Origin of the sequence: Brevibacillus parabrevis (assembly GCF_003710905.1) — a bacterium.
In the GTDB taxonomy this organism is placed as follows: Bacteria; Bacillota; Bacilli; order Brevibacillales; family Brevibacillaceae; genus Brevibacillus; species Brevibacillus parabrevis.
In genome coordinates, this window is the sequence record NZ_RHHV01000002.1 from 115,344 (window position 1) to 230,686 (window position 115,343).

The 115,343-nt window shown below is 53.4% G+C and carries 96 protein-coding genes and 1 riboswitch (2 of these 97 cut by a window edge); of the genes, 75 read left to right on the forward strand and 21 right to left on the reverse strand.

Going from position 1 to position 115,343, the window contains the following annotated elements; translation table 11 throughout:
• The 5 genes in view from EDM60_RS01150 to EDM60_RS01170 are tightly spaced (at most 57 nt apart) and all read left to right on the forward strand, a layout consistent with a single transcriptional unit that may run on beyond the window.
• A protein-coding gene (locus EDM60_RS01150) for an ABC transporter substrate-binding protein (RefSeq protein WP_122962305.1) crosses the window boundary here: on the forward strand, window positions 1-1,042 show its 3' portion. The gene continues 260 nt to the left of window position 1, outside the view; 1,042 of the gene's 1,302 nt are visible here — the last part of the coding sequence; its start codon lies beyond the left edge, outside the window; the stop codon is at window positions 1,040-1,042.
• Window positions 1,043-1,099: 57 nt separating this feature from the next.
• Window positions 1,100-2,020 (forward strand): carbohydrate ABC transporter permease, encoded by a 921-nt coding sequence (locus EDM60_RS01155; RefSeq protein WP_174769215.1) that lies wholly within the window; start codon window positions 1,100-1,102, stop codon window positions 2,018-2,020.
• Entirely contained in the window at window positions 2,017-2,829 is an 813-nt protein-coding gene (locus EDM60_RS01160; protein WP_083955838.1) for a carbohydrate ABC transporter permease, read from the forward strand. The genes EDM60_RS01155 and EDM60_RS01160 overlap by 4 nt, the downstream gene beginning before the upstream one ends.
• Window positions 2,830-2,842: 13 nt before the next feature.
• Window positions 2,843-3,514: a YesL family protein gene (locus EDM60_RS01165; RefSeq protein WP_122962307.1), complete on the forward strand. Its 672-nt coding sequence runs from the start codon at window positions 2,843-2,845 to the stop codon at window positions 3,512-3,514.
• Entirely contained in the window at window positions 3,504-5,201 is a 1,698-nt protein-coding gene (locus EDM60_RS01170) for an amylo-alpha-1,6-glucosidase (protein ID WP_122962308.1), read from the forward strand. Before EDM60_RS01165 ends, EDM60_RS01170 begins: the two co-directional genes overlap by 11 nt.
• Before the next feature lie 63 nt (window positions 5,202-5,264).
• Here EDM60_RS01170 and EDM60_RS01175 read toward each other — a convergent pair whose 3' ends face one another.
• Complete coding sequence (locus tag EDM60_RS01175) at window positions 5,265-5,777, reverse strand: hypothetical protein (RefSeq protein WP_122962309.1); 513 nt, start codon at window positions 5,775-5,777, stop codon at window positions 5,265-5,267.
• A gap of 79 nt (window positions 5,778-5,856) precedes the next feature.
• Window positions 5,857-7,179, reverse strand: a complete 1,323-nt coding sequence (locus EDM60_RS01180; protein ID WP_141254210.1) for a hypothetical protein — start codon at window positions 7,177-7,179, stop codon at window positions 5,857-5,859.
• A gap of 291 nt (window positions 7,180-7,470) precedes the next feature.
• Here EDM60_RS01180 and EDM60_RS01185 point away from each other — a divergent pair, with 291 nt between their 5' ends.
• The 17 genes from EDM60_RS01185 (at window position 7,471) to EDM60_RS01265 (ending at window position 26,098) form a co-directional block, all read left to right on the forward strand.
• The gene (locus EDM60_RS01185; RefSeq protein ID WP_122962311.1) at window positions 7,471-8,514 is read left to right on the forward strand and encodes an extracellular solute-binding protein; all 1,044 of its coding nucleotides are present in this window, start codon (window positions 7,471-7,473) and stop codon (window positions 8,512-8,514) included.
• A 12-nt stretch (window positions 8,515-8,526) separates the two neighbouring features.
• Window positions 8,527-9,342 (forward strand): ABC transporter permease, encoded by an 816-nt coding sequence (locus EDM60_RS01190; RefSeq protein ID WP_122962312.1) that lies wholly within the window; start codon window positions 8,527-8,529, stop codon window positions 9,340-9,342.
• A complete protein-coding gene (locus tag EDM60_RS01195; protein WP_122962313.1) occupies window positions 9,342-10,133 on the forward strand; it encodes an ABC transporter permease in 792 nt (263 codons plus the stop codon). The genes EDM60_RS01190 and EDM60_RS01195 overlap by 1 nt, the downstream gene beginning before the upstream one ends.
• Window positions 10,134-11,186, forward strand: a complete 1,053-nt coding sequence (locus EDM60_RS01200) for an ABC transporter ATP-binding protein (RefSeq protein ID WP_229049777.1) — start codon at window positions 10,134-10,136, stop codon at window positions 11,184-11,186.
• A gap of 10 nt (window positions 11,187-11,196) precedes the next feature.
• A complete protein-coding gene (locus EDM60_RS01205) occupies window positions 11,197-11,997 on the forward strand; it encodes a sugar phosphate isomerase/epimerase family protein (protein WP_122962314.1) in 801 nt (266 codons plus the stop codon).
• Between the two features lie 48 nt (window positions 11,998-12,045).
• Window positions 12,046-13,446, forward strand: a complete 1,401-nt coding sequence (locus tag EDM60_RS29030; protein ID WP_122962315.1) for a lamin tail domain-containing protein — start codon at window positions 12,046-12,048, stop codon at window positions 13,444-13,446.
• On the forward strand, window positions 13,413-15,278 hold the full coding sequence (locus tag EDM60_RS01215) for a glycerophosphodiester phosphodiesterase (protein ID WP_122962316.1): 1,866 nt from the start codon (window positions 13,413-13,415) through the stop codon (window positions 15,276-15,278). The genes EDM60_RS29030 and EDM60_RS01215 overlap by 34 nt, the downstream gene beginning before the upstream one ends.
• A 151-nt stretch (window positions 15,279-15,429) precedes the next feature.
• Window positions 15,430-17,298 carry a sigma-54-dependent Fis family transcriptional regulator gene (locus tag EDM60_RS01220; protein WP_122962317.1) on the forward strand — a complete coding sequence of 623 codons (1,869 nt, stop codon included), beginning with the start codon at window positions 15,430-15,432 and terminating at the stop codon, window positions 17,296-17,298.
• A gap of 27 nt (window positions 17,299-17,325) precedes the next feature.
• Window positions 17,326-18,162, forward strand: coding sequence for a lipoyl protein ligase domain-containing protein (locus EDM60_RS01225; RefSeq protein ID WP_122962318.1), 837 nt, complete (start codon window positions 17,326-17,328; stop codon window positions 18,160-18,162).
• A 358-nt stretch (window positions 18,163-18,520) separates the two neighbouring features.
• Window positions 18,521-19,513 carry a thiamine pyrophosphate-dependent dehydrogenase E1 component subunit alpha gene (locus EDM60_RS01230; protein WP_122962319.1) on the forward strand — a complete coding sequence of 331 codons (993 nt, stop codon included), beginning with the start codon at window positions 18,521-18,523 and terminating at the stop codon, window positions 19,511-19,513.
• A gap of 18 nt (window positions 19,514-19,531) precedes the next feature.
• Entirely contained in the window at window positions 19,532-20,569 is a 1,038-nt protein-coding gene (locus tag EDM60_RS01235; protein WP_122962320.1) for an alpha-ketoacid dehydrogenase subunit beta, read from the forward strand.
• 91 nt (window positions 20,570-20,660) lie between these two features.
• Window positions 20,661-21,968 carry a dihydrolipoamide acetyltransferase family protein gene (locus tag EDM60_RS01240; RefSeq protein ID WP_122962321.1) on the forward strand — a complete coding sequence of 436 codons (1,308 nt, stop codon included), beginning with the start codon at window positions 20,661-20,663 and terminating at the stop codon, window positions 21,966-21,968.
• A gap of 11 nt (window positions 21,969-21,979) precedes the next feature.
• The gene (gene lpdA, locus EDM60_RS01245) at window positions 21,980-23,359 is read left to right on the forward strand and encodes a dihydrolipoyl dehydrogenase (RefSeq protein WP_122962322.1); all 1,380 of its coding nucleotides are present in this window, start codon (window positions 21,980-21,982) and stop codon (window positions 23,357-23,359) included.
• Window positions 23,360-23,446: 87 nt separating this feature from the next.
• On the forward strand, window positions 23,447-23,785 hold the full coding sequence (locus EDM60_RS01250) for a zinc ribbon domain-containing protein YjdM (RefSeq protein ID WP_122962323.1): 339 nt from the start codon (window positions 23,447-23,449) through the stop codon (window positions 23,783-23,785).
• A gap of 144 nt (window positions 23,786-23,929) precedes the next feature.
• A complete protein-coding gene (locus EDM60_RS01255) occupies window positions 23,930-24,673 on the forward strand; it encodes a YwqG family protein (protein WP_122962324.1) in 744 nt (247 codons plus the stop codon).
• A 29-nt stretch (window positions 24,674-24,702) separates the two neighbouring features.
• Window positions 24,703-25,254, forward strand: coding sequence for an NADAR family protein (locus EDM60_RS01260; protein ID WP_122962325.1), 552 nt, complete (start codon window positions 24,703-24,705; stop codon window positions 25,252-25,254).
• Between the two features lie 25 nt (window positions 25,255-25,279).
• The gene (locus EDM60_RS01265) at window positions 25,280-26,098 is read left to right on the forward strand and encodes a metallophosphoesterase family protein (RefSeq protein WP_122962326.1); all 819 of its coding nucleotides are present in this window, start codon (window positions 25,280-25,282) and stop codon (window positions 26,096-26,098) included.
• Window positions 26,099-26,193: 95 nt separating this feature from the next.
• On the opposite strand, the gene EDM60_RS29365 is transcribed toward EDM60_RS01265, so the two are convergent.
• From EDM60_RS29365 to EDM60_RS01280, 4 genes are read right to left on the reverse strand one after another with little or no spacing between them, the layout of a single operon-like run.
• Window positions 26,194-26,322, reverse strand: coding sequence for a hypothetical protein (locus EDM60_RS29365; RefSeq protein WP_267901855.1), 129 nt, complete (start codon window positions 26,320-26,322; stop codon window positions 26,194-26,196).
• Between the two features lie 48 nt (window positions 26,323-26,370).
• Window positions 26,371-26,907 (reverse strand): GNAT family N-acetyltransferase, encoded by a 537-nt coding sequence (locus tag EDM60_RS01270; protein WP_122962327.1) that lies wholly within the window; start codon window positions 26,905-26,907, stop codon window positions 26,371-26,373.
• A gap of 15 nt (window positions 26,908-26,922) precedes the next feature.
• Window positions 26,923-29,082 carry an ABC transporter transmembrane domain-containing protein gene (locus EDM60_RS01275; protein ID WP_122962328.1) on the reverse strand — a complete coding sequence of 720 codons (2,160 nt, stop codon included), beginning with the start codon at window positions 29,080-29,082 and terminating at the stop codon, window positions 26,923-26,925.
• 14 nt (window positions 29,083-29,096) lie between these two features.
• A complete protein-coding gene (locus EDM60_RS01280) occupies window positions 29,097-29,627 on the reverse strand; it encodes a hypothetical protein (RefSeq protein ID WP_122962403.1) in 531 nt (176 codons plus the stop codon).
• A 241-nt stretch (window positions 29,628-29,868) separates the two neighbouring features.
• Between EDM60_RS01280 and EDM60_RS01285 the strand changes: the two genes are divergently transcribed.
• From EDM60_RS01285 to EDM60_RS01380, 20 genes are all read left to right on the forward strand, one after another.
• On the forward strand, window positions 29,869-33,363 hold the full coding sequence (locus EDM60_RS01285) for a cyclic nucleotide-binding domain-containing protein (RefSeq protein ID WP_122962329.1): 3,495 nt from the start codon (window positions 29,869-29,871) through the stop codon (window positions 33,361-33,363).
• Window positions 33,364-33,426: 63 nt separating this feature from the next.
• The gene (locus EDM60_RS01290) at window positions 33,427-33,789 is read left to right on the forward strand and encodes a DUF3307 domain-containing protein (RefSeq protein WP_122962330.1); all 363 of its coding nucleotides are present in this window, start codon (window positions 33,427-33,429) and stop codon (window positions 33,787-33,789) included.
• A gap of 41 nt (window positions 33,790-33,830) precedes the next feature.
• Window positions 33,831-35,609, forward strand: coding sequence for a CHASE2 domain-containing protein (locus EDM60_RS01295; RefSeq protein ID WP_122962331.1), 1,779 nt, complete (start codon window positions 33,831-33,833; stop codon window positions 35,607-35,609).
• 27 nt (window positions 35,610-35,636) lie between these two features.
• Complete coding sequence (locus EDM60_RS01300) at window positions 35,637-38,699, forward strand: Ig-like domain-containing protein (RefSeq protein ID WP_122962332.1); 3,063 nt, start codon at window positions 35,637-35,639, stop codon at window positions 38,697-38,699.
• Between the two features lie 39 nt (window positions 38,700-38,738).
• Window positions 38,739-39,893, forward strand: a complete 1,155-nt coding sequence (locus tag EDM60_RS01305; protein ID WP_122962333.1) for an NHL domain-containing protein — start codon at window positions 38,739-38,741, stop codon at window positions 39,891-39,893.
• Between the two features lie 198 nt (window positions 39,894-40,091).
• Window positions 40,092-40,517: a hypothetical protein gene (locus EDM60_RS01310; RefSeq protein ID WP_122962334.1), complete on the forward strand. Its 426-nt coding sequence runs from the start codon at window positions 40,092-40,094 to the stop codon at window positions 40,515-40,517.
• 235 nt (window positions 40,518-40,752) lie between these two features.
• Entirely contained in the window at window positions 40,753-41,721 is a 969-nt protein-coding gene (locus tag EDM60_RS01315) for an ABC transporter substrate-binding protein (RefSeq protein WP_122962335.1), read from the forward strand.
• Between the two features lie 157 nt (window positions 41,722-41,878).
• Complete coding sequence (locus EDM60_RS01320; protein ID WP_122962336.1) at window positions 41,879-42,883, forward strand: FecCD family ABC transporter permease; 1,005 nt, start codon at window positions 41,879-41,881, stop codon at window positions 42,881-42,883.
• A gap of 47 nt (window positions 42,884-42,930) precedes the next feature.
• Window positions 42,931-43,896 (forward strand): FecCD family ABC transporter permease, encoded by a 966-nt coding sequence (locus EDM60_RS01325; protein ID WP_279635052.1) that lies wholly within the window; start codon window positions 42,931-42,933, stop codon window positions 43,894-43,896.
• Between the two features lie 241 nt (window positions 43,897-44,137).
• The gene (locus tag EDM60_RS01330) at window positions 44,138-46,813 is read left to right on the forward strand and encodes a YhgE/Pip domain-containing protein (protein WP_122962337.1); all 2,676 of its coding nucleotides are present in this window, start codon (window positions 44,138-44,140) and stop codon (window positions 46,811-46,813) included.
• Window positions 46,814-46,936: 123 nt separating this feature from the next.
• Window positions 46,937-47,135: riboswitch (cobalamin riboswitch) on the forward strand.
• A 153-nt stretch (window positions 47,136-47,288) separates the two neighbouring features.
• Entirely contained in the window at window positions 47,289-47,534 is a 246-nt protein-coding gene (locus EDM60_RS01335) for a hypothetical protein (RefSeq protein ID WP_122962338.1), read from the forward strand.
• Complete coding sequence (gene mmgD / locus EDM60_RS01340) at window positions 47,524-48,633, forward strand: citrate synthase (RefSeq protein WP_122962339.1); 1,110 nt, start codon at window positions 47,524-47,526, stop codon at window positions 48,631-48,633. Before EDM60_RS01335 ends, mmgD begins: the two co-directional genes overlap by 11 nt.
• Window positions 48,634-48,672: 39 nt before the next feature.
• Window positions 48,673-50,103 carry a bifunctional 2-methylcitrate dehydratase/aconitate hydratase gene (locus EDM60_RS01345; RefSeq protein ID WP_409362255.1) on the forward strand — a complete coding sequence of 477 codons (1,431 nt, stop codon included), beginning with the start codon at window positions 48,673-48,675 and terminating at the stop codon, window positions 50,101-50,103.
• A 37-nt stretch (window positions 50,104-50,140) separates the two neighbouring features.
• A complete protein-coding gene (gene prpB, locus EDM60_RS01350) occupies window positions 50,141-51,025 on the forward strand; it encodes a methylisocitrate lyase (RefSeq protein ID WP_409362254.1) in 885 nt (294 codons plus the stop codon).
• A 129-nt stretch (window positions 51,026-51,154) separates the two neighbouring features.
• The gene (locus EDM60_RS01355) at window positions 51,155-52,846 is read left to right on the forward strand and encodes an acyl-CoA dehydrogenase family protein (RefSeq protein WP_122962342.1); all 1,692 of its coding nucleotides are present in this window, start codon (window positions 51,155-51,157) and stop codon (window positions 52,844-52,846) included.
• A gap of 30 nt (window positions 52,847-52,876) precedes the next feature.
• The gene (locus EDM60_RS01360) at window positions 52,877-53,665 is read left to right on the forward strand and encodes an enoyl-CoA hydratase-related protein (protein ID WP_122962343.1); all 789 of its coding nucleotides are present in this window, start codon (window positions 52,877-52,879) and stop codon (window positions 53,663-53,665) included.
• 14 nt (window positions 53,666-53,679) lie between these two features.
• Complete coding sequence (locus EDM60_RS01365; RefSeq protein WP_122962344.1) at window positions 53,680-54,750, forward strand: enoyl-CoA hydratase/isomerase family protein; 1,071 nt, start codon at window positions 53,680-53,682, stop codon at window positions 54,748-54,750.
• A 158-nt stretch (window positions 54,751-54,908) separates the two neighbouring features.
• Window positions 54,909-56,168 (forward strand): glycoside hydrolase family 18 protein, encoded by a 1,260-nt coding sequence (locus tag EDM60_RS01370; RefSeq protein ID WP_122962345.1) that lies wholly within the window; start codon window positions 54,909-54,911, stop codon window positions 56,166-56,168.
• Between the two features lie 332 nt (window positions 56,169-56,500).
• Window positions 56,501-58,105 carry a bifunctional metallophosphatase/5'-nucleotidase gene (locus EDM60_RS01375; protein WP_122962346.1) on the forward strand — a complete coding sequence of 535 codons (1,605 nt, stop codon included), beginning with the start codon at window positions 56,501-56,503 and terminating at the stop codon, window positions 58,103-58,105.
• A gap of 48 nt (window positions 58,106-58,153) precedes the next feature.
• Window positions 58,154-58,699, forward strand: coding sequence for a hypothetical protein (locus EDM60_RS01380; RefSeq protein WP_122962347.1), 546 nt, complete (start codon window positions 58,154-58,156; stop codon window positions 58,697-58,699).
• A 114-nt stretch (window positions 58,700-58,813) separates the two neighbouring features.
• Here EDM60_RS01380 and gcvPB read toward each other — a convergent pair whose 3' ends face one another.
• The 3 genes from gcvPB to EDM60_RS01395 all read right to left on the reverse strand — a co-directional run bounded on the left by gcvPB (window position 58,814) and on the right by EDM60_RS01395 (window position 62,660).
• Entirely contained in the window at window positions 58,814-60,403 is a 1,590-nt protein-coding gene (gene gcvPB / locus EDM60_RS01385) for an aminomethyl-transferring glycine dehydrogenase subunit GcvPB (protein ID WP_122962348.1), read from the reverse strand.
• 23 nt (window positions 60,404-60,426) lie between these two features.
• A complete protein-coding gene (gcvPA, locus tag EDM60_RS01390; RefSeq protein ID WP_122962349.1) occupies window positions 60,427-61,812 on the reverse strand; it encodes an aminomethyl-transferring glycine dehydrogenase subunit GcvPA in 1,386 nt (461 codons plus the stop codon).
• A gap of 65 nt (window positions 61,813-61,877) precedes the next feature.
• Window positions 61,878-62,660 carry an SDR family NAD(P)-dependent oxidoreductase gene (locus EDM60_RS01395; protein WP_122962350.1) on the reverse strand — a complete coding sequence of 261 codons (783 nt, stop codon included), beginning with the start codon at window positions 62,658-62,660 and terminating at the stop codon, window positions 61,878-61,880.
• A gap of 282 nt (window positions 62,661-62,942) precedes the next feature.
• Here EDM60_RS01395 and EDM60_RS01400 point away from each other — a divergent pair, with 282 nt between their 5' ends.
• Both EDM60_RS01400 and EDM60_RS01405 read left to right on the forward strand, forming a co-directional pair.
• Window positions 62,943-64,697 (forward strand): sigma-54 interaction domain-containing protein, encoded by a 1,755-nt coding sequence (locus EDM60_RS01400; protein ID WP_122962351.1) that lies wholly within the window; start codon window positions 62,943-62,945, stop codon window positions 64,695-64,697.
• Between the two features lie 23 nt (window positions 64,698-64,720).
• Entirely contained in the window at window positions 64,721-65,509 is a 789-nt protein-coding gene (locus EDM60_RS01405) for an arylamine N-acetyltransferase family protein (protein WP_122962352.1), read from the forward strand.
• Window positions 65,510-66,979: 1,470 nt separating this feature from the next.
• Here EDM60_RS01405 and EDM60_RS01410 read toward each other — a convergent pair.
• Together EDM60_RS01410 and EDM60_RS01415 are read right to left on the reverse strand one after the other, a co-directional pair.
• A complete protein-coding gene (locus EDM60_RS01410) occupies window positions 66,980-68,404 on the reverse strand; it encodes a M56 family metallopeptidase (RefSeq protein WP_122962353.1) in 1,425 nt (474 codons plus the stop codon).
• A gap of 4 nt (window positions 68,405-68,408) precedes the next feature.
• Window positions 68,409-68,783, reverse strand: a complete 375-nt coding sequence (locus EDM60_RS01415) for a BlaI/MecI/CopY family transcriptional regulator (protein ID WP_122962354.1) — start codon at window positions 68,781-68,783, stop codon at window positions 68,409-68,411.
• 212 nt (window positions 68,784-68,995) lie between these two features.
• Here EDM60_RS01415 and EDM60_RS01420 point away from each other — a divergent pair, with 212 nt between their 5' ends.
• The gene (locus EDM60_RS01420) at window positions 68,996-69,610 is read left to right on the forward strand and encodes a class I SAM-dependent methyltransferase (protein WP_122962355.1); all 615 of its coding nucleotides are present in this window, start codon (window positions 68,996-68,998) and stop codon (window positions 69,608-69,610) included.
• Here EDM60_RS01420 and EDM60_RS01425 read toward each other — a convergent pair.
• On the reverse strand, window positions 69,607-71,145 hold the full coding sequence (locus tag EDM60_RS01425) for a hypothetical protein (RefSeq protein ID WP_122962356.1): 1,539 nt from the start codon (window positions 71,143-71,145) through the stop codon (window positions 69,607-69,609). The two genes, EDM60_RS01420 and EDM60_RS01425, sit on opposite strands and share 4 nt — an antisense overlap.
• Window positions 71,146-71,340: 195 nt before the next feature.
• On the opposite strand from EDM60_RS01425, the gene EDM60_RS01430 reads away from it, so the two are divergent.
• The 5 genes from EDM60_RS01430 to EDM60_RS01450 all read left to right on the forward strand — a co-directional run bounded on the left by EDM60_RS01430 (window position 71,341) and on the right by EDM60_RS01450 (window position 77,622).
• Entirely contained in the window at window positions 71,341-72,744 is a 1,404-nt protein-coding gene (locus EDM60_RS01430; RefSeq protein ID WP_122962357.1) for a sigma-54 interaction domain-containing protein, read from the forward strand.
• A 198-nt stretch (window positions 72,745-72,942) separates the two neighbouring features.
• Complete coding sequence (gabT, locus tag EDM60_RS01435; RefSeq protein WP_122962358.1) at window positions 72,943-74,292, forward strand: 4-aminobutyrate--2-oxoglutarate transaminase; 1,350 nt, start codon at window positions 72,943-72,945, stop codon at window positions 74,290-74,292.
• An 18-nt stretch (window positions 74,293-74,310) separates the two neighbouring features.
• Window positions 74,311-75,735 (forward strand): aldehyde dehydrogenase family protein, encoded by a 1,425-nt coding sequence (locus tag EDM60_RS01440; protein ID WP_122962359.1) that lies wholly within the window; start codon window positions 74,311-74,313, stop codon window positions 75,733-75,735.
• 254 nt (window positions 75,736-75,989) lie between these two features.
• On the forward strand, window positions 75,990-77,051 hold the full coding sequence (locus EDM60_RS01445; RefSeq protein WP_122962360.1) for a solute carrier family 23 protein: 1,062 nt from the start codon (window positions 75,990-75,992) through the stop codon (window positions 77,049-77,051).
• Window positions 77,052-77,076: 25 nt separating this feature from the next.
• Window positions 77,077-77,622, forward strand: coding sequence for a phosphoribosyltransferase family protein (locus tag EDM60_RS01450; protein WP_122962361.1), 546 nt, complete (start codon window positions 77,077-77,079; stop codon window positions 77,620-77,622).
• 110 nt (window positions 77,623-77,732) lie between these two features.
• On the opposite strand, the gene EDM60_RS01455 is transcribed toward EDM60_RS01450, so the two are convergent.
• The 8 genes from EDM60_RS01455 to EDM60_RS01490 all read right to left on the reverse strand — a co-directional run bounded on the left by EDM60_RS01455 (window position 77,733) and on the right by EDM60_RS01490 (window position 86,379).
• Window positions 77,733-79,418, reverse strand: coding sequence for a hypothetical protein (locus EDM60_RS01455; RefSeq protein ID WP_122962362.1), 1,686 nt, complete (start codon window positions 79,416-79,418; stop codon window positions 77,733-77,735).
• A 24-nt stretch (window positions 79,419-79,442) separates the two neighbouring features.
• Window positions 79,443-79,880 (reverse strand): divergent PAP2 family protein, encoded by a 438-nt coding sequence (locus EDM60_RS01460; protein WP_122962363.1) that lies wholly within the window; start codon window positions 79,878-79,880, stop codon window positions 79,443-79,445.
• 24 nt (window positions 79,881-79,904) lie between these two features.
• The gene (locus EDM60_RS01465) at window positions 79,905-80,261 is read right to left on the reverse strand and encodes an SMR family transporter (RefSeq protein ID WP_122962364.1); all 357 of its coding nucleotides are present in this window, start codon (window positions 80,259-80,261) and stop codon (window positions 79,905-79,907) included.
• 27 nt (window positions 80,262-80,288) lie between these two features.
• Window positions 80,289-81,215, reverse strand: a complete 927-nt coding sequence (locus EDM60_RS01470; RefSeq protein WP_122962365.1) for a decaprenyl-phosphate phosphoribosyltransferase — start codon at window positions 81,213-81,215, stop codon at window positions 80,289-80,291.
• A gap of 255 nt (window positions 81,216-81,470) precedes the next feature.
• The gene (locus EDM60_RS01475; protein WP_371736951.1) at window positions 81,471-83,267 is read right to left on the reverse strand and encodes an FTR1 family iron permease; all 1,797 of its coding nucleotides are present in this window, start codon (window positions 83,265-83,267) and stop codon (window positions 81,471-81,473) included.
• A gap of 18 nt (window positions 83,268-83,285) precedes the next feature.
• On the reverse strand, window positions 83,286-84,560 hold the full coding sequence (gene efeB / locus EDM60_RS01480; RefSeq protein ID WP_122962367.1) for an iron uptake transporter deferrochelatase/peroxidase subunit: 1,275 nt from the start codon (window positions 84,558-84,560) through the stop codon (window positions 83,286-83,288).
• Window positions 84,561-84,563: 3 nt separating this feature from the next.
• A complete protein-coding gene (gene efeO, locus EDM60_RS01485; protein WP_122962368.1) occupies window positions 84,564-85,451 on the reverse strand; it encodes an iron uptake system protein EfeO in 888 nt (295 codons plus the stop codon).
• Between the two features lie 211 nt (window positions 85,452-85,662).
• A complete protein-coding gene (locus EDM60_RS01490) occupies window positions 85,663-86,379 on the reverse strand; it encodes a FadR/GntR family transcriptional regulator (RefSeq protein ID WP_122962369.1) in 717 nt (238 codons plus the stop codon).
• A gap of 164 nt (window positions 86,380-86,543) precedes the next feature.
• Here EDM60_RS01490 and EDM60_RS01495 point away from each other — a divergent pair, with 164 nt between their 5' ends.
• The 25 genes from EDM60_RS01495 (at window position 86,544) to EDM60_RS01615 (ending at window position 114,569) form a co-directional block, all read left to right on the forward strand.
• Window positions 86,544-87,116 carry a TetR/AcrR family transcriptional regulator gene (locus tag EDM60_RS01495; RefSeq protein ID WP_122962370.1) on the forward strand — a complete coding sequence of 191 codons (573 nt, stop codon included), beginning with the start codon at window positions 86,544-86,546 and terminating at the stop codon, window positions 87,114-87,116.
• 209 nt (window positions 87,117-87,325) lie between these two features.
• Window positions 87,326-88,555: an efflux RND transporter periplasmic adaptor subunit gene (locus EDM60_RS01500; RefSeq protein WP_233454128.1), complete on the forward strand. Its 1,230-nt coding sequence runs from the start codon at window positions 87,326-87,328 to the stop codon at window positions 88,553-88,555.
• Entirely contained in the window at window positions 88,552-91,644 is a 3,093-nt protein-coding gene (locus EDM60_RS01505; RefSeq protein WP_122962372.1) for an efflux RND transporter permease subunit, read from the forward strand. Before EDM60_RS01500 ends, EDM60_RS01505 begins: the two co-directional genes overlap by 4 nt.
• A gap of 235 nt (window positions 91,645-91,879) precedes the next feature.
• Complete coding sequence (locus EDM60_RS01510; RefSeq protein ID WP_173597268.1) at window positions 91,880-92,668, forward strand: HAD-IIA family hydrolase; 789 nt, start codon at window positions 91,880-91,882, stop codon at window positions 92,666-92,668.
• Between the two features lie 95 nt (window positions 92,669-92,763).
• A complete protein-coding gene (locus EDM60_RS01515; protein WP_122962373.1) occupies window positions 92,764-93,921 on the forward strand; it encodes an ABC transporter ATP-binding protein in 1,158 nt (385 codons plus the stop codon).
• Entirely contained in the window at window positions 93,909-95,249 is a 1,341-nt protein-coding gene (locus tag EDM60_RS01520) for an ABC transporter substrate-binding protein (RefSeq protein ID WP_122962374.1), read from the forward strand. The genes EDM60_RS01515 and EDM60_RS01520 overlap by 13 nt, the downstream gene beginning before the upstream one ends.
• A gap of 27 nt (window positions 95,250-95,276) precedes the next feature.
• Entirely contained in the window at window positions 95,277-96,164 is an 888-nt protein-coding gene (locus EDM60_RS01525; RefSeq protein ID WP_122962375.1) for a carbohydrate ABC transporter permease, read from the forward strand.
• A 12-nt stretch (window positions 96,165-96,176) separates the two neighbouring features.
• Entirely contained in the window at window positions 96,177-96,980 is an 804-nt protein-coding gene (locus tag EDM60_RS01530; RefSeq protein ID WP_122962376.1) for a carbohydrate ABC transporter permease, read from the forward strand.
• An 18-nt stretch (window positions 96,981-96,998) separates the two neighbouring features.
• On the forward strand, window positions 96,999-97,811 hold the full coding sequence (locus EDM60_RS01535) for a sugar phosphate isomerase/epimerase family protein (RefSeq protein ID WP_122962377.1): 813 nt from the start codon (window positions 96,999-97,001) through the stop codon (window positions 97,809-97,811).
• An 18-nt stretch (window positions 97,812-97,829) separates the two neighbouring features.
• Window positions 97,830-98,396 carry a glycerol-3-phosphate responsive antiterminator gene (locus EDM60_RS01540; protein ID WP_122962378.1) on the forward strand — a complete coding sequence of 189 codons (567 nt, stop codon included), beginning with the start codon at window positions 97,830-97,832 and terminating at the stop codon, window positions 98,394-98,396.
• 193 nt (window positions 98,397-98,589) lie between these two features.
• A complete protein-coding gene (locus EDM60_RS01545; RefSeq protein ID WP_229049773.1) occupies window positions 98,590-99,486 on the forward strand; it encodes a LysR family transcriptional regulator in 897 nt (298 codons plus the stop codon).
• 304 nt (window positions 99,487-99,790) lie between these two features.
• Window positions 99,791-100,315: a hypothetical protein gene (locus EDM60_RS01550; RefSeq protein ID WP_122962380.1), complete on the forward strand. Its 525-nt coding sequence runs from the start codon at window positions 99,791-99,793 to the stop codon at window positions 100,313-100,315.
• A gap of 39 nt (window positions 100,316-100,354) precedes the next feature.
• The gene (locus EDM60_RS01555) at window positions 100,355-102,010 is read left to right on the forward strand and encodes an ABC transporter substrate-binding protein (protein WP_122962381.1); all 1,656 of its coding nucleotides are present in this window, start codon (window positions 100,355-100,357) and stop codon (window positions 102,008-102,010) included.
• Between the two features lie 16 nt (window positions 102,011-102,026).
• Window positions 102,027-103,037 (forward strand): ABC transporter permease, encoded by a 1,011-nt coding sequence (locus EDM60_RS01560; protein WP_122962382.1) that lies wholly within the window; start codon window positions 102,027-102,029, stop codon window positions 103,035-103,037.
• Entirely contained in the window at window positions 103,034-104,752 is a 1,719-nt protein-coding gene (locus tag EDM60_RS01565) for a dipeptide/oligopeptide/nickel ABC transporter permease/ATP-binding protein (RefSeq protein ID WP_122962383.1), read from the forward strand. The genes EDM60_RS01560 and EDM60_RS01565 overlap by 4 nt, the downstream gene beginning before the upstream one ends.
• 19 nt (window positions 104,753-104,771) lie before the next feature.
• Window positions 104,772-105,599 (forward strand): ABC transporter ATP-binding protein, encoded by an 828-nt coding sequence (locus EDM60_RS01570; RefSeq protein ID WP_122962384.1) that lies wholly within the window; start codon window positions 104,772-104,774, stop codon window positions 105,597-105,599.
• Window positions 105,600-105,648: 49 nt separating this feature from the next.
• Entirely contained in the window at window positions 105,649-106,296 is a 648-nt protein-coding gene (locus EDM60_RS01575; protein ID WP_122962385.1) for a phosphate starvation-inducible protein PhoH, read from the forward strand.
• Complete coding sequence (locus EDM60_RS01580; protein ID WP_122962386.1) at window positions 106,293-106,898, forward strand: hypothetical protein; 606 nt, start codon at window positions 106,293-106,295, stop codon at window positions 106,896-106,898. The genes EDM60_RS01575 and EDM60_RS01580 overlap by 4 nt, the downstream gene beginning before the upstream one ends.
• Window positions 106,898-107,545 carry a cell division ATP-binding protein FtsE gene (locus EDM60_RS01585; protein WP_122962387.1) on the forward strand — a complete coding sequence of 216 codons (648 nt, stop codon included), beginning with the start codon at window positions 106,898-106,900 and terminating at the stop codon, window positions 107,543-107,545. Before EDM60_RS01580 ends, EDM60_RS01585 begins: the two co-directional genes overlap by 1 nt.
• Window positions 107,542-108,417 (forward strand): cell division protein FtsX, encoded by an 876-nt coding sequence (locus EDM60_RS01590; protein WP_122962388.1) that lies wholly within the window; start codon window positions 107,542-107,544, stop codon window positions 108,415-108,417. Before EDM60_RS01585 ends, EDM60_RS01590 begins: the two co-directional genes overlap by 4 nt.
• Window positions 108,410-109,384 (forward strand): hypothetical protein, encoded by a 975-nt coding sequence (locus EDM60_RS01595; protein ID WP_122962389.1) that lies wholly within the window; start codon window positions 108,410-108,412, stop codon window positions 109,382-109,384. The genes EDM60_RS01590 and EDM60_RS01595 overlap by 8 nt, the downstream gene beginning before the upstream one ends.
• Before the next feature lie 27 nt (window positions 109,385-109,411).
• Window positions 109,412-110,317 (forward strand): hypothetical protein, encoded by a 906-nt coding sequence (locus EDM60_RS01600; protein ID WP_233454124.1) that lies wholly within the window; start codon window positions 109,412-109,414, stop codon window positions 110,315-110,317.
• 472 nt (window positions 110,318-110,789) lie between these two features.
• On the forward strand, window positions 110,790-112,028 hold the full coding sequence (locus tag EDM60_RS01605) for an MFS transporter (protein ID WP_122962391.1): 1,239 nt from the start codon (window positions 110,790-110,792) through the stop codon (window positions 112,026-112,028).
• Window positions 112,029-112,215: 187 nt separating this feature from the next.
• Entirely contained in the window at window positions 112,216-113,316 is a 1,101-nt protein-coding gene (locus EDM60_RS01610) for a nitric oxide synthase oxygenase (protein ID WP_122962406.1), read from the forward strand.
• Window positions 113,317-113,585: 269 nt separating this feature from the next.
• Complete coding sequence (locus tag EDM60_RS01615; RefSeq protein WP_122962392.1) at window positions 113,586-114,569, forward strand: iron-hydroxamate ABC transporter substrate-binding protein; 984 nt, start codon at window positions 113,586-113,588, stop codon at window positions 114,567-114,569.
• 72 nt (window positions 114,570-114,641) lie between these two features.
• On the opposite strand, the gene EDM60_RS01620 is transcribed toward EDM60_RS01615, so the two are convergent.
• Window positions 114,642-115,343: the final stretch of a family 10 glycosylhydrolase gene (locus EDM60_RS01620; RefSeq protein WP_122962393.1), read on the reverse strand. 933 nt of this gene lie beyond the right edge of the window; 702 of the gene's 1,635 nt are visible here — the last part of the coding sequence; its start codon lies off the right edge, out of view — the gene reads right to left on this strand; the stop codon is at window positions 114,642-114,644.

The following is a 115,343-nucleotide window of genomic DNA, read 5'->3' on the forward strand; positions in this document are numbered from 1 at the left end:
AGCGTATGCCGATGGTTTTGACCAGAAGCTGGTCGCGGCATTCGGTGCGAAAAACCCGCCGGATGTCATGTACATGTGGGATTTCCCGACTTACCATGCGTCGCTTGAGTCGCTGGATGAATTTGCAAAAAAAGATTCGACAGTCGCCATCGACGACTTTTATCAAGGACTCCTGAATTACAACCGCTACAACGGGAACTTGTACGGATTGCCTGCCGGGTTCTCGACGCGCGTCATGTTTTACAACAAAAAGCTGTTCAACGAGGCGAATGTGCCACTGCCGACAGACGGCTGGACGTACGACGACTTTAAAGCAGCAGCCAAACAGCTGACGGTCCGTGAGAAGAAGCAGTACGGATTTGCCGTTCGCTCTGAGCCGGATACGTACGACCTGCAGGAAGTGGTCTGGAGCAATGGCAGCAGCTTTATCAGCCCGGATGGAAAATCGATCGATGGATTCATGAATAGCAAAGAAACCGCGCAAGCTTTGCAAGTTTTCAGCGATCTGACGAAGGAAAAGAGCGCGGTGCTCGTCGGAGGCAAAAATCAGCAAAGCGGAAACGACTTGTTCAAAGCTGGCAAGCTGGCGATGTATGACAACGGCGTATGGTCGCTGGAGTCTTACAAAAAGGCAAACGTCGATTTCGGCACGGTTGTAATGCCGCAGTTCCCTGGCAAGCAGGGCAAAGGTGTCATCGCCACTTCCTCGGTGTCGATCGCCAAAGACTCCAAGCATAAAGAGCTGGCTTGGGAGTTCGTGAAATACTTCGTTTCCAGCGAAGCGATCAAAATGCGCACGTCCGATCTGCCTGTACGGATCAGCGTGGTTCAGGAGAAAAAGCTCGATCAGGACGCCCTGTACGCTCCGTTTTACAAGATGCTGGAGAAGTCGAACGATACGCCAGCGTTCCTTTTGCACCCGCATTGGAACGAGATCAATCGCAATCTCTCGGCGGCGGTCAATGCGATCATGCTGGGCCAAAATGCCGAAGAGCTGCTGAACAAGGCGGTCAAGGACTCCCAGAAGTACATGCAAAAATAAGGGAAGGATGTCAGGGACGTGAAAACAGAGACAATCGTGACGCGTGAGCAGCCTGCCATGACCGTACAACCCAAAAAAATGAACTGGGGGGCGCTTCTCACCCCCTATCTTTTTATCCTCCCATGGATCATCGGCTTTCTCGCTTTTACGCTGGGACCGATGCTGTTTTCGCTCGTAATGAGCTTTTTTGACTGGCCTGTAGAGGGGGAGGTTACCTTTGTCGGGCTGGACAACTACGTCAACATGTTTACCGATGACCCGCTGTTTTGGCAATCGCTTTGGGTAACGATCAAGTTCGCCCTGCTGTTTGTGCCGCTCAATCTGATCATCGCCCTGTTTTTGGCGATCATGCTTAACCAAAAAGTGCGGGCAAGCGGCTTTTTCCGGACGGTGTTCTACTTGCCGAGCGTGATTTCCGGCGTGGCGCTGGCGATGATCTGGGCATGGGTGTATGACGGCGAGTACGGCATTTTCAACTACTTGCTCAGCCTGATCGGAATTACCGGGCCGGATTGGTTGAATGACACCTCATGGGCGCTCGTCGCCATGGTCATCGCCAGTCTGTGGGGGCAAGGCTCGATGGTGCTGATTTTTCTCGCGGGGCTGAAAGGGATTCCCGAAAGCTTGTATGAAGCTGCATCCATTGACGGCGCGGGTACAGTGCACAAGTTTTTTCGCATCACACTGCCGATGATCAGCCCGACGCTTTTGTTCAACCTGATCATGACGATCATCAGCGCGTTTCAGCAGCTCAGCCTGGCGCTTTTGCTCACCGGGGGCGGGCCGTTGCAATCGACTTACTTTTACGCCATGTACGCGTACGACAACGCCTTCAAATACTTCAAGATGGGGTATGCGTCGGCGAACTCGTGGTTTATGTTTTTGATCATTTTGGTGCTGACTTTCATCGTCTTCAAAACATCCGGAGGCTGGGTGTACTACGAAGGTGACAATCGCAAGGGAGGGGAGGAAGCTTGATTCGCAAAGCGATATCGTATACGAGCTTGATCTTTTTCTCCTTTCTGTTTCTGGCTCCGTTTTACTGGATGGTCTCTACTGCGTTGAAGTCGGATCAGGAGATTTACACGTATCCGCCCAAATGGATTCCTGACGTCTTGCACTGGGAGAACTTCGCCAATGCGTGGATGTCGCAGCCGTTCAATCTGTTTTTGCAAAATTCGTTGAGCGTGACGCTCTTGACGACGATCGGCCAGCTGATTTCCTCATCGCTGGTGGCATACGGGTTTGCCAGATTTACGTTTAAAGGCAGGGACTTCCTGTTCATGGTCGTGCTGGCGACGATGATGATTCCGTGGGAAGTGACGATGATTCCGCTGTACATGGAATTTAATTACTTGAACTGGATTAATACCTTGAAGCCATTGATTGTGCCCTCCTTTTTCGGGGCGCCGTTCTATATTTTTTTGATGCGTCAGTTTATTTTGACAATTCCTCGCGAGCTGGATGAAGCGGCACGCATCGATGGGGCAGGCCCGTTCCAGATTTACGCGCGCATCGTGGTTCCGCTGATGATGCCTGCGCTGATTTTGATTAGCGTCTTCAATATTATGAACACCTGGAATGATTATTTGGGGCCGTTGATCTTTTTGAATGACCAGAGCCAGTACACTTTGACGCTCGGGCTTGCGCAATTCAAAGGCATGTACGACGTGGAAGCGACCGGGCTGATGGCGGTCACGATCCTGATCTCGCTGCCGCCGCTCGTGCTCTTTTTCCTCGCCCAGCGGTATATCGTCGACAACGCGGCAGGGGTCGGCATCAAGTGAGGAGGCGTGGCAGGTGAAACATCGGGAGAAATGGGAAGGGGCATTCTGGTCGGTTCATCAATGCGGAGAGTGGCTGTTGCGGCTGGCAGTAGCCCACCTGCTCTGGATCGGCGGCACGCTTTTGGGAGGCGTCGTGCTTGGCATTTTTCCGGCGACCGCAGCCATGCATGAGGTGCTTGGCGGGCAAGGCTCAGGCGGAAACAGGGATGACAGAGGAATCGCAGCGGCTTTCTGGTATGCGTACCGCCGTTACTTTTGGCGAAGCCAGCTATTGGGATATGCCCTGTTGCTGTCGGGAGTCGTGTTGTGGGGCGACCTGATTTTTTTCCTTGGTTTGGGCACAAAATGGAGCCTTGTCTGCGCAGCTTTGTTGGCAGGAATCAGTCTTCTGCATACCGCGATTTGCTGTCACGCTTTTGCCTTGCTTGTGCGCCTGGATCGCGGCTTTTGGGCAGGAATCAGGCAGTCGTTCTGGGCGGTGGCGGCTTTTCCCCTGCACGCTATGGTGACGGTCGGCGGCGTGTTTTTGTGCGTGGGCATCATGCTTGTCTTGCCTGCGCTGCCGATCTTGTTGGGGGCAAGTGCGCTTGTCTGGTGGATGGCAGTGCGGACGGTTCGCTTGCTGGAAAAGTGCGAGCGCAAAGCAACTACACAGCAACTACGGGGTGAAACATATGCAGTTTGATTTGGGAATCGTTCCTTTTAGCCGATACGGGTCTTTTCTCGTCGTTTCCCGGCTTGGCAGCGACAAGCGGGCAGAGGGACTGTACTTGCGCAACGTGCGTGGCGGAGACAATCGTGACGGAGCTGTATTTCGCCTGGAGCTGGTAGACGGCGGGGTGGCCGTTCCTTTTGAAGCAGTCGCTACGCCAACTGTGCTCGTGCTGCGGGCAGAGCAAGGCGAGCTGGAATTGTGCATGGGCGAGCCGCAGCTTGTTCAGGTTCGCGGACGGGGTGTCGGCTTGCGGCTGGTGGTGGAATCGGAGGCCGCGGATTACGTCATGCCAGCACCAGCCGACTGCCTGGTAGTCAACCATTTTACGACCGAGCTGTACTTTCGACTGACACCGCTTGCTGGAAAAGTGGCGGTAGAAGACGCGTGGAAGGCGACGCGAGACAGTCAGGTCAAGCTGTCGTTTTTGCCTGACGGTCAGACGGGTGAGCTGGAGGGCGTAATCGAGGAATTTCAGACGGTGTGGCGAGAGCGCAGCTATCCTGATTTTGCTTCCGGTCGCGCTCGGGTGGAGCAAGAGTATCGCGAATGGCTGGGACAGACTCTGCCACTTTCGGAAGCTGCTCGTGAAGACGGGCTGGCAGAAGCGCGCGAGCTGGCAGCGTATATAACGTGGTCGTGTGTCGTAAGGCCAGAAGGGTATTTGCCGCGTCCGGCGATGTACATGTCGAAAAACTGGATGACCAACATCTGGAGCTGGGATCATTGTTTCAATGCGATGGCCTTGACTCGCTGGAATTTGCCGCTCGCCTGGGATCAGTTGATGGTGTTTATCGACAGGCAGGATGAGAGCGGCGTGTTCCCCGATTTTATCAACGACAGGTATGCGCTCTGGAACTGCTGCAAGCCGCCGATTCACGGCTGGACGCTGGGCTGGATGCTGGCGCGCAACGACGATGTTACCGATGAGATGCTGACAGCGATATACGAGCCGCTATGCCGTTGGACGGACTGGTGGTTCCGCTACCGCGATGATGATCAGGATGGCATTCCTCAATACAATCACGGCTATGATTGCGGCTGGGACAACAGCACGGTTTTTCTCGACGGGACACCGATTGAAAGCCCGGATTTGCCCGCGTATCTCGTGTTGCAAATGGATGTTTTGGCGGGAGTGGCGAAGCGGTTGGGTCGGGATGACGAGGCGCAAGCCTGGGAAGAGAAGTCGGAAGCGACTTTGCAGCGATTGCTGGCACAGCATTGGGATGGGAAGAAGTTTTTTGCGACACGTTCGGGGAGCGACCAGCCCACCCGAGGTGACAGCTTGATCTGCTACATGCCGCTTGTGCTCGGCGAAAAGTTGCCCAAAGAGCTGCGCGACCAGTTGATCGCAGATGTGCGGGAGCGCTTTTTAACGGACCACGGACTGGCTACGGAGAGCCCGGCAAGCCCGTTTTACCGCAGCGATGGCTACTGGCTCGGCCCGATTTGGGCGCCGGTGACCATGCTGTTGGTCGATGGTTTGCGCCGTGCGGGCGAACAAAAGCTTTCCCAGGAAATTGCCCGACGCTTTTGCCGGATGGCGGCGGCAAGCGGGATGGCGGAGAACTTCGATGCCCTGTCGGGTGCGGGACTGAGAGACAGGGCGTTTACGTGGACGTCCAGCGTGTTTTTAATGTTGGCGCATGAGTATGTGTGAGTGACAAAAAAGGACGATGGCTGCTGGAAAAGAGCGTAGCCATCGTCTTTTTCACCTTCCTTGCTAAGGAGTAGGGTTTTCTTTATAAGGATAGGTAATTTTCAAGCGGTAATAATCGTTACTCAAGTACTTATATTGTATCTTTAGAATTTTTCCTCCTTCATAAACTAAAAAACTTGATTCATTGACCAAAGCATGAAAGCTGCTAATCTTTCCTTCGTTTTTCAATATTGGCAATACTTCATTGTAAAAAGCATTAAACTCATTCTCATTGGAGTACGTCCGATAAAATGGTGAGCAGCTGTCTGTTATACCTTCAAAAACTGTACGTTCAGGAAGTGGCAGTTTGAGTTCCTCACACTGGAAGGAATGGCTAGGGGCCAGATAACTTTTTAGAGCATGTTGAAATTCTCTGTCCCAAAAAAACAATTGAATAAGGATGAGCAAGGAAAGAGCAAATACGATCTGCCACTTCCTTTGGCGCCATCCTGCGCGGCGAAGTACCAAAGAAAAGTAGATTAGGAAGATGACAAGAAAGAACAGGGAGTAAAAAATGTGGGACAGGGGAATTGGCATAGATCCTCCATGGTGAGCGTGTATTGCATTTTGAAATACAAAGTCATAACAAACCGCACTTCACTATCTGAAATACTATTTAGTTGTGTTTTATCGAAACATAGTAGGTAGACAAATAAATGGGGCGGATATAAGCGTCTTTAGAAGTCGCTCCCCAGTGATCATTTATCCTAAGAAACTCGTAAGTCCATACGTGGCGTGTATCATTGCTATCTCGAAAAGTTGCCTCGTATTCTTTGGCTCCCTTAACAGTGACTGTATGATCATAGTAAGGTTTCGAGTCCATGCTATAATACCCTGGCCCATCACTATCTAAATAGTTTTTAATATCGTCGTAATCTGGGGTGACTATTTCTTCATCATCACTTGTGGATTGAGATGAATCCCCTACTGCGTTAGCTGCAATTTTGTATAAGTTAGCATTATCCCAAGGATAGACCCCGTTGTCCGGTTTAACAAAGTATTTTGATTTAATCATTGCGTCGTATGCTTTCTTTTTATTGGAAGAGGATAAGTTAGAGTGATAGTTCATAATTTCTAATGTGCTAATTAATGCGCAATCATTATCGTAGTTATCCCATGGACTATCATCCTGATTTATTTCAGGAACATAGTAAGATTGGCTATACTCTTCGGATACTTTGACATTTGTATATCCATCATTTTCTAAGTATTTTTTTAACCATACGCCTGGATCTGTAATATAGTCGCCGTCGTATCCTTCGTTAGCACCTGAAAGAAAAGTTGAAAATAGTGAATCTAGCGTATCTTCAGTGGTATTCTCCCATTTATTCTGCATCTGAGTAGTGTTTATAATTCTCTTTTTGTTTGGCTCGCTATTGTTTTCCCTCTTCAATTCATCTATTGACTTTCCTTTATCCTTACCTTCAATTACAACGCCATCGTGATTAACTGAAAAATGCTGAAACTGGTTAGAATATAAAGTTTTGTTATTATCGAAATATGAAGAATCAATCTTTTCAAAGGAGAATTGAAGCAGCTCGCCGCTATCGGAGTCCACAATAACGAACCCTTCTGTGAAAATAACAAGAACCTCTGATAAGCGATCTTCCAAGTCATGCACAGGAATAATTTTCTTTACTTTAAACATGCCTTTCTTTATTTGTTCAGCCCAAGGGGATTCTGTATCGACTGCGGAAATAACCATACTCTCCATTAGAGCTTGAGCGGTGCCATTTGCTATTTTTTCAAGATCGTTTGTACTAAGTATTGATTTCCTATTCTTGGGAATATATTTTCCGATTTCTTTTACAAATCGCTCGTTACTACTTTTACTGATGAGCATAGATGAAGAAGACTCTTTTGCTACTCCGGTATCTGGATAAGCTAAAGTTGATAAAAGAAGTGCGCCAGCAACTAGTAAGAGATTTTGTTTACTCATATTACCTTCAAAGTAAAAAAATGTAATTAAATCACTTTGAGTATATTTATTATACATTTTATTGTCAATATTTTACCAATCTTTAACATTCATTAAAAATTGTAACACATTCCCTTAACATTCAAGGCTTATAGTAAAAGCAACAAGCAAATAGCTTCGGAACCATTGGGTGGAGACATGTGAAAACCCATAGTTTCTTCGTACGTGCGCCAGGTGGCATGCGGAAGGACTATGTGTTTTTTTGTGTCTCCCTTTTTGTGTTCCGCTCAAAACGACAGGAGGAATCAGAGGATGAAACGTGGTTGGCTTGGCTTGACCTTGGCAGTGGCAATGGTGGGTATGGTCGGTTGCTCTGCGGCGGGAAGCGCAACTGGAGCAGCTGGGGGCGCCGGAAAAATGGCGATTGTGTACAACAACTCTGATGAGTGGGCGAGCTTTGGCACGATTCGCCAGGCGTTCAAGGAAAAGACCGGGATCGAAGTACCGAATGACAATAAAAACAGCGGCCAATCCGTGACAGCGATGATTGCGGAAAAAGACAGCCCGATCGCCGATGCGGTCTACTACGGAATCGTCTTCGGCTCTCAGGCGGTCGAGAAAGATTTGGTGGAAGGCTACAAGCCGCCGCATTTTGACGAGATTCCCGCAGCGTTGAAAGACCCTGACGGCAAGTGGATGACAGTGCACTACGGCGCGATCTCGTTCATCGTCAACAAGCAGGCACTGGGCAGCACCCCTGCGCCACAATCGTGGGCAGACCTTTTGAAGCCGGAGTACAAGGGCAAAGTCGGATTCCTCGACCCGTCCTCGGCTGCCGTAGGCTACAGCGTGACCGTAGCGGCCAACCTCGCCATGGGCGGCGATTTGGACAACTGGAATCCGGGCATCGATTACTTGAAAAAGCTGGAGGCAAACGGAGTCATCCATCCAAAAGGAACAGCCAATGCCAAAGTGATGAAAGGCGAAATTCCGATCATTATCGACGCCGATTTCAACGGCTACAAGATGAAGTACGAAGAAAACGGCCCAATCGATGTGGTCATTCCAAAAGAAGGCTCGCTGAAGCTGCCGTACGCCATGTCGATTATCAAAAATGCGCCGCATAAAGAGGCCGGACAACAATATCTCGACTTCCTGCTCTCCGACGAAGGTCAGCAAATGTTCGCCAAAGGCTTTGTCCGCCCGATCCGCAACGTGCAGATTCCAGGCGAGGTCGAAAGCAAGTTCTTGCCAGCGGCTGATTATGAGCGCGTCCGCGACGTTGACTTTGCGAAAATGAATCAGGTTCAAAACGCTTTTATCGAGCGTTGGAAGAGTGAAGTTCTTGCCAACTAGAGGAGTTTGTCTATGAAAAGAATGGGCGTTGCCGTCTTTGTCTTACCGATTTTCCTGCTGTTTGCGTTCTTTTTCCTGTATCCGCTCATCGTGCTGGTCGTAGCGAGCTTTCAGCGCGGCGGCGAGCTTACGGCGGGCAATTACGCTCAGATCATCACCAACCCGCAGTATTTGCACTCGCTGTGGAACAGCTTGTGGCTGTCTCTGTCCGTGACCTTGGTTGCGCTGGTTTTGTCTGCTGTGCTCGCCTTCTTTTTGGCCCGGCATTCGTTTCCGGGGAAGACGCTTTACTTTACGCTGCTGACTTTTCCGATCTCTTTTCCGGGCGTTGTCGTTGGCTTCATGATCATTATTTTGTTTGGTTCGACGGGCATTTTGCCGATGTTGTCCGAGCTTTTGACCGGGGAAAAAAAGCTGGTGTTTGCCTACACGATTGCCGGAATTTTTTTGGCCTACCTGTATTTCGAGATTCCGCGCATTGTGATGACGCTGTACGGGGCGATCAAAGATTTTGACCAGACGCTGGAGGAGGCTGCCCGAACTATCGGGGCCACGCCATGGCAGGCGATCCGCTATGTGGTGCTGCCGACGCTTTATCCGATCTTTCTCTCGGCGGGAGCACTTGCCTTTTCCACGTCGATGAGTGCATTCGGCACAGCTTTCACGCTGGCGAACGACTTCGATATTTTGCCGATCCTGATGTACAACGAGTTCACGCTCAATTTCAACATTGAAGTAGCCAGTGCGATCGCGGTCGTCATCGGGCTTGTCTGCGTGGGAATTAACCTCGGGTATCGCGTGCTGGTCGAGAAGGAGGGGCGTTCTTGATGCAAACAGCAGGAAAAGCGTTGGTTTACGTGCTGGTTTTTCTGATCAGTGCGCTCATCCTCTCTCCCTTGTTGTTTACCGTTGCCGGATCGTTTGCGGTGTACTGGGGCGCTGACATGTATTCGGCGGGCGTAACCTTGTCCTGGTATGCAAAAGTATTCGAGAAATTTGGGCATACGATTGGCTTTACGCTGGTGCTCGCTTTTTGCACGGTGCTGGTCAATACGGTGCTGGGCACGATGGCCGGCTACTGGTTTTACCGTTGGAAAAGCCGCTGGGTGTTTGTGCTGGAGGAACTGCTGTCTTTGCCGATCGCCGTACCAGGCATTGCGATTGCCCTGGCGCTGATTCAGACGTATCCCGCGATGCGCGCATCCGGTGCCTTGATGCTGGTCGGGCATGTAATCATTACGTTTCCGCTGATGTTTCGGACTGTGCTCGGCACGCTGCGGACAAAAGATTTTCGCACGCTCGACGAATGCGCAGCTACGCTGGGAGCCGGGCCGATGTACCGCTTTTTCCATGTGATTTTTCCGAGCATTCGCGGGGCGATTCTCTCCGGTGCCGTCATGGTATTCATGCTGTCGCTCGGCGAGTTCAACATGAACTTTTTCCTGTACACGCCGCTGACGGTGACATTGCCGATCGGGCTGTACGAAGCGTACTCGACGCTGCGGATTGAATTGGGCAGTGCGTACACGACACTGTTTTTGGCGATGGCGATTCCGCTGATGTACTTGCTGCATCGCCTGAACCAGAGTTCGGCCTTTTCGCGAAACGGAGGGGTGTAGATGGAGGAGAGCACGGTGCAATCGATGGAAATTGCCATTCGTGGCGTATCAAAAACTTTTCAGGATGGAACGACGGCCTTGCAGCCGATCGATTTGCAGGTAGCGGCAGGCGAGGTGCTGGTGCTGCTCGGGCCATCTGGCTGCGGGAAAAGCACGCTGCTGCGGATGATTGCCGGGCTGGAGCAGCCGACAGCCGGACGTATTTTGATCGGGGATCGCGACGTTACCCAGCTTCCGCCGGAAAAGCGGGGGATCGGCTTTGTTTTTCAACAGTACGCCTTGTTTCCTACGATGACGGTGGAAGAAAACATCATGTTCGGCATGAAGCTGCGCAAAATCGGCAAGCAGGAGCAGAAGGCCAAGCTGGAGGAACTGCTCGCCTTGATGAACTTGACGGAGCTGCGCAAGCGACTGCCTATTCAGTTGTCTGGCGGGCAGCAACAGCGTGTGGCGATTGCCCGCGTGCTGGCGACTGACCCGATGATTTTGCTGATGGATGAGCCGTTGACGGCACTGGATGCCAAATTGAAGGAGCACCTGCGGTTGGAGCTGGCCCAGTTGTTTCGCAAGCTGCACATTACGACGGTATACGTGACGCATGACCAGACAGAAGCGATGGCGATTGCCGACCGGATTGTTGTGATGAACAAAGGGGTCATCGAGCAGAGCGGTACGCCGAAAGAGATTTACCTCAAGCCGAAATCTTCATTTGTGGCCCAGTTTGTCGGGCAAGTGAACCGCTTGCGGGCAAAGGTCAAGACAGCGGAGCGTGGCAACGTCCTCGATTTGGGATTTTACCAGCTTCCGTACAAAGGGGAGAGCCGGGCAGTCGCGGACATCGACGTGTTCCTTCGCCCGGAGGACGTATATCTCACGCAAGAAGCAGGCTTTTCTGCACGCGTGCAGGACGTGATTTTTCTCGGCGATCATTACCGCGTCATTGCCGAGTCCGGCGGGCAAAAGCTCGTTATCGACGTCGGAAACGACACGCTGATCCACGAAGGAGATCAGGTGCAACTGGAAATACGCGAAGACAAAATCATTTACGCATGAGGTGACGGGGATGAAAAAAGAAATTTGCTACTCCGACTTGGCGCTTTTGACGCAGCCGATTGAGGCGAATATCGAGTTGCTTCTGGAACACGGCGCAGACAAAATCGAGCTTTTGATGGACGGGCTGCAATGGGATGCCATGGACGATCAGATCGCCCGCATGAGCAAAGTGTTGCCCCAGTACAACGCAGGGTACACGGTGCACCCGCCAGCATGGGACACCAGCTTGACCAGCGAGAACAAAGCGATTCGCGAAGCGTCTTTTTCCGAGTACGCGAAAGCGATCCAGTTCGCGCATAACATCGGGGCAGAGCATGTCGTGATTCACCCCGGCTTTTGCTTCTCGCCCGTCTTTGACAAGGAAATTGCCCAGATGCGAGCGGCTGACGCGATTCATCGCCTGTGCAAAATAGCCGCGCCGCTCGGCGTGAAGCTGGCTGTGGAAAATGTAGGTTACAAAGGCGCGTCGATTTTCAGCGAAGCGGAGTTTGCGGCTTTTCTGGATGGAATGGACAGCGTCGCAGGGTACTTGCTCGACACCGGACACGCTTATTTGAACGATTGGGACATTCCGGCACTCATTCGCAGTATTTCGCACCGACTGCTTGCCGTGCATTTGCATGACAACTACGCAACAGGAGACGATCATTTGCCGATTGGAGAAGGCGGCATCAGCTGGGAGCCTGTTTTTGCCACACTTGCGCAGACCGCGCCGGATTGCCAGCTGATTTTGGAATATGCGCCGGGCACAGAGCTGGTCAAGCTTCAGCAAGGAAAAAGCGTGCTGCTGGAGCGATTGCAGCTCGTGTAAGCAAGCAAACCGCACTACTACCATGATCAAAAGGAGTGGAGAGGGAGCATGAAAAGAAAGCAGACGAAGCAAACAGGCAAAACAGGAACGCAAAAGAGGGCAGCGGCAGCATCTGTACTTGCGTTGACCGTCCTGCTCAGCAATGTCCCGGTGCATGCCGAGAATGCGACAGCGGTCACTGAGACAGAAGCAGGAAGCAGCACAGCAGGCGACACGAAGGCAGAAGAGACTGGGACAGACGCGCCAGAAACCGGAGCAGCCGAAGACGCTACCGCCGGAGAGAACGACCCAGCAACTCCGGAAGCGCCAGGGGAAGTGCCCGCAGGTGATGCCGAGACGACACCAGGAGAAGCTCCTGCCGAGGTGCCAACTGATGCGCCAGCTCCAGAGGAAATTCCTGCTGTACCGAGCGTGGAAGCTTTGCAGATCATGCAAGACTCGCCGATCAAAATTACGGAAATTTTGTACGATGCAGACGGCTCCGACGATGGAACCGAGTTTCTGGAGATTTCCAATCTGGGAACGAAAACCGTCGATATTAGCGGCTACATGATCGGCGATGAGGAAACAAGAGGCGGCGGCGAGGGAATGTTCGCTTTTCCGCAAGGCACGAAGCTTGCTCCCGGACAATCCATCACGATTGCCCAATCGTCGCTGATCAACAAGGCCAAATACCGCTATACTCCCGATTTTGAGCTTCCGCCTGTCGAGCAGTACAACCCGCAAGACGACCCGGATGTGCCGAATTTACTGCCGACCGATTGGGCAACAGGGACGATTGTCATGGCAAACGGCGGCGATGACGTGCTGCTGATGGACGACAAGTACAACGTTCTCGACTATGTTCCATACATCAAAGACACGACTTTTAACGGCAAAAAAGTTAAGGCGGCCAAGCCGTTGAACAACTTGGGCGAATCTTTGCAGCGAATCAAGCAAACGGGAGATGCTTCGGTCGACTTTTACTCGCTGTTCCCAAGTCCGGGAACGTGGAGCGACAAGGAGCCGGAAGAACCGGACTTTGGTCCGAGCGACTCTTTGATCATCACAGAGGTTATGAATGATCCGCTGTTTGATGAAAGCACGGGCGAATTTGTCGAGATTACGAACATATCGGATAAAGCTATCGACATTAGCGGCTATTTGATTGGAGATGAAGAAACAAAAGGCGGCAGCGAGGGAATGCACGCGTTCCCGCCGGGGACAATCATTCAACCGTACCAGCCAATCGTTGTCGCCCGTTACGCGGATGGCATCGTAGAGCGTCACCAGACGAAACCGGACTTTGAAATTTTCGAGTCGATGGACGATGTACCGCAAATGCTGCCGACGAAGTGGGCTACTGGCAGCCTGTATTTGGCTAACAGCGGCGATCATGTGATTTTGGCTGATCCAGAGCGCGCGTCATTGACGCCATGGTATACGGCGATGCCAAATTCCCGCAAGTAACGGCACACCCGGGAGTGGCAGGCGGTCACACGATGGAACGCTTGACAGGTGAAGATACGAACGACGCTTCCAAAGATTTTGTCGACCAGCCTAATCCGACTCCGGGAGGTCTTCTGTTCGGCCCGGATGCTCTCGTAGACAAAATTCCGAAATCCGATTTGAAAGACAACGTCCTGATCGTGAAGGAGCCAGAGACTGGTGTTGTATCGCCAGTGACAGTAATTGGCTGCTATCAATCCGGCGATGTCTCGGCATTGGCTTCGTCCGGTGTTTCCTCCGTATTTTTGATCGTAGGCAAAAATATTGACGGACAACTGATTGTGTCGGCGGGAGACAGACCGCTTTTGGCCGATGCCCTCGATCAATTGGCGAACAAAGCGATTCCGATTTTGTCCATCGAATCGAAGGAGTTGGTGCCAGCTGTTGACCAGCTTTTGACAGAGCGTTCCTTGACCGATGTGCACATCGTATCGAGCAACCCGGAGATTGTCCGTGCAATGCGGGAGAAAAACGATGAATACCGCGGCGCGATCCTGGACGGTGTGGACGAGCTTGATTTGGCCAAGCAAAAGCAGTTGGTAAAAACCGTACGCGCCAGCAAATCGAACGTGCTGATTTTGCCTTACGACCGTGTGAATGCGGAAGTGGCTCGCTATTTCCGTCTGCGGGGAATTACGGTATGGGCAATCGAAAAAGCCGGAACCGTGCAGCATCACGATCTGGTCAGCATGGGTGTGCGCGGAATCATCTCTGCACAGCCAGAAACGGTGTTGTCTGCTCTGGCAGCCTATCCGACCGAGACGTTGACACAGCCGCCGATCGTCTACGCGCACCGCGGCATTCCGTCCAAAAAGCCGGAAAACACGATGTATTCGTTCCAGGAGGCCATTGACCTGGGAGCAGATATCGTGGAGACGGACATTCATAAGACGAAGGACGGCAAGCTTGTCCTGATTCACGACTTTGATCTGGAGCGCACGACAAACGGCACGGGAAAAGTAAAAGACTACACGCTGGCAGAGCTTCGCGCACTGGTTGCCAACAAGCAAGACCCGGAAAACCCGGACTGGTACCAGCCTGAGATTACAGATGCCCGCATCCCTACACTCGACGAGCTGCTGGAAGCGGCAAAAGGCAAAGCCGTACTCGATCTGGAAGCAAAAAGCATCGGCTACGAAAGAGAAATCATCGAAGCCATTGAAGCGCATGACATGGTGGAAGACGTCATTCTTTGCAGCTTCAGCTCGGAAGTATTGAACCGTTTTGCCGCGTTGAATCCCGAAGTCGGGCTGGGCTATGTGCTGAGCGGCTCCAAGCCGGAAACGAAGAAGGATCAATACGCGGAGAAGCTCGTCACAGATGCGATCCAGCTCAATGCCCAATACTTCCTCGACCAGGCGATTTTGACACCGGAGCTGGCGCGCTACGCCAAGCATCGCGGATTGCCGCTCGGCGTGTACACCGTAAACGAAAATGCGCAGATTGAGGAAGCGTTGCGTACAGGTGTGAGCGGGGTTGTTACCGACTACGCACAACGTTTGCTGACAGCACCAATTCGCGTCGATGCGCCGCAAAGCTCGCTGGAATTGACCGCAGGTGAAGTGAAGCCGCTCGAAGCGATCATCGACTATCGCGTGGCGGAAGACCAGTTGGCGCCAGCCCGCATTCGCCTGATTGACAACCATGACGCGGCAGTGGAAGTGGCAGCAGACGGCAAGAGCCTGATCGCCAAAAAGGCTGGCACAGCCAAGGTTCAACTGAGTGTGGAAGTGCCATCTGGCGGCAAGACGTGGAAAATGGTCACGACCGTGATCGAAGTGAAGGTCAATTAATTGTTTCGCGAAACAGGAGGGGGAGCTGCTTCCCTCTCCTTTTGCTACTATGACGTTTGTGCGAAATCAGAGGACAGACCTTGAAACTTCTGAACATTCGGGATACTCTTGATGAAAAGGCTTGATTCGTAGAGCGGAGGGTGGTTGATGCATGCTCGAGGAAAGCGTTTCGTTGCGGATGTGGAAACGTTTTGTTCAAGAAGGTGTAATTGACTCAGCACGAATCAACAAACGGATTACAGAATCGTGGCATCGCTGCAAAAGCAGCCGGGTAAACCCGTATGCAGGCACAGGGCAGGTTGTACTCGCCGGGGATGCGCTGAAAAGACAACAGGAGAATAGTCGCCTGCTGCTGGAGCTTGCCTTGCCGCAAATTGACCGACTGTCGCCTTTTATCCACGACGTGGGGATGATCGCGCTCGTGATTGACCCCGAGGGCTACGTCTTGAGCATGCGTGGCGAAAAGCGGGCGCTTCACGATGCCAATGCGATCAATTTTGTCGAAGGGGTACGCTGGACAGAGGATGAGGTGGGCACGAACGCAATCGGCACGGCGCTTTTGGCAAAAGAAGCGATCATGGTCAACGGAACCGAGCACTATTCGGTTGCCTCGCATCGCTGGAGCTGCTTTGCGGCCCCCATCCGGGACGACAGCGGCTCGCTGCTCGGAATCATTGACGTATCAAGCCCTGTCGAGCGCAGTCACCCGCAGACGATGGCGACTGTCATGACGCTTGCTTACTCCATCGAGCAGGCTTGGATGAAGCAGCGGCAGCAGGACGAACTGGAATTGCTGCAACGCGCCATGATATTGCCAGGCGAAGGACAGCGGCCCATCATTTTTTGCAATCAGGAAGGCCGGGTAGTGTATGCGAGCGCAGATATACGCAAGCGAATCGCCAACTGGACCAATCTGAGAAGACATGAGGTTGCGGAGTACGGTTTTTTCGAAGCGCGGCAAGCGCCGTTGTTTTCCGAACGTCATCCGGGCTTGATTGGCTGGGTGATCGAGCTGGCGACAAGCGATGCGGGACTTGCGCGGATGTTTGTGAACCGTTCCTCCTCATTCCGCTTCCAAGGCGAGCCGGGAACGAGCGCAGCCTTTTGCAACGTCCTGCGGGAGCTGGAGCGGATCGCGCCAACGGACGGGAACGTGGTGATCTATGGCGAAAGCGGCACGGGAAAAGAGTTGGTCGCACAAGCGATACACGACAACAGTCCGCGCCGGGAAGGGCCGTTTGTGGCAGTCAACTGTGGCGCTATACCTCGCGAGCTGATGGAAAGCGAGCTGTTCGGGTATGTGGAGGGGGCATTTACCGGAGCGCGCCGCCGCGGATATACAGGAAAGCTGGCGCAAGCGAACGGCGGCACGTTGTTTTTGGATGAGATCGGGGAGATTCCCGCTGCCATGCAGGTCGCTTTGCTGCGCGTCCTGCAAGAGCGAAAAGTCACGCCGATCGGCAGTACGGAAGAGCATGCACTGAATATTCGCGTCATCGCCGCTACACATCGCAATTTGCGGCAACAGGTGAGTGAGGGCAGCTTTCGCGAGGACTTGTACTATCGGCTGCACGTCCTCCCTGTAGCGCTGCCGCCGCTGCGGGCGCGGAAAGAAGATATTCCGCTGCTGATTCGCCACTACTGTCACAAAAACGGCTATCAGCTTGATTTGCCAAAAGCGTTGCTGGATGAGTTGATGGCGTATGACTGGCCGGGCAATATACGCGAGCTGTACAACGTTGTTGAACGTCTGCGAGTCCTTCCCCGAGAGGATTGGAAGCGGTTACTTTGCGATGTGATGCAGGCAGGAGCTGATTATGAGCTGCGTCCGCAGGCCAGACAGTCGATTCAGCAGCCGTCTTTTTACGAAGCCGACTCGCTCTGTTACCGCGAACAACTGGAGCGGCAGACGATCGTGCAAGCTCTGGAAAAAAGCGGCGGCAGCGCTTCTATAGCGGCTGAGCTGCTAGGTATTCCGCGCAGCACTTTTTACCGCAAGCTGAAAAAGTATCGGCTCTGACGAAAGAGCACGAGAGGGGGATCACGCATGCCATTTTATTGGTGGGAGCAAACGCCTGTTCAACTGCTTGCTACGGTCTCCCGGCCGTATCGCGGGGAGGTGTTGATCCCTTTTAGCGTTGACGAGGCGTATGCCCGGCTATGTTCACAGGAGCCGACGACTGCTCCTGTCATTCACTTGTGGCGGCATGAAAAAGCGATTGTTTTGGGCGCGCGTGATGCCAAGCTGCCGCATGCGGCTGAAGCTGTGCGACAGTTGGAGGCAGCGGGGTATCAGACCGCTGTCCGTCCATCAGGCGGGGCTGCCGTTCCGCTGGCGCCGGGAGTGATCAACTTGTCGCTGGTGATGCCTGTTGCCGCTTCTGACTTGAATCCCGAGCCGTTTTTTCTGCGGATGGTGGAGTTGATTCGTGCGACGTTGGGCGACGACGGAGCGAAAATGAGCAGCGGTGAAGTAGAAGGGGCTTATTGTCCGGGCACTTACGATCTCGCCATTGCTGGATATAAATTTTGCGGGATCGCTCAGCGGCGTTTGACTCGGGCGGTTGCGGTCCAGGCGTTCATCAATGTCGAAGGCTGCGGGCGCACGTACGAAGAGATCATCCAGTCTTTTTACGAAAAGGCAGCTATGGGCGCTCCCGGCGAGCAGTTTCCGCAAGTACAGCCGGGGCGGATGGCAAGCTTGTCCGAGCTGGGAGTGTCCGGGGGAGTGGAAGGGTTTGTCCTGCGCTTGCAGGAACTGCTGCACGCACACGCGGAGTCATCTGTTGCGGTGCTGGATGCTTGTCCAGACTCGCTTGCGCACGAGGCGAAGCAGGCGCTCGATTTGTTAAAAGGCAGGCATCGTCAACTGGTCGGTTCTTAAAAAGAACCGGCTTTTTTTGTGCGTGAAAATCGGTTCGGCTTTTTCATGAAAAACGTATGAAAGCTCATGAACGCGGATGTACCTTTTCGCGTGCAATCACACGGTCATGACGGCTGGATCGTATCTGTACAGTCGGGAAACCGATCTCAAGTGAGCCTTCGCTCCACAAGCTGCTGTGAGAAAAAATGAGACAAAACGGGACGATGTCTCACTTTGTACTACCTGGTGCCGACAGTCCAAGCAGAAAAAGCCGCAAACACGCGCAGATTGAGGCTGGCACAGAGATTGCACATAAGAAAAGGGCAAGAGCGATCGACCGGGTCGTTCCAAACAAGTCACGATGGAGGAGGCGTATCTGATGAAAGTAATCCAGGCGGAAGAACAGGTGCTGTCCCGTGAACAGGCGAAATGGATGTACCGCAAAATGCTGGAGATTCGCAAGTTCGAGGACGCTGTTCACGTATTGTTCGGACAAGGCAAGCTGCCGGGGTTTGTCCACTTGTATGCAGGGGAGGAAGCGATTGCGGTGGGGCTTGGCGTCCATCTGAACCAGCAGGACAGCATCACCAGCACACATCGCGGCCACGGCCACTGCATTGCCAAAGAATGCGACTTGAATGGAATGATGGCAGAGATATACGGAAAAGCGACTGGCTTGTGCAAAGGAAAGGGAGGCTCCATGCACATCGCTGACCTGGACAAAGGCATGCTGGGCGCGAACGGGATCGTCGGAGGCGGTTTCCCGCTGGCATGCGGCTCTGCCTTGACCGCCAAGCTGAAAAAGACCAATGCGGTCAGCGTTTGTTTCTTCGGAGACGGAGCCAACAACCAGGGCACCTTCCACGAAGGCTTGAATTTGGCGGCAATCTGGAAGCTGCCTGTCGTATTTGTAGCGGAAAACAATGGCTACGGAGAGGCGACGCCGTTTACATACGCCTCCAGCTGCACACATATCGCTGATCGTGCAAGCGGTTACAATATGCCGGGAGTGCGCGTGGACGGAAAAGATGTGCTGGCTGTTTACCAGGCGGCCGAAGAAGCGGTTGCCCGTGCGCGGCGGGGCGAGGGGCCGACTTTGATCGAATGTGTGACCTACCGCAACTACGGCCATTTTGAAGGGGATGCGCAGAAGTACAAAAAAGAGCTCGACAAGCAGGAGCATCTCAATGAAAAGGATGCGATCACTTCTTTCCGCAATCATTTGACGACATCGCAAACCATGTCTGACACAGAGCTGACAGAAATCGAGCAAGCCGTAGACAGTGCGATCCAGGAAGCGATCCGCTTCGCCGAGGAAAGTCCGTATCCGAGTGCAAGCGAACTGCTGACTGACGTCTACGTGTCGTACTAAGAGAGGGGGATGGAGGACATGACGAGAAAAATCAGCTTTTCCGCAGCGGTTAATGAAGCGATGAAACTGGCGATGAGAGCCGATGAAAACGTGATTTTGCTGGGCGAGGATGTGGCTGGCGGGGCGCAAGTCGACCATTTGCAGGACGATGAGGCGTGGGGCGGCGTACTTGGCGTGACCAAAGGGCTTGTGCAGGAATTTGGCCGCGAGCGCGTTCTGGATACGCCGATTACCGAAGCTGGCTACATCGGCGCTGCGATGGCAGCGGCGGCAACAGGCATGAGGCCGATTGCCGAGCTGATGTTCAACGATTTTATCGGCAGCTGTCTCGACATGGTGATGAACCAGGGGGCGAAATTCCGCTACATGTTTGGCGGCAAGGCACAGGTGCCGATTACGATCCGCACGATGCACGGAGCAGGCTTCCGTGCGGCAGCACAGCACTCGCAGAGCCTTTACGCCATGTTCACGCACATCCCCGGCATCAAGGTGGTTGTGCCGTCCACACCTTATGAGGCAAAAGGCTTGCTGCTTGCCGCCATCGAGGACAACGATCCCGTCATTTTCTTCGAGGACAAGACGTTGTACAACACGACAGGAGAAGTTCCGGAAGAATATTACACCATTCCGCTCGGTGTTGCGGATATCAAGCGTGTGGGCAGCGACCTGACGATTGTCGCCATTGGCAAGCAAGTTCAGACGGCGCTTGCGGCAGCCGAGCAATTGGCGAAAAAAGGGATCGAGGTCGAGGTGGTCGATCCGCGCACGCTGTCACCTCTCGATGAGGATACGATTCTCGCCTCTGTCGCCAAAACGAATCGCCTGATTGTGATCGACGAAGCGAATCCGCGGTGCAGCATCGCAACCGATATCGCCGCGTTAGTCGCCGACAAAGGCTTTGATACGCTGGATGCACCAATCAAGCGGATTACTGCGCCGCATACACCTGTTCCGTTTTCTCCGGTGTTGGAAGATTTGTATCTCCCATCGCCGCAAAAGGTCATTCAGGTCGTGTCGGAAATGATCGGAGACGAATCGATCACGGTCGTTTCCTGATCGACTGGGAGCACTCGGCGTCGGCAGCAGCTAATGCCGGGTGCTTTTCGCGCTGAAAAGGGACAGACAAAATAGGAGAGGAGAGAGCGGGATGGCAGAAAATATCATCATGCCCAAGCTGGGAATGGCGATGGTGGAAGGAACGGTGATCGCCTGGAAAAAACGGGAGGGCGAGGCGGTCAAAAAAGGAGAGGGCATCGTCGATATCAGCTCGGAAAAAATTGAAATGGAAGTAGAGGCTGCAGCAGATGGCGTACTGCTGAAAATTGAAGTTCCCGCGGGTGGCGTCGTTCCTTATGGCACCGTGCTGGGGGTAATCGGGCAGCCTGGCGAATTGGCAGCCACTCCTGCGGTCGTTGCCGAGGCGCACGCCAAAGCCGAATCGGCTGCAACGCTGGCGACCGCTGACGGACAGAGCGCTGCGACAGGTACGAGTGCAGGTGCATCCATAGCCGCGACAGCTGTTCTGGAACGCCCGCGCGATGGCGTGAAAATTTCTCCTGTAGCTCGCAAAATCGCCGAGGAAGCAGGGTTTGACTTCACCACGATTGCCGGGACAGGGCCGCAAGGAAGAATCACCAAGGAAGATGTAGAGCGCGCGATCAAGGCTGCGCAGGAAACCGCAGCACCGCCAACGGCAGCCCAGGCAGCTCCCGTAGCTATCGCAGTAGAAACAAGCGAACGGGCAGCCGACCGCGCAGCGGAAAGCCAGCCGGAACGCATCCCTGTCGCTGGCATGCGCAAGGTGATTGCCGAGCGAATGTATCAGAGCCTCCAGCAGAGCGCCCAGCTGACCATCACGATGCAGGCGGATATTACAGAGCTTTTGCAGCTAAAAGAGAAGCTCTCGCCGGAAATCGAGAGCCGCTATCAGCTCAAGCCGTCTGTCACGGACTGGATTGCCCGAGCAGTAGTCTTGGCGCTTGCCAAGCACAAGCAAATGAACAGCGCGCTTCTGGACGACCGGATCGAGCTGTATGACGACATTCATTTGGGTGTGGCGGTAGCCCTCGACAAAGGTCTGGTCGTCCCGGTCGTCCGCCACGCCGGAAAAATGACGCTCGTGGAGCTGTCGCGCCAGCTGAAATCAGTGAGTGCGCGTGCCAAGCAAAATCAGCTCGCACCGGAAGAAATGAAAGGCTCGACTTTTACGATTACCAATCTCGGCAGCTACGGCGTAGACACGTTTACCCCTGTGTTGAACCCGCCGGAAACCGGAATATTGGGCATTGGCGCGGCAAAAGACACCCCCGTGTTCGTCGGTGACGAGCTGCAGCGGCGAAGCCTTTTGCCACTCTCGCTGACTTTTGATCATCGCGTACTCGACGGCGCTCCGGCAGCGGCGTTCCTGGCGACAGTCCGGTCTTATCTGGAAGCGCCGCACAGTCTGCTGATCTAGGAGGGAAGAGCATGTACGATATCGCGATCATCGGCGGAGGCCCTGCGGGTTACGTAGCTGCCATCACAGCGGCGCGTTCCGGGAAACAGGTTGTGTTAATCGAGAAAAAGGAACTCGGCGGCACTTGCCTGAACGAAGGCTGCATGCCGACAAAAGCGCTGCTGGAGTGTGCGGACACGTATCAGCACGTGCTTCATGCCGAGCGCTTTGGCATCGAAAAAGCTGCTGACCACGTGCAGGTCAATTGGGCAAAAATCAACGCCTACAAACAAAGCATCGTGCAAAAGCTGACCGGCGGCGTGCACTATTTGATGAAGCGCAATCAGGTACAAGTGATACGTGGCAGCGCAGCCTTTGAAAATGAGCGTGCGCTCCTGGTGGAGACAGCCAACGGCACGAGCAAAATCGAAGCAGAGAAGTTCATCGTAACGACAGGGGCGGAGCCGATCGCCCTGCCTTTTGCCCCATTCGATGGCGAATGGATTATGCACAGCAGCCATTTCCTGTCGCTGGAGACACCTCCGCCTGTGCTCGTAATCGTAGGCGGGGGAGTGATCGGCTGCGAGTTCGCTTCCGTATACAGCAGGCTGGGGAGCCAGGTGGTCATAGCGGAGATGGCTGAGCAGCTGTTGCCGGGAGAAGACCCGGACATTGCGGCGTTTCTGGAACGAAGCCTGAAACAGCAAGGAGTGCAGATTCATCTTTCCAGCAGTGTCGAGGCGCTCGATCGCACGACGCGGACGGCGCGCATCCGCACACCCGAAGGAACGGCGGAAATAAAGGCCGATGCTGTGCTGGTTGCGATCGGAAGGAAGCCGCGTTTGGACGGATTGCTGCTTGAGCGGGCAGGAGTCAAAGCTACAGCGCGTGGGATAGAGGTAAACGAGCAAATGCAGACAAGCCAGCCGCATATTTTCGCGGCGGGTGACGCTTGCGGTGGCATCCAGCTTGCCCACGTGGCCTTTCATGAAGGCGAAGTCGCTGCCCGCAACGCATGCGGGGAAGAAGCCATGCTTAACCTGCGCGCGGTGCCGCGCTGCATCTATACGTCGCCAGAGGTCGCTTCCGTCGGATTGACCGAGCGTCAGGCCAGGGAGAAATACGCTGGGCTGCTCGTGGGCGAGTTTCCTTTTTCAGCGAACGGCAAAGCGATGATTTTGCAAGAGACAGCGGGAAAAGTAAAAGTGCTGGTGGAGCCGACGTATCACGAGATCGTAGGAATTACGCTGGTTGGGGCGCGGGCAACGGAACTGATCGGCCAGGCCGCGCTCATGATGCATGCCGAAATGACCGCCGACGCGATGGAAAACTTTATCGCGCCGCATCCGACACTATCAGAGATTTTGACAGAAGCCGTACGCGGTGCGCTCGGGCACGCCATTCATGGCTAATGGGTCAGGGAGCAATTATGCCTCCACCATGCAGGAAAGCTCATCCTATGTTAAAATGAGCCGTAATTGGATGGAGGTATGAAATGCATGAGTAAATTGCCAAATTGCCCAAAATGTAATTCCGAGTACACGTACGAAGACGGAAGCATGCTCATCTGCCCGGAGTGCAGCCACGAGTGGTCACTGCAAGGGGATGCCGAGGATAGCGGAGAAAAAGTCATCAAGGATGCAAACGGAAACGTCTTGCAAGACGGCGATACCGTAACAGTCATCAAAGATTTGAAGGTAAAAGGCACTTCCCTGGTAGTGAAAATCGGGACGAAAGTAAAAAACATTCGCCTCGTTGACGGCGACCACGATATTGACTGCAAAATCGACGGCTTCGGCGCGATGAAGCTGAAATCCGAGTTTGTGAAAAAAGTATAGAGATTGCCAGGCCAGCTTCCGTGGGGGAGCTGGTTTTTTCATTCTTGTTTGCGGGAGGCACTATGATTCGCTAAAATACACGTATGCATTTCCAATAATAGGATGATTTCAGCGATTTCATCAGAAGTGATGAGGTGAGTGTCGATGCAATTTCTTGATGCCAACAAGCAATGGACGCCAGAATTTATGCAATATATCGAGCAAACAGCGAAGCCATCTGTCAAGTTAACGCTCTCCAAAGAGCCTGCGACGATAACCGACAGCAAAGTGGGAGGAACGCCGTGGCTGCCTCCGCAGCTCGCGATCCCGCAGGACGAAGAGGGAAGAGATTATTTGTTCATCGCGCAAATCAATTGGGCACAGATGCCACCGCTGGAAGGGTATCCGACGAGTGGACTTACCAGCTTTTTTGTAAAACAGGACGATACTTTCGGCTTGCTCGACCAGGCTTTTCACGTCTGGCATTTTCCTGACGTGATCGACTCGGAGCAGATCGATCCATATCAGCCCGAAGACCCCGACTTGTACAGTCCCGTTTTGGGCGGCCCGTACAAGCTGACGGGCAAGCTGGAAAAACAGCTGATTCCTTACAAAAATCACAGGGCAGATCAGTACCAGCTCCCTACCGATCAGGATGAAGTGGCCTATTCGAAATACTGGGATTTGACAGATGCAAGCGGGTCGCGGATCGGAGGCTACCCTTACTTTTCGCAGGACGATGTCAGAGAAGAAGAAATGGAGCTGCTCTTTCAGCTGGATATGGAAGGCGATCACAAGAGTTACTACGTCTCTTGGGGCGACAGCGGGGTAGCGAACTTTTTCATTCGCAAGCAAGATTTGCTTCGCTTGGATTTTTCCCAAGTTTTTTATACGTGGGATTGCTTGTAATTATTTTGACCAAAAGGGGTGAGCACGCAATGGTGCGTATAGCGGATGTTCAGACTTTGATTCAGGAAGCGAAAAAAACAAGATTCAAATACTTGCTGTTCTGGGGCCACACACCAAAGCAGCAGGGCGTTGTCGATAAAGCGTGCTTCAGCCAGTGGTATCCGGCTGCTTTCGAGGAGGATGGCGTCCGCTACTTGACGGCAGAGCACTACATGATGGCAAAAAAGGCGGAGCTGTTTGGCGATCATGCAGTACGTGAGGAAATTCTCCGCGCACAGCATCCGAAGCAAGCGAAAACATTGGGACGAAAGGTTCGCTCCTTTGATGAAAAAATTTGGGATGCGCACAAAAGCGAGATCGTCCGCCAGGCGAACCTGCTCAAATTCGCGCAACATCCCGATTTGAAACAGTTTTTGTTGAATACGCAAGACCGGGTTCTGGTTGAAGCAAGTCCGTACGATCGAATTTGGGGAATTGGTCTGGGGGCGGATCATCCACATGCAGAGCGTCCTGAGCATTGGCGCGGTGAAAATTTGCTCGGTTTTGCGCTGATGGAAGCAAGAGAACAGCTGCGGTCGTGATCAGCCTTCGGGAAGGAGCAGGGGCATGCGAATTACAAAAATGGCGCAGGAACCGATCGAGCAATTCCCCTACCTGACAGCGGGAGCGGGCGACAAAGGAGTCATCCAAAGCTGGCTGCCGATTTATTTGGGGGAAATGGCTGAGATGCCAGATTGGTGCGATGCCGTTATCGTGACATCTGATTTGCAGGGGGTGACGGAATCTGACGAGCATGAGCAAGTGTTGCTGGGAGAAGTGCTGCCAGCCTTTGTTTCGCTGTTGCTGCAAGTCGAGAAGCCGTCGGTACGTCCGGAGCGCACGCTAGTATTGCTGTGCGGCGATTTGTACGCCGATCCGCTAAAAAGGGGAAGCAGCGGCGATCCACTCTCCGTGTGGACTGCTTTTCGCCAAGAGTTCGGGCATGTAGTCGGTGTGGCGGGCAATCACGATTTGTTTGAAGCTGATTCTATCGGGAAGCTGCGCAATATGGAGCGGGTCACGCTCATTTCTGAACCGGAAATCGTACTGGCGAATCAGCTTCGCATCGCGGGTTTGGGAGGAATTATTGGCCGTTCGGACAAAGCGAATCGCCGGGATTTGCCGTCATTTTTGCAATCGCTTGCGGCGCTGCTGCGAAAGGAGCCGGATGTGTTGCTGTTGCACCAGGGGCCAGACGAGCCTGCTCTGGGGCTTCCGGGAGTGGCGGAAATCAGAACGAAGCTGCAACAGCACGCTCCTACGCTGGTTTGCTGCGGGCATGTGCATTGGGCGGAGCATTTGGTCGAGTGGACACAAGGGACGCAAGTATTGAATGCGGATGGGAAATTGTTTGTGTTTACGAGGGCAAACGAAAAAAGTGATTGAGCAAGGTTTCCCGTTGCCAACCACTTTTTTCAATTGGAACGGTTTAGGAAAGTCAGAACAGCTACGACAAACATAGCTTGTTCAGCTTTTTGGCGTTACTTCGCGGAAGAAGCAGCAACGCGCAACTGCTCATTTTTCATCAGAAGAGTAGAGAAGTTTTGAACAGAGGCAGAGAAAGGCTTTTTGCCACCTTTACTTTTAAAAGTTGGGACCATAACCATCACGTAGTCCTCCTTTCCTATGGTATGGGAATATCTTCTATAGGATAGCATTTAAGTTTCTTTACCGTCAATTGGCTGTTTGGTCATGCCCAAATAGGCGACAAGTCGGGATAGCTCCACTCTGTAGATGTTTTCCTGACCAAAATGCCCCTCTTGCTCACCGACAACCTGCGCGAATTTGGAATAAAGCCGATTCAGGTAGTCATCTTCACAACGCGCACAAAACTCAACATATCGCGCTTGATGATTGACGGCTTGAATCTGCTCTGCGAGATAGCGAAACCCCCGCAAAAACACTCTGCTGCTTCGATAGTCCAGGGAGACGAAGACAGAGTGGATGAAAGCAGTCTCCCCGTCTGGAGCTGCTTCCCGCTCCGCATTCATGAATTGATAATGCCCCCAGCCAATCACTTTGGTCGACCCCTCCTCGATCAAAATGACTTGCGAGTCGGAAAGAAAACCAAGGAGATGAATGAGAGAGTCGGCGAGCGAAAAGGACGGGCTGAATGCATGACGGTTTTGCAGAAAAAAGAGCGTAAACCTGGCGTAGTCAAGATCGCTGTTACAGCTTCTAAATTGGACGAGCATCCCGTTCCCCTCCTGCTATTTTTTTCGTTCCAGTATGATTTGTCTGACATGGGCATCAATCTCAGGATGTTTGGTCAGGATGTAGAGCAATACTTTGCGTTGCAGCGTCAAACATACGCAAGGCGCAAGGGCCGTCACGGTTGCTGTCCGGGGAACATCCTCCAGGAGAGCGATTTCGCCAAAATGGTCGCCATCTTCCAGAACGGCAAGCCGGATGCGGCCTGACTTGGCCTCGCCAGACTGTTTGCTGACTTCGACACGCCCCCGGGCGATCAGGTAGAACTTTTCACCTGTCTCGCCTTCCGTGATGATCGGCTGTCCGGCTGCGAACGTCTCTGTATTGAACAGATGGGAAATATCAGCCAGTACGTCGGAACCGACACCGCGGAAAAACGGGAGCATGGACAAGCGCGCCGGATCGATGGTTGCTTCCTGGCCGCTATCCGAGATGGACAAGCCGCTTTGCTTGTCCCACAGCTCTTTGTAGTACCCGTCTTTTGCCAGAAGCTGCATGTGGCTGCCAGCGTCGACGAGCCTGCCTTGTTCAAACACAAAAATTTGATCGACTCCCGTGATGGAAGCGAGGCGGTGTGTGACGGTAATGACTGTCCGATCGCGGGCCAGCCGTTCAAATGTCCGGTTAATCGCCGCTTCCGCTATCGGATCGAGGGCAGAAGTCGCTTCATCGAGCAAAAGCAGTCGCGGATTGCGCAAAATCGCGCGGGCAATCGCCAAGCGTTGCCGTTGACCGCCTGAAAAATTGCTGCCTTCGTCCAACACCATCGTGTCGTACTGATCGGGCAGCGTCATGATGAAATCATGAATTTCCGCCTGTTTGGCGGCTTCGACGATTTCCTGCTGCGTTGCATCCGGTTTGCCGAGCCGAATATTTTCAAGCAGCGACCCGTGAAACAAAAAATGATCCTGCAAAACAATGCCGAGCTGTTCACGGTATGAGCCGCGGTTTAACGATTGCAAGTTTTGGCCGTTTAGCCGGATCGCTCCGGAATCAGGCTCGTAAAAGCCGAGCAAAAGCTGGAGCATCGTGCTTTTCCCTGAACCGCTGGCACCGACAAAGGCAGCTTTCGTCCCTGCGGGGATGTGCAGGGTCACATCGCGGATCACCGGATGGTCGGACTGGTAGCCAAACGTAACACCATCTACAGTCACGTCCGGCACAAGACTTGGGAGCGGCGGAGCGTGCGGGTTGTCGAAAGCTTCGCGCTGCTCCGAAAACACTTTTTGGATGCGCTCCATGCTGACTTGCGCATCCGTAATGATCGGGAGTGTAAAAGTCAGGTTAAACACAGCGTTGCCCATCGATGTATACATGGTGAAGAAAGCGACGAGCGAACCGATTGTAATATGGCCTTTGAGGGCGAGATAGGAGCCGAAGCCAATAATCGTGAAGTTGATCAGCAACAGACTGACCATCGGGAGCCGTTCCAATTGCGCGTTCATCATATTTTTGCGGTAGCTGCTGAGCAATAGCGACTGGAGCCTCGTGTTGAACTTGGCGATCATGGCTTGTTGTAGGTTGAAGCCTTTGATGACTTTTTGCGCCTCCATGTTTTCCTGCACGTCGCTGGTCAGTGCGGCCAGAAGCTCTTTGTAAGCGGAGTTGATCGCTTGGGCGCGCTTGCCAAGCAAATACGGTCCGAGAAAAATCACGATTGCTCCTGCCAAAATGCACAAGGCAAGCGTCCATTCGAGATAAAACAGGACAATCGTGCTGATGATGACAACCGCGAGAGACTGCAACCCTGTCGTGAACAGGACGCCTATAGCTCCTTCGATGGCGGGGAGATCCACGGAAAAATGCGAAACCAAATCACCGGAGCGGGACTTTTGATAGAAGCCGATCGGCAGATGCTGCATGTGAGCGAACAGCTTTTTTCGCAAATCATTTTGCACACGGGCATTCAGTTTGGCGAGGGCGTAGTCACTGACTACTCCTGCGGCAAGGCAGATGACACCCGTGATGCCGAGCACGAGCATGATCAAGCTGAAAAAGCTCATATCTTTTGGCTCAATCGCTTTGTCGATAATGATTTTGAAACTGAGGGGAGCAAAAGATATGAAAGCGAGGTCAAGAGCGAGCGTGAGGAAAAACAAAGTGGCCAACAACTTGTGGGGACGTATGTAGCCCAGTAAGTTTTTGAGAACAGCCAGCATGGTAACGTCTCCTTCTATGAGTTGAAAAGCGCCGTTTGACGGAATTGGGAAGCATAGCTTTGCCACTCGGAAAAAGAAGCCCGATACTCATCGAGCGGACCAGAGTCCGTTTCCAGGCTGGCAGTGAGCGAGGATATTTTGCTGAACAGCCTGCGCAAAGAGTCGTCGGAAGGGGCAAAAAATCGGAACTCCTGTACCTGTTCCTCGCCATGGGCAAGATACTGCGTGAAATACTGTAAGGCGTACAGAAACAAACGAGTGCAGCGGTGCTCTTCTGCGATGCAGGCAACTTGGATTTGGACAATATGCCGATCTTCGTACTGGCGTTCACCTGTTCCGCGAATGTACGAAAATGCCCCGATCACCTGATTGTCCTCGTTGCAAATGAGAAAAGCAGCTTCCCCCATGAGCAGAGGGCTGGCAAGGAAGCTCAGCGTAACGGGGAAAGGGTAAGGCAGGCGAATATGCGCGTAATTCTCCAACAAAAATGCCAAATAGGCATCGTAATCCAATTCAGAAGAACAGACGGAAAAGGAGTAGTTCATTTGCTCCAATGCGCCTCCTTGGTTATGTCATTGGTTAAGAATACCGTATTTTGTACGCATGGTAAATTGGTCTGATCACAGAAGCGCTGACCATCTGGCGTTCTTTTTGCAAATTTTGACGCAGATAAAAAGGAATTAGGAGGAAAGGCGCAGAATATTCGATTACCACGATTTTCCCATCCAGCTATCCCGCCTGTTTTCCCATCCAACATGTCGCATCCCATGAAGTGAGGTTACTGCATTGATCAAAGACGTTGTGAGTCGTTTGTTCACGCATGGACAAACGAAGATCGAAGGGCCGCTTTTCCGGCAAGTTTTGCTGCTGACGCTTTTTTACACGCTCATCATGATGGCGACTGTCATCGGGACAACTACGGCAGACACGCTGTTTTTGAGTCACTACGACACGAAGCAGCTTAGCTACATGTATTTGTATATTACGATAGCGGTTGTGATCGCGGGTATCCTTTTCCAGAAGCTTTCCGAACGAATGCCGGCGCATCGCTTGCTGAATCAATCGATTTTGTATGTCGGTCTGTTCAGTGTTTTGACGGGACTGGCGTTGAAAACAGGAGCCGCGTGGATTTATCCGGTGATGTTCGTGGGGTATGAAGCGAACAGTGTGTTGGTTACGATGGCATTTTTTACGTTTATGGCATCCGTACTTGATGCGAGGCAAGCAAAGCTCCACATCGGCACCGTGGCAGCTGGTGGTGTCGGCGGTGCGATTGTCGGTGGCTTCGTGACCAGTACCATGGCTCCCCTGATCGGCACCGAACAACTGGTTTACGTCTTCGCAGCCCTTGTCTTGTCCGGTTTGTGGTTTGTCAGACGACTTTCTGCGGCATATGATACGCATGAAAAGCTCACTCCTCCTGATAGCTCTCCTGGAAACGAGCAAGCACCAGACCACCCTCAAGGAAATTTGTTCAAACAAATCCCCATTCTCAAATACATTGCTGTCATCATCGGGACGATATCCGTCGCCATTACCCTTAGCGATTATCAGTTTAAAATGACGCTGGCGCAAAGCTTGACAGAAGAAGAGCTGGCCCGGTTTCTCGGCCAATTTTACAGTGTAGCTGGCATCATCTCTTTCATCTTTCAGATTTTTATCTCGACTCGTCTGCTTACCCGTTATGGAATTGTCCCGTCTTTTCTTGTCATGCCGCTTTGCATGCTGACAAGCTCAGTTGCCTTCTGGTTTGCGCCCGTTCTCGCCGTCGCTGTTGTCATGAAAGGCAGCTACAGGGCTTTTGCCGAGACGATTCACCAATCGGTCAGCGAGCTGATGTACTTTCCGATTCCGGCTCATTTGCGGGGCAGAGCAAAAGGACTGGTCAACGGCGTGATCGACTACGGGATGAGCGGTGTGGCAGCCATCTTGCTCATCGTTTTGGCAGACCGCATCAGCTTGACCAGTTTCAGCTTCATCACGGTGCCCATGCTTGCTGTCGCTGTCATCGCCATTTTTCCCGTGAAAAAAGAATACGTGCACATGCTGCTCGCTACTTTGCGCACCAGACAGGAAGCGGCGGAGCTTGACTTGTCCGTGTTGCAGGCTCCGTATCTCATCAAGGTGATGGAGGATCGCAGCAAAGAGACGTCTGACATGGAGCGGCTGCAAGCATTCCGACTGTTGGCGCGGCTTCCGGGGATTTCGCTGACACGGCATCTGGAAGCGCTTTTGCGGGAAGCTCCGCCCGTGCTGCAAATCGAAGTGTTGCAGTATATCGAGCAAGAGAGAGTACCTTCCTGGAAACCGTATGTGTTCCCTTTGCTCCACGCGGAGAATCGCCAACTGCGCGCGCAAGCTATTCAAACATTTGCGGCATATGCCGATCAAAGTGAAAAAAGAGTGTTGCTGGATTGTTTGCACGACCCTGCCATGGAGATTCAGTTTGCCGCCATTTATGGACTGCTCAAGTATTTTGGCCCGGATGAACAGCTGTACGCTTCGCTCCAGAGCTTGCTGCACGATGTCAGCCCATCTGTGCGGCGCCTTGCACTGGCAACAGCGGGTAAACTGGCCGATGAGCGCTTGCTCCCGGATCTTTTCCAGCAGCTTGCGAACTCCGGATTGAAAAAAGAGGCGCTCGCCGCTTTGTCCGGGTTTCCGGTGGAGACGTTGCTTATGCAGCTTCAAGCCGAATGGGACCGACCGGAAGCCGACGAGACAATCTCCCATTTCACTGCGCGAATCGTAGGACAGCAGGCTGATGCAAAGACGTACCCATTTTTACTGCAAGCGTATGAAAAGGCACCGACGAGCATCCGAAGCGAGATCGCAGATGTGCTGGTCAAGCTGAAGACGGAGGAGCCGCAGGACAGTCAGCGGCTTGCGGGGTTGCTTGAATTGGAAGTGCGGCATGCCCACAATGGACTGCGCGCCTTGCAGGAGCTGAGTCCGCATCCAGACACGGCATTGGTTATGGATGCTTTGCAATACGAAATAGAAGTGAGCATGAAAAATATGTTTGCCTTGCTGGCGCTGCATTACGAGAGAAGATCGATGGAAATGATCCGGTTCAATCTGGAAAGCGGCGACGAGCGGCAAAAGGCAAATGCACTGGAAGCGCTGGATCAATGGCTGTCCAATCAACTGCGTGCGCTAATATTGCCTGTTGTTCTCGCGAAGTACGACAAGCAGTCGATGCTCAAAAAGGCAGATGCGCATGTATGGCAGTCTCTTTTTGCAAAAGGAGATGCTTGGTTGCAGACTTGCCTGACTTATTTGTCCCATGCGGATCGATCCTTCGTCTGGCAGAGCGAAAGAGACTTGACCGAGGAGGAGCACAAACGGCTGACCATCGTGGGCTTCCTCAAACGAACAGGCTCATTCTCCGATTTGCCAGGCGGCATATTGGCAAAGCTGGCTGCGCGCATGTCTCATCGCGATGTGGAAAACGGCACGGCGATCATTCGCCAGGGCGAAATGGGGCAGGCGATGTACTTGCTGCTTCGGGGCGAGGTCGATGTCGTCAAAGATCACCGCGTCCTGCAGCATTTGCAGGAAGGCGAACTTTTTGGCGAGATGTCCCTGTTTGACAGGGAGGAACGCTCTGCCAGTGTAATCGCCGCTTCTCCGGTCACCATTGGCATGATTGACGAGGAAGAATTTGCGGATTTGCTGCACGGCAACATGGAGTTTGCCCTGCGCGTAGCGAGTGTGCTGAGCAGGCGCATCAGGGCGATGAATGAGACGGGCGGGGGGCGGAATTTGCAGAGCAGGGATGTTCCCGAATTACCCGATCAAGCCAGCCGGACGATTCCGGATGAAGCGGAGAGAGCTGCCCCATCATTGACAGAAAAGCTCATGGTTTTGTTCAAGGTAGATATGTTTGCCTCCTTGTCCCATAGCCAATTGGCAGCTTTGGCCGAAGGAACCGCAGAAGTGAGGTATCGCGCAGGTGAAACGATCGTCCATTACGGTGAGACGGGGGATGCCATGTACGGCATTATCGCGGGCAGCGTTCGTGTGGAGCGCGAAGGACGAGCGATTGCCGAGCTGCACCAGGGGGATGTTTTCGGCGAGATGGCTCTGTTGGAGCGTTCCCCGCGCTCGGCAACCGTAACAGCGCTGGAGGATGCGAGACTGGTGAAAATCAGTGATGAGCTGTTTTACGATTTTTGCCTGGAAGACGAGACGGTCATTACAACGATTATCGCGGCACTGGCGGCAAGACTTCGCCGGATGACCGCAGAAGCGGCAAGCGAAGGGGCAGATGTACGTTGAAGCTGAAAATGAGCATGGCACAGGAAGCCGCCCCCGGTTGCTGATAAAGGAGACGAAGGGAAAGTGAGTGCATTTAGCCAGTTTGACGTATTGTTTCTCGCCCATTTGATCGGCGACTATTTGCTGCAAACAGAGTGGATGGCCAAGTACAAGGCGCAGCAGTGGAGACCGCTTTTGGCTCATTGCTTTGTGTATACGCTGGTCGTGGGCATTGTAGCGTTTTTGTTTTTGCCGGGAGGACTTTCCTGGTGGGCGATTGGCCTGATTTTTGTCTCCCACGTCATTTTGGACCGCAGAGGGTTCGTCGGTTTTTGGTATCGTCGCGTAATGGGTGTGACAGACGAGAAGAGCAAATGGCTGATGATTATGGTCGACCAAATTTTCCACCTGATCATTCTCGCAGCAGCGGTAAGCATTTCTGCCTGAGTCTGAGTGCAGCGACGATGGAGTAAGGAGACGAAAGAGCGATGAATAAAAAAATCCGGAATTACTTGCTTGCGGGTAACGTCCTGACGTTCCTGCTTTGTCTGGCTTTGCTGTTTACCGGGTCATTGCAGGTGCTGGGCCGGGCCTTGTACGACTACAATCAGCAGACGACGATGACCCACCAGCCGAACGAAGATATTATCGTGATCGAGATCGATCAGGAGTCGCTTGATTTGATCGGCACGTTTCCCTGGCCGCGCGATATTTACATACCGCTGCTGGAGCAGATCGCAGGCGCCAAGGCGATCGGCTTTGACATCACGTTCACGACGAAGAGCGAAGATCCTGCTGTCGACCAGGCTTTTGCTGCCGAGCTTGCCAAGCATAACAATGTCATTATTCCTTCCTATGCCGAGATGGAGAACTTTTTCCGCAAAGAAACCAAGGTGAAAAAGGACGAGCTGGTGAAGGGGCAGGCTCTGTACAAGCCGATACCCGAGATTGCCGCCGCTTCTCAAACCGCGCATATCAACGCGTTGCTTGACGAGGACGGAGCTATTCGGCGCACGTGGCTGATGCTGGATACGCCGGAAGGGCCGATCCCGTCGATGGCGTACAAAATGGCGGAGATGGCCGGGGCCAACGTCCAAAACTTTTTAACCGACAATCCGCAGGCGGAAATCCCGATCAAGTACAACAGCACGACAAAAGATTTCATGAGCATCCCGTTTTACATGGTAGTAAACGGTGAGGTGCCGCCGGAAACTTTTCAGGATCGGATCGTCCTGATCGGCTTTGCGGCAGCAGGAACAGACGCCCATCCTACTCCTGTCGACAACCATATGTACCTCGTATACGCGCACGCCAACATTATCGATCAACTGCTGCGTCACGAAAAAATCGCGATAACCGATCAGTGGTACGTGCTGTTGCTGATGCTCGTCATCATGGTCTGCTCGGTCTGGGTAACGTGGCGGACGAAAACAGTAACGAGCATCGCGCTGCATTTTCTCGGTACGGTGGCGCTGCTAGGCGGTCAGTGGCTGCTCTATTCCTCGACTTTGCACCACTTCGACGTGATTTACCCGCTTGTGGCGCTGTGGCTTGTGTACGTGGTGAATCTCGCGGTGAAAACCTTTTTCGAAATGAAGCAAAAGCAGTTTATTACCAAGCAATTCGGGCGTTATCTGTCGCCAGAGCTGGTGAAAGAGATCGCCAAAAGCGATGCGGAGCTGCCCCTTGGCGGCGTCAACAAGGAACTGACGATTTTGTTTTTGGATATACGCGGATTTACCCCGTTGTCTGAAAAGCTGAAGCCGGAGGAGATCGTCGATTTTCTCAATATGATGTTTGACATGATTACCAATCAGGTGCTGGCGAACAAGGGCACGATCGACAAGTTCATCGGGGATGCGGCAATGGTGTTGTTCAATGCCCCTTTGGATGTCGCCGATCATGAGTATTGCGCTGTGAAAACTGCTCACGAGATTCAGAATGGGATGAAAAGTGTGCAGGCACATATTTTGCAAAAATACGGCGTCGAGGTCAGCATCGGCATCGGCATCAACACGGGTAATGTGGTAGTCGGAAACATCGGCTCTTACTTGCGGGTGGACTACACAGCCATTGGAGATGCGGTGAACACGGCCGCGCGCATCGAGTCCAATGCTTCCGCCAACCAGATTCTCGTGTCGGAGGAGACGTACAGGCGGACGAAAGATTTTTTCCACTATCGCGATGTGGGTGAAAAACAGATGAAGGGCAAAAGCGAGGCTATACGGCTGTACGAGGTCGTAGACTTCCTTGCTGCGCCCCGCTAACAAAACGTGAGAGGTGAGTGACAAGTGATGGATCAGCCGATCAAACAACCTGTCGGGCTGGCAAAAGTGTTGACGGTCCTTGGCATGCTCTGTTTCCTCCTGCTGGGAATGGCTACAGGGACAGAGGCAGAGACGGCCCGGGTAGCCAAGGTCGAGCAAGTGACAGGGACTGTGATGGTGAAAAAGGCAGGCGGCACGAAAGAGTACAAAGCGTTCAAAAGCATGAGCCTGAACAAAGGGGATCAAATATCAACAGGTCCCAAATCAAGTGTAGTGCTCTCCATTGTCGATCGCGATGATGAGATTACCGTCAACGAAAATACGGTCATCTCGCTGGCGAAGCTGCAAGAGGCGGCAAATGGCAAGCAAACGAGCGTCCAGGTGACATCTGGTTCAGCGTACATCAAAGTAAAATCGCTGACGAAGCAATCCGATGAGTTTTCCATCCAGACGCCGACTGCGATCATGGGAGTGAGAGGGACACAGTTGCAGGTGACTGTCGACCCGCTGACAGGGAAAAGCAGTGTTTTTGTGGCAGCAGGGAAAGTCCAGGCAGAAAATCGTACGGACAGCAAGCAGGTCATGGTGTACCCGTTGATGCAGCTGTCCATGTTCGATGGAGGCAAGCAACAGCCGCCAGCCTCCCAAGTCGCTTTTATTCGCCCGGAAGATTTGCTCAATACGATGTCGCCTGCGCTGCTGGAAGCGATGATTCGCAACAAGGCGATGATGGATCAGGAAAACGATGAGTGGATCGAGCAAATGAAGCGGCATTTGACTGACAAAGCAGCAACAGGAGAGCTTCCGGGCCTTCCGTTGAATGAACAAAGGGATTTGGAAGAATACGCAAATAACATGAACGTCTGGCTGAATAACTTGGTCAAAGAAGCTCTGGCAAACAACAAGGTGTCAGAGAGCGATATCCGCGATCTGGTCAATCAAGTCAACAAGGATTTGCAGCGGAAAATTGAACTGAGCGGGAACGTTCCTCCGGTCGAGTGGAGCGAACGGCAGCAGCAAGAAGCACGAAACAAGCTGCTGGAATTGGAGCGGGAACGGCAACGAAAAGCGCTGGAAGAACAAAAGCAGCGCAATGCTGCTAGAGAAAACATTTTGCAGAAAATCCAGGAAGAGCAGGAGCGCCTTGAAAAGCTGAGGGAAGCAGCGCGTCAGCAGGAACTGGACAAGCTGAAAAATAGCATACCGACGGTTCCGACAGGATCAGGTACAGGAACTTCCGGAGGCGGAGGCGGTTCTGGCTCAAGTGGCTCCGGTTCGGGAGGTTCGGGAGGCTCAGGAGGTTCCGGCGGTTCTGGCGGCAAGGACAAGGACCCGGGAAAAATCGTGCGCATCGCTGATCTGGAAGAAACGATTCGCGCAGGAGTCAGCTATCATTTGCCCGGTACAGTCCTGGCTCAAATGGAAGATGGCACAAAAAACAAAGTTTCTGTGACGTGGGAGCAAACGACAATCCATACCGACAAGACGGGAAGCTTCTCTTTTATCGGGAAAGTGAGCGATTACAAAAACGACGTCCGTCTCCTTCTTCACATCTATGCGCCGTTTGGGAAACCAGTCAAGCTGCACAGTGGAACCATGTTGTTCGACAAAGGCTTCGAGCTGGATATGGGAGCCAATCCACTGCCGGAACAGGCAACGGTAACGATTCGAGAAGTGAAGCAGGGAAGTGCATTGGAACAGGCTGGTCTTGTCCTCAGCTTTGCCTTTGAAGCGATTGAAGTGAAGCAGCCTGTCACATTGTCTTATCCGTTGAAGGCACGAGAGAGCGGGGCGGACGTCGGCGTCTTTTACAAGCGCTCAGATGACCGTTGGGAATACGTGCACGGAACCAGTGTAGTTGATGGCCGGGTCATTGCCAGTGTGGAGCATTTCTCCACGTACGGCGTGTTCCATGCTCCACAGGCAGCGCCAGTGCTTGCTTCGCCAGAGGCGGGATTGGTGGACGGAAATCCTGATATTACACTACAGACAAATACGCCGGGTGCAACCATCTACTATAAAAATGGCGGTCGCTATGAGCGCTACGAGCCGGGTTCGACCATTCATCTGACCACAGGAGCGGTAGAGGCTTATGCCACCGCTGACAACATGCGGGACAGCGAGGTGGCGAGATATGCCTATACCACGGTGTCAGCGAGCGTAAAAGACAGTCAGCATGTCGAGCTTACTTTTTCTGAACCGATTCAAAGCGGCTCGGAAGCTGGCGTTACTTTGCAAAATGGCCGATTCTACCGTTTTGACATCCCGGCAGTGAACGGCTCGCAAACGTTGGCAGTCGCAAGTGGAACGCAAATTTCAGATCACGCCGTTCTGTTGACGCTGGCAAGCGATACTTCGACGATGCTGCAAAATCGTTATGTCGTGAAGTTTTACGATGAGTCTGGTAGCTATGCGGCGCAGAGCAATTCGTTTTTGCTCGGCTACGTGCCCGAGCAGCCCAGACCACAACCTGAGCCGGAAGTTGGCACCATCGATATTGATATCGGCCAGGACGGATGGGTTTATATCAGATGGGATCAGGTGCAAGATGCAGAAAGATATGAAATTTGCCTGACGGACAATGCGTGCGAGACGCTTTTGCAGCCCGCAGGCCCAGGTCAGCTGGAGTATGAGTTCAAGGACTTCTCGTATCGGCAAAAGTATACGGTGGACGTGACCGCTTACAATGCGCGCAACCAGATTATTGCCAAAGGAAGAGACTTTTTCAGAGTAGTAGCCGAACCGGAATATATGAACGTAGGAGCAACAGCCACCGGATCATCGGTCAGAGTCACCTGGAATGAGGTGAGCGACACGGTTAAGTATTCGGTTTGCCTGGAAGATACGTGCGAGGAAGTTAGCAATAGTCAGGAATACACCTTCGCCAATGTGTCAGCAGGGAGCTATGAAGTCAAAGTAAGGGCATTTGATGAGTTCGATCAGGTGGTGGGCAGGGGATATGCAGATGTCACCGTGGAAGAGCCGGGCCCAGGTCCGATTCCACCACCACCGCCGCCACCTGTCGAGCCAGGTCCAAGCCCGCTCGTTCAGCTCATTCAAAACAGGCCGCTGTTCAGCCAGCTTTTCTAGCAGAGATCATCGAACAGCGGACAAGGAGGGACTTTCGCATTGATACGTAAAAAGCGAAGCATATCGAAGGCAGCTGTGTTGGGCGTGTTTGCTCTGGCTGTATGGGCAGGTGCTGTCCCGGCATTTGCGGCGACAACAGAACCTGCCCCCGTGGCAGACAAAAAGATCGTGGCTGGCTCAGGACAAACGGGCGATGAAAACGGTGCCGCCCTGTCCGCATCGTTTCGCGAACCGTCGGGGATTGTCGTCTTGCCCGACGGCGCCGCCTATATCGCGGACTCCGCAAACCACAGCATTCGCAAGCTGGCTGCCGGACTCGTATCCGATTACGCCGGGCTGACGGTATCCCGCGATGCAAAAGGCTTGCCGGAAGGAATGTGGCTCGATGGCCCACTGAATCAATCGATGTTTCAACAGCCTCAAGGCATGGCAGCAGATGCACAAGGAAACCTGTACATCGCAGATACCGGCAACCATGTCATCCGCAAAATCACCACGCAGGGGACGGTCGCGACGCTTGCCGGGGATGGCGTGCAAGGACACCAGGATGGGACAGGAAAAGCAGCGCGTTTCTACTCCCCTGGCGATCTCGCTGTCGCTGCTGACGGAACGATTTACGTGGCAGATACGTTAAACCATGCGATTCGCAAAATTACCGCGGATGGCAAAGTGACGACCTTGAACAGTCTGTCAGAGCGGATTGTGCAACTTGCCCCGGGATATGTGGAACGAGCGGGTGATTTTCGCGACGGAAAGCTGAAAGAAGCCAAGTTCAATGAGCCAACCGGAATCGCCATCGATGGACAAGGCAATCTGTACGTGAGCGACACGGGCAACCAACGGATTCGCTATATCGATCTGAAAAACGGGACGGTAGCTACCGTAGCGGGGGCTGCCACGCTGACTTATCCGCAAGACAGCCTGTACGCAGAGGGAGGTCAGGCAGATGGCGCAGCAAGTTCCGCCCAATTCCAGTTCCCAAAAGGCATCTCAGTAACGGCCGAGGGTGGACTGGTAATCGCCGATAGCCGCAACCATGCGATTCGCTACTTGCATAATGGCAAGGTCACTACGCTGGCTTCCTCGTTTGATCAGCCAGTCGATGTTGCAGCAACAGGGCAAGGGAGCATCTGGGTAACAGATTCCTCCGCCCAGACCATTTTTCAGGTGAGCCTTCCGCCGCAGAGCAAATAGACGTAACGCTTGCAACGACCTCTGATTCATGGAGGTCGTTTTTCTTTTTCAAAAAATCTACGTCTACAGGCGAAAGAACTCCCTGCACAGGTAGAGGAGGGCAAGCTTGATTATTACTATCAAAAGTAACCCCCTGCTATCGTCACTCACCTGTACAAATGACCGAAAAACAAAATGAGCTGAGAAAGGGAGAGGAAAATGGAAATCAAACAAATGGACGGGCAGCCGATTTACAAAGCTGTCGCTGCTACGACCGTAGACGTTCACCAATTCACGCAAGAGCTGGATGGCATTTTGGCAGCGCAAAAGCCTTTCGGGTTGATGATGGTCAAGCCTGCGGAAGCGGGCGAGGAACGCAATCAGGAGGCAGACCGCGAGTTCAGGAACACCATGGCAAAGTGGCTAAAAGCAAACAAGCCGAAAATGAGCACGTATTGCGTCGGCCTTGCGACGATTGCCTCGAACGAAGCGGAATGGCAAAAGTACGCCGAGTCAGCAGCGAAAATGACCAGCAGCATATACGGCTGCCCGGGAGCCATGTACCTGGAGGAAAATGAAGCGGCGGCCTGGTTGCAAGAGCAGATCAACTACTACGCGACCAAATGGAAGCTGAACGAATTTTAACAAAGAAGTGCCGTGAAAGCTTGTCTTGAAAAAGACAAGCTTTTTGCTGTTTGCAGACAAGCATGCCCTGGTCTGTGGGCGCAGCTTTGCCGTAAACAAAATGACGTTAATTATCGCAATGAACTTAAAAACGTTAATCAGCACAATATTTATTTTGAAAATAGCGGTTGTTACAATAAACCCGTCCTTCATCAATAATAATTCTCATTATCATCAAGAGGGGGTAAACAAAGAAATGAGCAAAAAAAGCAGATTCAGACAGTGGGGGCATCTCGCTTGGAGTCTTGCCCTGGCATGCGCGGTCGTCCTGACCGGATGCGGCAGCAGCGAGACAAAAAATCAGGCTGCCAGCCAGGACAGCGCACAAGCTGCACAAAAACGGACAATCAAGCATGAGCTTGGCGAAACCGAGATCACCGGAGAGCCGAAACGTGTCGTGGCACTGGAGTTTTCTTTTGTCGATGCGTTGTGGGAGCTTGGTGTAACCCCTGTGGGCATTGCTCACGAAAAAGAAACCGACGTAGAGGGACTGCTCGGACAAAAGATCGAATACACGTCTGTCGGCACGCGTCAACAGCCGAATCTTGAAGTCATCAGTACGTTGAAGCCTGACTTGATCATCGGCGATTTGAACCGCCACAAGGACATTTACAAGGAGCTGCAAAAAATTGCTCCGACAATCATCCTGAAAAGCCGCAATTCGACTTACCAGGAAAACTTGAGCTCATTCACTACAATCGGGGAAGCGCTGAACAAGCAAAAAGAAGCCGAGCAGCGCCTGGTCAAGCATAAGGCTGTCATCGACGAGCTGAAAAAGAACATTCCTGCCGGAGATTCCCGCACCGTGATGCTCGGCGTGTTCCGCGCAGACTCGCTTTCGGCACACGGAGCGAAATCGTTTGACGGTGAATTGCTGGAAATGGTCGGGATCAAAAACGCCATCCAAGATGCAGCAGAACCGACCGTGAAAATCAGCTTGGAGCAAATGGTGCAGTGGGACCCGGACGTCATTTTCCTCGTGGAAGCTGACGATACGCTGCTCTCGGAATGGAAGCAAAACCCGCTGTGGAACAACATCACCGCCGTGAAAAACAAAGAAGTGTACCAAGTGAACCGCGATCTGTGGACGCGTTACCGCGGCTTGAAATCGGCGGAAAAAATCGTCACAGAGGCCAGCGAGATTTTGTACAGCAAGAAGAAGTAAAGGAAGCGCGCACGACACATGGAAAGGAAAGGGGCCGGATTGCGATCTGGTCTTTTTCTGTTTGGTTCTGATGAGAACGCATGAGGCTGCCAGAGCTTCGCAATGGCGCTGCCAAGCCTTCCATGGATCGCGTGCGCAGGAGGTGCTTACTAGCTTGATGACCATGAGACGAACGAATAAACGTTCCCTCGTTCAGACGTGTATTTGCCTGACAGTGCTGCTCGCTATCGGATTATGGCTCAGCCTGTTTACGGGTGTAGCCGCGATTCCGCTTCAGACCGTCCTCAAGCAGTGGAGCTTGGCGGAACCGTCCAAGGAGCTGCTCATTTTTCAAACGATTCGCCTGCCGCGAGCCGTTCTGGGAGCGTTGATCGGAGCGAATCTCGCCGTAGCCGGAGCGTTGATGCAAGCCATTACCCGCAATCCGCTCGCTTCGCCGCAAGTTTTTGGCGTCAATGCCGGAGCGTCGCTTGTCGTCGTCCTGGCGATCCTTTTTTTGCCTAGCATCGGTTCGGCAAACTTGATTTACTTCGCTTTTGCCGGAGCGATCCTCGGGGGCTTTACTGTACTGGGGTTTGCCTCTTCCAGAGGAATGACCAACTTGAAGATTGCGCTGGTCGGGATGGCGGTACATCTGCTGCTGACCTCCATTACAAAAGGATTGATCATTTACAATGAGCACATTTCCGACGTCATGTTTTGGCTGTCCGGCTCGATCAGCGGAGCGACTTGGGCGGATGTCCGAATGATTTTGCCCTGGTCTGTGCTTGGGCTGGCGCTTGCAGCGGGCTTGGCCGGGTCATTGTCGGTCTTTCGGCTCGGCGAGGAAGTAGCGATGGGCTTGGGGCAAAAAATAGTGGTCGTGCGGCTCTTGGCTTGTGCAGCTATTGTAATACTGGGCGGAGCGTCAGTAGCTGTCGCGGGGGCTGTCGGGTTTATCGGGCTGATGATCCCGCACATTGCCAGAAAGCTGGTCGGCACAGATTATCGCGCGGTCATTTTTGTCTCTGCCTGGGGCGGGGCTGTTTTGGTGACGTACTCGGATGTTGTCGCCCGCCTGATTTCGTTCCCGTTTGAGTCGCCGGTCGGGATTGTGACCGCTTTGCTCGGCACGCCCTTTTTTCTTTACTTGGCGCGAAAAAAAGGGAGGGAGCTGGTGTGAAGGTGGATACAACAGCAGCGAGCAGCAAACGGAGTTCGCGTAAAGCCATCGCTCTGTTTGCCCTGGCAGCGGTGACGATTGTGGCGGCGTTTCTCGGCATGAGTGTCGGTTCTGTTTACGTTGCTCCCGGCCTGATCGTGGCGATTTGGACCGGAGAGTCGTCCTCGCTGTCCTTCATTGTAGAAAACTACCGCTTGCCAAGGGCGATTCTGGCGATTTTGGCGGGAGCGGGCTTCGCGATTTCCGGAGTGATTTTGCAAGGGATGATTCGCAACCCGCTTGCTTCCCCGGATGTGATCGGAGTAACAAAAGGAGCGGGCTTGTTCGCCGTAGCGATTATTTTATTTTTCCCCCATGCATCTCCGCTCGTGCTTCCGCTGTTCGCCTTTCTGGGGGCGTTGGCCGTTGCGCTTGCCCTGATCGCGTTTGCCAGAAAGAGCGGGGCGCAGCCGAGTACATTTGCGCTCGTCGGTCTGGGGGTAGGTGCGGTTTGCCAGGCATTGACGGAATTTGTTCTGGTGAAATACCCGATGCAAGCCAACGATTCGCTCGTATGGCTGGCGGGAAGCTTGTGGGGAAAAGGCTGGGATGAAATATACGGCTTGCTGCCCTGGCTTTGTGTCCTGATTCCTGCCGCTTTCGCCTTGCATCGGCAACTGGATATTATCAGCCTGGACGAGCACAGCTCTACGGGGCTTGGCCTTAGGGTCAGCCAGTCCCGCTACGGATTGTTGCTGCTCGCAGTCGCATTGGCAGGCGCTTGCGTCGCTGCGATTGGCTCCATCGGTTTTATCGGGCTGCTCGCTCCGCAAATAGCGCGCAAGCTGTTTGGCAACCAGCACCGGATGTTGTTGCCGGGAGCGGCGATCATCGGGGCGCTGATTTTGCTCATCGCAGACGCGATCGGGCGGGGAGTGAATCCGCCAGTCGAGATTCCCGCGGGAATTTTGACAGCGCTGATCGGTGTGCCCTACTTTTTGTACCTGGTGCGGGTGGAAAAGAAGCGAACATAGCACATGCAGGCAAAAATAACCCAAGAGGAGCCGTCTGTCTTGCGAAACTAGCAAAACAGGCGGTTTTTTCGCTCTATGCGCCGCTGCCTGATCGCCAAAAGGCACAGCCCGCAAAATCATAAAATGACGGACAGGGCCAATGCTACTATTGGCAGCTTCCTTCCCGCTAATTTCCTTTTATGGTAGACTGTCATGTAAGTGTTTGACGCCCTTCATTCCTAATTAATCAGGTGGTACACACATGCGCTCTATATGGCAGATTTACAAGACGGACTGGATCAATATTTTCAAAGTACCGACGGGGATTTTCCTGATCATCGCGATCATCCTGCTTCCTTGCCTGTACGACTGGGTGAACATCAAGTCAGTCTGGGACCCGTACGCCAATACCCAAGGGGTAAAGGTTGCGGTGACGAGCGAAGACAAGGGCGCGACAGTGATGGACAAAGAGATCAATATCGGGGAAGAGCTGCTAAAAAGCTTGCAGCACAATGAAAAGCTGGGCTGGACGTTCGTGACGAAGGAAGAAGCCGAACGCGGCGTGGATCGCGGCGATTATTACGCCAGCATCCTGATTCCCGCCGACTTTTCCGCAAAGATTACCGGAATCGTCAATGGTCGGCTGGACAGGCCCGAAGTCATTTATACCGTCAACGAAAAAGTGAATGCCGTGGCTCCGAAAATCACCTCTTCGGGTGTATCGGCGATTGCCAAGCAGATCAACGAGAGCTTCACGGAAGCGGTCAGCGAAGCGCTTTTGACCAAGCTGACGGAGATTGGCGTGAAGCTGGAGGAGCAGCTGCCGACCATTCGCAAGATCGAGAGCGGCATTTTCGAACTGGAAAGCAAGCTCCCGGAGATTCATGCGGCAGGTCAGAAAGTGTTGGAGATCGAAAAAAAGCTGCCGGACATTCATGAAAAAGCGCAAATCATCCCGGAAGTGGAGAAGCGCATCCCCGAGATTAACCAGGCGGCCGATGCTCTTTTGAAGATTCAGCAAAACTGGCCGCGCATCAACGACGCTGCTTCCGCCGTCATCGCGATGGAAGAAAAGCTGCCGATGATCGATCAGGCGGTCGGGCGCATCGTCGAGCTGGACCAAAACTTCGGCAAAGTGACCAATGCGGTGACTACGGCCACGCAAAAGGCCAGTCAGGCAATTGAGATTGTTTCGGCGGCACAAAATGCCTTGCCGCGCATCGGAGAATTGGCTGACAAGGGAGTCGATTTTGCCGATCGGCTCAATCAATTTTTCACGGCGCATGACGGCGCTTTTGAAACAATCGCTCCGCTCATCAAGCAAAATCTCATTTTGGCTCAGCAGGCGTCCGATGCGCTTGTGCAACTGACAGACAGGCTGCTGCAAATCAATCCCGAACGGTTGCCTACAGCTGCCGAAGTGCAGGCTGTGTCTGACAAGCTAGGCAAAGCTGCGCGTATCGTCGAACACACCTCTGCGCTGGTCGACAAGCTGAACCGCTACATTCCGGGGCAGCCGCTGACGCCTTTTTCCGAGCGGCTCCATAAGCTGGAAGAGAAAATGCATCGGCAAATCGAGATTCTCGATACGATAGCGAAAGCGTTGGCAGACGGGAAAAAGCCCGCAAGAGACTTGATCGAGAGTCTGAATCAGTTGGCGAAAAACACGAGTGCGGAGCTGGGAGACATCCTGGCGCGCTACGATAGCGAAATCGTTCCGAAAATCGCGGAGGGCATCGAAAAGCTGAAAACAGTCGTGGGCGATTCCGCCGAACTGCTGCAAAAAGCAAAAGACAGGCTGCCGGATATCGAGGCGATTTTGAAAGAGACAAAAGCCGGACTGGAGCTGGGGCTGGCCGAACTGAAACGAATCGAGCAGGAGCTGCCGCAGATTCAGGCGCGGGTCCATGAACTGGCGCAAACGTTGCAAAGCAAGTCCGAAGCGTTTGCCAAAGCGATCCACACGGCAGCGCCGTTCCTCAAGCAGCATTTGCCAGAAATCAAGCAAAAGCTCGACCAGGCGGCTGGCTTCATCCAAAACGATTTGCCGCAAGCCGAGGCGGAGCTGACCAAGCTGGCTGACTTTGTCCGTAACAAGCTGCCGGAGGTGGAGAACGGCGTCCACAGGGTAGCCGAGCTGGTGCGCGATGATCTGCCCAAGCTGGAGAGTGCGATTGCGCAAGCGGCGGACAAGCTGAGAGAGGTCGAGGCGAACAATCACTTTGCCGATCTCGCCAAGCTGCTGCGCGGGGATATCAAGCGAGAGAGCGAGTTTTTGGCAAGTCCGGTGCAGATCAAGGAAAACCGCAAATATCCGATTCCCAACTACGGTTCGGCAATGTCGCCTTTTTACGGAGTATTGTCGCTATGGGTAGGAGCGACCTTGCTGATTTCTTTGCTCAAACCAGACCCGGAGAACCCGGACGGACGCTACAAGCCGTACCAGCTGTACCTTGGCCGTCTGGGCACATTCGTGACAATCGGGCTGTTCCAGGCACTGTGTATTACGCTCGGTGACTTTTACATTTTGGAAGCGTATGTGGCGGACAAAGTTCCGTTTGTCCTTTTCGCGATGCTCGTCAGTATGGTGTTCGTGACGATCACGTATACGCTGTTGTCGGTATTCGGCAATGTCGGCAAGGGTATCGCGATCATTTTCATGGTCTTCCAGTTTTCCAGCTCCGGGGGCACGTTCCCGATCAGCATGACGGCGCCTTTTTTCCAGGCACTCAATCCGTTTATGCCGTTCACCTACGCGATCAGTTTGTTGCGTGAAGGGGTCGGGGGCGTCCTCTGGGAGACGGCGATTCGGGATATTCTCATGCTGTGCGGCTTCATCGGCATCAGTCTGTTTATTGCGCTGGCCTTGAAACGACCGCTGAGCGGGCTGATTCAAAAATCGATGGAAAATGCGAAGAAAACGAAGATCATCGGGTAATCCGCTCGGCCATGATGCCAGCCTGTCAGTAGATGGGCTGGCTTTTTCTATGGCTGAAATATCCAATATTTAGCAAAGAAAAGAATTGTTAATTTTCAAAATAACTGATATATTGAGAGCAACTTCATACGTGTACAAACAGGTGCAGATAAATTCAACACTTTTATCTGCTTAAAAGGGAAGTTCGGTTCGAATCCGACGCTGTCCCGCAACTGTAATTGGGAGCGATTCGAAGATACCACTGTTTTCGCCAGCCGAAAATGGGAAGGTTCGAAAAGCGATGATCATAAGCCAGGAGACCTGCCTGTTTGAGCGCAACATCAATACCTACGAGGATAGGGGGTGTTAAGTGCGAGATGGATAGGCGTGTTTTTGATTTTCACAATCAGCATGCTTATTTCGGTATTCATTCGCCTCTTAACAACTTCTGCGGAAGTTGTTTTTTTGTGCGGATTTTCAGGAGGGTACGTGACGGATGAGTGATTTTTTGTTTGGAACGGTGGAGTATTTCACCAACGATTTTCAGGCGTGCATTATGAACAACTTGACGATAGAGAACCCGAGCGCGATCAAAGCGCATTACGCGAAATTAAAAGCAGAGGTCATCAGGCGAGCAGAAAATCAGGCAGATCAAGAAAAGCTTTTGCACAATCTCGACAAGGCTTATCAACGTCTAAAGGTCAACTTAATCGGGGCGGAGGATGAAGAGAATGGGAGCTGAAGAAAAGTTTTTTCCAGGTCTGGAAGGTGTAGTCGCTGCGGAAACGAGCATTTCCTTTTTGGATACGAAGCAAGGGGAAATCGTCATCAAAGGATACGATTTGATCGAGCTGTCCAAAGCGCATCGTTACTTGGATATCGTCCATCTTTTGCTGGAAGAATCGTTGCCGAACGAACAGCAAAAGCGAGAAGTGGAAGAAAAGCTGAAAGCCGAGTACGACATACCGAACCAAGTATTCGACATGCTCAAGCTGCTGCCGGAAAAAACGCATCCGATGGACGGCTTGCGCACCGGGCTTTCTGCGCTTGCCGGATACGACAGCCAACTGGACAACTGCACGGCGCAAGCCAACAAGGAGCGGGCTTACAAGCTGCTGGGCAAAGTGCCGAACATCGTCGCCAACAGCTACCGCGTGATTCAAAAGGAAGCGCTGATCGCGCCGCTGCCGGAGCTGTCGTACAGTGCGAATTTCCTGTACATGATCACGGGCAAAATCCCGTCCGACTTTGAAGAAGCCATCTTCGACCGCTCGCTTGTTTTGTACAGCGAGCATGAGATGCCTAATTCGACGTTTACGGCACGCGTCATTGCCTCGACGATGTCGGATTTGTACGGGGCGTTGACGGGGGCGGTCGCTTCCTTGAAAGGGAACTTGCACGGCGGCGCGAACGAAGCGGTGATGCACATGCTGCTTGAGGCAGGCTCGGTCAAGGAGTTTGAAGCTTTGCTGGAGTCCAAGCTGGCCAACAAGGCGCGGATCATGGGCTTCGGGCACCGCGTGTACATGAAAAAGATCGACCCGCGCGCACTGATGATGAAGGACGCCCTGAAGCAATTGTGTGATGCAAAAGGCGACGACTTGCTGTACCAGATGTGCGAGGCAGGCGAAAAAATCATGGAGCGCGAGAAGGGCATTTACCCGAATCTGGACTACTATGCCGCTCCGGTTTACTGGATGCTGGGGATTCCGATTCCGCTGTACACACCGATCTTTTTCAGCGCAAGAACAGTGGGGCTGTGCGCACACGTCATCGAGCAGCATAGCCACAACCGCCTTTTCCGTCCACGGGTCAACTACATCGGCCAACGCCACGCCTAAATCCAATCCAAGCAGAAAGGAATGAGTCGCTTGTTGAAAATGAATGATCGCACGAAAACAGACCAGTTGCTGGAGGAGATCGCAGACTATGTGCTGACGAAGGAGATTACGGGCGAGGAGGCGTTCCAGACCGCGCGCTACGTACTGTTGGACACGCTCGGATGCGGCATTTTGGCCTTGTCCTATCCCGAGTGCACGAAGCTGTTGGGGCCTATCGTCCCGGGCACAGTCGTTCCGAACGGCAGCCGTGTTCCCGGCACAGCGTATGTGCTTGATCCTGTGCGCGGAGCGTTCAACATCGGATGCATGATTCGCTGGCTCGACTACAACGATACGTGGCTGGCAGCCGAGTGGGGACATCCGTCCGACAACCTGGGAGGCATTTTGGCTGTAGCCGACTATGTGAGCCGCGTGCGCCTGGCAGAAGGAAAAGAACCGCTCGTCGTGCGCGATGTTTTGGAAATGATGGTGAAGGCGCACGAGATTCAGGGAGTGCTCGCGCTGGAAAACAGCTTGAACCGCGTGGGGCTTGATCACGTTCTGTTCGTCAAAATCGCTACGACTGCGGTCGTGACGAAGCTGCTGGGCGGGGGCCGGGAAGAGATCATTAACGCCTTGTCCAACGCATGGATCGACAATTCCAGCCTGCGCACTTATCGCCACGCGCCGAATACGGGATCGCGCAAGTCATGGGCTGCGGGAGACGCGACCAGCCGGGGCGTGCATCTGGCATTGATGGCGCTAAAAGGAGAAATGGGCTACCCGTCCGCACTGTCTGCGCCAGGCTGGGGATTCCAGGACGTTTTGTTCAACAAAAAAGAACTGAAGCTCGCTCGACCGCTCGACTCCTACGTGATGGAGCACGTGCTGTTCAAAGTATCGTATCCGGCAGAGTTCCACGCCCAAACCGCAGCAGAGTGCGCCGTAACGCTGCACCCGCAAGTCATCGACCGACTGGAAGAGATCGATTCCATCACGATTACGACTCATGAATCGGCTATCCGGATTATCGACAAGGTCGGCCCGCTGCACAATCCGGCTGACCGTGACCACTGCCTGCAATACATTACCGCCATTGCTCTGCTCAAAGGAACGATTACAGCGGAGCATTACGAAGACGAAACCGCCAGCGACTCGAGAATAGACAGTCTGCGCGCGAAAATGAAGGTGATCGAGAACAAGCAGTACACGTACGATTACCTCGATCCGAACAAGCGCTCAATCGCAAATGCGCTACAGATTCACTTCAAGGATGGAACGAAGACGGAGAACGTCGAGTGCGAATATCCGCTCGGACACCGTTTCCGCCGTCAGGAAGCGATTCCGAAGATCGAGGAAAAGTTTTCGGATACATTGCGTACCCATTTCCCAGCCGGGCAGCAGCGCAAAATCGAGCAAGTCTGCTTTGACCACGAGCAATTGGGGCAGATGCGCGTGAACGAGTTTATGAATCTGTTTTTGATCGGATAAGGAGGCGTTTGGCTTGGCGTGGATCGTGGATCAACCTATGACGCAAAAGGAGCTGGCCGAACGACTGCGCTCGCTCATGTCGGCGCCTGACATTTTGCAAATACCCGGAGCGCACGACGCAATGGCTGCTATCGTCGCCAAACAGGCGGGCTTTTCGGCTCTGTACTTGTCAGGGGCTGCCTATACCGCGAGCAGGGGCTTGCCGGATTTGGGCATCGTCACTTCATCCGAAACGGCTGAACGCGCGAAAGACCTCGTACGAGCCACCAACTTGCCTGTGCTGGTCGATATCGATACGGGATTTGGCGGCGTGCTGAACGCGGCCCGCACCGCGCGGGAAATGGTCGAAGCTCACGTCGCGGCGGTGCAGATCGAGGATCAGCAGCTTCCGAAAAAGTGCGGTCACTTGAACGGGAAGCAGTTGGTCACAACCGAAGAAATGGCGCAAAAAATCAGCGTCATGAAAGAAGTTGCCCCTACTTTACTGATTGTGGCACGGACAGATGCGCGTTCTGTGGAGGGACTGGAGGCAGCGATTGCACGAGCAGCGGCGTATGTGGAAGCGGGAGCGGATGCCATTTTTCCGGAAGCGCTGGAATCGGAGGGGGAGTTCCGTTTGTTCGCGGAAAAAATCAAGGTGCCTTTGCTCGCCAACATGACCGAATTTGGAAAAACGCCGTACTATTCGGCGCAGCAGTTTGCCGAGATGGGCTACCAAATGGTCATCTATCCCGTGACGTCGCTTCGGGCAGCCGCGAAAGCGTATGAACGCATTTTCTCAATGATCAAGACGCACGGGACGCAAAAAGCAGCGCTGTCCGACATGCAGACCCGCAGCGAGCTGTACGAGGCGATCTCGTACTACCGATATGAGGAGCTGGACAACCGGATAGCCAAGACGGTTCTCACAGACGAACAATAGCGCCAGGCACATCGTTGACGGCACACCATAAGAGGCGATGATACGCATTCTTGAGCAAAATGACTGCTTGCTGTGAATCGGATCATCGCCGTTTTTCTCGTTTGTTTGCAGGTGAAAGGAGGGGGCAGGATGGAAACAGCCGAGCTGCGCTGGTATCAGGATGGGTTTACGCCCGAAGATTTTACCGAGGAAGATCAGCTTATCGCCAAAACGACCGAGTTGTTTGTCAAACAAGATGTGGCCCCGAAAATGACGGCGATCGAGCAACACGATTATGCCGCAGGGAGTAAGTTGTTTGGCAAGGCAGGCGAGCTTGGCCTGCTCGGGATCGAGGTGCCCGAGCAATACGGCGGGCTTTCCCTGAACAAAAAAGTCGCGGGACTGGTCGCGGAAAAGATGGGGTTTGCCGGGTCGTTCAGCGTGTCCTTCAACATTCATGCAGGTGTGGGAACTTTGCCGTACGTCTATTTTGGCACGGCGGAGCAGAAGCAAAGCTACTTGCCCAAGCTCGCCGCGGGAGAATGGATCGGCGCGTACGCATTGACAGAGTCCAATGCCGGATCTGACGCGCTGCACGCGAGAACGAGCGCGGTGTTGAACGAGGATGGAACTGGCTGGATTTTGAACGGGGAAAAACAGTGGATTACAAACGCGCAGTTGGCGAATGTGTACGTTGTTTTTGCCAATACGAGCGAAGGCATGACGGCGTTTATCGTGGAACGGATGTATCCGGGAGTGTCTGTCGGGCCGGAAGAGAAAAAAATGGGGATCAAAGGCTCGTCCACGGCTACGTTGCTGTTGGAGGATGTGCATGTTCCGCAGGCAAATGTCCTCGGCAAACCGGGGCAAGGCCATCGGGTCGCGCTGAACATTTTGAACATGGCGCGGCTAAAGCTGGCGTTTTCCAACATCGGCTCGGCCAAACAAGCGCTACAACTGGCGGTCACGTACGGAAAAGTCCGCAAGCAATTTCAAAAATCGCTCGTCGACTTCACGATGATCCAGGAGAAAATCGCCAATATGGCGGTGTCCATCTACGGAGCGGAAAGCGCAGCCTACCGCACAGCCGGGGCGCTGGATGACGCTTTGCAAGCCGTAAACGACAGCGAAGACATGCTCAAAAAGCTTGCCGATTTTGCCATGGAGTGCGCGATCAATAAAGTGTACGGCTCCGAAGTGCAGGATCAAGCCGTGGACGAGGCTGTGCAAATACATGGCGGGTATGGCTACATGCAGGAATACGAGGTAGAACGTCTGTATCGCGATGCCAGAATCAGCCGGATTTTTGAGGGAACCAACGAAATCAACCGATTGACGATTGGCAAAATTTTAATGAAAAAATATGCAGGCAGCCCCGAATCACTTCCACTCTCTCCGGTGATCGCTGGCGGTGAAGCCGGGCGAAACGAACGGTTTGTCGCGTTTGCCAGACGTTTGTGTCAGCAGTCTTTGTACACGATTGGGCATTCCGCGCTACAGGTTGACCAGGAGCAAGAGTATTTGCGCCTCTTGGCTGACATCGTGAAGGACTTGTACGTCATGGAATCGGCACTGCTCCGTACGCAAAAGGCCATCCGTACGAACGGTCCGGGTAAAGAAGCGATCAAGCAAGCCGTCGCAGATGTATTGTGCGAGGAAGGGTATCGGCGGGTAGAGGAAGCGGCGATATCGCTTGTATCCGGCGCGGAGACGGATGCGCAGAAGCGGGCGGAAATCCTCCAGCAAATTCGCAATCTTCCGGTGCCCCTCTACGAAAATCTGTTTGTAAAAAAACGGGCGATTGCCAAAGAGATCACGAATCGCGCGCGTTATTTTGTGTAGCGGGAAGTGTGCAGAACGAAGGGAGGAAAGATGAACATGTACGCATTTGCCAAGGTCAAAAAGGACGCCGGAGTCACAACGGTGGAGATCAATCACGCGCCAGCAAATACGCTATCGTCGGCGTGCATTCATGAGCTGCGCGCCCTTTTTCGGGAGCTGGACCAGGATGAAGAGACGAAGGCCATCATCTTGACGGGAGCGGGCCGCTTTTTTGTAGCAGGGGCGGATATCAAGGAATTTGTTTCGGCATTCGGCGATCCGGAAAAAGCGCTTGCTCTGGCCGCGGCCGGGCAGGCTCTGTGCAACGAAGTCGAAAACATGCAAAAGCCTGTCATTGCCGCAATCAATGGCCCTGCACTGGGCGGCGGGCTGGAATTGGCGCTTGGCTGCCACTACCGGATCGCTGCACAAAATGCGATTGTAGGCTTGCCTGAGTTGAAGCTGGGCTTGATTCCGGCTTTTGGCGGAACACAGCGGCTCAGCAAAGCGGTCGGCACGGCGCTCGCGACGCAGCTCATTTTGAGCAGCAAACAGCTGACGGCGGAGGAAGCGGCCAGCCTCAACCTGGTGCAGGCTGTCGTGCCTTTGGAAGAGCTGCTGCCTACAGCGACGATCGTCGCCCAGTCGCTCATCGAAGGGAAGAGCATGACAAGTGTGACGCGAGCGCTTGCGTGCATTACGCATAGCGGTCAAGGCAGCTTGGCGGAAGGTTTGGAGAAAGAGCGGGAGAAATTCGCCGAGCTGTTCGCGACCGCAGATGCCAAAGAAGGCATCCAAGCTTTTATCGAGAAGCGGCAGCCGCAGTTTACTCATTCCTGACAGGAGGAGATTTGATGACACAAGACGTTCTGTTTTCCGTTGGCGAACACGGTCTGGCGACGATCACGCTGAATCGTCCCAAGGCAATCAATTCGCTTACGCACGAGATGATTGCAGCGATTGGACAACGTTTGCAAGAGTGGGCGAGTGATGAGCAGGTTCGGCTGGTGGTTGTAAAAGGCGAAGGGTCGAAGGGGCTTTGCGCTGGCGGGGATATCAAAGCGCTGTACGAAGCGAATACAAGTGCAGAAGCCATGGAAAAAGCTGTCCGATTTTTTGCGGACGAATATCAGGTGGACCAGTTGATTTACGAGTTCGCCAAGCCAGTGGTCGCCGTCCTCGACGGGGTGGTGATGGGTGGAGGCGTAGGGTTGACCTACGGTGCCAGCCACCGCATTGTGACGGAACGCACGAAGTGGTCCATGCCGGAAATGAATATCGGCTTTTTCCCTGATGTAGGCGCCGCCTATTTTTTGAATCAAGCGCCAGGACAAATCGGCAAGTATCTCGCCTTGACTGCCGCGATCATTCAGGCTCCCGATGTATTGTACAGCCAGGCAGCAGACGCGTATATGGCGAGTGAGCGGCTGGAATCGTTTCTGCTTGCGCTGGAGCGAAAGGATTGGTCAGCGGCGGGAGACGGAACGGAGGCTGAGTTGAACAGGCTTGTGGCTACCTATGCAGAAAATCCGGCAGGGGCAGGGAGGCTTGCCGGAGTGCGCGAGCAGATTGATCGTCATTTTGCTTTTGCCACGCTGGAGGAAATCGTTGCGTCCCTGGCAGCAGAAGAGAGCGAGTTTGCGAGAGAAACAATCGAGGCTTTGCTGTCAAAATCACCAAGCTCGCTGAAAGTCACCTTGAAGCAGCTGATTGACGGAAAAGGCAAGACGAGAGAAGAATGCTTTGCGACTGACCTCGTGCTTGCGCAAAACTTCATGCGCCATCCCGATTTTTTTGAAGGGGTGCGCTCGGTGCTCATCGACAAGGACCGCTCTCCGCGTTATGCGTACCGCACGTTGGCAGATGTTTCGCCAGAGCTGGTGGAACGGTTTTTTCAGGCGAGTGACAGTGTGGCGTCATCTTGATCGAGAAAAGTGTCTGGCTGGGAAGGAAGCTCCCGGCTGGGCACTTTTTTGCGTGCTGCTTATCCCGCTACGGTTGGATCGCAATGGGTGCAAGCTCCTTTTTATCGCCTGCCTCATATAAATGTACATCGTATGAAATGGCAAAAAGGAGCGTCTACATGTTCATCTACACAGTAAAACCGGGTGATTCTCTCTATTCTGTCGCCGCGAAATTCGAGGTTCCGATGGCGGTCTTGCAATCGACCAACGGTTTGACAGTAACGACGCTCGTGCCCGGGCAGGATTTGGTTATCCCGACAAAAACATACATCGTCCAGCCAGGCGATTCGCTGTATGCCATCGCCCAGATGAGTTTTGTGACTCCAAAGGCGTTGCAGGAAGCGAACGGACTGACTTCGTACGCGCTTACTCCCGGCAAAAGGCTCAGACTGCCAGCCAGAGCCAAGTATCCAGTGGAAAACTTCAGTTATTTGCTGCTGACGACACCGGAAAATGACGAGAAAATCATCGTCAATTCAGCCGCGAACAACACGTATTACGGCATTTTCGAGCACCATCTTTTACCTGGCGGTGCCCTTAGCCAGCTGGACGATGCGGCTGTCATTCGTGCCAGCAGACGGCATCGTGTTGCGCCGCTGGCCGTCATTACCAATCTGACGGCAACGGGCTTCAATGCAGAGCTGGTTCGGCAAATCCTGAACAGTCGCGAGCAGACCCAACGTCTGATCGACAACATTTACACACTGGTGCGGACGAAAAATTACGCGGGCGTAAACATTGACTTCGAGCTGGTTCGCCCGCAGGAACGCGATTTGTATACGAACTTCCTGCGCGCTTTGCGGCAGCGGTTGAAGCCGCACGGTTACTTTCTTTCGGTCGCGCTGCCTGCGAAGACAAACGATGAAGTCGAGTGGCTGAAAGGCTACGACTACAAAGGGATCGGCGCGGCAGTGGACTTCGTTTTTCTCATGACGTATGACTACCATGAAGCAGGAAGCGAGCCTGGCCCAGTCGCCCCGATTGGGGAAGTGCGCCGCACGATCGAGTACGCCATTTCCCAGATGAACCGGAAAAAAATCATTTTGGGAGTCGCGCGTTACGGCTACAACTGGATGATGCAGGGAGACAACGTCGTGAGCGCGCAGCCTGTGAGAGTAGCCGATGCTGTCCAGCTATCGATGCGCTACTCGGTGCCGATCCAGTTTTCTGCCGAGTACCAGCAGCCGCATTTTACGTACTGGGATGAAAATGGGAGGAAGCACATTGTCTGGTTCGAAAACGTGCGCGGCCGCGCTGAAAAATACAGGCTGGTTTACGAGTACCGTCTGCGCGGTGTAGGCGCGTGGCAGCTCGGCTTCGAGTTCCCGCAATCGAAAGTGTTGATTCCGTTCTTTTTCACGGTGAAAAAAGTGATCTAACCAAGCTGGTATGAGACAACAGTCGTCTGTGAACAGGGCGGCTGTTTTCTGGATTTTGCGTTATTATAGGCACCTTGTTTTACATCGTCCACTTGTTGAAGACGGAGCAGCCGCGAATCATTGAGCAGCGACTGCAAAGAAGCTTGCACCGCCCGCCTGACCGGAGCGACAAAAAGGTTGAAGAGCAGGGCATGGATGAACAAATTTGATCAGATCAAACATGGTTGGGACGATTGTCAAATTACCGTAAAGCTCTTGTGAAAAGCGGTTTTTCAGCAGGCGAATCCGCTATGATAGGGGAAGAAGCGCGAGAGAGAACGGAGTGAATCAACATGCTGGCACCTGATCAGGAATGCACCTTGACGATTTTGCAAACGAGTGATTTGCACGGGAGCATTTTCCCGCATTCTTATGCCAATCATGAGCCAAAAGAGCTGGGATTGGCCAAACTGGCAGCCCGAATCAGGGAAGAGAAACAGCGGGCGGATCAGTTGCTTGTCATCGACTGTGGCGACCTGATCCAAGGTACGCCGCTTGCCTATCACCATGCCCGCATCAGCCACGAGCAGCCGAACCCGATGATTCTCTGCCTGAACGAATTGGGCTATGATGCCGCTATACCGGGAAACCATGAGTTTAATTACGGGTTGCCGTTTTTGCAAAAGGCGATGAGCGAAAGCCGCTTCCCCTGGCTGTGCGCGAATTTGACCGATGCGGACGGAAAGCCCTTTTTTGGCCGAGCGTACACAGTCAAGCGCTTCGCAAACGGGCTTGCGATAGGCATAATCGGCCTGACTACTTCTTATATCCCGCATTGGGAAAATCCGGCGCATATTGCTGGCATTCAGTTTCGCGATCCGGTCGAAACGGCCCGCTACTGGGTGCGCTTTTTGCGCGAAGAAGAAGCGGTCGACGTTGTTGTGGTCGCCTATCACGGCGGGTTGGAACGGGATGCCGAGACAGGGGAACCGACCGAACCGCTCACTACGGAGAATCAAGGATACGAGCTGTGCGCATCTGTCGAGGGCATCGATGTTTTGCTGACGGGACATCAGCATCGGATGCTCGCTGCCACTGTTCACGGTGTCGCGATCGTGCAGCCGGGGCACGAAGGACGGATGGCGGGAAAAGTCGTCCTGAATTTGCGGGCAAAGGAGTCGCGATGGGAGATTAGGCAAAAACAGGTCAGTCTGCTGTCGGCAGAGGGCGTGCAGCCAGATGCGTCCCTGCTGGAGCTGGCAGCGGATTACGAGGCAGAGACGCAGCAATGGCTGGATCAGCCAATCGGTCGAATTGAAGGCAATATGCGCATAACTGATCCGCTGGCGGCGAGATTGCAGGAGCATCCGTTCATCGAGTTTATCAATCGGGTGCAGATCGAGATGTCAGGGGCCGCGATTTCGAGTACGGCGCTGTTTGACAATGCCGCAGCCGGATTTGCGGAAAACGTGACCATGCGCGATATCGTCAGCAACTACATTTATCCGAATACGCTAAAAGTATTGCGTGTGACCGGACAGGATATCAAGGATGCATTGGAGCAGACGGCAGGCTACTTTGATCTGAACGAGACGGGAGAAATCGTCGTCAGCCCGCGCTTTCTCGCACCAAAGCCGCAGCACTACAACTATGACATGTGGGAAGGCATCGAATACCGGATCAATGTCGCAAAGCCGCTGGGACAGCGAATCGAATTTTTGACGCAAGAGCACAAGCCGCTTGAGATGGCTGCCGAGTACGAGGTCGTCATGAATCATTACCGTGCGGGTGGGGGCGGCAACTACACGATGTTCCAGCACAAGCCAGTCGTTCGCGAGCTGGCGATCGAGATCGCGGAACTGCTGGCGACGTACTTGCTGGAACGAAAAGTGGTCAAGGCGACTGTCAATGCGAACTGGAGCGTGGTTGCGATTGGCGGGCAGGGGAGCGGCGGGTAAAGCGGAGTATAAGGAAAAAACGTAACGAGATAAGGAGTTCCCATTCGTATGGTTGATATGAGGTTACATATTGCTGTACCTTCAGATGACATCGATTTTCGCTTTATCGAAAGAGAAGCAAACACTTCCTTTTTCTCTATTCAGAACAAAAGTGGAATTCAGAGAGCCATAGATCCAAGCGATAGCAATTTTTTAGAGGCACTTTTGATCACGTATCAAGGTAAGTCAGTATCTGATTTCCGTTTTTGTGATGTCAGGCTGCTAACGCAATTGATTGCCGTGGTTGAGGATTACTACTTGAGTGCCAAAAAAACAATTAGCGAAGACATTTACGGTCTTGGCGTAATTACAATCGGTCTGAGACAAACGGGTGAAAACAAACTGTTGTTAACAGCTGTAAAAGACGGAAATACGATTGTACAGGCTGAATTGCCAGAGAAAGAATGGATAGATAAGTTGTTTGCATTATGTAGAGAGTATTTTTCTTGCCTTATTCAATACGGAATTGCTGAATCGTTTCATACAAAGCAACTATCCGTTATATGTGAGTATGAAAAAAGATACAAGGATACATACAGAAAAAACCTTGGGTAAGAAACAACCAGTGTGGTTCCTTTCGTGGAATCACACTGGTTGTTTTGTCTAACAAAACAATACGAGCTAAGGGTCCTGCTGGAACACCATGAAGAAATCAGGGCGCAGAACGCCCTATTCCTTATCCGTTTTTTTCAAATAGGCTCTCCATGTAATCGCCCACTGTTCGGGATCGTCCAGCACCGATTCGATGACGCGGTGGCCTGTGCTGTTGTGGGGGGCGGTTTGGACGATTTCCGGATTTTCGTATGCTTCCTGGGAGATGTGGGTCAAGGCTGCGATGTATTCGTCCAGCTCGGCTTTGGAATACGACTCGGTCGGTTCCAGCGTGAACGGCTCCGGCACGATATAAGGGTGATGGCTGGTCCAGTAATGGTGGGCGAAGTCAGCCATGCGCCGCTGGACATCGTAAGTCGTGACGCCCGTGTCTTCGGTGAGCTTCTGCCAGCTGTAGCGAACCTGTTCCAGGCGGCGGCCCTTGATATACGGGGCACTGGCGCCGCGAATCTGCAAAATTTTGTGGTACAAGTAATTGTTGTTGAGGCAGGCGATTTTCGCTGCTTCTTCCAGCCCTTCCGCTCCGAGCGCCCGAATCCAGGCGTAGGCGCGCAGGACAGCCGGCGGCACACCGTAGAAGCTGCGGACTTTGCCGATGCTGTTTTTCAATTCTCGCTTGTAGTAATAACGCTCTCCGTCGAAGTCTACGAGCGGACCCGGCAGGAACTCCTCCAGCTTTTCCGTCACGCCGATGGCTCCAGTCGCAGGGCCGCCGCAGGCATGGGGGATGGAAAAGGTTTTGTGCAGGTTGAAGAAGCACATGTCGAAGCCAGCTTCCAAGGCGCGGGTAATGCCGAGCAAACCGTTGGCGTTTGCCTGGTCGTAGCAGCAAAGCCCTCCTGCGGCGTGAACCACGTCGGTAAATTCCTTGATGCGGGAGTTGTAGATGCCAGTGTCTTCCGGATTGGCTACGGCAAAAGCAGCCGTCCGTTCCGACACAAGCCCTTTCAGCGCCTCCAGATCAGGGTAGCCGTTTTCGTCGGCAGGCACGTAAATGATTTTGAAGCCTTTGACTGCGGCGGTTGCGGCTTGCGACGGGTGCGAAAAGTGCGTTGTCAAAAACTCGTTGCGCAGCTCGCCTTCGCCGCGGGATTCGTGGTATTTGCGGACGATAGAGGCTTGCGTAAGCAGTGCCTGCGTGCCGCTGCCCGGCTGGAAGGAGAATTTGTCCATGCCGGATACTTCGCGCAAAAACAGGTCGAGCTTGTAGGTGATTTCCAGCATGCCCTGAACGGTGGACTCGTCTTGCAAAGGGTGCAGCTCCGCCATTTTGGGCGAGCGGGCGAAGCGCTCGTTGATTTTCGGCGAGTATTTCATCGTGCATGTGCCTTGGCCGATCTCGACGTTAAAGTCCGCGCCGAGCACCTCCTGCGACAGGCGGGAATAGTGGCGAATCACACGGAACTGGCTGATTTGCGGGAGATTGGGGCGCTTTTTGCGGCGCAGACTGTCTGGAAGCTGAGACACACCGTCTCCGACAGATGCGACAATCTCCTGCTCGACGCGGGGAACCTCGACTCCTCGCTCGCCGGGCTGGCTCAGTTCAAAAATGACAGGCTCATCCCACTTGGCCTGGTGGAAGCGTCTGACTTTGTGATCGCGGGGAATCCGCTTCATTTTCCCGATCGTTCCTTCGGATGTTTTCATCGTTGATCTCCTCCTTTTCCTGTTTACACGATGCTTGCAAGCGCAGTAGCGAGCGCGTCGATCTCTTCTTTGGAATGGACTTCTGTCACGCAGAAAAGGGCGCATTGCTCAAGCTGCAGATCGTGTGTGGTCAGGTCGACGCCGCCGAAAATGCCGCGAGAGAGCAGAGCCGCGTTGATCTCCTTGACCGTTTTGCCTGTTTGCGAAAAGTCGATGACAAATTCTTTGAAAAACGGACCAGAAAACTTCAGCTCGACGCCAGGCAAGGAGGCGAGCTGCTTCGCGGCGTACTGGGAGCGTTGCATGATGCCCTGTCCAAGCTCTTCCATGCCGTCCGGCCCCATGGTCGCCAAATACACGCCTGCGGTAATTCCCCACAGGGCGGTTTGCGTACCGACAGACTCTTTGCCTTTTTCCCGTTTGGCAAAAGAGGTGCGGTCGTACGCCACATCCCCGAAGCCATACTCGCCTTCGACTTCTGTCGGCGCGATGCCAAACAGGCGGGAAGGGTATTCCATGACGAAGGTTGGATCGTCGTGCGTCGCGATAAACCCGGATTGACCGCCGCCGTAATGCATGTGGACACCGAGTGGTTGCAAATCACCGCACACGATATCCGCTCCGTAGTTGGCGGGCGCTTCCATGACACCGAGCGAGCTTGGATCGACACCGACGACACACAATGCCCCGGCAGCGTGGGCGAGGTCTGCAATCAATTGCCCGTTCGTTTCCAGCGAGCCGAGGAAGGACGGATTTTCAAAATAGACAGCGGCAGTGTTAGGGCCAAGCTTCGCCTGCAAGTCTGCCAGATCGATAGCTCCGGTATCTTCCGTGAAGTCCACCAGTGTAAGCGTCAGATCAGGGGAGGTGTAGTTTCGGATGATCAGCAGCTTGTCGGGATGGATGTTTTTCGGGAGCAACAGCTCGGTGCGCTTCGTAATGCGCGCTGCCATACGCAGCGCAGTAGAAGCAGCCTGCGCCCAGTCAAAGGTCGGAACGTTGACGACATCCATGTCGACCAACTCGGCAACCAGGCTCTGGTATTCAAACAGGGCTTGAAAGCGTCCTTTGTCCTCGTATGGCTCACCTGCATAAGCGGTCAGAAACTCGGCGCGCGAGTTGATTTCGTCGCACACAGCCGGAATGAAGTGAGGCCAGCAGCCAGCCCCGAGAAAGCTGATGTATTCTTTCGTCGTAATGTTTTTGTTCATGAGCTGGTTGACGTGTCGCTCCAGCTCGTATTCGGTCAAAGCAGGGGGAATGTTCATTTTTTCTTTCAGGCGCAGCTCCTGCGGAATGTCAGCAAAAATCTCCTCAATGCTGCCTAGCCCGATTTCCTTCAGCATCTGCTCTTTGACAGCGGGCGCTGAGTTCGGGATGTACGGATGTGCAAAAGGTTTGGCGCTCATGTATGTGTCCCTCCATTTTTTCATACTTTTCTGTCATGTAAGAATGTAAGAACGGAAAGCCGCTTCTAGGCCAGCCCGCCGCCATCTACGACCAGCACGGAGCCTGTCACCCAAGTCGAGAGGTCACTGGCAAAAAACAGGACGGCGTTGGCGATATCTTTTGGCGTGCCAAGACGCTCCAAAGGTCGGCCCTGCGCGGAGGAGACGAGGAAAGCCCCTTCTTCCTTATTCAGCTGGCGAGCTTCTTCCCGCAGCAGTGGCGTGTCCGTATCGCCAGGCGAAACGCAGTTGACGCGAATGTTCTCCGGGCCGTGATCGATTGCCATCGCCCTTGTCAGGTTGACGATGCCTGCTTTGGCTGCGCAGTAGGCTGCTGCCTTGTCGCCGCCTTTGATGCCCCAGCCGGAGCCTGTGTTGATAATGCTGCCGCCGCCGTTTTTCGCCATGATCGGAATGACGAATTTGGACAGGTTGTACGCCCCTTTGAGCGATACATCGATGACGAGATCCCACTCGTCTTCCGCCAGCTCGACGACCGTTTTGCGCCGGATGACGCCAGCGTTGTTGAACAAAATATCGATGCGGCCAAAAGCTTGCTCTACCGACTCGGCCACTTGCTGACAATCAGCTTGGGAAACGACGTTGCACATAAAAAACTGGGCGAACCCGCCAGACTCGTTAATCTCGCCTGCGGCTTTTTCTCCAAGCTCCTGATTGATGTCGAGCAGCATGACCTTGACGCCGAATTGAGCGAGACGCTTTGCAGTGGCAAGGCCGATGCCGGAAGCGCCGCCTGTGACCAAGGCAATTTTTCCATCCAGTTGAAAAATATCGTTAACGTTTGGCAAGGTTGATCGATCCTCCCTGGCTGTTTCATTTCTTTTGCTTTTGTGATCTTACATGTTGCAAGCTCTGTGCCAATATTTTTTTGGCAACGATTTTCCGAGTTCCGCTGCCAGTCTGATGCCAGAAATGGCGATTATGCCGTTCTTCGCCAGAAGCGCAGACACGTATTGTTTGCCACGATTGACAAACGATTTGCCATTTTTGACACGGCAAAAGGCAATTTGATTGTAAGGTATCTGAATTTTTAATAAACTAAAAGGAAGAGGAAACAAAGGGGGATGCGCATGCTTTCGCTGGAACGCTACAAGCCGGCTATCGAAAAAGTGATCACTGGCATTTCGGACATTTTAAACGTCGATGCAGCCGTCATCAACGAACGTGGTTTGCTGGTGGTCAGCACAGAGCGCTATCTGAAACAGAAGGGCAACCATGTGCATATTCCTTCGCTGCAGTTCATCTTGTCAAAAGGCCAGTTTCTCGTAGACAAACCGGGTTTTATGGAAATGTGCGAGGGCTGCCGTTTTCTTGACAGTTGTCCGGCAAAGGTCGAGCTGCTCTCGTCGATCAAGATTGCGGATCAGGCGATTGGGATCGTTTCCCTCACGTCTTTTACAAAAGAAGGGCAGCATCGCCTGTCCAAGCATACAGAGAAATACCAGCAAATTTTGCTGGAAATAAGCGAGTTGATTACGACGATCGTCCAGACTCATTCGGCTACCCAAACCAGCTCTGCCGATGAAGAAAAGCTTTTGCTGGAAGGGGCGCTTGATACGCTGAACGACGCGTACCTGACTTTTGACCGCAGCGGCAATATCATCCATACTAACACCAGCGCCCGTATGCTTTTGGCCCAAAACGAGCTGCTTCCCGCCGACATCTCGCGGATGTTTTTGCCGTCCTTGTCAGGCATGGCGGCGCACTATTTGCCAGTCGCCAACTGTCTTGTCGACAAGCTCGATGCTTCGGCGGAGGCGACGCCAATCGTTGTCGACAACCAACTGATCGGCGGGGTTTTGCGCGTCCCGCGGGAGTCTCCTGCGACTGCGCTGCCGCAAGCGGGGCAGCGACGTTCACTGTCTCTGAGAGATGAGGGCTTGGATCATCTGGTTGGCAGCAGCGAGGCGATTCGCGAGGTCAAGGAAATCGCAAGGAAGATCAAGGACAGCAGCTCTACGGTGCTGATCACAGGTGAAACAGGAACGGGAAAAGGGCATCTGGCCAAAGCGATCCATGATTCCGGCAACAGGGCGTTTTATCCGTTTGTAGCGATCAACTGTGCGAGCATTCCCGAGAGCTTGTTTGAAAGCGAACTGTTTGGCTATGAGGACGGAGCTTTTACAGGGGCCAAAAAAGGCGGCAAGCCGGGACGATTCGAGTTGGCAGATGGCGGGACGCTGTTTCTCGACGAGATTGGCGATATGCCGCTGTCTTTGCAAGCGAAGCTGCTGCGCGTATTGCAGGAAATGGTGGTGGAGCGTGTCGGTGGAACGAGAGCGTTTCCGATCAACGTTCGCGTCATCGCGGCCACGAATCAGAATTTGGAGGAGCTGGTGGCGAACAAGGCATTTCGCGCCGACCTTTACTATCGGCTGAACGTCATTCCGCTCCACGTTCCGCCGCTTGCCGAAAGACGGGAGGATATCGAGCCGCTGGCGAATGCCTTTTTGCAAAAATGCGTGACGAAAACGGGGCGCAGCTTTTTCGGCTTTTCCCCCAATACGTTGGCTGTGCTCAAGGCGTATGACTGGCCGGGAAATGTCAGAGAGCTGGAAAACGCGATCGAATATGCGATGAACATGGAGAGCGATTCCGTCATCACGCCAGGCAGTTTGCCACCCCGGCTGCGCAGTCGGTTGGTCACTGGCCACTCTGCTGCGACGACTGCGATCAAGGCGCGCGTCGCTGATGTGCAAGCGGACGCGATCCGTGCTGCTTTGCAAAAGCACGGAACCGATCTGAAAGGAAAGCAGAAAGTATCGGAAGAGCTGGGAATCGGAATCCGCACGCTGTACCGCAAGCTGAAACTGCTGGGCATATAGCTGGCATATAGGAGGGCGACAAAATGGGTGAGTTCGATACTTTGTTTCGGCAACGAATTGGCATTCCAGAAACTGAGACGATTCCTTTTGAAAAGCTGGACTTGGTTCTGGAAAAAGCAGCGCTGGCTATCCCTTTTGAAAATATGCGCGTCATCGAGCAACAAACGAAAGCGATCACCAAAGAAAATGTGATGAGCAAAATATTGGTGGAGCGGGAAGGCGGGCTGTGCTACGAGCTTAACTCGCTTTTGTATTTCTTTTTGCTGGAAAACGGCTTTGATGCCGTTTTGACCAGAGGGGTCGTGTATAAGCCTGCGGAACGAGCCTTTTTGACGATTGGACGCACGCATCTGACGATTGTGCTCCGTCATCAAGGGCGGCAGTATCTAGTGGACACCGGGTTTGGCGGGAACTTGCCGCTGAAGCCTGTTCCGTTGAGCGGTGAGACGGTGACTTCTGCTAATGGAGAGTTTCGTGTAGGCAGAACGGACAGCGAGTATGGGAGCCATGTGCTGGAGATGAAGTTGAAGCACAAGGATACCGAGTGGAGAATCGGGTATGCTTTCGACCCCGAAAGGCCGATTGCCGGGCTATTCGAATGCGATGAGATTCAGACGATTATCGCTGATCACGCCGAGTCTCCTTTCAACAAAAGCCCATTGCTGACGCAGTTGACGCCTACGGGAAACATCACTTTGACGAATGCCACGTTTACCGAGTGGGTCGATGGGCGTGTGACGAAGGAGAGCATTGACGAAGCTAGATTTAAAGCGTTGGCCAGGCGGTATTTTGGCTGGCGGGATTGGGATTGATGACTGTTAGGCTTTGGGCGGATCGTGGTTTTTTGAAAGATTGATCTGGGGTGGAAATTTTCAGTACGGTTGTTGATCGCGGCTGTGGTGGAGAGAGGAAACAGGAGAAACCGCGGCAGGGACGTGGACCTCTCGCAGGGAAGCGTGGACTGCCCGTCTCCGGCGAAAAAGGAAAACCGCGTCAAAAGCAGCGAGATCGAAGAAGCGGACGCACGTTGCCGCTTAAAAGCGTGTTTTCCTTTTTCGCCTCCGTCTCGGAAGGAGTCCCAAAGCCCTTTTGCTTGTTTCTCCTGTTTCCTCGGCCAACGATAAGCTTTGGTCGGAAAGTGCTTATTTGAAAGTTGATCTGGGATGAAAATTTTCAGTGCGTTGTTGATCGCGGCTGTAGTGGAGAGAGGAGACAGGAGAAACCGCTGTAGGGACTTGGGCCTCTCGCGGGGAAGCGTGGACTGCCCGTCTCCGGCGAAAAAGGAAAACCGCGTCAAAAGCAGCGAGATCGAGGAAGCGGACGCACGTTGCCGCTTAAAGGCGTGTTTTCCTTTTTCACCTCCGTCTCGGTAGGAGTCCCAAAGCCCTTTCGCTTGTTTCTCCTGTTTCCTCGGCCAACGTGTGGCTTTGGTCGGACATCGCTTTTGGATGGTTGATCAGGGGGGAAAATCCAGAGCAGAAATTGAACAAGTTTTTTCATGAACGGGTTGTATGAAGCGACCGTCTTCAAGAAGACTCTTGCTCATGTTTCTGTGTTTTTTTGAAATCCCCGATCACGCAGACTACAAAGCGTCAGCTCAAACAAGCTTTTTGGCATTGGCATTTCCTTTGAAACCCGCGCCGACCACAACCAGCCCCTGACGAGGAAAGAGACGAAATCCGCGAAAGCTCTTTGGGATACCGACCGAGGTTCCGAGGAAAAAGCGAAACACGGTTTTAAGCGTCAACGTGCCCCCGCTTCTCTGAGTCCGCTGCTTTTGACGCGGTTTCGCTTTTTCCCCGGAGCCGTGCAGTCTAGACCCACAGGGGGTATCCCAAGAAGCTACAGCGATTCGTCTCTTTCCTCGCCACGCCTAAAGTACCGATGAAGCAAACTACAAAGCGTCAGCCCGAGCAAGCTTTTTGGCATTGGCATTTTTCCTTGAAACTCCCGCCGACCACAACCAACCCCTGACGAGGAAAGAGACGAAATCCGCGAAAGCTCTTTGGGATACCGACCGAGGTTCCGAGGAAAAAGCGAAACACGGTTTTAAGCGTCAACGTGCCCCCGCTTCTCTGAGTCCGCTGCTTTTGACGCGGTTTCGCTTTTTCCCCGGAACCGTGCAGTCTAGGCCCACAGAGGGTATCCCAAGAAGCTACAGCGATTCGTCTCTTTCCTCGCCCCGCCTAAAGTACCGATGACACAAACTGCAAAGCGCCGCCCAAAAAAGAAAAAAGGCTTCGCACACAACACCGTGGCGGAGCCTTCCATCGTATGTTCTATCAGTTAGCAGCTTGTTGCGGCAAATACTTCAACGGATCAACAGGCGCTCCATCTTTGGTCATCTGGAAAAGAAGATGCGGCCCCGTGCTGCGGCCCGTGCTTCCCAGCAACCCGATAAGCTGGTCTTGGGCGACGAGCGCGCCTTGCTCGACCTCCAGTTTTTCCAGATGCGCGTAAACGGTTTGGTAGCCGTCTTCATGCGCAACGACAACGTGATTCCCAGATTTTGCATCATAAGCGGCTTTGATTACGGTTCCGGCGGCAGACGCTTTGACAGGGGTGCTCTCTTTATTCATGATGGAAATGGCGTACTGCTCGCCGCCACTTACAACCTCACCCGCGACAGGCAGGTGGAACAGCGGCTCTTTGCCCCATGTTTCCTGGGCGCCTGTCAAAGTGAATGCGCCCAAAGCGATAATGGCGCTTATGCTGAAAGCGGCCCATGCATACGTGGTCCTTTGAAATCGACGGATCATGTGGATTCTCCTTTTGATGTATTTTTTTGAACTGGCAAATCCGGCGGTCAGGGCGCTTTGTTGTGGGTTCGCATACAATTCCAGCGCTTTGACCATGGTGTAGCCGTACGCTGTCACTTCCGATTCGCGCAAACAAGCAAGGGTCATGGCGTCGCAAGCAACCTCCTGATCTTGCCTCATGCGGAAAACGGCGTACCACATCAGCGGATTGAACCAGTTTAGAATCAGCAGCGCGTGTGCCAGGCCGTTCACAGCGATGTCATGCCGTTTGTAGTGACAAAGCTCGTGCAAGAAAATATGGCGCAATTCGTCTGCATCGAGCTTTTCCAAAAACAGCGCGGGCAAAAGAATCCGCGGCCGCCAAATCCCCAGCAAGGCAGGACTTGTCACGGCGCTGCTGATCGACAACGGAATAGAAGCGGCGATACCTAGCTGCTTTTTGCAACTCGCATACAGTTGTAAAATCGCAACGTCTTGCACTGGCTGAATGTCCAATTTGCGTGCCGAAAAGCTGCGGGCGGACCAGGCTGTCGCAACAGCAAAAACAATGACCCCGAGCAGCCACAAAAAAGAGAGCGGGTCGAACCAAAAGAAACGTGCCTCTTCCGGCATGTATGTATATGTATCTGGATGCGCGACAAAATGCGGCGGCTGAAGAGGAACATCGACTTGCAAAGCAGCGGTTCCAGCTCGGGAGGACGGATATGGCACGGGTGTGGAAAAGGCAGCTGGCAGCCAATTAAAGAGACTGAGCGGACTTGCGAGAGACAAAGGGACGGCCAGCTTGATGATCAGCAGAAACCAGACGCCATAGTGAAAGCGGGCAGGCAAATATCCGCCCAAAATCAGCTTGAACAGCAAAATCACCAGCACCAGAAAGCTTGCTTGCAGGGAGTTGAGCGAAATCCAGGAAAATGTCGCGTGCAGGAGCGAGACTAGCCATTCCACAGAGCTATTTCTCCTTCTCCGCCAAAATATTTTTCAACTCTTCTATTTCCTTGGCTGAGAGTTTCTCTTCCTGCAAAAAGTGGACGAGCATCGGCTTTAGCGCTCCCCCGTAGACGCGCTGCAAAAAAGACTGCCGCTCGGTTCGCTTGCATTCTTCTTCGCCGAGCACAGGCGAGTAATAATAGACGCGATTGATTTGTTCAAACGAAATGACGCCCTTTTGCAAAAGGCGGCTGAGCAATGTCTTGATGGTCTTTTCCTTCCAGGTCTTGTTGTCGCGCAAGGCAGCAATCACATCAGATGCCGCAGCCGGGGATTTGGCCCAGAGGACCTTCATAATCTCCCATTCGGCATCGGAAATTCGCGGATGATCATCCATTAACGACAGTCCTCCTTGGATTACAATTGTAGTCGATCGACAGTTATAGATTACACTTGTAATCTTATGTTGTCAACTCTCTCTGTTGCATATGAAATCTTTTAAATCCGACAAACGAAAAAGCCTCAACAGTCCCTGTGATCTGTTGAGGCGAAGCATGGCAGCCGTCTTTTATCGTAAAGTAGCATACAAAAACGCAGGAGGGATCGGGCATGGAAGTAATCGAGCAGTTTGGCAATATAGACATTTATTTGTTTGATCAGTTGCTAAAAGGGCGGATACAAAAGCAGATGCGCATTCTCGACGCAGGCTGCGGCTCAGGGCGCAACCTCGTTTACTTTTTGCGCAATGGCTATAAGGTTTACGCCGTGGATCAGTCCGCCAAGGCAGTAGAAAGCGTGCACAAGCTCGCAACGGAGCTGGCGGCGAGCGATTGGGCAGCAGATCGTGCGCGCGTAGAAGCGGTTGACAACATGAGCTTTGCCGACGAGCAGTTCCAGTTTGTCATCAGCAACGCTGTCCTGCATTTTGCGGAAAATGATCAGCATTTCCGGCAGATGCTGCAAGAGCTGTGGCGGGTGCTTGCGCCAGGCGGCGTACTTTTCATGCGTCTGGCTTCCTCGATCGGGATTGAGCATGCCGTGCAGCATTTGGGCGATGAGCGGTATTTGCTCCCGGATGGCAGTACGCGTTTTCTCGTAAACGAAGAGCGGATGCTCCAAGCGACAGCCGACTTGCAGGGCATTTTTGTGGAGCCGATCAAAACGGTAAATGTAGCCGGGCAGCGCTGCATGAGTACGTGGTGCATACAAAAGCCCGCGCTCTAAAAGTCGCGCAATTGGTCAAAACGCTCGAACAGAGGCGCGAGGTCGATGGCGAGTCCTTGTGCGGCAAGGCTTTGCTTGGTCGAATCCAGCAGGTCGTGCAGCACGACATAAATTTCTTCCCGCTCGACTGTTTCGATAAAGCCTGTGCGCCGATCCATTTTGTTAAAGGCCAAAGTGTACGCTGCAACCAGCTCAAGCAAGGCAGCTTCGAGGTCGGCCGCTTTCGGAAGCTCGCTGTCCTGTTTTTGCAGGGCGGTGAGGGCAGTTGCTGTCTTTTTGTACTGATCAGCCGCTTTTTTGGCTTGTGCCGCCGTAATATTCTCCCTGCCGTCCCAATCGCGGAACGGGTTGGTCAAGTTGTTTGCGAGCCACTCCGGATTGCGCGGCTTCGTGATGGACAGATTCAGGCCGCGTTTGCTCTTCTGTTTGTAGGCAGTCTTGATGCTTTTGGCGGCATCTGCTGGCAAGCTGGTCATCCACAGTGTCGAGAGCCTTGGCAATTGTTGCGGCGGCGGAAACTGGTCTGCTGAAAAGCCGAATATGTCGTACGTCGAAAAGGAAGCAAGCTTGCTCAACTGACTGATGCTGTCGAGGTTGCTGATCGTTCCCGGTTTCCCCCACAGACGCATTTCTTGCAATTCCGGAAAGCGTTGGACGATAGGCAGCAAGTCCAGCTCCGTCACCTGATGCAGGTGAAGTCCTGCCAAACGGGGCAATCCGTGAAAGTCTGGAGGAGATGAGGTAAATCCAGCACTCAACCAATAGCCGTCCTCGTCCGCCTCTATGTGCAAGTCGGGTGAGATGTCGCTGCCTATCGTCAAATTGGTCAGCCCTTTGTTGAGCGTCAGCTTCTCCAGTCCTTGGGCATTTTGTATAAACAACTTGCGAATCTGGCTGCCGCTGAGGTCGATGGACGACATCAGCGTTTTGCCCAGGTGAAGCTCAATTATAAACGGATTGTTTTTGACAAAAGCCAGCAAGGAAGCTGATGCTTCTGCTGCATGGATTTTGGTGAGGCACGGGAGTTTTTCCAGCTCGGAAACATCATCAAGCTCGGCCAGCATGTCTTCCCAAACGACATTGGTGGAGCGGCGAAGGCTCCTGGTTCCCAAGGTGATGAGCGCGTCATCCTTTGCGGCTTGCTTGAACAGTTGGCGCTTCTCTGCGGGAATTTGCTCCCACTGCCATTGACGGTAGATGCTGCCGCCGACATTCCAGGTGCCGTAGCTGTTTGTTTCTCCCGGAAGAAGCGGCGGGATATTCCCTGCCTTGATGTAGTCTTTCGGTACGGCAGCCTCGACATAGCTGTGCTGCAAGTTGTTGTTCCAAAAATAAAAGTCGCAGGATAGCGGCTTCATCGTCAATAACTCAGCGTCGTCAGGGAGCGTGTCGCTCAGCCAGTCCAGTTCGAGCAGGCTGATCAGCTTGGAGGATTTGCCGGACTCGGACTCCTTGAACGAAGTCACCTGGCACGCTGTATATTTTTGCAGCTTTTCTACGAAAACGCAGTAAATATCTCCAACTGCGGGGATCAAACGAATCATCCTTTCCGTTTTGGGAGTCTTAACCCATTTGGCGCTTCTTAGCGTATTTTTACATATTGCCAAGATTTTGGCTATGCGACGAAAGTGCCTGTATGGGCAGCTGTCGTTGTCGTGGCAAGCTGCATTTTCTATAATGGAGGGAACGAAAGCGGCACCAGTTTGGCTGGCGCAAGAGGAGGCGGGCGAATGAAGAAAGATGAGAGCCGACAGCAGTGGATGAGCCGCGTTCTGGAAGGAATCGTAGAAACGTCCCGCGATCACCTGCTGATTACGGACCCCGAGGGCTACATTCAACTGGTCGGTGATTCCTCCTATGACATGTACGGAATCGGAAAAGAACAACTGCTGGGGAAAAATGTGATCGAGCTGGAAAAGGAAAAAGTATTTTCCCCGTCTGTGACGCGCAAGGTGATGGACACAAAAACACCGCAGACGATGATGCAGGAAATTCCCGGCGGCAGAAAGCTGATGGTCACAGCCTATCCCCTCTGGAACGAGGACGGCAGCATGCATTCGGTGATCAGCTATTCGCATGACCTGACAGAAATCATGGAGCTGAAACGGCGCTACGAGAGCCTGACCGAGCAATTGAAGCAGTTCGAAACAGAGATTGAGGAGCTGCGCGAAAAAAATCAGGAAGGCTTCGTCGCAGTCAGCCAGCCGATGCGCGACATTGACCGTCTCATCAAAAAGGTCGCCATGGTCGATTCTACGGTGTTGATCCTCGGCGAGTCCGGGGTCGGAAAAAACGTCATTGCCAGCCAGATTCACCGCCATAGCCGCCGATCCGCCGGGCAATTCGTGGAGATCAACTGCGGCTCGATTCCGGAAGGGCTGTTGGAGTCGGAGCTTTTCGGCTATGAAGCGGGAGCTTTTACAGGCGCTGGCAAGCAAGGCAAACAAGGAATTATCGAGCTGGCGAACCAAGGCACGCTGTTGTTGGACGAGCTGGGGGAGCTGCCGCTGACGTTGCAGGCCAAGCTGTTGAAGGTGATCCAGGAGAAACGGTTGCAGCGCGTGGGCAGCATGCAGTATCGCGATGTCGATTTTCGCCTGATCGCTGCTACCAATCGCGATCTGGAGAAGATGGTGAAGGAGGGCAAGTTTCGCCAGGACTTGTATTTCCGGCTGAACGTCGTGCCAATCCACGTTCCTGCTTTGCGAAATCGCCCGGAAGATATCGCCGCGCTCCTCAAGCTGGTCGTGCGCTCGCTGAACGAGCGATACGGGATGAACAAAAAGCTGGACGCCGCAGCTACTCACGCTTTGATGCACTACGATTGGCCGGGGAATGTGCGGGAGCTGGAAAACGTGCTGGAGCGGCTGGTGGTAACGGCAGATGAAGAAGTAATTACGTCGCAGCACTTGCCTGCGGAAATCAAGGCGGCAGGGGAGGAGCAGACGGCAATGGAGCCGAGTGTTGCGGCCGCCAAAATGTCGCTGCGGGACGCGATGGAGCAAGTCGAGGAAAAGTGGCTGCGCCATGCGGCAGAGCGTTGCCGGACTACAGCGGAGATGGCCGAGTTTTTGGGAATCAGCCAGCCATCTGTCGTGCGCAAGCTGCAAAAATACCACATCCGTCCCCGTTAATTCAAAAATGAATTTTTAATTCAAAAATGAATCGAACTATTTACAGGTTTCGATTCATTTTTGAATTAACGGAGATTTCTGCTATGCAAAAAACGCGCACCACAGCAGGCTTTCTCGTTTGGCACAGGTATTGCTACATATCGGAGTCGAAAGCATCACCTAAGCTGTTATCATTCTCATACAAGGAGAGATTACGATATGTCCAAACAACGCAAATTCGCCAATGTAGCTGCTGGTGTTCCAGGTCCGAAGGGGACCGCTTTGATTGAAAAAAGAAAACAGTTCGTGCCAAAAGGCATCGGCAACAACACGCCGGTTTTTGTAGAGACGGCATCCGGGGCGCTCGTGACAGACGTCGACGGCAACACGTACATCGATCTGGCAGGAGCGATCGGAACGCTCAACGCTGGTCACTGCCCGCAAGAAGTGGTCGAGGCGGTAAAAGCGCAAATGGACAAATACATTCATCCTTGCTTCCACGTCGGCATGTACGAACCGTATGTGGCGCTGGCAGAAAAACTGGCTGAAATTACGCCGGGCAGCTTTGAAAAGAAAACGATGTTTGCAAACAGCGGCGCAGAAGCCGTAGAAAACGCGGTGAAGATCGCGCGCAAATACACAGGACGCCCTGGCATCATATCTTTTAGCCGTGGATTCCACGGACGTACTTTGCTCGGCATGTCGCTCACGTCCAAAGTAAAGCCGTACAAATTCCAGATGGGGCCGTTCGCGCCAGCTACCTACAAGGCTCAGTTCCCGTACCCGCTGAACAAACCGGAGTCCATGACAGAAGACGAGTACGCACAATTTTGCGTCCGCCAATTCGAAGACTTCCTGCTGACAGAAGTCGCGCCGGAAGAAGTAGCGGCCGTCATCATGGAGCCGATCCAGGGCGAAGGCGGATTCATCGTGCCGCCAGTATCGTTCGTGCAAGGCGTATTCCAAATTTGCAAAAAGCACAATATCTTGTTCATTTCCGACGAAATCCAAACAGGCTTTGGCCGGACCGGGGCGATGTTCGCTTCCACTCATTTCGGAATCGAGCCTGATATCATTACCATGTCCAAATCGCTTGCAGCCGGTTTGCCCATCTCCGCTGTCACAGGCCGCGCAGAAATCATGGATGCGCCGAATCCGGGTGAAATTGGCGGCACGTATGGCGGCAGCCCGCTCGGTTGCGTAGCGGCACTTGCTGTAATTGAGAAAATGGAGCGCGAAGACTTGTCCGGACGCGCCAGAGAGATCGGCAAGGCGATCAAGTCGCATTTTGAAGCCCTGCAAAAAGAGTTCCCTGTCATTGCAGATATTCGCGGATTGGGTGCCATGTGTGCGGTAGAATTTATTGATCCACAAACCAAACAGCCTGCAAAAGAACTGGTAGCCGGGCTGACCAAAGGTTGCTACGAATCCGGTGTCATCGTGCTTTCCGCAGGGGTACACAGCAACGTGCTGCGTTTCCTGTCTCCGCTCGTGATTACCGATGAGCAATTGCAAGAAGCGCTCGACATTATGACCGATGTGTTGAAAAGCCAGTACGTGACCCACTAATTCACCAGGGAGGTACGCATGAAAAAGCATCTGTATATTAACGGACAATGGAAAGAAGCAAACGAGTACGCGCCACTCTACTCTCCTTATTCCGGTGAGCTTTTGGCGGAGATCGCACAGGCTGACGAGGCTGACGTCGATGAGGCGATCCGCGCAGCGGCTGCGGCGGCAAAAACGATGGCAAAGCTGCCAGCCAGCCAGCGCGCACTGATTTTGGAAAAAGCGGTGGCGATCATGGAAGCGCGCAAGGAGGAGCTGGCAGTGATTCTCGCCCAGGAAGCTGCCAAGCCGCTGCGCACAGGACGGGTAGAGATCGCCCGCACGATTCAGACGTACAAATTCGCGGCTGAGGAAGCGAAGCGCATTCACGGGGAAACCGTTCCGCTTGATGCGGCTCCTGGCGGCGAAGGCCGACTTGCTTTTACCGTTCGCAAGCCGATTGGCGTAGTCGGGGCGATTACACCGTTCAACTTCCCGTTCAACCTGGTGGCGCACAAAGTCGGCCCGGCGATTGCGGCAGGGAATACGGTCGTATTGAAGCCTGCGAGCCAGACCCCGCTCAGCTCCTTGGTTCTCGCCGACATTTTTGCGGAAGCCGGATTGCCGGAAGGGGCGCTGAATATCCTGCCAGGAAAAGGCGCGGTCGTAGGCGAGAAGCTTGTCAGCGACAGCCGCATTGCCGCGATTACGTTTACAGGCAGTCCTGCGGTCGGAATCGCGATGAAAAACAAAGCAGGTCTGAAGCGCGTGACGCTTGAGCTTGGTTCGAACTCTGCCGTCATTATTGACCAGACGGTTGAGATTACGCAGGCGCTGGTTGATCGTTGCGTGGTGGGCGCATTTTCCTTTAGCGGGCAGGTGTGCATTTCGCTGCAACGCGTCTATATTCACCAGAGCAAGTACGAGGAGTTTCTCGATAAATTCAAGACTGCGACAGAGAAGCTCGTCCTGGGCGATCCGTTGCAGGAGGCGACAGACATGTCCTCCGTCATTTCGGCAAAAGACCACGAGCGGATGGGAGCATGGGTACAAGAAGCGGTTCAGGCGGGAGCGCAGGTCGTGACAGGCGGCAAAGCAGTGAACGAGCGGCTTTTCGCTCCGACGATCCTGACGAACGTAAGCGCCCACTCCTCTGTCTCTTGCCAGGAAGTATTCGGCCCAATCGTCGTAGTCACGCCGTTTGAAGCAATAGGCGAGGCGATTGAAGCCGTGAATGACTCCCGTTTCGGGTTGCAGGCGGGCATTTACACGAGCGACATTCATGCAGCGATGCGCGCAGCCGAAGAGCTGGAAGTGGGCGGCGTGATGATCAATGACATCCCGACCTTCCGCGTGGACAACATGCCGTACGGTGGTGTCAAAGACAGCGGATTTGGCCGCGAAGGAATCAAATACGCGGTTGAAGAGATGACAGAGTTGAAGTTGATTGCCATCAAGCTGTAAAAAGTTTTGAGCGAGAAGCAAAGACGAGCCGTTATGCGCTCGTCTTTTTTTGCGTGATAGCACGTCTTGCGATCGGTTTAATGTTCGATTTATAACGGATGTTAATATGGGAAATAACTATAAAAGCAACGAATTACCGATTAAAAACGAACATTAATTAGTTTTCGTTTGAAAAAGATCGCCTTTTATGTTACCTTAACTCATGTGAAAAAGCGGTCATTTGTATACAGCAGCGAAGTGAGGAGAAGGACAACATGGAATGGAAAGACATAGTAGCGGCCCTCAGTGTCGTATTGAACGGCTTGCCGCAAGGGCTGTTGGCATTGTCTCTTGGCTTTGCCTCCGTGCCGACGGCTCTGGCCTTTCTGGTAGGCGCAACGGGCAACGCTCTGACAGGCTCTGTCGCGGTCGTATCCTATCAGGCGGAAACGATTGCCTTGGCGGGAACGATCGGAAAAAGCATGAGAGAACGACTGTCCATGATTTTTGTTGGCGGAATTATTATGACCATCATCGGTCTGTTTGGTTTTCTGGAAAAGATCGTCGATTTTATTGGCCCGGTCATTACCAATGGCATGATGGCAGGTGTCGGCATCATGCTGGCGCGGGTGTCGTGGGAAATGGCTCGCAACAACATGCCTGTTGGTGTCACTTCGATGGGGAGCGGGTTGCTGACGTATTTCATCACAAAGGATCTCGTCTACACCGTGACGATCTCGGTGCTCATCTCCAGTCTGGTCGCCATCCTGCTTAAACAGGGAAGCTCGATCAAGCCGATTGCGAACGACCGTCTTGTTCTGCAAAAGCTGACGTTTTCCCCTGGCATTTTGCGCGGAGCGATGGCGATGGTTTGCCTCAATATCGGGGCGAACATCGCTTTTGGACAAATTAACGGTGAAATCGCCAAATCCGATGTGAACATTGACACGCTCAGCGTAATCTCCAGCGTGGCCGATATGGTGTCGGCACTGTTCGGCGGAGCGCCGGTAGAGGCGATCATTTCCGCTACGGCCGGGGCGCCCAACCCGGTTGCGTCCGGTGTTTTGATGATGGTGCTGATGGCGGCGATTCTGTTTGCAGGTCTTTTGCCGAAAATCGGCCGCTACATCCCGAGTGAATCGATTGCCGGGTTCCTGTTCGTGCTCGGGGCCATCGTGACGGTGCCGGGGAATGCGACTGCCGCTCTGACAGGGGGAGAAGCTTCGTCCGGTTTGATTGGCGGAACAACGATGGTTGTGACGGCGATTTCTGACCCGTTTTTCGGGATGCTGGCAGGCTTGCTGATGCGAGCATTGATCCATGCATTTGGCATGTAGGGACGCAAATCAGGAGGGATTTTTTGTGGATAAAACATACACGCTGGAAGTGGCAGGCGTAACGCGCGAGCTGCCGATTATGCCGATAGCGGACAACCTTAGCATCGCGAGCTTCGTCATCCTGGGCGATACAGAGCTGGTGACGGCAGCGGCACCACTGCTTGCCGAGAAGCTCCCGGAAGTCGATGTATTGATTACGGCGGAAGCAAAAGGCATTCCTTTGATTTTTGAAGTATCCCGTGTATTGAAGATGAAAAAGTATTACGTTGCCCGGAAAAGCACGAAGCCGTATATGGATGCTCCGCTGATCAATGAAGTCGAATCGATTACTACGCAGAAAAAGCAAATTCTTTGCCTGGATGGCGCGGATGCCAGAGAAATTTCCGGCAAACGCGTCGCGATTATCGACGATGTCATCAGCACAGGCAAGTCGCTGCAAGCGATTGAAGATCTCGTAGTCAAGGCAGGGGGCCATGTCGCAGCGAGAGCGGCTATTTTGGCGGAGGGAGACGCAGCCAAGCGCTCGGACATCATCTTTTTGCAAGAGCTTCCGCTGTTTTTCCACGAATAGAAGTAAGTTCAGCGCAACATAAAAAAACCTTCTCAACGATTGCTGAGAAGGTTTTTTGCTTGTGGATATAAGGCAAGGTTGAAGGCTGCATTCGCATGAGTCACGCGCAACTACTGCAAGTAGTAAATCGCCCGCGAGCTGATGATTCCTTTTACTTCTTGCCCTTCGGCGACCTTTTGCTCGATATACGGGATACCCGCCTCTTGCAGACGGATGCGATTGGCGTTGAAGTGGCGGAAGTCGACGATCATGGTCTTGTTGCTCGCCTTGATTTCCTGAAGCTGTTGCTCGGCCATTGCGTTAATGGACCTTTGTCCCAGCATGTGGGCGCTGCCAACGAGCAGCATGTTGACCAGCATGACAGCGAGCAGGATGCGGCTGCCGTAGCGGGTGAGCGCAGCTTGTGCGTCCCAGCCTGCCAGCGTGACGAGAAGCGGGATGAGCCAAAGCTGCGGAACGTACCGCGCCCACCAGCTTTCCGGGTTGATCAGGACAGTGATGAGCAAGATGATGCTTGCGACGAGGAGCGGCAAGGCTTTCCTGCGCTCGCGACCGAAAAGCAAAGCAAGCACGATCAGGAAGGCAAGCAGCACCGCGCCGCCAAACCATGGCCCAAAGCCCGCCACTCGCACGTCCGGAGCCAAAAACACCTTCAGTTCCTGCTCAGAGAAGGTAAAGGGCCATTTCAGCGTCGTTTCTTTTGGCGTAGCGATATTTTCCGATTGGGCGAACAAGGAAATGCCAAGCTTGCTCAGCGAGTTGATGTCTTTAAAGTCGTGCGGGCTGTTCGAAGTCATAATATCCACCGCGCCCTTGCCCGCCAGCGGGTAGAAAGGATGTCCCTTGGCAAGCGTATTGGTGACGTATGGATTGTAGCCGACAACGACGACGGTAATGACCAGACTCGCGGCGAGCCACGCCAGAACGGTTTTCCAGCGTTTTTGGCGATCGCAGAAAAAGAACAGCACCAGCAAAGCGCCGCCAAGCAGTACGGCATACACCAACGCTGTGAACTTGATCTGCGCAAGCAACATCAGGGCAGAGCAGAGAGCGAGCATGGTCCAGGTGTGGTAGCGTTTGAGCAGCAAATACCCGAGCGCGCAAATGATCAGCACGAGCGAGCCAAGCTGTCCGTCAATGTAAAAGGACGTCGCCTGCGACACGACGACCGGATTGCAGGCAGCCAAAATCGCCAGAACGACCGCCAGCCCCTTTTTCGCAGGAAAAGCCGTCCGCAGCGCTGCCAAGCTGAGGAAGAAGGACGCAGCCATGAGCAGCAGGTTGAAAATTTTCCCGACTTCAATCTGGTTAGTCACCTTGTACATGACCGCATCCAGCATCCAGGGCCCTTTGGCGTAATGGTTGATCCACAGGTGGAAGGCAGACAAGATTTCCTTGTTGTCCATTTCTTCGATCGGCTTGCCTGGCGGCTTGAGAATCGGGGCATCGTGCACCGGATTCCAGCCATTCGTAAGCAAGATGATGGCTTCCTGGTGATACGTTTGTCCATCAAAAGACAGATCGAACGTATTGGCGCTAATGTACCAGCCGCCCCCGATGACGATGGCCAACCCTGCGAGCAAGGCGACCAGCCAGGTCGGGCGGCGCAAAGGAACAAACGTGGCCGTCATGGCCAGCAGGCAAACAAGAGCGGCCAGGACAGACAGCCAGAAGCTGACCGCAGTAACCGGGATGCCCAGCAAAAAGAAAGTCGACGTAACGAGTACGATCGAGGCGATAAAAAACAGCAAGGTCGCCCCGATTACAAACGAGTAAGTAGCGGTACGGTTATTCATGAATGTAATCTCCTGTTTTTGAATCTACAGAACAGGGAGGTTTGCAGCCAAAAGGTGCAGGACGGTGGCGAGAATGATCCCCAGCACCAGCCCCCCGGCAATTTCCCATTTGGTATGACCCATGCTCTCGCGCAACGGCTTGGACAAAAGCTGCTTGTCCGGGTGTTCTTTTGCCAGCGCATTGAGAGCGGCGGCATGCTTGCCTACGGCTCTGCGCAGTCCGGTGGCGTCGATGATCACGATAAACGTTACGGCGACCCCGAGCCCGAATGCCGGATGAGTGAAGCCCTCCTGCAAGCCGATCAAAAATACGGTGGTGACCATGACCGTTGTATGCGTGCTGGGAAACCCGCCGTTCCCCACCATGTTTTTTGCTTCTTGCCCAAATCGGAGGTAATTAATCAAAAATTTGGTTATTCCAGACACAAGCCAGCCGATAAACGGCGCCAGCGCATATAACATGACTACGCTCCTCTTTCGTGATGATTATGACTGGGAGATGACAACGACGCCTACGACGATGATTGCCAGCCCTACGATACGGGTGAGCGACAACGGCTCTTGAAAGATCAGAAAAGAAAGTCCGGCTACCAGGACGTACCCGAGGGCCGCCATCGGATAAGCGTAAGAAAGCTGAACTTTTTCCAGCGCGGCAATCCAGATAAACGCGGAAAGCCCGTAAAGCGCCAAACCGACCATGATCGGCAGGTTCGTAAAATAGTGCAGGAACTTCAACACCAGCGCGTCATTGTTGCCAGAGAGGGAGGACGCCCCCATTTTCATGGCAATCTGACCACTTGCGCTGAGAATGACCGAGATGAGGATAAGAACGATGGATGGCATAGTTTGATCCACAACCTGTCTGTGCAATTAAAATTCAAAGGTGTAAATAATGCCGGCTACGGCGATGACGTAGAGCAGTACCGTGATGAGAATCGGCTTGTCCTGGAGCAGAACTTTTTCAGGGCTGCCGCCTTTGTCCGTAATCGTAATCAGGTACAGGTAGCGGAAAATGCCGAAGATCACCAACGGAATCGTCCACATCAAATGAACGGTTCGCCCGGAGGTAAAGGTGAACAAGCTGTAGCTGATAATCGTGGCTGTCGTGACAATCGTATTCAGTTGATTCAACAATTCGGACGAATAGCTGTCCAGTACCTTGCGATGCGTGCCTTTGTGGGCTTGCAGCAAAAGCAGCTCATGGCGTCGCTTACTGATCGCAAGAAACAGGGCAAGCAGCATGGTACAGAGCAAGAACCATGGCGTAAACGGCGTGTTGATCATCAGACTGCCCCCGATGGCCCGCAAGACAAATCCGGACGAGATAATCATCACGTCGAGGATGACGACATGCTTCAGCTTGAGCGAATAGGCGACGTTGAGCACAAAATACACCGTGAGCACGACGCCGAACAGTCGGTCAAAATAAAAGGCCGAAAACAGCGAGCCTGCCAGCAAAAATACCCCGAACGACAAGGCGAGCGCAGGCGGCAGCGCGCCGGAAGCCATCGGACGGAATTGCTTCTCCGGGTGGTTCCGGTCGTTTTTAATGTCTACGAAATCGTTCAAGATGTAGACACAGCCTGACACGAAGCAGAACAGCAGGAAAGCAAACAGCGATTTGCCGATGACATCTGTGCTGACTTTGTGCAAAGAAAAGAGCAGTGCCGCAAACACGAGCAAATTTTTGGTCCATTGGTGTGGACGAAGCTGCCGAATTAACAGATAGACCATATTTTGGCGGACGCGCGAAGTCGTTTTGACGTCGACTTTTACAGAGTTTGATGTTGCCCCCATATTTCTCTCCAATCCATAAGGAATCTTACCATCCTACTAATGACGAATCATGTAAAACGAAAGTTACATCTGTTGCAAGATAACGTTTAATTCTGTCGTAAAATGGGCGGGTTGTCTATACCTTTTTACAGCATTTGTGAGATTTTGGCAGAGGGAAATGAGAGAATGCATCATTTGAAGGTTGTATGTCCCTATGAAAAACGCAGCTTCCGGCACGGGTGTCATGCCAGTGAGCTGCGTTTTATGCTTGTATGCTTAATTTGTCCGCGGAACGCCTTTCGCTGGCTTTTTCCACGAATACAGCGACAGGTTCACCAAAATGATGGCGAGAATGACAAGCTGCGGAATCGTCGTTTCCCAGTTCGCGTAGATGCCCAGATCAGGCAAATGGAGCAACAGCTCCGAGCTGTGCGCCGGCAGGCTGCCCGTGACTTGCAGGGCGTGTACGCTGACCCCGATGAACTTGAAGGCCATGTAATAGAGCAGCAGGCTGGCAACCAAAAAGAACGGACGGACGGGAATCCGCGAGCTGAGCCTGATGAAAGCGAAGCTGATGATGGCGAGCAAAAGCAGCGCGCCACCGATCCCGAGCAAAAGGTCTGTCATGGAAATCGATGCTGCCATCCCCATGTAAAAAATGATCGTTTCCGCGCCTTCGCGAACAACTGCGAGGAAGGCCGTGAAGGCAAGCGACCACAAAGCGCCTTTTGCCAGAGAGGAACCGATTGATTTCTGCACAAACTCGTTCCAGGCTTGCAGGTTGGACTTTTTATGCAGCCAGGCGCCGATTGTCACCATGAACACGACAGCAATAAGTCCTGTAATGCCTTCGATCGTTTCCCGCGAGCTTCCTGTAGTGAGATTGGAAAAGACGATGCTGAGCACAATCGCGAGCAGCGCGGAGGCAACGATACCAAGCGCAGCCCCTGACCAGACCCATTTGCGCTTGTCCGCATTCCCCGACTTTTGCAGGAACGCAAGCAGCGACATGATGATCAGGATCGCTTCCAAGCCTTCGCGGAACAAAATCAGTCCTGCGTCCCACGCTGTATAGGAGGCGGCGGTCGCAAACGGCTCAAGCTCGACTTTCATTTCGCCCAGCAGAGCCGCTGCTTTTTCCCATTGCGGCGGGTTGGACAAGATCAAGGTCGGCACGGAAACCATCTTTGCTTCGATGCTGCTGTAGGTGGCTGGCGACTTGGTCATGACCACGCCTTCTACCAAAGGCCACGAGGCAATAAACGTGTCCATTTTTCCTGCGGCGTCGTCGGCCTTTTGGCTGGCGATGTCCGTTTCTACCGAACTGATCAGCTGCAAAAGCGAGGAGATCGTTGGCTGTTCCCCGGATGCGACGGCACTGGAGCCAGGCGCCACTGATTTTCCTGCTACGTAGTCTTCGACGGCTTGCTTCAACGTTTGCAGTTTTTCCGTGCTTTTTTGTGCATTCGGCGGCTCGGTATTCAAGGCGATGCGGGCGCCGCTAATTTTTACTTCCATATCACCATAGACGGAGGCGTTTTCTGAGCGAACCAGACTCTCCGCCTTGTACCAGCCTGTTACGAAGCTGTTGTACGATTGCTTGGCCTGGGGCCAGTTGTTTTCCGAGATAGCAGTCAGACTTTTCTCCAGAAAAGGCAGCAAGTTGGCGATTTGCTTGTGCGCTTTTTCCTTCGGCTGACCAGCTGATTCCTTGCTGGTCACGTAGCGGTCGGCTGCTTTTGCCAGATTGGAGATGGCAGCCGTGGCTGCTTCGGGATTCGACTGTATTTCGCCGAGTGCCTGCTGGGCTTGCTCAACCGCTGCCGACAAAGCCTGAGCCTCTGCTGACGTATCGTCGGTGTTCGCGTCCCAGACGGCTTTCAGGCTGGTTACGGCTTTGGTAACCTCGTCCCAGTTCTTGTCTCCGCTGCTGATCAGCGCATCGCTGGAGAGCGCGATCAGCTGTTTGAGCTGATCAGGTGCGAGCGGAGCGGCGATGACAGTCGACAGCCCGGAGATGAGCAGCAGGAGGCAGAGGAAAACGGAAAAAAGATAGCGTTTCAAAGTATTCACTCCATCCATGCTAGTTGGTTAGAACAGTGTGTCTCCGATGTAGCCGCCTTCGCTTACACCCGGAAGACATGCATAAAGCCCACTGCCGACATGGGTGATGTATTCGTTCAGCAAGTCGACTGACGCGAGTTTTTGTTGCATCGGGATGAATTGCTTGCGCGGGTCGCGGTTGAAGCAGATGAACAGCAGTCCGGCGTCAAGCTGCCCGGTGCGGACATCGAGTCCGCTGGAATACGAATAGCCGCGGCGCAGAATTTTGACTTTGCCTTCCATATGCGCCAAGGCTACGTGAGAATCAGCCGGAATGACCAGGTTGCCCTTGGCGTCTTTGCGATTCAGCTCCAGATCGTCGAACTCGTTTGCTTTTCCGAGCGGTGCGCCAGAATCGCGATGTCGGCCAAACGTGTTTTCCTGATCGTCCAGGGCTGAGCGGTCCCATACTTCGATTCGCATGCGGATTCTGCGCATGACCATGTAGCTGCCGCCAGCCATCCAGGCCGGATTGTCCGACGGTTGCGCCCAGACGATTTCATCGGCAGCGGCCGGGTCGTCGACTTTCGGGTTGTTGCTTCCGTCTTTAAAGCCCATCAGATTGCGAGGGGTAGAGCCGCTTGGATCGGCTGCGCCCGTGCGCTGGAAGCCTTCCTGAACCCAGTGTAGCACAGCTTTTCCGCGCGCGATTCGAGCCAGGTTGCGCAGCCCATGGAAAGCAACTTGAGGGTCGTTGGCGCAAACCTGGACCACGATGTCTCCATCTGACCATTCCTTGCGAATTTCGTCACTGTTGAAGCGAGGCAGATCGACCAGGGCGGCGGGCCGCTTGGCAGACAGACCGAATCGTTCGTCGAAAAAGGAAGCGCCCAGCCCAAAAGTAATCGTCAGCCGCATCGGGTTGAGCCCGACGCTCTCTCCTGTATCGACAGGCGGGAGGTGCGGGCTGCCGCTCTCCTCATCTACCGTCTTGCCAGCCGCCAAACGGGCTGCGGCGGCCGTCCAGCTTTGGAACAGCTTGCGGACGTCGTCCAATGATGTCGTCGTTAAATCAAAAGCACCCATGCAGATAAAATCCTGCATAGGTGTAATGATCCCGGCCTGATGCTTCCCGTAAAAAGGGATAATGCCGTCGGAAAGAACAGGGGTCGCAGCTGCTTTCTCGCTGGAAGGAGCTGACGGCATGAACGATTTCATGCCAGTCGCGCCCAGAATCAGCCCGAGTCCTCCTACGCCAGCGAGCTTCAGCGCTTCACGACGAGTAAATTTTGTCTGGTCGTTTTCGGGATGCTTGTTGTTCATCAGTTAGCCTCCAATGATGGTGCCCATTTTGGACAGTGGCTCAGCCAATGCATCCAGAGCTTGGCTCAGTTTTTTCACTTCGTCTGGCTTCAATTCTGTGTAAAGCACATATCCGCCATCTTTGCGGTAAGGAGCGAGGGCCGCGTCCAGCTCAGCAAAACGGGTTTCGATCTCTTTGGACAGAGCCGCGTCTTTGGCATCAACAGCAGGCTTCAGCACTTTGAAAATCTCGTTTGCGCCTTCTACGTTTGCTGCGAAATCGTACAGGTCAGTGTGGGAGTAACGCTCTTCCTCGCCTGTCACCTTGCTGGTAGATACTTCATTCAGCAGTTCTACAGCGCCTGTTACGAGCATTTTTACATCGATCTCTACGCTCTCGACTTTTACGCGGAGTTGTTTGACGTCTTGCAGCAGCTGGTCTGCTACAGCGCCCGAATCAGCAACCGATTTGGTTTCCCACAGAGCTTTTTCCAGTTTGTGATAACCGCGCCACTCGTTATCTGGAACATCGCCTTCGCGAGCATCGATCCAAGGGTCGAAATCACCCAAAGATTCAGCGATTGGTTCGATGCGCTCGAAGTAGGCGCGAGCTGGAGCGTATTCTTTTTTCGCTTTCTCCATATCGCCAGCTTTAACAGCTGCGGTAAAGCTTTCGGTTGCTTTTACCAGTTGGTCTGTCTGTTCGATGACCCATTTGCGGTAGTCGTCGATCGGAGCTTTCAAATCAACAGCGGTAGTAGCTGCTGGCGTTTCAGTAGCAGCAGGTGCAGCAGGTTGAGTTGCCTCAGGTTTTTTCTCTTCTTTTGGCGTCTCAGCGCTTCCGCAAGCAGATAGCATGAGAGACGAGCCGAGTACAACTGCGGACAACGGATAACCCCATTTTTTCATCATGTGAAAACATCCCCTTATTTATCATATAAGTGTGTACTTATTCGTTGATAATAAAAATCATTATCATCCCAGAAAGTAATGTAAACCTTTCATTGTATCTTTGCAATATTTTTTTACAGCTTGGTCAGTGGTTTATTTCGCCTGGCGAAAAAAGAGAGCAGAAAAAAGATGAACAGCCGCCGAATCGCTCGACAGCTGCTTTTTCGTTCTCTCAATTAGCCAAATATTTCAGAAGAATTTGTTCTACGTGGAGCAGGTGTTCAGTCATTCTGGCTTGGGACGCTTCCGGGTCTTGTCGCTTCACGGCCTCGTAGATCGCTTTGTGTTCGAGAAAAAACTGTTCGGAGACAGAGCGGTTGGAGTAAATCTCGACTCTTCTCGTCTCGCGAATGCCAATCTCCATCTGCTTGGAGATCGATTCAAACAGATGCACGAGTATGGAGTTGTGCGTCGCTTTGGCGAGCGCCAGGTGAAAGAGCAGATCGGTGCGCTCGCCTATGTCCTCGTTTCCGATATGCTGCTCCATCTCGCTCAAAATTTCTTCCAGGGCGTGCAGGTCATGTTCGTCCCGTTTGCTTGCAGCGATGGCAGCGTTGGCGACCTCCAGCGATTTTCGCGCTTCGATCAATTCAAGAATGGTCTGGCGATTGTTGCGCAAGCCTTGCAGATCAGGCAGCAAGCTTTGGACAGGGGAGCAGGTGCTTTTCACTGTGCAGTGGCCGCCCTGGCGAATCTCGATCAGCCCCATTGCCTTGAGGGCACTAAGCGCTTCGCGGGTGGTAGAACGCCCGACACCGAATTGCTCCGACAGCTCCTTGGTGGAGGGGAGCTTGCTCCCGGCTTGCAGTTCGCCGCTGAGAATGAGCGTTTTCAATTGCTCCGTAATGTGTTCATAATGGTTTTTTTTCGCGAGCCTGGAGAGATCCATTTCAACACTCCTGTACAATCCGTTTTTTTCCAAATTCATTGTAACACAAGAGAAAATGCGAGAAGAGAGGAGGGTTGAGGTTATGAAGAAGCTTGTGTAAACTGTTCATCAACAAGGGTGACTTCAAACGGTTCATCGCAGGAAGAACGAGGGGAGCGTAACGGATGGCGAGACAAAAACTGCACATCGATGAACTATATGAGGTATCGGGCAAAATTTTGGTGGAAAAAGGGTACGCGGGCTTTCACTTCAAGCTTGTGTCCGACCAGTTGAATGTGAGCCGCAGCACGATCTACGAGTATTTTTCCAACAAGGATGAATTGATTGCTTCTTTAATGGTGCATCTCATGGATACGATTATGGCCGAGTACAAAGACATGGATGAGATCGCGCGGCCGCTTGCGAAGCTGCGGAACATGTACGATTCGTTCATGAAATACGCAGACATTCACCAGATTTTGTTGTTTGCTCCTTTCGTGAACGGGGCTGCATCGCCGAATGTGGAAAAGGCGATGACGACGCTCAGACAACAGCACTATATATTGAACAAACTTTTGACAGACGTCATTGAAGCTTGCAAGGAAGAAGGCACGATTCGCCGCGAAATTCCTAGCGAGCTGATCGCGGGCTTGCTGTTTCAATCGATACAAATTCCCCAAAGTCGCAAGGTCGCGGAGGAGGAGTGGCACAACCTGATTTTTCAGGTGATGCTGGATGGATACGGCGTCAAAATGTAGGGTAGCGCCTGGGCATTCGCGGCCTTTATTTTTTGTCCTTTTTTCGACACTTCTGTCAGACGTAGTGCAATGACGTGAACAACTGCAATAAGATTAGAGCGTCTACGAAAAGAATGATTCTGAACATTCGGCATACATCTGGAGGTTTCTATGATGAGCTTTACACAAGTAAAGTTCATGGGCGAAGGAAGGGATCGATTTTGAATCAGATGAAGCAACGCGTGATCGTGCTTTCCAGTGCTCTTTTGCTTGCTGCATGCAGTCCAGCTGTCTCTGATAAGGCAGCAGTGGAGCAGACCACTGTCAAACGAGTGGCAGTTACCCAAGTGAAGGAAGAGGCTTTTGGGCAGGTGGCGAAGTGGTCCGGCATTTTAACGCCAGTGGAAGAGACGCAGGTGTCGTTTGAAATAAATGGCCGCATCGTCACGCTGCTGGCAGAAGCAGGCGACTATGTGGAGACGGGGAGTGTCCTTGCCAGTCTGGATGGACGCGATTTATCGTTACAGGCTGCAAGCGCGGCGGCATCGGTTCAGCAGGCCAAGGCGCAATTGGCGCAAGTGACGAACGGCGCTCGCGCAGAGGAAGTGCTGCAAGCGCAAAACAATCTGGACAAGGCCAAGGCGCTCATGGATAAGGCAAAAGCGGATTTGCAGCGGTCGGAAGTGTTGTTCCGCCAGGGCGCTTTGTCGACAAACGATTGGGAAAACGTTCAGAACAAGGCGGCATTGGCCGAAAAAGATTGGGAAAATGCCAAAGAGACGTATGCCCTGGTTGCAGAGGGGCCGCGCCAGGAGCAGAAACAACAAACCGCTGGCGTGTATCGGCAGGCGGTAGTCGGCCAGCAGCGGGCCGCTTTGACGCAGACAAAAGCAGATTTGACCGCGCCCATCTCCGGTGTCGTGCTGGAAAAGCTGGCTTCGGTCGGCCAACTGACATCTACGAGCACACCCGTATACCGGATCGGGAATGTAGATGCGCTGCTGATCCAGCTCGCCGTTCCGGATCGTGACATCGGCTTCTGGAAAAAGGGAGACGAGGTTACCGTTACTTTGTACGATCAGAAACGAAGCGGAATCGTGCAGCGCGTGTCGCCCGCAGCCAGTCAAGGGAGCGGGACTGTCCCTGTCGAGGTGCGGGTAGAGAATCCCGACCACGCTTGGCTTGCAGGGCAAGTCGCTACGGTCGTTCACGAGCATCAAGGACCAAAGGGCATTTTTGTCCCTGTACAAGCGGTGCAAAGCAGGGGAGAAACGCAGCCGTACGTTTTTGTTGTCCGGGATAACAAAGCGGCAAAAGTTCCCGTGACACTTGGCATGATCGTTGACAACCAGCTGCAAATCACATCCGGTCTCACCATTGGCGAGCAGGTGGTTACCAAAGGGGCGGAGCAATTGTTCGCGGGCGATACGCTGGAAGTCTCGACGGGTGAGCGGCCATGATTGACTTTTTGATCCGCAAGCAAAAAATTACGCTGCTGTTTTTCATCATGGTAGTTCTGGTCGGGGTGTTGAGCTTTTTTCAACTGCCGCATCAGGAAATTCCGGAGATTGCTGTTAATCGCGCATCTGTCACGACGGCGCTGCCAGGCGCTTCGGCAGAGCGAATCGAGCAGACGGTGACGAAGGAAATCGAAGCCAAAATCAAGGAAATGCAGGGGCTAAAGGCTATCACCTCGCAATCGCAGCCCGGCCTTTCCATCATTACGGTCGAGGTGAACAACGGAGTAGACCAAAAAGAAACGTGGGAGGAGCTGCGCAAAAAGGTCAAGGACGCAGAAGCCTTTTTGCCGGCAGAGGCGAGACAGCCTGTCGTGAACGACGACATGGGGAGAATGTTCGCCCAGACGTTCATGATTACGGTGGACACGGCTTCCCGGCTCGATGAGTTGCGAGAGCCGCTGACCATGTGGGAAAAGCAACTGAGCAAAATTCCGGGCATCTCCAGCGTGACGATCGAGGGGCTGCTGGAGCAGGAAATCCAGATTAGACTCGACCCGCAAAAGCTTGCATTCATGCATTTGACCTGGGCACAAGTGCAAGCTGCGATCAAAGCGGCAAACGAGACGGCTCCGCTCGGCAGCTATCAAATCGATCAGCGGACGTACGAGCTGAGAATGACGGAATGGAAAGACATCAAGCAGCTGGAGCAGGTAGTGGTCGGCTACGGAAAAACCGGGAGCGCGATCTATCTCGGACAGGTGGCCGATGTGCAATTTACAGCCAAAGCCCCTGCCTATCTCGCCTATCACAACAACAAGCCAGCCGTCTCGATCAGTTTGATGACCGAGTCAAAAGCAAACATCACCCGATTGCAACAGCAAATCGATGCAAAGGTAGACATGCTTCGCAGCACCTTGCCTGCCGGGGCGCAAGCAGAGTCTCTCTACACGCAAAATGAGCGGATTGACGAGATTTTCTCAGACTTGTGGCGCGAGCTGTTGATTGCGGTTGTCGCCGTTCTCCTTGTTTGTACGCTCGGCTTGAATTTTACGACTTCATTAATGGTCGCCCTGGCGATCCCGATTTCGCTTGCGACCGGAATGATTTTTTTGCCGTTTTTTGAAGTGACCTTGAACCAGATTACGATTGTCGGCTTGATTATCGTTTTGGGGATTCTCGTCGATGATGCGGTGGTCGTGAACGACAATATCGAGCGAAGACTCGTCAAGCATGGCGAGCAGCCGCAGCGGGCGGCAGTGATGGGGGCGAAGGAAGTAGCGGTCTCCATTTTGACGGCTACCTTGGCAACGGTTGCTTCGTTCGGTCCGTTGCTGTTTCTCAGCGGCGGCTCGGGTGCTTTTGTCCGCCCGATTCCGGTCGTGATCATTGTCTCGATGCTGGCTTCCATGGTCATGTCACTGACGATCGTTCCGATTTTTCGCAGATGGAGTGAAGAGCGCAGACGCAAGAAGCTGGACATGAGAAAACCTGCGGGGCTGTTGGGCAAACAATTGCTTCATCTGTCCAACTGGTACGCCAGAACGGTCTTGCCGCGCTTGTTGAAAAGGCCGCTGGCGACAGGCGTTGCTGCCGTTTTGATCAGTACAATGGCTTATCTTTTGATCCCGTTGACGCCGATTCAGCTGTTTCCGGTGTCTGATCGCGACGTCTTTCTGGTCAATGTCAAGTTGCCAAACGGAAGCAGCCTGGCAGAAACCGATCGGGTCGTCAAGCAGGTGTCGCAGGACTTTTCCGCTACGGATGGGGTTTGGATGGTCAGTTCCTTTGCCGGAGGAAGCGCACCGAAGATTTTTGGCAGCACTACGGGGGCGGGCAGCGGCGCAAATGTCGGGCAGTTGATTGTGCGCCTGGACAAACAGGCAACGTCTTTGCAAAAGCTGCAAAACGAGACGCTGGCTGAGATTCGCCAAAAGTTTCCGGAAGCTGTGATCGTCCCGCGCGATTTGCAAACAGGCCCGCCTGTGGGCAAGCCGGTGGTCATCCGGGTGTACGGCGAGAACATTACGACACTGCGTCAGTTGTCTTTGCAAATACAGGAGCAAGTCGCCAAGGTGAATGGCATAACCGAGGTGCAGGACGATTTGGGAGTGGACAGCTACGCCATCGCTTTTGAAACCAATCAAGCGATGATGGAGCAAAATCGCGTCACGGCGGCAGAACTGTCGCGGACGCTGCGGCTGGTGAGCGAAGGCATCAAAGTAAGCGAGTTTGACGACGGCAAGCAACTGACGGACATTACTTTATATGTGAAGCAGGATGGGGAAGCGGGCGTCAATGCTTTCCAGCGGCTGTTTGTCGCCAATGCAAAAGGCGAGCAAGTCCCGCTCGCTTCACTGGTGAGCGTTCAACCGTCTTTTAGCGTGCAAAACATCCCGCATCGCAACCTCGACCGGACGGTGACGATTACAGGCGAGGTAAAGGGACGGACAGCTACAGAGGTGATGAAGGAAATCAAGCCTGAACTCGCCAAAATGGCTTTGCCTGACGGCTATTTTTTGGAGTATGACGGAGAGACATCAGCGCAAGTCGAAGTCTTCCTCGATATGGGCAAGCTGTCGGTGATCGTCATCTTTTTGATTGTCATTTTGATCGCCATGCAGTTCTACTCGCTGCGGATTCCCGTTCTTGTCATGAGCACCGTCTACCTGGCGATTTCCGGCAGTCTCATCGGTTTGTTTGTCACGCGGACTCCGCTGGGCTTCATGTCCATGATGGGGATTGTGTCTTTGTCCGGCATTGTCGTTCGCAACGGGATTGTGCTGGTCGAGTTCATCGAGCAGGCTCGCAACAGGGGGCTGGCCTTGCAAAAGGCGGTGATTGAAGCGGGAGAGGCGAGATTCAGGCCGATCTTGCTGACGTCGATGACAGCGATTGCAGGTCTGCTTCCGCTGGCGATTTCCGGCGATGTGCTGTTCAAGCCGTTGGCTGTGACGATCATTTCGGGCCTGTTCTTTTCCACGGTACTCACGCTCGTGGTCGTCCCGGCGTTTTATACCGCGATGGAACTGAGGAGAAAGAAGAAGCAAGAAGCACGCAATCGCAAAAGAATGGAAAAGCTGGACATGTGACTGGTCTCTGATTTTCACACAATCGCAAACGAAGCTCAACAATTCCTTAACACTCGCTTGTTATACTCGTTACAGTATCAATAGAATAACGTCTGTAGTTGGGCCGAGACGTGGAGAAAGCCCTCATACAGCAACAGCTTAGGCAATACAGGCCGATTGGATCGGTTTGTTCATGCATGCTGTTGCCCGTATGAGGGCTTTTTGTGTTTCCCAAGGAAAGGAGCGGCAAGAGGCTTTGCTAGATACAGCTTTTTATGACGCGTATTTTTTTGATTTGGACGGGACGATCTTCATTGGAGATCAACTGTTGCCTGGCGTGGAAGAAATCCTCGCCACTTTGCGGCAAAAAGGGAAGAAGATCATGTTTTTGACCAACACGACGGTGCAGACGCGAGAGGGCTGTCGGCAGCGGCTGGAAAAGCTGGGGCTTGCCGTAGAACGCCATGAGATCATGACGGCAGCTTACGTGGCGGGCCTGTATTTCAAGCAGCTGGCAGACCATGAACAAGCGTGCGTGCTGGTGGTCGGCGAGCCTGCGCTTGAGCAGGAGATGGCCGAGTTTCACATTCCGCAGACAGCCGATGCGATGAGCGCCACACATGTGCTGGTGGGAATGGACCGGGCTTTTACGTACGAAAAGTTGCAGCGGGCAGCCGATGCGGTGCGAAACGGGGCCAAGCTGATCGTGGCAAATCCCGATTCGGTATGTCCGGTGCCTGGCGGAGCGATCCCCGATACAGGGGCGCTGGCGCGAGCGATTGAAACGGCAGGCGGTGCGAGCACGTGGGCGATGACGGGGAAACCGTCCCGCTTTTACGCTGACCAAGTCTTTTTGCAGCTGGATGTCCTGCCTGAGCGCTGTTTGATGGTCGGCGATCGTCTGGAGACGGACATTTTGCTCGGGATCAACAGCGGGATGAAGACAGCGCTGGTGCTGACCGGAGTGACGACAAGCGCGGAACTCGGTCACGCCAAAATTCAGCCCGATCTGGTCTTGCCGACGATGGACGGCGGGCAAATGTAGATCAAAGCTTTACAGTTTCCAAATATTTGCTTATCACGCGGTTGGTATCATCGGATGATGAAGGGCAAACGCCATAGGTTTTAGGAGGGATGGTCGTGGCGGAAGTGGAATTGCGACGCATTTCCAAAATGTACGAGCGGCAACAGGTTGTCAACGAAGTGAGCGCGATCATTGCGCCCGGGGAGTTTTTCGTACTGGTCGGGCCTTCGGGATGCGGCAAGTCGACGACGTTGAGAATGATTGCCGGGCTGGAAGAGATCAGCGCCGGAGAGCTGTTGATCGGAGGCAAACGGGTAAACGAGGTTCCGCCGAGTGGCCGGAATATTTCCATGGTGTTTCAAAATTACGCCTTGTATCCGCATTTGACGGTCAAAGATAACATTTTGTTCGGCTTGCAGGTGCGAAAAGTGAGCAAACAGGATCAGGTCAAGCGGTTGGAGCACGCAGCCGAGATGCTGGGCATTGCAGCGCTTTTGAACCGAAAGCCAAAAGAGCTGTCGGGCGGACAACGGCAAAGGGTCGCGCTCGGGCGGGCGATCGTCAGCCAGCATCCGATCTGTCTGATGGACGAGCCGCTGTCCAATCTCGATGCCAAGCTGCGCGGGCACATGCGGACAGAGATTCGCCAGTTGCAGCAGGAGCTGGGAATTACGATGATATACGTCACCCACGATCAGGTAGAAGCGATGACGATGGGCGATCGAATGATGGTGTTGCGCGATGGCGAGGTGCAGCAAGTGGGCAGACCGCTTGACGTCTACAACCACCCTGCAAACTTGTTTGTCGCTGAATTTACGGGCGCGCCGCCGATGAATACGACGCAGGCGGTGTGGCGAAGCAATGGCGCGCAATCAGGCGTGGAGCTGAGCGATGATCCGAGCAGACGTTTTTTGCCGCTTGCGCTTGGTTTTGGCCCACAGGCAGGCATCAAGGACGGCACTCCTGTTGTCCTCGGCTTGCGTCCCGAAGCTTTGCAGCCGCTGGAACCGGGCGCGGTCGCGGATGAGAGCCGCTCGTTGCTCGTCAGTGTGCAAGGCGTGGAAATTCTCGGTTCCGAGACAATCGTGGAATTTAAGCTGGGAGACAAGCTGTGGAAGGCAAAATGGAACGGGCAGTGGCCATGCCGCCGGGGAGATCTTGTTCGCGTAGGCTTTGCCCTGGAGCATGTCAGTCTGTTTGATTCGCAATCCGGAAAAAATTTGGCCATCACGGCCGGAAGAGAAAAAGGAGAGATACTGCGATGCGTACAGTAGTCAAAAGTCTGTTTTCAGTCGCGATGAGTCTGGCTCTACTTACAGGATGCTCCAGCGGGACTTCCACCACAGGCAGCAGCCAACCAGGGCAACCAGCACAGCCGGGCACATCTGAAACGAAGCCTGCGGGCAATACAGAGCTGTCTTTCTTCTATCCGGTAGCTGTCGGCGGCCCCCTGACCAAAATCGTCGACGGGATGGCGGAAGAGTTCAACAAGGAAAATCCGGGCATTACAGTCAAGCCCGTCTATACAGGCAGCTATCAGGACACGACCACGAAAATCCAGGCTGCCGTGCAAGGAAAAACGCCGCCTGACGTAGCGGTCATGCTTTCCACCGAGCTGCACACGATGATGGACATGAATGCGATTTTGCCGCTGGACGAGTTTATTGCCAAAGACGGCGGCAACGAATACGTCAAAGATTTCTTCCCGGGCTTCCTGGCCAACTCCCAGGTAGACGGCAAAACGTACAGCATCCCGTTCCAGCGCAGCACGATCGTGCTTTACTACAACAAGGCAGCGTTCAAGGAAGTCGGCCTCGACCCGGAAAAACCGCCTGCGACGTGGGATGAGATGGCTGAGTATGCCGCCAAGCTGACAAAAGACGGGCGTTGGGGCATTGAAATTCCTTCCTCCGGCTTTACGTACTGGATGTACCAGGCTTTGGCCCTGCAAAACGGCAAAAACTTGATGACAGAAGACGGCAAAAAAGTATTTTTCGATACGCCTGAAAATGTTGAGGCGCTGCAATATTGGGTCGACCTGGCGAAAAAGCATAAGGCGATGCCAGAAGGCGTAATTGAATGGGCGACGGTGCCATCCGATTTCCTCGAAGGCAAGACGGCGATGATGTTCCACACGACCGGAAACCTGACCAACGTGAAAAACAATGCGAAGTTTGACTTTGGCGTAGCGTTTTTGCCTGCGAAAAAGAACTACGGCAGCCCGACTGGCGGCGGCAACTTCTACATGTTCAAAGGCACGGATGCGAAGAAGCAGGAAGCGGCGTGGAAATTCATCCGGTTCATGACCGAGCCTAAGCGCGCGGCACAGTGGAGCATCGATACGGGCTATGTCGCGACGCGCAAGTCTGCTTACGAAGAAGAGATCATGAAGCAGTACGTCAAAGATTTTCCAGCGGCAGCAGTAGCGCGCGATCAGTTGGAGTACGGCCATGCCGAGTTTTCCACGCACAACAACGGCAAAGTGACAAAAGCGCTGAACGACAACCTGCAAGCTGTTCTTACCGGAAAGGCAGACGCTGCCGCAGCGCTGAAAAAAGCACAGGAAGAGGCAGACAAAGTGCTGGCGTCTTTCAACAAATAATCGAACGAGGCAAATGGAGGAGCGACGATGGGGGAACTACGAGCAAAATGGAAAGTGAACGTGTACGCCTGGCTGCTGCTCCTTCCCTCCCTCATCTTCCTGCTGCTGTTTACTTTCTATCCTGTTTGGCAAACGGTTATTCTCAGTTTTCATCAAGCGGATCTGGGTTCCCCAGAGCCGTTTTTTAACGGGATAGACAATTACAAACAAATGCTGGAAGATGACGTGTTTTGGAAGGTGCTGACCAACAACCTCTGGTTCGCGTTAGGAACCGTTCCGACAAGCGTGGCGTTGGCGCTCGGGATGGCGCTGTTTGCCAACAAAGCGTTGCGGGGCAAAGGCTTTATCCGTACCGCCTACTTTTACCCGACGGTTGTCCCGATGATTGCCGTCGCCAACATCTGGCTGTTCATTTACACGCCGGAGTACGGAGCGCTTAGCCATGTGATGGACTGGTTTGGAAAAGGAGATATGAACTGGCTCGGGGATCAATCGAACGTGATGTGGGCGATGATTTTCATGGTCATCTGGAAGGAAGCGGGCTACTTCATGATCTTTTACCTGGCTGGCCTGCAAAATATTTCGCAGGAGCTGTACGAATCTGCTGCCATGGAGGGCGCGTCGGCCTGGACGGTTTTTCGGCGGGTGACGTTCCCGCTGCTCATGCCGACGACCATGTTTGTCAGCATTATCGCTTTTACCAATTCGTTCAAGCTCGTGGATCACTTGGTCATCATGACGAAGGGCGGCCCGGACAACGCCAGCAATCTCTTGCTGTACTACATTTACGAAACGGCATTTTCTTTCTGGGATCAAGGAATGGCATCCGCTTTGACGATTGTGATGGTCGTGCTGCTTCTGGCAGTGGCTGCTGTGCAGTTTTTTGGTCTGGATAAAAAAATTCACTACAACTAAGGGGGATGGCAGATGGTCCGGAAATTGACAAGCGCTGGCATGTACGGATTGGCTGTAGTCTGGCTGTTCCCTCTGCTTTGGGTGGTCTGGACATCCGTTCGGCCCAGGGAACTGGCGACATCATGGACGTTCAGCGCAGACTTTACGCTGGCAAACTTCGCGAAGGTGTGGGACGCAGCTCCTTTCGCCCAGTATTACTTCAATACTTTCTTGATTGTCACAGGAGTATTGGTTGCACAGATCGTTACGACTACGCTGGCTGCGTACGCTTTTGCCAAGCTGCGTTTCTGGGGCAGGGACGTGCTGTTTGTCTTGTTTCTCGTGCAGCTGATGGTGCCTGCCGACATTTTGATTTTCCCGAACTACAACGTGCTTCGCGACCTGTCCTTGCTCGACACGAAGATCGGGATCATGCTGCCGTACTTTGCTTCCGCCTTTGGCGTGTTTCTTTTGCGGCAAACGTTCAAGACGATCCCCCACGAGCTGGAGGAAGCTGCCCGCATGGAGGGCTGCTCCTGGCTGCAAATTTTATGGCGGGTGTACGTTCCTTTGGCGAAGCCGACATACATCGCGTTCGGTCTGGTGTCAGTCAGCTACCATTGGAACAATTTCATGTGGCCGCTGATTATTACGAACTCGGTGGAGAATCGGCCGCTCACGGTAGGGCTGGCTATTTTTGCGCAGTCGTTTGAGACAGGAGCGCAGTGGGCAGAGGTCAGCGCGGCTACGGTGATGGTCATTTTTCCGCTGGTGCTTGCGTTCTTGCTGTTTCAACGGCAATTTATCAACAGCTTCATCCATTCCGGGGTGAAGTAGGCAAAAGGGGAACGAGAGATGAGGGACAAAAGCGGTTTTGCCGTATCCAGCTATGCCTTGTTCGAGCTGCCGCTGTCAGAAGCGATCGACAGGCTGATTGCCGATGGCTGGACAGCAATCGAAATCATGTGCGAGGACGGTCACGCCGAGCTGTTGGGCTGGTCGAAAGAGCGACTGACACAGCTGCAACAAAAAGGCGTCGAGTATGGCATTAGCTGGTCGATTCACGCGCCGATTTCCGGCTGCAACCTGGCGGCGGAAGCGGGTGCAGTCCGGGAGCAAACGCTTGATACGATGAAGCGGTGTCTGGAGATCGCGAGCTTTTTGCACAGTACGCATGTGGTGATGCACGCGGGAGAAATCGCGGATCGGCTCGATCACACAGAACGGGCGAGAGGCGGGGAAAATGTCACCCGGGCGGTACAGTTGCTGCTGCCCGAGGTGAGTCATGGAAGCACCGTGCTGACTTTGGAAAATGTGCCGCCTTATTCAAAGCTGTTCGGCTGGGATGTTGGCGATTTGCTTGAGGTGTGCAAGGCAGTGGACTCCAGGCAGCTTGGTCTTACTTATGATGTGGGACACGCCCATCTGATTCGCCACGGGTATGCGCTCGAAGCGTTGGAGCAAGCGCTGCCGTACTTGTCTGCGCTGCATATTAGCGACAACCGGGGCGAGGCAGACGAGCACTTGGCGGTGGGCGAAGGAACGATTCCTTTTGCGGAGATATGGCCTTTGCTTGCCCGAAACGGGTTTGCCGGGAGCTGGGTAATCGAGACGCGGCAGTTGCCAAGTGCCGGAGTGAGCGTAGAGCGAATTGGATCGCAACGATGAGAACAGGAGGCGCTGACTATGGATCTGGGTACGATGTTGAAAACGAATCGGATTATCGCTGCGACTGAACAAGACCGTTTGGGAGAGGCGCTCGATTCCGCAGCTTGCGCCATTTTGCTCATGTACGGAAAGCTGACTCGCTTGATGGAGGAAGCAGAAGCCATCAGCCAGTCGGAAAAACCGATTTTTTTGCATACTGATCTGATGAACGGCTTGTCCAACGACAAAGAGTCATTTCGGTTCCTGTCTTCTTACATCAAGCCGACCGGAATTGTCACCACAAAAGGGCCGATGATTCGCGCAGCCAAAAAAGAAGGGATGCTGACGATCCAGCGCGTCTTCCTGATCGACACGACTTCGCTGACGACTACGATCAAAAACGTGCAGGAAAACCAGCCGGATGCGATCGAAATCATGCCGGGCATCGCGCCGTCGATCATCTCGTACATAAAAGATCATTTGTCGCAGCCGATTATTCTCGGCGGGCTGATCTGGAATTTGCAGCAGGTGGAAGAAGCGTTGGCGAGCGGTGCGGACGCGGTTTCGTTGAGCAGGCCGGAGATGTGGAATCATCTGACAGGCTGACGGTAGAAGAAAGCGGCTGTTGTTTCGTCTTATGCGGACGGGACGGCAGCCGCTTTTGCATGGTCATGCACGATATGCACATTTGAGCATGGACACTTTTCAGCAGATCAAGTAAACTTTTAATTGATAACAATTATCATTTTCAACAAATGACCAGTTATGGTTACTGTGCGTCATTCGCGGGGTGCTGCCTATGAATACACTGGAAAAAATGGAAACTTTCATCGTGCTTGCCGAATGCGGTTCTTTTACCGAGTCGGCGAAGCGGCTGTTTTGCTCTCAACCAACGATCAGTCACCATATTCAGCAGTTGGAAGAGCTGTTCGAATCGCCGCTTGTTCAGCGTTCGGGGAAACAGGTGCAGTTGACGCAACAGGGGGAAATTTTGCTCAGCTATGCCAAGCGGATTTCCCATCTGGTCGAAGAGGCTGCGGTGGAGTTGAAGCGGGTGAGCGAGCAGGAGCGGGTATTGTCTGTCTACGTCAGCAATTATATTGCGGGCTACTTTTTCTCCGATGTTCTCAATGAACTGCATACGATTTTGCCGCAGAAGCCGCTGGAGATCAATACGTATTGCTACAGCGATCTCATTCGCTGCTTTCAGGAGGGCAGGACGCACTACGCCTTGATGCCAATCTACCCCGAAGATGACTATATACGCAAAAATTTCGAGACTTCTGTTTTGTTCGAGGAAGAGCTGTTGCTTGTGCTGCCTGTGGATCACCCTCTGGCCAAAAGAAGGCTGCTGTACGCACGCGACTTGCACAATGAATCGATCTTGCTGCCCAAAAGCGAGTATTTGCAGCAATATGTCATCAATCATTTGAATAGTCGCCAGGTGAAGACGCGCTTTTTGCAGATGAGCAACTTCGAGACGATCAAACAGGCGATCAAGTCGCGCCATGGCATCGCTTTTCTCCCTTCCGGAGCGGTCAGGGAAGAGCTGAACAGAGGCGAGCTGGCGACTGTGCCTGTGTCGTCCATGCAAATCAGACGGCAAAACGGGTTTGTCTTCCGCAAAAACGCCGAGCTGAGCCAGGCGGATCGCGCCTTTTGCAAAAACGTGGAGCACTATTTGCGGACTGTTTGACTGTTTCCTTGTTGAATAGATACGTCCATAAAGCAAGCGGGCCAGTTCCCTGCACGGGTCAGTGTGGGGGCGGGCCTTTTTTTCATGCCGGCTGTTTGCAGGTAAAGGGCTGGAAACATTTATGCTATCAAGAAAATGAATAGGTAGATTCAAAAATATTATGTGAGAATGGGCGCTGTTGAGGAGAGCGGGTTTTCGAAAAAGCGGGCGTTCAAGTGGGATTGATATTCATTATCAATCGGATTAAGATGTACCTAGTTTTCAGATACAAACACATACAAGTCAACGATGGAGGGGTTTTTTCATGTCTGTGATCCGTGTTCGAGATCGCAACCAAGTATTGGAACTTAGCTTTCACGATGTGACCAAATACCATGGAAGTCTCGCCTTGATGGCCGTAGCGGTTGGGTTTCGGACGCTTCAGGCGGCTTTTGCCGAGCTGTTTGGCGAAGAGGCGCCAGAGAGAAAAGAATTGTCGATTCTTTCCGGTCACGCCGGGCCAGGATTTCGCGACGTCTTTGAATACGTGACTCGTGCAGTGACGCGGGGAGCCTATCAAGTCGATGTGGACTACCCTGTCGCTCAATTCGATCCTCATCGGCCGCAGTCGTATGCATATGTCATTACGGCCGCAGATGGACGGGCGGTTGAGGTCGCGCTGCTGGACAGCTTTTTGCCCGCTGAATTTTACGATTACTTGAAAAAAGGTCGGGAGCAAACCATGACCGAGCAGGATGTGCACGACTTCGAGAAGCTGAAGCTTGCGCTGTCGGAGCGAGCGTTGGCATTGCCGCAGCATGAGCTTTTGACGATCAAGCGAATCGCCTAAGAAAGCAACTGATAAATTGGAAAGCAGGAGGTTGTACACGTGTATACACGCAAGTCTTTCGGACTTTTTCTCAGTTATTTGTTAGTCCTGTCTGTCTTCGTGCTGGGCTGCCAGTCGAATCAAAATGCGGCACCTGGTCAAGCTGACGCACCCAAAAACGGCGAAGCTGCGGGTGCGGCTAATCAAACAGTGCCCGAGCTGAAAATCGGCTTGCCGTCGGACGCAGGCCCGCTGAACATCTACACCGGAAACATCGATTATTTGACAGAGCTTGTCTTCGATAAATTGTTCTCGCCTTCCCCCTATGTAGAAAAGCCGCAGCCTTGGCTGGCGGAATCCGCGCAGCAGCTCGATGACGTGACATGGGTGGTCAAAATCCGCTCCGGCATCAAGTGGCACGATGGCAAGCCGTTTACAGCTGAAGACGTCAAATTCACCTATGAATACTATCGCGACGGCCCAGCTAACCGCCACACCCACCACGTAAGCGAAGTGCCGCACATCTCCAAAATCGAGCTGGACGACCCTTCGACCGTACGCTTCACATGCGCTTATGCGTGCCCGACTTTGGAACGAATCACCTTTGCCGACCTGCCGATTTTGCCGAAACACATCTGGGAAAATGTGCAAAATCCGCGCAAATATACCGACCTGCCAATCGGAACCGGCCCTTACAAGCTGGTCGAATACAAGGCAGATCAATACTACAAGTTCGAAGCAAACAAAGACTATTTCATGGGCAGCCCGATTGTCGACAACCTGGTGATGCCTGTGATCAAAGACCCGACAGCGATCTTCAATGCGCTGCGTGCGGGTGAAATCGATATTTCTGCACGTCCGGTTCCCGCTGAGCTGGAGGCTTCTTTCCAAAATCAGGCCAACATGAAAGTCGTTCAGACCGCTCCGTTGTCGCTGATCGAGTTGAAGCTGAATTACGAAAAAGCGCCATTCAATCAGGAAGCGTTTCGCAATGCGATGTCGCTCGCCGTGGATCGCCAAGCGATTACAGATACCGTGCTGCTCGGAAAAGGACGACCTGGCTTGAAAGGCTATCCTCACCCGGATTCGCCGTGGACCAATCCAAACCTGAGCACGCCGTACGATGTGGAAAAAGCAAAAGCAGTGATGGATGAATTGAAGCTCACCGACCAAAACAATGACGGTGTCCGCGAGACAGCAGATGGAAAAGCACTCGCGTTTTCGCTGAAAGTACCATCTACAGAGCCGGCGTGGATTCGCGCTGCCGAAATGCTGAAGGAGCAGTACGCCAAAGTCGGCATCAAAATCAACGTAGAAGTGCTCGATTCCGGAACGATGGCGACCGTTTCCCAGACGCGTGATTTTGACCTCGTCATCGGTACGATCGGCGCTCACGGCGTTGCTGACCCGGATCAATTTGTGATGTCCCACCGTTCGTCTTACTTGTGGAACAAAAAAATCCCGTATCCGGCCATGGACGAGCTGACCAAGCAATGGATGGCGGAAACGAGCGTAGACAAGCGCAAAGAGATCGCGTTCAAAATGCAGGAGCTGTTCAACAAGCAGCCGACCAGCATCGTCTTGTACTACCCGGAAGAGAAATTCGCGTACAATGCGCAAAAATTTGACCAATGGGTAGAGTCGCCAGGGTTTGGCGTCATCAACAAATTTTCCTTGCTGCCAGATGGCGTGAAAAAGGCAGTAGCTAAAGAGTAAGACGGGGGGAGCTGTCATGGGTGGGAGCTGGTTCTCCTCTGCATTCGGCAAAAAATGCATTCAATATGTGCTAGTGCTGGCCGTCGCGCTGACGATCAATTTTGCTCTGCCGCGGCTGGCGCCTGGCGACCCGCTGGAATTTTTCTTTGGCGAGTCGACCATCAACGAGCTGACTCCGCAGCAACGCCAGCAAGTCGAGCATGAACTTGGCTTGGATCGCTCGCTTTGGCAGCAATACGCTGATTTCATGACAGGTGTGTTCCGGTTCGATCTCGGCAGCTCCATCAAGTACGGAAAGCCAGTAACAGAAGTATTGGCAGACAGACTGCCGTGGACGTTTCTGCTGGTAGCTCCCTCTCTCATCGTGAGCGCAGTCATAGGCATCGCCATCGGTGCCTATGCTGCGTGGAACCGGGGGAAGCGCCGCGACCTGCTTTTTCTGACGGGGATGCTCACGATCGAATCGATTCCCGGCTTTTGGATCGGCATGCTGCTCATTGCGGTTTTCTCGGTCAGCCTGGGCTGGTTCCCTTCCTTTGGAGCCGTGCCAATCGCTTTTACCGGGGGCGGCATGGAGTATGTGCTCGCCCTTCTCAAACATATGACGCTTCCCGTCATCACGATTACGCTTGCGACTATCGGGGGTAATTTTTTGCTCACCCGTTCGTCGATGCTCGATACGCTGGGGCAAGATTACGTGCTGATGGCGGAAGCCAAAGGGGCGGTCAAGCGCAGCCTGATTTTCAATCATGCGCTGCGCAACGCTCTGTTGCCCGTGTACACGCACATCACGATGAGCCTGGGGATATTGGTGAGTGGCGCTGTCGTCGTCGAGACGGTCTTTTCCTATCCGGGGGTTGGCAGGCTGCTCTATGAGAGCGTAATTGCGCGGGATTACCCGATGATGCAAGGCGTCTTTTTAATCATCACGCTAGGGGTCATCGCGGCGAATTTGCTGGCGGATTTGACATATCCGCTGTTTGACCCGCGTGCCCGTCAAAGAAAACAAGTGGAGGAGTCTCCATGAGTCGTATTGGTTCCAAAATGATTGGTTGGCTCGGCGCGTTTTTGCTGGCGATCGTTCTGCTGCTTGCCTTCGTGGGACCTTACCTGGTGCCGTACGACGCCAGCGAGCAGTCTGGTGCCCCGTTCCAACCGCCTGGAAAAGAGCATTGGCTTGGAACGAATGACATGGGGCAGGACATTTTGGCCGAGCTGGTAGTGGGCGCGCGCACCTCGCTTACGGTAGGGATTGTCGCAGCTTTGCTCGCTACCTTGATCGGCACGGTTGTCGGCCTGGTTTCGGGATATTCAGGGGGGTTTTTGGACGCCTTCTTCATGCGGATTGTAGACATTTGCCTGACTTTGCCGTTTTTGCCGCTCATGATCGTGATCGGGGTGTACATCGGGCCGAGTCTGTTGACGCAGGTGCTCGTCATCACGCTCGTCATGTGGGCAGGAAAAGCGCGGAAAATTCGCGCCCAGACGCTGTCGTTTCGCACGCGAGGAGCGGTCTTGGCTGCGCGATCGATGGGCGCGGGTCACTTCTATATTTTGCGGAAGCACATTTTTCCCAGCATCCTGCCGCTGGTCATCCCGCAGTTCGTGCAGGCTGTCAATGTCTCGATCTTGATGGAATCTTCGCTCAGCTTTTTGGGGATGGGAGATCCGCTGTCCAAAAGCTGGGGAAGCATTTTGTTTTACGCCAACTCGCGCAGCGCCTTTTTGACTGAGGCGTGGATGTGGTGGGTGATTCCGCCTGGCTTGTGCATCGTGATGACCGTGCTCGCCTTTTCCTTGATCGGCTATTACCTGGAGGAGCGGGTAAATCCGCGCCTTCGCGCTTATCAGGCGCCTGCTGCGAAGAGAGATCGGCGACTGGCGCAAGAGAAGCTGGCCGCTGTGAAGCCTGCGGCGGCAGACGCTTTGCTGGACGTGCAAAATTTGACCGTACAGTATCCGAAAGACGGCGGTACGGTTCGCGCAGTGGATGCTGTCAGCTTTGCTTTGCGCAAAGGGGAAGTGTTGGGGCTGGTTGGCGAATCGGGCAGCGGCAAAAGCACGATTGCGTCGGCTGTCATGCAGTTGTTGAAGCCGCCAGCGCTCGTTTCGCAGGGAGCAATCTATTTTGCAGGCAGCGACTTGACGCAGCTCTCGTCCGAAGAGGTGAGACGGCTGCGGGGAAATCGGATTGCCTGGATTCCGCAGGCGGCGATGAACGCGCTCAATCCTGTGATGAACGTGCGAGAGCAGTTGGCAGAAGCGCTCCGTTCCCATCAGTCCATGTCCAAAGACGAGATCGCGGAACGAATTGACGAAGTGCTTGCGCAAGTCGGACTTGCTTCCCGGTGGGCCGCTGCTTTTCCGCATGAGCTGAGCGGAGGCATGCGCCAGCGTGTCGTGATTGCCATGGCGCTTGTGAACAAGCCCGATTTGATCATAGCTGACGAGCCGACGACTGGTTTGGACGTCATGGTTCAGGTGGAGATTATCAAGCTGTTGAAAAACTTGCAGCGCACGCTCGGGCTGTCGATGGTGTTTATTTCGCACGATCTCCCTGTCGTACTCAGCCTGGCTGACCGCACCCTCATCATGAATCAGGGCAAAATCGTCGATCAGGGGAACACGCTCGCTTTGGCGAAGACGTCGACACATCCGTATACGCGCCGCTTGATCGATTCGATTCCAAGGCTGACGCCAGCCCTTGAGCAGCGTTCCTTGCAGGGACAGGGACAACGATAATTTCACGGAGGCAAGAAGGATGGGAGTGCACAAACAAGAGCGGGATACGATGCAGCAAAAGGTGTTGTTGCAAGTATCCGGGCTGTACAAAACTTACGGGAGCAAGGGCGCATCGAGGCAGGCTGCTCCGGTTATTGACGGCGCCAGCTTTTCCATTCGGCAAACGGAAACGGTCGGCCTGGTCGGTGCGAGCGGAGCGGGAAAAAGCACGATTGGGAGAATCATCGCCGGGATCGAGCAGGTGGACAAGGGGAAGCTGATCTACCAGGGCCAAGACTTGCTGGCGATGAAAGCCAAAGAGCGCAGAGCAGCCACGAGGTCGATTCAGATGGTTTTCCAGGACCCGTACGAGTCGCTTTCTTCGCGGATGACGATTGAACAGCTGGTCGCAGAGCCGCTGGTGATCGCCAGGCTGCACAAGAACGATCCGGCCAAAAGGACGGAGCTGGTCCGGGAAGCTTTGCGGGAAGTTGCGCTGTCACCGGAGCGTTACATGCACCGTTACGCTCATGAACTGTCCGGCGGGGAGCGCCAGCGGGTGGGCTTGGCTCGCGCGTTCATCACCCGGCCGCAGCTCATCGTGGCTGACGAGCCGACTTCCATGCTGGACACTTCCTTGCGTCTCGATTTGCTGGGGCTTATGCGAGAACTGAGCCAGCGGCATGAAATCGCTTATTTGTTCATTACGCATGATCTGGCGTTGACGCGAGGTTTTTGTGATCGGCTGCTCGTGCTCAATCAGGGGCAGATCGTGGAGACGGGCACGCCAGAAGAAGTGACGGAAAACCCGCAGCATCCTTTTACGTTGCGGCTGATCGAGGCGTTGCGGGAGCTTGACCAGTTTTGAGCGGGGATTACTCGATTGCTTGATGGAAAAAAGGAACGAGGAGGCATACATGGATCAACGAACCGATTTTTTGATGCTCGATTCGGGCTGCTGCTTTGGGGAGCCGCGTCTGAAAGACCCGAATTATCAAGATTTTTTTTCCTTCATCGATGTGTACGATTTGCCGGAGCACGATTTGTCGCCATACAAGTGCCTGGTGATTACCGGGCTGATCGACCAGGAGCTTTTGTACAAGCAAAAAGAGCAGATTCGTGATTTTCTCGACGGAGGAAAAGTGCTGGTGTTCAGCGGCAATCTGTTTTTGCCGTGGCTGCCGGGCGCGTCTGCTTTTGTGCCAAAAGAAATTCGCAATCATTCCGACTATGATGTGACGATCGCCAAGGAGCATCCGATTTTTGCCGGAGTGCAGACGTACGACATGACGTACAACAAAGGTGTTGCAGGCTTTTTCGCCAGAGGCCATCACCCGCTGCCGGACGGGGCTGAGGTGTTGTTGACCTTGCCGGGGGGAGAACCGATTACGTATATCGACCGGAACAGTACGAAGGGCACGATTCTCGTCCATTCGGGAAATGACTTGTTCGGCTACAATCACCCGGGAAAATCGACCGGACGAATTGCGCTGCAACTCACCGAGTGGGCGCGGAACGAATATCGGCAGCTTCAGGAGCCTCAGGAAAGGGGAGCGTACGCATGAGAAAGATCGCAGCTTTGTACGGCGGCAGCTCGCAGCATTTTCGCAGTTTGAACGAGCCGAAGTACCGCAAGTATTACGACAGGCTCATCTACTTGCCTGATCTTGAGAACACGTCGCTGGATGAGTTCGATGCGCTGGTGGTTCCCTCGCAGCTGCACATGGGACTGGTGATGAAATCGCGCGAGAAAATCAAACAGTTCGCGGAAAAGGGCGGGATTGTCGTCGCTTTCGGTCCGCAGCCGCGCGAATGGATTCCGGGGCAAAACTGGGAGCTTCGCCCGACGAACTTCTGGTGGTGGCTGGACAAAAACGCGAAGAGCGGGCTGGTGCTGCAAAAGCCGGACTACGATCTGTTTTCCTACATTACGCTGGCAGATGCGACCTGGCATCAGCATGGGGTGTACTGGCCGCCGGAGGGTGCCGAGGTGCTGATTTCGACCGAAGACGGGGGAGCCGTCCTGTATGTCGACAAGGTGAGCACAGCGGGTACGTGGATCGTCACTACGCTTGATCCGGACTTTCATTTTGGCTCGTACTTCATGCCTGCGACAGAACGCTTTCTCGACGGCTTCCTGCCGTGGCTGGCAGAGGGGAACGTCTGATGATCCGGCTGCAAAAGCTTTGCAAGAGCTACGGGGAGAGAGTCATTCTGCAAGACCTCGACCTGCATCTGGAAGCAGGGGAGTTCGCCTTTTTGCAGGGGCGGTCGGGTTCGGGAAAAAGCACGCTGCTCAAGCTTTTGTACCGGGAGCAAACCGAGTTTGCGGGACGCATCGATATTGATGCCGTCCCGATCGAACAAATCCGCAAATTCGAGTTAAGGCGAATGATGGGCGTCATTTTTCAATCGTTCGAGCTGCTTCCGCGAAAGACGGTCATGGAAAACGTGGCGCTCGCTGGCGAGGTCGTCGGAAAACGGTGGGGCGAAATCGAACCGGAAGCGCAGCGGCTGCTTGCAAGAGTCGGGCTGCTGGATCGGAAGGATGTCTTTCCTGACCAGTTGTCGGGGGGCGAGCAGCAGCGCGTTGCGATCGTGCGTGCCCTGCTGAATCGCCCGCGCATTCTTTTGGCAGATGAGCCTACCGGGAATCTGGATAGCGAGACAGCGTTTGAAGTGATGCAATTGCTGAAAGAACTGCATGTGGAGGAAAACATGGCGATGTTGATTGTCACCCATTCGGAGCGGCTGGTTGAACAATTTCCGGCAAAGACGTGGATGATGGAGCAGGGGCGGGTACGCGTCGTATGAACAGACAATCGTGCATGTACATGCTCAGGGATGCGCGCGAAGGCATTCAGCGAAACATAGGGGCTGCGGCGGCTGCGGCAGTCTTGATTTTTGTCGCAGTGCTCATCGCGGGCATCCTGTTGCTCGGAAGGTTCGGTGTCGGGGATTTGATGGGCTATCTGGAGTCACAGGTAGCCATGAAGCTGTATGTAGACCCTGCTGCGGATACGAAGGCTATCGCGGCCATTTTGCAGGAAAAAAGCTTCGTTCAATCCGTCGAAATCGAGACAAAGGCGCAAATGCTGGAGCGATTGGCCGGATTTTTTGCCGGGCGGGAGCACCTGCTTGTCTCTTTTCAGGAGAGTCAAATTCCGGACGCAATCCGCCTGGAGCTGCGCGACAAGACGCAGATCAAGCTCGTGGCGGAACAATTGCAGACGATGAACGGCATCACAAAAGTCGTCTATCCGCAGGAATTTGCCGAAACGATCTTGCGCTGGTCGGCCCAACTGAACCAGTACGGCTTGGGCTTGCTGCTTGGTCTGGGCGCGCTCGCTTTCGGGATGGTGTTTATCGCGATGAATCTGGCCATGTATCAAAGGCAGCAGGAAATTCGCGTCCGGCTGTTGCTTGGTGCGAACCCGTGGCATGTCAGGGGGCAATTTTTGTTTGAAGGCTGGCTGATTGGCTTCGTTGGCAGCTTGCTTGCGGCCGTAGCGATTTATTGGCTCTTTTCGGGCATGCTGTTGCCTTTGCAAAAACAGTTCCCGCTGGTGTTTCACTTCTCGCAGCAGCTGGTGTACGAGATGATGGGAGGCATGGCGCTCGCAGGCTCTTTGCTAGGGCTGTCAGCCAGCTATGCTTCGACAAGGAAGCTGATCAATCATGCGTAAAAAGCTGATGCTGCTCGTGGCGGCAGGGCTGTTTTTAGGGGCGACAGGGGCGTATGCGCATTTGACAGGCGCATTTGCGAATTTTCTCGTGACCGTCAACGACGAGAGCACCACCGAACGGCTGAAAGCAGAAGTGGCTCAGACCAAAAAAGAGATCGCCAGGCTTGCGCCGCAGATTGCCAAGCTTGAGAAAAGCTATGTTGCGGATCAAAAGGTAGCAGTCGACAAGCTGCAATTTTACAGTGAGATGGGATTGGATACGTGGGTTAGCTTGTTGCAGCAGCAACAGGAGCCTGTCGATATTCTCGGCAGTCAATGGCTGATCGAGCGGAATCTGGACGCATACATGGAGGAGCTGGACAAGCTGTATCTGGCTTACAAGCAACTGGTCGCCACGAAAGAAACGCTGGAAGGACACGAGAAGCTGCTTGGCATGATTGAGCAAAATCTTCAAGCCAGAGGCGCATTTCTCGCCGACAACCCGGAACTGCCGATCGAGCAGCTCGCCAATTATTTGGATATCGACTGGATGGCGGAGGTGGAGCCGGCTTTGCTCGCCATTTTGGCAAAAGACCGCGCTTTGACGGAGCAGCAGGCAGCCACCTGGGCTTCCACTCAGACGGGCACCGCTTCCCAGCCGTATCGTCTGGACGAAAGCTGGATCAACGAACGCAGCGAGCTGCGCTACTTTTTCCGTTCGGATCACGTGTACGTGGTGTTTCAAAAGCCTGACTTGCACGTGATTTTGATTGGACAAGTGTTGAAAGATTCTTCGGATGCGGCTGCCCTGGTTTTCGAGGCGGGATTTTTCAACGGCTTTTTGATGCCGGAAACATTGATTGAGGAATTGCAGGGCTTCCGCATTCCTTATGCACAGCTTTTGCAATTGCCTCGTGTACAGGCGCCCTTTTATCTCCAGCAAACAAGCGGAGGGCTGATCGTACGAACCGGAGATAGCCAAAACTAGCAGATCATCTGGATGGGAGAGAAAGACATGAGAAGGAGCTTGTGTTTGTTGGCGATGCTGGTATGGCTGTTGCCGAGCCTGGTATCGGCGCACATCGTCAACGAGCAAAACTTGTACGACGACCTGCAATATTCCAAGGCGACGTCGCAGATCGTGTATTTGAGCGGCCTGGGAGTGATTCCTTACGATCATCACGGCTCGACGCTGTTTTCCCCGCAGGAGAAGCTGACGCGTGAAGAGCTGGCGTATTGGGCGGGAACGTTCGGGAAGCTGCAAGAGAGCGGAGCGGCCCGTACAGAAGTGACAGCGGCAGCTTTGGCAAAAGGACTCGTGCCCTCTTTGGACGGCAATGCCACGTATGCGGACGTCAATCAGGCTTACTTTGCAGGGAAGCTGGCTGTGCAGGATGCCGGACGTGAGCTGACCCGCGAGCAATTTGCGTTGTTTGTGTTCGAGCACAGAAAAGATGAGGCCGAAGGGAAAAGCTTGTACGACCGGGGCGGCTTTCTCGCGGGGCCAACAGGCAAAGTGGACAAAGTGAGCGTTCGCGAGGAAAAAGATGCAGAGGGCAAGGCTGCAAAAGTGTATTCGCTTACTGTATCTGGCACCGCGTATGACGTGTCGGCGCATCCGCGCGTGCTGCAAGCCGCCGTTGACCCGGCAGAGTGGGAAGGAAGGGCGATTCAGGAAGCGTGGCTGATGAATGTCGCAGGCAAACCGCAGCCGCAGCTCCAGCTGATTCAGTTTGAACAAAGCGCCAATGCTTCCGCACAACCGAAAAAAGCGGCGAGTGCAGACCACGAGCATGAACACGCTGGTCATGAAGCGGCAGCCAGCAGTGACGAGTCGGGGTCATCGCTCATTCCTCTGGTGATCGTCGTTGTTTTGCTCGTGCTTGTCGGCGGCTTTTTGTTCACGCGAAAACGGAAATAAAGCCGCAGCCGCTATATGGCGCTATGGATAGCTATAGGGAAAGCGAACGAAACAGGGCTTTGTCAGGGGCGGTCTGGCGAAGCCCCTGCTTTTTCTTGCGAACCGGACCGAACAGATCAAGCCAATCTAATCCATAAGTCGAAAATGGATTGACAGTGGTGCAGGCCGCGCCTTAGGATAGACAGTAACTCAGCATGTTTGGATGGAGGTTCTGTTATGTGGTATGTACGCATGCGCTAATCAGGCACGGACGACTCGCCCGTTTTTCGATGGGTTATTTGTCATGCCTGCATAGTCAGCTTGCGTATTCCTCCAAAGCTCCCTGCCTGATTCGTTGTTAGGCAGCTCTTTCAAGTGCTTTGATGCAGCAAGCTTTCGCACGGATGACACCCCCTCGGACGGGACGTTCTCCGTGCTTTTTTGCGTCCAAAAACGGATGCCGCACTTGAATGTCCACATGAGGAGGATGTATATGAATACGAAAAAAGACAGTTGGAAGAGAACTTTTTATACGATTTTTGCCGGGCAGGCTTTCTCGCTTCTGGGCAGTGCCGTTGTTCAATTCAGTATCATCTGGTGGCTGACAGAGGAGACAGGATCAGCGGTGGTGCTGACCATCGCTTCGATGGCCGGCTTTTTGCCCCAGGCTTTGATCGGGCCTTTTGCCGGAACGATTGTGGATCGGCTGGATCGCAAAAAAATCATGATAGCCGCAGACATGTTCATTGCCTTTGTCAGTCTTGTCCTGGCTATGTTGTTTTTCGCCGGGATGGAGCCGCCTGTTTGGGCCTTTTACGTGATTCTTGGCTTGCGTTCGATCGGAAGCGCGTTTCACATGCCGTCCATGCAAGCTTCCATCCCGCTGATCGCGCCCGAAGATCAGCTGATGAAGGTGCAAGGCTGGATGCAGACGCTGACCTCTGCCGTACACATGGCGGGTCCGATGCTCGGTGCCTTTTTACTGGCCTATTTTTCGATGGAAGCAGTGCTCTTGCTCGATGTTTTGGGGGCGCTGCTGGCAAGTGCCGCTTTGCTGATGGTGCATATTCCGAATCCTGAGCGCAGCGCGCCGGAGGAAGGCGCGAGCGGCATGCGCAGCGAGATCAAGGCAGGGCTGCGCGAACTGATGAAGTCAAAAGGCTTGCTGGTGATCACAGCGGCAATCGGGTTCACGACGTTTGTGTATGTGCCTGTTGGGGCATTGTTTACTCTTATGGTACTGAATCATTTTGGCAAAGGGGCGTGGCATGCCGGAGTGGTCGAGTTTTCTTTTGCAGCAGGTATGCTCGTCGGCTCGCTGCTTTTGGGCAGCTGGGGTGCCAAGCGAAATCGCGTGTACTTGTTGACAGGCGGGATTGCGTTGCTGGGAGCGGGACTGTTCTTCGCGGGGCTGTTGCCTGTGTCCGGATTTGTCGGGTTTGTGCTGCTGTCGGGCTTGATGGGGGTATCGGGACCATTGTTTGGCGGGCCGTTTGCGGTGCTGTTGCAAACGACGATCGACCCGGCTGTTCAGGGACGAGTGATGTCTCTTGTGAACAGCCTGATGCTGATCGCAACGCCGATTGGTTTGTTGGTGGCAGGCCCGGTAGCTGAGGCAATCGGGGTGGACAGCTGGTTCTCGCTGTCCGGTATTGCCATTGTGCTCATCGGCTTGTGCCCCTTGCTCTTTCCGGCAGTGAGAGAGCTGAAGGCATCCGCAGCGAGCCAGTAATCACGTGCATACAAGCAGCCAAGGTCACGCATGGTGGCTTTGGCTGTGTTTGTGTCAACGGAGTGGATGGAGGTTTTACAGTTATGTGTCGAAATGCCTGTGAGATTGGTAATGCAAGCCTTGTAAATTTATAATGAAGGTGTACATGAACAGCGAGGAAGCGCCTTTCAGCGGGAAAGAGGGTACTATGGAACCAGATCAACGGATTGAAGCAGCTCAACACTTTATCCGCACCTGCTACAGCGAATTGAATAAAACGGAGGCCGAGACGGAGCGACGTTTGCAGCAAGTCCGGCAGCAGATGGAGTCACAAGGCTACTATGAGCATACAGAGGAGGAGTTGCGTCACGGGGCGAAAATGGCCTGGCGCAACAGCAATCGGTGCATTGGCCGCTTTTTCTGGGAGTCGCTGATTGTGTTGGACGAGCGCCATGTCCAGACAGAGGAAGAGATGGCGCAGGCGTTGCTGCGACACATCGAGTTCGCGACGAACGGCGGAAAAATCAGGCCGACGATCACCGTCTTTGCAGCGGAGACACCAGAGCGCCCAGCCATGCGCATCTGGAACCATCAGCTCATTCGCTATGCCGGATATGAAACCGAGTACGGCGTACTGGGCGATCCGATATCGATTGAATTGACGAAGCTCTGTATGAGCTTGGGCTGGCAAGGCGCTGGCACTCACTACGACATTTTGCCGCTCGTCGTACAGATCGGGGATCGCAAGCCGCAGTTTTTCGAGATTCCACCTGAACTGGTCATTGAAGTGCCGATTACTCATCCGGAAATAGCAGGCTTCGCGGACCTTGGCTTGCAATGGTACGGCGTGCCGATCGTGGCTGATATGCGAATGGAGATCGGCGGCATGAATTACTTGGCGGCGCCATTCAACGGCTGGTACATGGGAACGGAAATCGGCGCGCGCAATCTGGCAGACGAATATCGCTACAACATGCTGCCGAAAGTCGCAGAGGTCATGGGGCTGGACACGAGCCGGGAAGCGACGCTTTGGAGGGACAAGGCGTTGGTCGAACTGAATGTGGCCGTCCTGCATTCTTATAAGGAAAAAGGCGTGTCGATTGTCGACCACCATACAGCCAGTCAACAATTCAAACGTTTTGAGGAAAGAGAAGAAAAAAATGGCCGGGCCATTACAGGAGACTGGACATGGCTGATTCCGCCGATTTCTCCTGCGGCTACGCACATTTTTCACAGCGCGTACGATAACAAGCTGGAATCGCCGAATTTTCATTACCAGACCAAACCGGAATGGCCCCAAAATAAGTGATCGAAGATGTCGCGGACGACGGTTCGCGGCATTTTTTTGTAAAGAGGAAGCCTCCGTAAACAGATTGCCGAACCAAAAATCCAAAGGTTTTTACTGGATGTAAAGGCGCGATGCGGGCAGAAAAGCACCGCCATGAAGCTTGCACAGCATTAGAGCTGTATGGGATTTACAGTGATTTTCTTCGACAGAACAGTGGCGAAATCAGTAAGATGTGATAAAATTATAACGATAATGATTATCATTATTACAGAAGATGGGGGAGATTCACTTTGCGCAAAACCGGGTTTTACAAATCAAGCTTGCTGGCGATCATGCTGGTTCTCGTAGGGATTTTGTCGGCTTGCGGACAAGCTCCAGCCAATAACGCCGCTCAACCAGCGCAGGAACAAAAGGCTGCTCCGGCGGCGACCGAAAGTAACAGTGAATTTATCACGTACCAGGCTCCGAATGGAGAGGTGAAAATTCCGAAGGACGTGAAACGATTAGTTGTGCTTGCCGATATTTACGCCGGAGATTTCCTGGCTTTGGGAATCAAGCCGATTGCCGTTACCGATCACGTCTTGCAAAACCCGTACATGAAAGGCAAACTGGACGGCGTGGAAAGCGTTGGCGACGGTACTTCCGTTGAGAAAGTGCTGAGCATGAGTCCAGATTTGATCATCGTGTTTGAAGGCGATGCCAATACGGCAGAGTTGTCCAAAATTGCTCCGACCGTTGCTGTTCCTTACGGCAAGAAAACGTTCCGCGAGCAGCTTCAAGAGTTCGGCAAAATGACAGGCAAAGAAGACAAAGCCAATGAATGGATTGCGGCTTGGGACAAGAAAATTGCTGATCTGAAACCGAAAGTACAGGCGGCGGTAGGAGACAAAACCGTTGCCATCCTTCAGCCTTACGCCAAAGGGATTTACGCCTTCGGACACAACTTCAGCAGGGGCGGCGAAATCATTTACGGCGAATTTCAGTTGAAGGCTCCGGCTGCTACGCAAAAAGTTGCCATCGACACTGGTACGGGCTGGGCAGATGTTTCGCTGGAAACACTTCCCGACTTTGCGGGTGATATCATTTTCACCAGCGGATGGTCTGGAGATGATACCAATCCGGATGGCGTGTATGAGAACAGCGTATGGAAAAACCTTCCTGCTGTAAAAAACAATAAAGTATTCCAGCTCGACCGCGTCGGCTCGTATTTTAACGACCCGATTTCGCTGGACGCGCAGCTCGATTTCTTTGTAGAAAAACTGACGCAAAACTAGGCCAATTCAATAGAAAACCCCCGAACCGGACAGCGGCAGAACGCTGATCCCGGCTCGGGGGTTTGTCTGTTTTTAACGGTTGTAGTAACTGCTGAGAGCTTGCAGCAGACCGAGCGGATTTTTGCGCAAATCTTTGGCGCTAAAGAAGATGCTGCCTTGCACTTCCGGAACGGATGCGTTGAAGTTCAACTGGTTGATAATTTCCTGAGAGCTTTGCCAGCCTGCCTCGGCTGTTCCCAGCTTGTAAGGAGAGTGGCCGATGAAAAGCTTGACGTTGGTTCCGCGCACCTCGTCTGCCCACCAAGTAACGAGCTTGTCGTACTGGGCTGGTGCAAAGGAAAGGCTCCAGTAAACTTGCGGCGTTACATAATCCATCCAGCCTTGCTTGATCCATGTGCGCACGTCGGCATACATGTTGTCGTAGGCGGTGACCCCTGCTTTCGTGTCCGAGCCTGTCTGATCGACGGCGATGTTTCGCCATACGCCGAATGGGCTGATCCCGAACTGGACGCGAGGCTTGGCACTTTTGATCGACTGGTTCAGCTGTTGGACGAACTGATTGATGTTGTCGCGGCGCCAGTCGGCTTTGGTCGCGATTTTTTTGCTGTTATAGGCTTTGAAGGCCGCGTCGTCATTGAAAGTGCCGTTGGACGGATAGAAGTAGTCGTCCAGGTGGACACCATCGACGTCGTAACGCTGCACGACCTCCATGATTTCGGCAATGATTTGCTGACGGGCTTGCGGAATGCCCGGATTGATGTACAGCTTGTTGCT

Excerpts from the sequence above, each read along its gene's own strand:
- EDM60_RS01295 (WP_122962331.1), top strand. The coding sequence starts at position 33,831 with ATGAATAAAAAAATCCGGAATTACTTGCTTGCGGGTAACGTCCTGACG.
- EDM60_RS01525 (WP_122962375.1), top strand. The coding sequence starts at position 95,277 with ATGGGGGAACTACGAGCAAAATGGAAAGTGAACGTGTACGCCTGGCTG.
- EDM60_RS01400 (WP_122962351.1), top strand. The coding sequence starts at position 62,943 with ATGCTTTCGCTGGAACGCTACAAGCCGGCTATCGAAAAAGTGATCACT.
- EDM60_RS01240 (WP_122962321.1), top strand. The coding sequence starts at position 20,661 with ATGGCAGAAAATATCATCATGCCCAAGCTGGGAATGGCGATGGTGGAA.
- EDM60_RS29030 (WP_122962315.1), top strand. The coding sequence starts at position 12,046 with ATGAAAAGAAAGCAGACGAAGCAAACAGGCAAAACAGGAACGCAAAAG.
- EDM60_RS01330 (WP_122962337.1), top strand. The coding sequence starts at position 44,138 with ATGCGCTCTATATGGCAGATTTACAAGACGGACTGGATCAATATTTTC.
- EDM60_RS01540 (WP_122962378.1), top strand. The coding sequence starts at position 97,830 with ATGGATCTGGGTACGATGTTGAAAACGAATCGGATTATCGCTGCGACT.
- mmgD (WP_122962339.1), top strand. The coding sequence starts at position 47,524 with ATGGGAGCTGAAGAAAAGTTTTTTCCAGGTCTGGAAGGTGTAGTCGCT.
- EDM60_RS01200 (WP_229049777.1), top strand. The coding sequence starts at position 10,134 with ATGGAGGAGAGCACGGTGCAATCGATGGAAATTGCCATTCGTGGCGTA.
- efeO (WP_122962368.1), bottom strand. The coding sequence starts at position 85,451 with ATGATGAAAAAATGGGGTTATCCGTTGTCCGCAGTTGTACTCGGCTCG.
- EDM60_RS01275 (WP_122962328.1), bottom strand. The coding sequence starts at position 29,082 with ATGCTGGCTGTTCTCAAAAACTTACTGGGCTACATACGTCCCCACAAG.
- EDM60_RS01570 (WP_122962384.1), top strand. The coding sequence starts at position 104,772 with ATGGGAGTGCACAAACAAGAGCGGGATACGATGCAGCAAAAGGTGTTG.
- EDM60_RS01355 (WP_122962342.1), top strand. The coding sequence starts at position 51,155 with ATGGAAACAGCCGAGCTGCGCTGGTATCAGGATGGGTTTACGCCCGAA.
- EDM60_RS01590 (WP_122962388.1), top strand. The coding sequence starts at position 107,542 with ATGAACAGACAATCGTGCATGTACATGCTCAGGGATGCGCGCGAAGGC.
- EDM60_RS01185 (WP_122962311.1), top strand. The coding sequence starts at position 7,471 with ATGAAACGTGGTTGGCTTGGCTTGACCTTGGCAGTGGCAATGGTGGGT.
- EDM60_RS01215 (WP_122962316.1), top strand. The coding sequence starts at position 13,413 with ATGGTATACGGCGATGCCAAATTCCCGCAAGTAACGGCACACCCGGGA.
- EDM60_RS01155 (WP_174769215.1), top strand. The coding sequence starts at position 1,100 with ATGACCGTACAACCCAAAAAAATGAACTGGGGGGCGCTTCTCACCCCC.
- EDM60_RS01365 (WP_122962344.1), top strand. The coding sequence starts at position 53,680 with ATGACACAAGACGTTCTGTTTTCCGTTGGCGAACACGGTCTGGCGACG.
- EDM60_RS01520 (WP_122962374.1), top strand. The coding sequence starts at position 93,909 with ATGCGTACAGTAGTCAAAAGTCTGTTTTCAGTCGCGATGAGTCTGGCT.
- EDM60_RS01600 (WP_233454124.1), top strand. The coding sequence starts at position 109,412 with ATGAGAAGGAGCTTGTGTTTGTTGGCGATGCTGGTATGGCTGTTGCCG.
- EDM60_RS01560 (WP_122962382.1), top strand. The coding sequence starts at position 102,027 with ATGGGTGGGAGCTGGTTCTCCTCTGCATTCGGCAAAAAATGCATTCAA.
- gabT (WP_122962358.1), top strand. The coding sequence starts at position 72,943 with ATGTCCAAACAACGCAAATTCGCCAATGTAGCTGCTGGTGTTCCAGGT.
- EDM60_RS01605 (WP_122962391.1), top strand. The coding sequence starts at position 110,790 with ATGAATACGAAAAAAGACAGTTGGAAGAGAACTTTTTATACGATTTTT.
- EDM60_RS01280 (WP_122962403.1), bottom strand. The coding sequence starts at position 29,627 with ATGAACTACTCCTTTTCCGTCTGTTCTTCTGAATTGGATTACGATGCC.
- EDM60_RS01595 (WP_122962389.1), top strand. The coding sequence starts at position 108,410 with ATGCGTAAAAAGCTGATGCTGCTCGTGGCGGCAGGGCTGTTTTTAGGG.
- EDM60_RS01500 (WP_233454128.1), top strand. The coding sequence starts at position 87,326 with ATGAAGCAACGCGTGATCGTGCTTTCCAGTGCTCTTTTGCTTGCTGCA.
- EDM60_RS01585 (WP_122962387.1), top strand. The coding sequence starts at position 106,898 with ATGATCCGGCTGCAAAAGCTTTGCAAGAGCTACGGGGAGAGAGTCATT.
- EDM60_RS01490 (WP_122962369.1), bottom strand. The coding sequence starts at position 86,379 with ATGGATCTCTCCAGGCTCGCGAAAAAAAACCATTATGAACACATTACG.
- EDM60_RS01575 (WP_122962385.1), top strand. The coding sequence starts at position 105,649 with ATGGATCAACGAACCGATTTTTTGATGCTCGATTCGGGCTGCTGCTTT.
- EDM60_RS01370 (WP_122962345.1), top strand. The coding sequence starts at position 54,909 with ATGTTCATCTACACAGTAAAACCGGGTGATTCTCTCTATTCTGTCGCC.
- gcvPA (WP_122962349.1), bottom strand. The coding sequence starts at position 61,812 with ATGAGCGCCAAACCTTTTGCACATCCGTACATCCCGAACTCAGCGCCC.
- EDM60_RS01265 (WP_122962326.1), top strand. The coding sequence starts at position 25,280 with ATGCGAATTACAAAAATGGCGCAGGAACCGATCGAGCAATTCCCCTAC.
- prpB (WP_409362254.1), top strand. The coding sequence starts at position 50,141 with ATGACGCAAAAGGAGCTGGCCGAACGACTGCGCTCGCTCATGTCGGCG.
- efeB (WP_122962367.1), bottom strand. The coding sequence starts at position 84,560 with ATGAACAACAAGCATCCCGAAAACGACCAGACAAAATTTACTCGTCGT.
- EDM60_RS01230 (WP_122962319.1), top strand. The coding sequence starts at position 18,521 with ATGAAAGTAATCCAGGCGGAAGAACAGGTGCTGTCCCGTGAACAGGCG.
- EDM60_RS01415 (WP_122962354.1), bottom strand. The coding sequence starts at position 68,783 with ATGGATGATCATCCGCGAATTTCCGATGCCGAATGGGAGATTATGAAG.
- EDM60_RS01420 (WP_122962355.1), top strand. The coding sequence starts at position 68,996 with ATGGAAGTAATCGAGCAGTTTGGCAATATAGACATTTATTTGTTTGAT.
- EDM60_RS01260 (WP_122962325.1), top strand. The coding sequence starts at position 24,703 with ATGGTGCGTATAGCGGATGTTCAGACTTTGATTCAGGAAGCGAAAAAA.
- EDM60_RS01175 (WP_122962309.1), bottom strand. The coding sequence starts at position 5,777 with ATGCCAATTCCCCTGTCCCACATTTTTTACTCCCTGTTCTTTCTTGTC.
- EDM60_RS01195 (WP_122962313.1), top strand. The coding sequence starts at position 9,342 with ATGCAAACAGCAGGAAAAGCGTTGGTTTACGTGCTGGTTTTTCTGATC.
- EDM60_RS01430 (WP_122962357.1), top strand. The coding sequence starts at position 71,341 with ATGAAGAAAGATGAGAGCCGACAGCAGTGGATGAGCCGCGTTCTGGAA.
- EDM60_RS01440 (WP_122962359.1), top strand. The coding sequence starts at position 74,311 with ATGAAAAAGCATCTGTATATTAACGGACAATGGAAAGAAGCAAACGAG.
- EDM60_RS01465 (WP_122962364.1), bottom strand. The coding sequence starts at position 80,261 with ATGCCATCCATCGTTCTTATCCTCATCTCGGTCATTCTCAGCGCAAGT.
- EDM60_RS01495 (WP_122962370.1), top strand. The coding sequence starts at position 86,544 with ATGGCGAGACAAAAACTGCACATCGATGAACTATATGAGGTATCGGGC.
- EDM60_RS01255 (WP_122962324.1), top strand. The coding sequence starts at position 23,930 with ATGCAATTTCTTGATGCCAACAAGCAATGGACGCCAGAATTTATGCAA.
- EDM60_RS01170 (WP_122962308.1), top strand. The coding sequence starts at position 3,504 with ATGCAGTTTGATTTGGGAATCGTTCCTTTTAGCCGATACGGGTCTTTT.
- EDM60_RS01190 (WP_122962312.1), top strand. The coding sequence starts at position 8,527 with ATGAAAAGAATGGGCGTTGCCGTCTTTGTCTTACCGATTTTCCTGCTG.
- EDM60_RS01445 (WP_122962360.1), top strand. The coding sequence starts at position 75,990 with ATGGAATGGAAAGACATAGTAGCGGCCCTCAGTGTCGTATTGAACGGC.
- EDM60_RS01235 (WP_122962320.1), top strand. The coding sequence starts at position 19,532 with ATGACGAGAAAAATCAGCTTTTCCGCAGCGGTTAATGAAGCGATGAAA.
- EDM60_RS01550 (WP_122962380.1), top strand. The coding sequence starts at position 99,791 with ATGTCTGTGATCCGTGTTCGAGATCGCAACCAAGTATTGGAACTTAGC.
- EDM60_RS01225 (WP_122962318.1), top strand. The coding sequence starts at position 17,326 with ATGCCATTTTATTGGTGGGAGCAAACGCCTGTTCAACTGCTTGCTACG.
- EDM60_RS01455 (WP_122962362.1), bottom strand. The coding sequence starts at position 79,418 with ATGAATAACCGTACCGCTACTTACTCGTTTGTAATCGGGGCGACCTTG.
- EDM60_RS01460 (WP_122962363.1), bottom strand. The coding sequence starts at position 79,880 with ATGTTATATGCGCTGGCGCCGTTTATCGGCTGGCTTGTGTCTGGAATA.
- EDM60_RS01320 (WP_122962336.1), top strand. The coding sequence starts at position 41,879 with ATGACCATGAGACGAACGAATAAACGTTCCCTCGTTCAGACGTGTATT.
- EDM60_RS01565 (WP_122962383.1), top strand. The coding sequence starts at position 103,034 with ATGAGTCGTATTGGTTCCAAAATGATTGGTTGGCTCGGCGCGTTTTTG.
- EDM60_RS01535 (WP_122962377.1), top strand. The coding sequence starts at position 96,999 with ATGAGGGACAAAAGCGGTTTTGCCGTATCCAGCTATGCCTTGTTCGAG.
- lpdA (WP_122962322.1), top strand. The coding sequence starts at position 21,980 with ATGTACGATATCGCGATCATCGGCGGAGGCCCTGCGGGTTACGTAGCT.
- EDM60_RS01310 (WP_122962334.1), top strand. The coding sequence starts at position 40,092 with ATGGAAATCAAACAAATGGACGGGCAGCCGATTTACAAAGCTGTCGCT.
- EDM60_RS01375 (WP_122962346.1), top strand. The coding sequence starts at position 56,501 with ATGCTGGCACCTGATCAGGAATGCACCTTGACGATTTTGCAAACGAGT.
- EDM60_RS01505 (WP_122962372.1), top strand. The coding sequence starts at position 88,552 with ATGATTGACTTTTTGATCCGCAAGCAAAAAATTACGCTGCTGTTTTTC.
- EDM60_RS01530 (WP_122962376.1), top strand. The coding sequence starts at position 96,177 with ATGGTCCGGAAATTGACAAGCGCTGGCATGTACGGATTGGCTGTAGTC.
- EDM60_RS01220 (WP_122962317.1), top strand. The coding sequence starts at position 15,430 with ATGCTCGAGGAAAGCGTTTCGTTGCGGATGTGGAAACGTTTTGTTCAA.
- gcvPB (WP_122962348.1), bottom strand. The coding sequence starts at position 60,403 with ATGAAAACATCCGAAGGAACGATCGGGAAAATGAAGCGGATTCCCCGC.
- EDM60_RS01335 (WP_122962338.1), top strand. The coding sequence starts at position 47,289 with ATGAGTGATTTTTTGTTTGGAACGGTGGAGTATTTCACCAACGATTTT.
- EDM60_RS01205 (WP_122962314.1), top strand. The coding sequence starts at position 11,197 with ATGAAAAAAGAAATTTGCTACTCCGACTTGGCGCTTTTGACGCAGCCG.
- EDM60_RS01315 (WP_122962335.1), top strand. The coding sequence starts at position 40,753 with ATGAGCAAAAAAAGCAGATTCAGACAGTGGGGGCATCTCGCTTGGAGT.
- EDM60_RS01380 (WP_122962347.1), top strand. The coding sequence starts at position 58,154 with ATGGTTGATATGAGGTTACATATTGCTGTACCTTCAGATGACATCGAT.
- EDM60_RS01610 (WP_122962406.1), top strand. The coding sequence starts at position 112,216 with ATGGAACCAGATCAACGGATTGAAGCAGCTCAACACTTTATCCGCACC.
- EDM60_RS01580 (WP_122962386.1), top strand. The coding sequence starts at position 106,293 with ATGAGAAAGATCGCAGCTTTGTACGGCGGCAGCTCGCAGCATTTTCGC.
- EDM60_RS01300 (WP_122962332.1), top strand. The coding sequence starts at position 35,637 with ATGGATCAGCCGATCAAACAACCTGTCGGGCTGGCAAAAGTGTTGACG.
- EDM60_RS01345 (WP_409362255.1), top strand. The coding sequence starts at position 48,673 with ATGAATGATCGCACGAAAACAGACCAGTTGCTGGAGGAGATCGCAGAC.
- EDM60_RS01470 (WP_122962365.1), bottom strand. The coding sequence starts at position 81,215 with ATGGGGGCAACATCAAACTCTGTAAAAGTCGACGTCAAAACGACTTCG.
- EDM60_RS01250 (WP_122962323.1), top strand. The coding sequence starts at position 23,447 with ATGAGTAAATTGCCAAATTGCCCAAAATGTAATTCCGAGTACACGTAC.
- EDM60_RS01360 (WP_122962343.1), top strand. The coding sequence starts at position 52,877 with ATGAACATGTACGCATTTGCCAAGGTCAAAAAGGACGCCGGAGTCACA.
- EDM60_RS01270 (WP_122962327.1), bottom strand. The coding sequence starts at position 26,907 with ATGCTCGTCCAATTTAGAAGCTGTAACAGCGATCTTGACTACGCCAGG.
- EDM60_RS01405 (WP_122962352.1), top strand. The coding sequence starts at position 64,721 with ATGGGTGAGTTCGATACTTTGTTTCGGCAACGAATTGGCATTCCAGAA.
- EDM60_RS01545 (WP_229049773.1), top strand. The coding sequence starts at position 98,590 with ATGAATACACTGGAAAAAATGGAAACTTTCATCGTGCTTGCCGAATGC.
- EDM60_RS01180 (WP_141254210.1), bottom strand. The coding sequence starts at position 7,179 with ATGAGTAAACAAAATCTCTTACTAGTTGCTGGCGCACTTCTTTTATCA.